Origin of the sequence: Corallococcus sp. AB038B (genome assembly GCF_003668955.1) — a bacterium.
GTDB lineage: Bacteria > Myxococcota > Myxococcia > Myxococcales > Myxococcaceae > Corallococcus > Corallococcus exiguus.
The window spans coordinates 630,201-744,262 of sequence record NZ_RAWO01000002.1; the positions used below are offsets into that span (position 1 = coordinate 630,201).

A 114,062-nucleotide genomic window follows, 5' to 3' on the forward strand; every position below is an offset into this window, starting at 1 on the left:
TGAGGACCTGCACCGCCGGCTCGCGCGCTACCTGGAGGCCCGCGCCAACGACAACCTCGCGGGCTCCGCGGGTCTGCTCGCGTTCCACTTCCTCGCGGGCAACGTGGAGGACAAGGGCCTGGCGTACACGCTGATGGCGGCCCGCAGCGCGCGGGCGCAGTACGCGAACGACGACGCGCTCTACCACTACAACCGGGGCCTGGAGCTGCTCGGCACCGTCGTCCCGGTGGACCCGGAGGTGACGCTCCTCCAGACGCGCCGGGTGATGCAGGAGCTGGCGGAGACGTTGCTCCAGGCGGGCCACTACGCCAACGCCATCCTGATGTTCGAGCAGTGCCTGGTGGACGAGGAGGAGCCCCCGCTCCAGGCGGAGCTGCACCTGGGCCTGGGCCGCGCGCACCAGGAGAAGGGCGAGTCCGCGCTCGCCACGCAGCACCTGGAGAAGTCGCTGGTGTTGAGGGGCCGCAGCCTCCCGGGGAGCCTGGCCGCGCTGGGCCTGCGCACGCTGGCGAACCTGGTGCTCCGGGGGCTCGCGACGCTGCTGCCCTTCATCCTGCGTCCGCTGCCGGCGGCGAGGCTGGGCAACTACCTGCAGCAGCTGTCCACGCTCAACTCGCTCATCCGCATCTACTACTTCGCGGACATCACCAAGCTCACCTGGGCGACGCTGGTGTCCACCAACATGGCGGAGCGTTCGCGCAACGACTACGCCATGAGCATGGCGCGCGGTTACTACGGCACGCTCCTGTTCGGCGCGGGGCTGCTCAAGCGCTCGCGCTACCACTGCGAGAAGGCGCTGGAGTACGCGCGCCGCTCCAAGGATCCGGTGGCGGAGGGGCTCGCGCTCAGCCGCCTGGGCATCCAGGCCTTCTTCGCCAACGAGCTGGAGCGTGCGCGGGAGTTCCAGGAGGAGGCCGTCTCCACGCTGCGCCAGGTGGGCGAGCGCTGGGAGCGTCAGACATCGCTGATGATGCAGGCCACGGGCGAGTTCCTCCACTCGCGCTTCCGCCCGGCGGTGGCGCTCTACGAGCAGATGGGGACCATTGGCGTGGAGCTCAACGCGCTGATGCACCAGGGCTGGGCGCACTCGTGGGCGCCCATGTGCCGCTACCTCATGGGCGAAGGCGACGTGGGCGAGCTGTGCGCGGAGCTGGAGCAGGGCCTGCGCATCAGCGAGGAGGTGGCGGACCTGGCCAACCAGTGCGCCAGCTTGAACCACCTGGCCAACGTCACGGTGCGCGAGCACCAGGTGGAGGAGGCCGCGCTCGTCGCGGTGCGCTGCTTCGAGAGCATCTGGAGCTACCAGGTGCTGGTGCCCTTCCTCCAGGTGGGGTTGGTGGACGCGGCGGAGGCGGCCCTCTTCGCGCTGGAGGAGGGCGCCACGGTGGTGCCGCGCAAGAAGCTGCTGAAGGTCGTGCGGCTGTCCTGCCTCAAGGCGCGCGTCATCGCGCGGCTCTATCCGTACCTGAAGGGCCCGGCGCTGCGCGTGACGGCGCGCTCACTGGCCCTGCGCAAGGGCCCCAAGGCCGCGGAGCCCGTGTTCCTGGAGGCCATCGCCGTCCTGGAGAAGAGCCCCAACCGCTGGGAGACGGGCGTGGCCTACTTCGACGCGGCGGTGGCGCTGCCGAACCGGCGCGAGGAGTTCCTCGCCCGAGCGCGCGCCATCTTCACGGAGGTGGAGGCCCGCGCGGAGCTGCGCCGCATGGACCGCTTCCAGGCCACCCTCCAGGCCCCGCCGGTGGAGGCGCTTGTTGCTCCCCAGGCCTCAAAGCCCCGTGACGCTCGCGTGATGTGACGCGCCTGACGCATTCCTTGTCCCGTCAGGCGGGGCCCCTAGACTGCGTGCTTCTCCTTCGACCTCACGCACCGGGCCATGATCACCGCGCCGCTCCGCTTCCAGCTCAGTCCCGTCATCGTCATCTACATGCTCGTGGTCCACGGGCTGGCCGCGCTGGCGTTCTTCCTGCCCTGGCCGCCGTACGCGCTGCCGGTGGCGCTGGCCGTGTACGTGTCCATTGGCCTGGGCACGACGGTGGGGCTGCACCGGCTTCTATGCCACCGCGCCTTCGCATGCCCCCGCTGGGTGGAGTACGCGCTGGTGTCGGTGGCCATGCTCACCGCGCAGGGCAGTCCGCTCCTGTGGGCCGCGAACCACCGGCTGCACCACGCGAAGGCGGACGCGGACGGGGACGTGCACTCGCCGCTGCGCGGCTTCTGGTACGCGCACATGGGGTGGATCCTCAACGAGTCCTCCACGGAAGAGGACGGCTGGAGCACCTGGTGCCGCGACATGGCGGACGACCGCTACTACCACTGGCTCTTGCGCTACCGCATCGCGCCGCAGGTGTTGGGGGTGCTCTTCGTGGGGCTGACGTTCGGCTGGCGCACGGTGCCCGCGTACTTCTTCCTGCCCGTGGTGTGCTGGATGCAGAGCACCTACGCGGTGAACTCCGTGTGCCACGCGGCGTTCGGCAAGCGCGTCCACGACACGCGCGACCACAGCCGCAACGTGTGGTGGGTGAGCGTGCTCGCGCTGGGCGAGGGCTGGCACAACAACCACCACGCCTTCCCCGCGTCCGCGCGGCACGGTTGGGTGTGGTGGCAGTGGGACCCGGGTTGGCTCTTCATCCGAGCGCTCCAGGTCCTGGGGCTGGCGTGGGACGTGCGCCTGCCGTCCCGGATCAGGTCAGGACCTGCGGCGTGAGGCCCAGCGCGGGCATCCGCTCCGCGTCCCACGCCTCGATGGCATCCAGCCCCGCGATGTAGCGGCGCTCCTTGTTCTTCACCGGGTTGCGGATGCTGACGATCTCCGGCCCGGAGAAGAGGATGGTCTGCTTGTAGCGGGGCAGGTCGCTCATCATCAGCTTGGACGCGTAGTGCCGCGCGATGTTGGGCAGGCTGCCCAGCGTGTGGCACAGCCGCTGGAAGTGCTCCACCACCTCCGACGCGTGCATGTTCTTGGGCCGGTGGCACAGCGTGTAGCCGTCGTAGTCGCGGCTGGTGGTGCCGGGCAAGAGCCGGTCCTCGGCCTTCAGCTCGCGGAAGAAGGGCGTCTCCGGATACGGGCACACGATGCCCAGGAACGTGACGGAGAAGTACTTCAGGTCCGCCAGGTAGTCCGGCAGCCGGTGCAGATACTCGTTGGTGTCTCCGTCCGAACCGACGATGAGCCCGAACGACAGCAGGATGCCGGCGGAGAAGACGCGGCGGATGACGGCGTCCACCTCCGACAGCTTGTTCTGCCCCTTGTTCATCGCCTTGAGCGACTCCGGGTTGAGCGACTCCAGGCCGGTGTAGACGTAGCGGCAGCCCGCCTTCGCCATTAGCTTCACCAGCGAGTCGTCCTTCAGCACGTTGAAGGTGAGCGCGCAGCCCCACGTCTTCTTCAACGGGATGAGCGCCTCACACAGCGCGCGCAGGTACTTGGGCGAGCCGCCCAGGTTGTTGTCGAGGAAGACGAACGCGTCCCCCATCAGCCCCAGGAAGTTCGGGTTCCAGCGCATGCGCGTCTGGATTTCGTCGATGACCTCCGGAATGGGCCGGAAGCGGTAGCGCTCGTGGCCGGTGAGCACGCAGAAGTTGCACGTGAAGGGGCAGCCGCGCGATGCCTCGATGCCCGGCAGGCGCACCTTGTTGTTCGTGAAGTCGATGAGCTCGTAGCGGTACGGCCGGATGGCGGCGGCGCCCTGCGACGGCAGGCTGTAGCGGGGCTTGAGCTCGCCCTTCTCGAAGTCCGCGATGAGCGCGGGCACGTTGGACTCCGGCTCCCCGGTGATGACCGCGTCGAAGTACTTCGCCGCGTCGTCGGGGAAGTGGCCCGCGTGCCGGCCTCCCGCCACCGTCGTCATGCCGCGCTGACGGAAGAGGGTGGAGAGGACCTTGGTGTGCTCGTAGTACGAGTGCAGGTACGAGAAGAAGACGAGGTCCCAGTGCCGGTCCAACGGCAGCTCCGCCTCCTTCTCGTTGAAGATCTCCACCTCCGCGTGCTCCGGGCACAGGCCCGCGATGAGCTCCGGCACGGAGGACTGCATGATGGAGGGTTCCTTGATTCGCAGCCGGGTCGGATGGGTGTACGTGGCGATGATGGCGATGCGCATGCGTGCGGGCCCGGCGGCGGCGCGGACGAAACGAGGCGCGCTCACGTTCGTGTTTTCACCTGCCGGACCGCGTCCCCCTTCGTCGTCGGAGGATCACCCGGAGTCCGGGCGGTGGCAAAGGATCTCCATCGCACGCGCCGCACTCCGCGTGTTTCCGGTGGCAGCGGACGACCCAGGAGGACCTATCTCGTGTGGGGGCCGTGCTGATAGATCTTTGAAACATGGATACTTCTCCTTCGCCAGCCGCCCCGGGTTGGCCGTTTAAGCGTTACTTCTGGATTTCCATCGTGTTCGCGGTGGCGCTGGGCGCGCTCGCGTTGCGCTCGGGGTTCATGCCGGATGACTTCATCTGGCTGGGCGTCTGGGACAACATTCCGCCGCCCGCGCCGCTGGGGAACACGCCCCTGGACGTGTACCGCACGGCCACGGGCATCCCGGAGCACACGCTGCACCTGGCGCAGGTGGGCGTCTTTCCGTGGTGGGTGGAGCCCACCGTGCGCGTCGCGTTCTTCCGGCCCCTGGGCAGCCTGCTCTACGGACTGGACCACGTGCTCTACAACCGCGTGGCCGTGGCCTACCAGTTCCACTCGTTGCTCTGGTACGTGGGCCTGGTGGTGCTGGCGGGCGTGCTGCTCAAGCGCGTGCTGCCCACGGCGGTGGCGGGCGTGGCGATGTTCCTCTTCGCCATCTGGGGCTCGCACGCGGCGGTGCTGGGCTGGCTGTCCTACCGCAGCGTGGTGATGTCGCTGCTCTTCGGCATCCTTGGCATCTTCCTCCACGTGAAGTGGCGGGAGGAGAAGCGCACGAGCACCCTGGTGGGCGCGCTGGTGTCCTTCGCGCTGGCGCTCCTGTGCGGCGAGACGATGGTCATCCTCAGCCCGTACGTGCTGGCCTACGAGGCCTTCTCCGGCCCGGGGCAGGCGAAGGACAAGCTCAAGGGGCTCATCCCCTTCGGCGTGCTGATGGCCCTCTACTTCGCGGCGTACCGGGCCATGGGCTACGGCGCGGGCGGCTCGGACATGTACCTGGACGCTCTGGGCACGCCCGTGGCGTGGTTCCAGGCGATGCTCGGGCGCGTCCCGGCCGCCATCGCGGGCCTGACGCTGAACGCGCCCCCGGACTTCATCTTCGACCAGTCCCTGGTGCCCCTCTTCACCATCCTGGGCGCGGTGGGTTTCACGCTGTTCGCGCTGCTGGTGTGGGGCGTGTGGCCCCGGCTGGAGTCCGCGGAGCGCCGCACGGTGGGCTGGATGCTGACGGGCGCGTTCGTGGCCACGTGGATGTCCAACTCCGCCTTCGCAGGCTCGCGCACGCTCATCGTGCCCAGCCTGGGCATGGCGGTGGGCCTGGCCGTGGTGCTGCGCCACGCGTGGAAGGGGCGGGCGAAGACGTTCCGCGCGGGCGCGGTGCTGGCCGGCGCTGCGGTGATGGCCCTCATCCACGTCGTGGGCTCGCCCTACCTCTGGTGGCAGACCATGGAGCAGTACTCCCAGGCGGACGCGCTCATGGGCCGCGTGCAGGCGCGCTACGAGGAGGCGTTCGATCAGACGAAGCTCTCCAATCAGCGCGTGGTGGTGCTCAACGCCCCCAACGGCATCATCGGCATCTACGGCTCCGTGCGCTGGTGGTCCTCGGGCAATCCGCTTCCGAAGGCCTGGTGGGTGCTGTCCTATTCGCTCTACGAGCAGAAGGTGACGCGCACCGGCCCGAACTCAGTGGAGCTGGAGCTCACCAAGGGCGGCCACTTCCTGGACTCCGTGGAGGAGCGCATCCACCGCGCCGCGCGCCACCCGGTGCACAAGGGCGACGAGTTCGACATGAAGGGCATGATGGTGAAGATTGAGGAGGCGGACGCGGAAGGACCCACGCGCATCTCCTACACCTTCGATGTGCCGCTCGAGGACCCGTCGCTGAAGCTGGTCCAGTGGCAGAACAAGAAGGTGGTGCCCTGGGTGCCGCCGGCCGTGGGTGGACCGTCGTCGTCCCTCAACGTCCGCGTCGTCCAGTAGGGCAGGGCAGCAGCAGGTGGCGCGGGGGACTGCTCCCCCGCGCCCGGGCTTTCTTCAGCCCACCATCCGAACCACGGCCAGCGTGATTCCGTAGACGATGACGGACACCAGCGCGGCCGCGGGGATGGTGAACACCCACGCCCAGATGATGCGGCCGGCGGTGCCCCACTTCACGGCGCGCCAGCCGCGCGTGGAACCCACGCCGACGATGGCGCCGGTGATGGTGTGCGTGGTGGAGACGGGGATGCCCAGCTCCGCCAGCGCGATGATGGTGACGCCGCCGCCCGTCTCCGCGCTGAAGCCGCCAATGGGCGCCAGCTTCGTGAGGCTGTGGCCCATGGTGCGGATGATGCGCCAGCCGCCGAAGAACGTGCCCATCGCGATGGCGGCGTGGCAGGAGATGATCATCCACCAGTCGATGTGGAACGGGCGGTCGCGCCAGATGGTGCCGAAGAGCACCACCGCGATGATGCCCATGACCTTCTGCGCGTCGTTGGTGCCGTGGCTGAAGGAGAAGATGGCGGACGACACCAGCTGCAGCCGGCGGAACCAGGTGTCCACGCGCAGCGGCGTCTGACGGTGCACCGCCCAGGTGCTGGCCAGCATCATCCCGATGCCCAGCGTCATGCCGATGAGTGGCGACAGCACGATGAAGGCCGCGATGCGCGCGATGCCGCTGCCCACCAGGCCCTCGAAGCCCAGCACGGGCAGGGTGGCGCCAATCATCCCGCCCGCCAGCGCGTGCGACGACGAGGAGGGCAACCCCCACCACCAGGTGAGCAGGTTCCAGACGATGGCGCCCATCAGCGACGAGAAGATGACCATCAGCACCGCGGTGGGGCCGGCGGCGCGGAGCATCTCGAAGTTGATGATGCCCTTGCCCATGGTGTTGGCCACGTGCACGCCGCCCGCGAAGGCCGCGATGAAGTTGAAGAACGCGGCCCAGGCGACAGCCAGGTTCGGCGACAGCACGCGCGTGGACACCACGGTGGCGATGGAGTTCGCCGCGTCGTGGAAGCCGTTGATGAAGTCGAAGACGAGCGCGACGATGACGATGGCGACGACCGCTGCGAGCAGCATCTCAGCTGTGCTCCAGCACGACGCCCTCGATGACGTTGGCCACGCCCTGGCACTTGTCCGTGGCCGTCTCGATGAGGTCGTAGATCTCCTTCCACTTGATGATGGTCAGGGTGTCCACGCCGCTCTTGAACAGCCGGCCCATGCCCGCGCGCAGGACCTCATCCGCCTGGGACTCCAGGTGTTTGATCTCCTTGCAGCCCGCGAGGATCTGCTCCGGCTTCTTGATGAGCCGCAGCGCCGCGACGACCTCCTGCACCTTCAGCGTGGAGAGCACCAGCAGCCGCGCCAGCTCCGTGGCATCCGCCCGGGTGGATTCAATCTCGTAGTACAGCAGGCGAGCCGCCGCCGCGTTGGTCAGGTCCAGCACGTCGTCGATGCGAGACAAGAGCGTGTGGATCTGCCCCCGGTCGAACGGGGTGATGAACTGCTGGTGGAGCCGGTTGAAGGCCGTGTGGGTGACCTCGTCGCCCTTGTGCTCCACGTCCTTGAGGGCCTGGACGCGCTTGGGCACGTCCCGGAAGTCGCCCAGGAGTTCGTGTAGGAGCTTTGCTCCCTCGACAGTTCTGGCGCATTGCGCGTCGAAGTCGTCGAAGAACTCGTCCGACTTCGGCATCAGCTTTTCGAGCATGGGGATCTCCCTCGGCGCCTGGAGGGACAGGAGCTGTCAGCCGCGGGAGGGTGGTGGCGCCTCTTTGGGGTGACACTCCCGTGACGCGGGAGTGACTACCCTACCTGGAGAGATTCGCCAGTGTTCCGTGTGAAAACGCACGGATTCCGAGGGGTTGCGCTTGACGCAGGCCGCCGCTCAGACGACGCGGTTGCGCAGCTCCTCGAAGAAACCCACCCACAGCTGCCACATCTCCTCGGCACCGCGGGTGATGGTGGCCAGCTCCTCGTCCGTGTACGCGAGGCCCATGGTGTGGCCGGCCGTCTCCACGTGGTCCGGCTCCTGCTTCACGTGGATGTCCACCCAGGGCAGGGACTTGAGGCCCGTGGTGCGGCGCACCAGCTTGCCCAGCTTGGCCACCATGGTGAGATCCGCCACCTCCGTGCCGTAGAGGAAGCCCAGGCCGGTGAGGTGGCTGTCCGTGGAGCGCTGGTAACCGTCGATGAGCCGGCGCGTCGCGGGCGTCATGTCCGCCTCGGACACGCCCGCCTGGGTGAAGCCCGCGTCCGTCATCGTCTGGATGAAGAAGCGCTCGTGGGCGCGCGCCGGGTCTCCCTCGCCCACCTCCTGGTTGAGGATGTGCGTCACCGCCGTCTTCATCTCCATCTGCGGGCAGACGGCGATCAGCTTGCCCAGGAAGGTGGGGAAATAGTGCAGGGGGTGCCACCACTGACCCAGCACCAGCTCCGCCTGATCGCGGCTGAAGGCCTTCTCATCCACCACTTCGAAGAACCGGTGCTTGATCAGCTGTTCACGGTGGGGATTCTTCGCCAGTGCCGCCTCGATGGTCTGGTTCCGCATTGCCGCCTCCAGGGTGGTCCAAAAGGGCTGGGTCGGCGTTTATCACAAAGCAGGACTGTGATTCTTGGAAATGTGGAAAGACAAGTACAACGTGACTACGTGGTTTACCGCCAGTGTGGAACGTACAGGCGGACAAGGGCGGGCTGTTCGGGGTGGGGAATGCAGCCTACAGTTGGAAAAGCGGCATTTTTTCCCCGGCCCACTTGTCTCGGAAGCCCATGACCCTGTTCCGGCACCCTGAAGATCGCATCCCGGTCCTGATGTTCCTTGGCGTGTTCGCGCTCGACGTGACGGTGTTCCTCACGGCCCAGAGCTGGTGGATCCCGGTGCTGTGGTTCGGGCTGGGCATCATCCCCAAGGGATGGATCTGCTCGTGGAACCACCACCACCAGCACCTGTCCTTCTTCAAGCACGCGCTGCCCAACCGCCTGTTGGAGATCGTCTTCGGCTTCCAGACGGGCGTGACGTCGCAGGCGTGGTTCCTCCACCACGTGCTGGGCCACCACAAGAACTACCTGGACCAGACGCAGGACGAGTCGCGCTGGAAGCGGGATGACGGCTCGACGATGGGCGAGGTGGAGTACTCGCTGAGCACGGCGCTGACCGCGTACTCGCGCGCGTTCCACGTGGGGAAGAAGCATCACCCCAAGGCGCTGCGCGTGTTCGTGTGGATGGCCGCGCTCCAGGTGGTGCTGCTGGCGGGCCTGTTCTGGGTGAACCCCTACAACGCGCTCTTCGTGTTCCTGTTGCCCATGATGGCGTCGCTCTACGTGACGACCTGGGCCACGTACTTCCACCACGTGGGCCTGGAGACGGCCAACCACTCGGAGGCCTCGTACAACATCCTCCACAAGGGCTACAACCTGATGACGGGCAACCTGGGCTACCACACCGCGCATCACACGCGGCACGGTCTGCACTGGTCCAAGCTGCCGGAGCTGCACGCGCAGCTGGCGCAGGAGATCCCCGCGAACCTGTACCGCCAGCCGGGCATCCCGTTCGTCTGGAGCGGCTCTGAAGCGAAGCTCGTGCTGAGCGAGCACGAGGTTGCCGCGCTCTCCGGCCGGCCCGTGGAAGGCAGTGGGGAGAAGCTGGCCGCCTAGCGGTCCCGCTGTCCCCGTTGGAAGCTCCCCGCCGGAAGTGCTCCTTCCGGCGGAGGGTGCCGCGGTCCGCTACTTCGGCTGCTGCTGCGGCTCCGTCGTGCGGTTCGCCGCGATGTTGATGACGTTGAGGAGCAGGTCCTTCACGCGGCGGGGCTTGTTGCCGCCGTTGTCCTCGATGATCTTGTCGATGTCGTCATCCTGCCGGTGGTACTCGGGGATGAGGTCGCCGCCGCCATTGGGGTTGGACAGGCCCTCGAAGAGGAAGAGCACGTCCTCGCCCTTGCGCCCGAAGGACGCGCCGTCCTGCCGGTCGCGGTAGACGTTGATGTCGCGGTTGATGCGGTCGAACGGATCCGCCAGCTGCTGGTTCGCCTGGTCCACCACGTCACGGAAGTAGTTGGGCTGGCCCTTGGTGTTGGTGTCCACCACGGACAGGCGCTGATCATCCCAGCGGCCCACCATGTCCGTGTTGATGACGCCGGCGATGTTCTTCAGCTCCAGGCCGGGGATGGGGTGGTCCACGAAGTACTGCGAGCCCACCAGGCCCTTCTCCTCCGCGCCCGTCCAGATGAAGAGCACGGAGCGGTCCAGCTTGCCGTTCTTCGCGGCCTCCGCCAGCTCCGGCACCGCCGCCATCAGCACCGCGCTGCCGGACGCGTTGTCGTCCGCGCCGTTGTAAGCGTTGCCCTTGCGGTCCACGCCCACGTGGTCCAGGTGGGCCATCACCACGATGACCTCGTCCTTGTGGGGGCCGGTGCCGGGCAGCATGGCCATGGTGTTGACGGCCTGTCCCGTGGCGGCGGCCACCTGCTTGAGCTCCTCCACGCTGCGCTGCTTGCCCGCGCGCGCCGGCACCACCGACTGGCCCGCCGCCTTCATCGTCTGCTCGTACTGCTGGTTGAGCTTCTTCAGCGTGTCCTTGGGCATCTTCTCGTCCAGGTAGAAGCCCTCCTGGAACATCGTGTGGCCGAACTGCTTGTGCTCGGCATGCCCTGCGTGCGCCGCGCCCGCCGTCTCGCCCGCCTTGTCCGCGCCCAGCCACGAGTAGACGTTGAACTTCTGCTGGAAGGGGTTCTCCGGGTTGTTGATGTTGGGCCCCACGAGCCCGTACTTCTCCGCGTGGGCCTGCACGTAGACGGAAGCGGCATCCAGGCCCGCGGAGGGGCTGTCACGTCCCTGCAGCGCGTCCGAGGCCAGGTACTCGATGTGCGTCATCGGATCCGAGTCGACCGAAACGGGCGGCTCGGTGGGCGCCTCCGGAGGCACGGGCGTCGTCGGCGCGGGCGTCGGGGTGGTGGGCGCGGGCAGTCCCAGAATCGGAGGCGGCGCGGGCAGCCGCGGCAGCTGGCCGGGCGCGGGGCGCGTGCTGCCGGAGGACTCGAAGCCGTCCTTGAACGCGAGGGGGCGGTTCCGGGACTTCGCCTCATTCGTCCGGGCGTCCTGCGAGGACAGCCGCGAGACGGAGGTGAGGGGACGCGAGCTGTCGTTGATCTTCGAGGCCATGTTGGGGAGTCCGGGGGAGGAACCGCGCTCCCCAGATTATCCGCCGAACCCCCTGGGGAGTTGTGCGCCACGGCAAAGTTCCGCCCGCGTCCGGTTCATCCCCTGAATCCCCGTTTCAGGACGTCGCCCGCGAGTGGGTGCTCCTGACGCTCCGTGTGAGACCCGGCTTGCTACAAAACCGCATGTTTCATGTGACATTTGGCGCTACTCCGTTTTCTCAATCAATGAATGACACGAGTGAAACAGACGGACTCCAGGTGTTGGCGTGCCGGGTGCAGTGGGGCAGCGGGCAGTACACCCCACACCATGAGGTAACGGATGCATCTGAAGATCACGGGTTCCCTGCTGGCTTCCATGCTGCTGAGCATCACGGGTTGCGCGGGCGGTGCCGATGAAGGCCAGGCCTCCGGTTCCCTGAACGCGCAGGAAGCCGCGGCGTCCCAGTGCGTGAAGAAGTTCGAAGGCATCACCAGCTGCGCGCTGGGCCGCGCGAAGGTGGATGCCGTCGCTGACGGGCTGGCGGTGTCCAACCTCACGACCCAGAAGGACGGCGTCTCCAGCAGCTTCACGCAGGCCGTGAAGTGGGAGCAGCGCGTGGCGACGCGTCTGGGGGCGCAGGGTGGCTACCAGCTGTCCGCGCGCGATGGCGACCAGGTCGTCAGCACGCTGAAGGTGACGCCGGGCCGCGAGGCGAACACGGTCAACATCCTGCCCACGTTCACGGGCTCGCCGGGCGGCTCCGCGTACCGGATGAACATCTACCGGGGCGGCGTGCTCCAGGGCTCCAGCCCCCAGCCGGCCGGGCTGATGATCACCTTCACCAACTGGCGGGACTTCCTCCGCTGGGCGGAGATGAACCACCACTTCCTGAACGACTTCGACATCGACGGGCTGTCCACCGGCTCCGCGGAGACGAACGTGGGCGCGTGCGTGTGGCGCCTGGACTCGGAGAAGAACACCTTCACCGTGGACATCAACGGCAAGTCCGTCACCGGTGACTCGGTGGAGTTCATCGAGACCGTCGCGGATGGCGCGTACCCGTACCGTCACTTCACGGGCATCGACACGAACGCCATCGCTGGCGAGTACACCATCCGCTCCGAGTCCATCACCCAGCCCACGGGCCTGAAGTAGCGCGAACCCGCGGTCCAAGCGCCGGACGGGAACACGGCCCCGTCCGGCGTAGCGCCTAGCGTCTTCCGGAGACGGAGGACGTGGGCGTCGCCATGTTCCGGCCGCTGCCGCCCACGCCCGACGCAGGGCTCATCGTGGGCGTGCGCGCGGCCTCCAGCGGGGCCTTGCGGGCCGGCGCGAAGGAGGCGGGGACTTCGTTGGCGTAGAGCAGCTTGTAGGCGCTGTAGCTGCTGAGCACGCGCTTCACGTAGTCGCGGGTCTCGTCGAAGGCGATGTGCTCCACCCACTCGTCCAGCTCCGCCTGGGGCAGGGCCTTGCGCCAGCGCTCCACCGCATTGGGGCCCGCGTTGTAGGCGGCCACCGCGTAGGCGGGGTTGCCGTCGAAGTGCTTGAGCAGCGAGCCCAGGTACGCCGCCCCCAGCCGGATGTTCGGCGCGGGCTGGAGCAGCGACGACATCTCGAACGATGCCAGCTTGAGCGAGTCCGCCACCGCCTGCGCCGTCGTGGGCATGAGCTGCGCGAGCCCCAGCGCGCCGGTGGACGAGCGCGCGCGCGGGTTGAACCGGCTCTCCTCTCGGATGAGGCCCTGCAGGAGGTCGGGGTCCACGCGAGCGGCCTTCGAATAGCTCTGGATGAGCGACCGGAACGCGAGCGGCCACGTGGCCTCCCACACCGGACGGGACGCGGCGCTGAGCGGCCCGGCGGCCTCCTGGCGCAGCGTCACGCGGGCCACCTGCCGCGTGGCCCGGCCCCGGCCGGTGCGGCGCATGGTCTGGTAGAGCAGCCGCGCGGGCGCTTCCGCCAGGCCGCGCGTGTCCACCGCGAGCAGCTCCTCCACCACGCCCGGCTGTCCCAGGCGCAGAAGCTCCACGCCCGCCGCGAAGCGCGCATCCTTCTGGAGTGGGCCCGGGGGCAGGGGCCAGACCTCGTCGTTGGCCGGCGCGGCGGTGTTCAAGGTCTTCGCCACGGCCGGCTGCGCGGCGGTTTCCGTCAACCGCGCCAGCCGCTCCGGCGCGTGCTGCGCCAGCCGCGTGCGGGACAGCAGGCCGTACCAGGCCGTGGGCCGCTCGGTGGCGATGAGCTCGTAGCGCGCGAGCGCCGGGTCCAGCGCGCCAGCGTTCTCCTGGACTCGAGCCTGCCAGTAGCGTGCGCGCCAGAGGGCGTCGTCGGTGCGCGCGGCTTCCGGCAGCTGCTCCACTGACATCAGCGACGCCAGGCCCTGCTGCGTCTCGCCCTTGCGCTGGTGCAGCCAGAAGGCGCGGAAGAGGGCCTCGGCGGCGAAGTTGCCGGCGGGGTAGCGCTTCGCGAGCGCCTCGTAGTTCTCCAGCGCTTCGTCCGCGCGGCCCAGGCGCTGCTGCGTCCAGGCCTCGAAGAACAGCGCGTCGTCCGCGTAGCCGTGCTCCGGGTAGTCGCGCGCCAGCGTGGCGTACGTGTCCACCGCCGCTTCCGGCTGCACCACGGACTGCGAATAGGCGAGCAGGTAGAGCGCCTGCGGCCGCTGCTCCGGCGACTGGCACTCGCGCGCCACCGGCTCCAGCACCTGGATGGCGCGGCGGTGCTGACGCTCCTTTCGCAGCGCGCGGCCCAGGGTGAGCTGGGCGCGGCAGGCCAGCTCGTCAGGAAGCTCCGTGCGAGGCCCCGAGCGGGCCAGCATGTTCATGGCCGGGACGTTCTGGTGCAGCTCCACCAGCGCCTCCGCGCGGCGCACGCGCCACTTCATGGGCAGGGGCAGGTCGCGCAGCAGCGCCTTCGCGCGGTCCGCCTCCGGCGACAGGGGCGCGGTGGCCCAGACCTCCAGCAGCGCGCGGTGCTCGGCGTTGTACTGCCCCGCCGCGCGTGCCGAGTCGCAGTACGCGAGCAGCGCCTTCATCCGCAGCGCGTCCGGCCCGCGAGCCTGCCGGCTGTCGATGAACTCCTGGAGCGCGGCCAGCGCCTCGGGGATCTTCAGCTGGCGCTTGAGCACGCGCGCCATGGTGAAGCGGGCCTCCGGGTAGAGCGGGGAGCCCGGGCTCACCAGGCCATACTGCTCCGCCGCGCGCAGCGGCTTGCGCAGCCGTTCATGCGACTGCGCGGCCTTCATCAGGCAGTGGTCGCGCAGTGGAACGTAGTCCTCCGCGAGCGCGGTGAACTCCGCGGCGGCGGTCGTGAAGTCGCGCGCGAGGAACGCGCTCTGCGCCTGGAGGAAGCGGCCGGGGAGGGAAGGGGGAGACTCCGTCGCGAGCAGCGCCCGCGCGGACTTGTACCGGCCGCGGTCGAACTCCGCCTTCGCCTTCGCCAGCAGGCCTTCCGCGAAGTAGGTCGAAAGCCGCTCCGGCCCGAAGGCCTCCGCCGTCACCTCGTCCTGCGAGGGCTGCGCCGTCGGCGTGTCGAGCAGGGCCTCCAGCTTCTCCTCCGACATCACGTCGCCGGAGTCGTCCTCGTCGGGCGCCTGTGCCCACGCGGTGCCCGGGGCCCACAGGCCCGCGCACGCAAGCAAGACCGCTGCTGTTCCTCGAAGTCCGTCCATGCCAGCCCTCGTTCGTCCGCCAGGGACCCCGATGGATTGGCACTGCCCGTCAGCTTGGAACCTGCCCGCCTGTCCGCTTGGCAAGCGCGCGTTGGCTTTCGTGCATCCGCCCCCAGGCACACATACGGAGCCCTGCACGAAAGCCAACGGCCCGCGGACCCTGCGTCTGGCGCCTGGGGTGCTACATACCCAGGGCGCGTGACTGCTGTCAGGGCGCGGCGTTCAGCACCGAGAGGTCGCTCGGCATGCGGGGCGCCACCTCGTAGGTCGTCTCATACTGCGCGGCCAGCCCCACCACGGCGATGCGCTGTCCCACGGTGAGGGCCTGGAGCGAGGCCTTGTCGAAGCCGGCGGAGACGTGGACGAACATCTGCACCTCGCCGGTGCCGTCGTCGATGTAGAGCTTGTAGCCGTACGGCGAGTCGTCCTGGAACGCCTGGGTGATGGCGCCGCTCACGCGGATGAGCTGGCCCTCCACGGACTCGTTCACGCCGCCGGTCGTCACTTCCTTGGGCGACACCTGCTCCGTGCCCGATTTCAGGTCCACGTCCTCGGGCACGCTCTTGAGGATGCGCAGCATGTTCTGCTCGTCCAGCGTGCCGGAGACGCGCACGCGGGCCCCCAGCCCGAAGGACAACTTCTCCTCCAGCTTGACGTAGATGCCGCCGGTGTCGTCCTGGATGGCGAAGCCCTCATCGCCCAGGGCGGAGGAGAACGTGCCGGGCGCCACGGTCACCGCGCCCTCCACCACCACCTCCGAACCGTTGGAGCGCGAGCGCGCATCCTCGATGGAGAGCACCGGGTGGCAGCCGGCGAGCGCGAGCACGAACGCGCCTAGCAGCGTCACGGCGCTCCGGCGCGAAAGGGAAGGGGAGGAAGAGAAGGGGGTGGAGTTCATGGCCGCCTTCTATCACCCAGCGACCACGAATGGCCTGTATTTCTGATTGTTCTGGAATTTACCCGAGAAGGGACTTGCGTCTGCCTTTGTGTCACGCAGCCCCCGCCGGAGTGTAGACAGGTGATACATGAGGAAAACCGATGTGAAGCATTGGCTCCTCTTGCGGTCGGCCGGCCTGTAGCTTTACCGTGCGCGTGCTTCCTCCCCCCGGACATCCATGGCCACTCCGAGTCTCCCGTCGTCGAGTGTCGCGCTTGAATCAAGACCCCCTCTGGCCCGCGTCTGGTGGCTCGCGCTGCGGCCCAAGACGCTGACCGCCTCCGTCGCCCCCACGCTGCTGGGCTGGGCGTTCGCGAACGCGGAGGGCCACTGGCGGCTCGCGCCGGCGCTGACGTTCCTGGTGGGCTTCGTGCTCATGCAGATCGTCAGCAACCTGGTGAACGACTACGCGGACTTCGAACGGGGCGCGGACACCGAGGCGCGCCTGGGGCCCGCGCGCGTCACGCAGAAGGGCTGGCTCACGGCGCGCGAGGTGGCGACGGCCGCGGCGCTGGCGTTCACCGGATCCTCGCTCGCGCTGCTGCTGCTGACCCAGGCGGAGGGCTGGCCGGTGTTCGCGGGCGGCGCCTTCTGCCTGGCGGGCGCGGTCTTCTACTCCGCGGGCCCCGTGCCCCTGGGGTACCTGGGCCTGGGGGACGTGCTGGTGCTGATCATCTTCGGGCTGCTGGGGGTGAGCGGCAGCTATGTCGTGCTCACGCACCACGTCACGCCGGCCGTGCTGGTGGCGGGGCTGTCCATGGGGCTCTTCTCCGCGGGCATCCTCGCGGTGAACAACCTGCGCGACCGCAAGACGGACGTGACCGCCGGCAAGCGCACGCTGGTGGTGCGCTTCGGCCAGCGCTTCGGGCAGTGGGAATACACGCTGGCGGTAGGGGGCGCGTTCGTGCTCCCAGTGATTGCCTGGGCGGTGCTGCCGGAGCACCGCTGGGCCTGGCTCCTCACCCTGGTCGCCGTGCCACTCGCGGTGCGGCAGATCCGCGCCATCTGGCGCGAGGACGGCAGCGCGCTCAACCCACACCTGGGGAAGACTGCCGCGCTCGGGCTGGTGTTCGCGCTGCTCCTGTCCGCGGGCCTGAGCCTCTGATCCGGCGCGCGGGCGCGTGCTTCCCTCTGTGCGATCTGAAGTCCACGAATTGCGCGGACTCTCATAATGTGGTCAGTTTGAACCGATGAGGTGTTCTCCTCCCAACCCTTACCGAGCCTCACCGTCTCCGCGTTGCGGAGCGCTGGCGGCGTCGGGAAGGGTGGGTCGCGTGGGCCCGCGCGTGAGGACACCTGCTCCTTTTCCTCCCCCTGACTCCCCCCGGCCTCGTCTTCCATGAATCGCTCAATCCTGTTGAAGAGCGCGTGGTGCGCCCTGCTGGTGCCCCTGCTGTCCTGCAACCTCCTCAAGGTCACTGATGACGAGGGGTCCACCACGGGCCGCGGTGCCAAGCGGTTCGACCCGTACCAGGGCCTCAACTCCGGCGCGATCCGGCTGAGCCTCCAGTACATCAACGGCTGCGCCTTCCTGCCCAACGGGCAGATGGTGGCGAAGAACGGCGTGACCCCGGGGTATCCGGACACGTGCGTCACGCCGCTCGCGCAGAACCCGCTGACGCTGTCGCCTCCCACGGGGACGCTGCAGATCCTGTCGGACACCCAGTACTTCCTGAACCAGTTCTCCGTGTCGGAGACCGTGGTCAACCAGCACAACAACCCCAACGACCAGACGGCCGCGCTGGCGTGGATCAAGAACCAGTCCGTCTTCTCGGGGCTGGACTGGACCAACGTCAACCAGGGCCCGGACGAGTGGAGCTTCTACAGCCTCGCGGGCGCGGTGGAGGACTGCTGGACCCGCGAGGTGCAGTTCGGCAACGCGAACTGGCAGAAGGTGAAGGACGACACCATCACCGTGGAGGTGCTGGACGAGACGGGCACCCCGCGCGCGAGCCAGACGTACCTGCGCTCGGAGCTGCTGGCCTCCTCGCCCTACGCCGGCCACAGCCGCTTCTCCTGGCGGTCGGAGAACCTGAAGCCGCCGCGCTTCCCCGGCGACAAGGACCCGGGCACGGTGACGGGCTTCGCGGGCGGTCTGGACCAGAGCGCCATCACCCGCACCATCGCGCGCGTGGACTGGGTGGGCAGCACCAACCCCTTCAAGGTGCTGCGCGTGCCGCGCCTGTCCGGTCCCGGCGCGCTCAAGGCCACCTGGAGCCAGCTGCCGGACAAGCCGTTCTTCTTCCCCGTCACGTACGTCATCCCGGATGATCGCCCGTCCACCTGCACCGACGACGCCGGCAACCCGGTGCAGTGCAACCCGGGCCTGGACTCGCGGCTGGTGTTCTCGCCCCCGAAGGAGGGCAGCTTCTACAAGCCCGGCGAGGACGTGAGCGTCTACGTGGACCTGCGCGACAGCGCGGGTGCCCACCTGCACTCGCGCGACCTGTTGCCCAGCGCGCGGGAGATCATCAGCGGCCAGTCCAACGGCCTCGTGACGTTCGTCCCCGGCGTCATCGCGGCCGTCACGGAGAACGACTCCATCTCCAACGTGGCCATCGCGGGCCCCCTCCAGGATCTCCAGGTCCTGGGCAACCCCAGCGACAAGCCCCAGTTCTTCGCCAAGCCGTTCCCGTTCGCGACGCTGGATGACGCCACGCTCACGGGGCTGACGCCGGGCCTCATCGACTACAAGTGGCCCACCCGCCAGACGTTCTCGCTGCCCGCGAACGCGAAGCCGGGCACCTACGTGGCGCTGGTGAAGTTCAACCGTGGAGCCATGGGCGAGCGCGTCGCGAAGCTGAACCCCTTCTTCTTCCAGGTGGGCCAGGACGAGTCGACGACGTACCCGGGCAACGTGGGCAACTGCCAGATCTGCCACCGCGGCGTGCTGTCGCTGGACAACCTGCGCCACGGCCTGTCGGTGGACCACATCGAGAGCTGCAAGGTCTGCCACCACTACGACACGGACACGGTGGGCCGCACGCAGGAGATGGTGCACCGCATCCACATGAACTCGCCCAGCTACCCGGCGAACCGCGCGGACTGCACCGTGTGCCACCTGACGCGCAAGAGCACGGAGCGGCCCAGCCTGGCGCTGTGCGGCTCGTGCCACATCTCCCAGCACGGGGACGAGTTCTTCCAGATCGCATTCAACCAGCGCGGCACGCCCAGCAAGTTCGGCAACTGCGCGCAGACCTGCCACGGCGGCGATCAGCTTCCCGCCAGCCACATCCTCCCCGCGAAGTAGGGGAAGCAACCCGCCATGCACAGAGCTCTCTTCGTCGGAACGCTCCTCGGCGCGGCCCTGCTGAACGCCGGCTGCCAGGAATCCACCAACCCCGCGGTGTCCACCTTCACGCCGCGCCCCACGTATGAAAACCGCGAGCCGGAGGGCCTCACCTCCCGGCTGAACGGCTTCACCGTGGATCCGGAGGCCTACTTCATTAACCTGGCCTCCTGCGCGCCGGTGCCCGAGCAGTGCCAGCTGCCGCCGCTGTACGCGGAGTTCAGCCCGCTGCTGCAGCGCGCGCTGGTGCGCAACGCGCCCATCACCCTGCAGGACACGCAGCCGGACCCCGCCACGGGCCAGCCGCCCGCGCCGGATGTGATCACGCCCTCGGTGTCGGAAGCGAACGGCATCTGGACCCGGGACAAGGTGCCCACCCGCCGGGGCGCGCCGTTCCTCGTGCTGTCGCTGGGGGGACAGGCCACGCTGGCCAACAACGCCGTGATGCCGCTGCCGCCGCCGATGTTGACGCTGCAACCCGTGCCGGAGGGCAACTACGTGCCCACGGTGACGGTGCGGCCGGTGGTGCCCGCGCACAGCGCCTGCGTGGGCCTGGAGGCCCTGCAGATGAGCGACAAGGGCATCCTGGAGGCGGTCGCGAAGTACCTGACCGCCGAGGGCACGCCCACCACGGTGCAGGATCTGCTCAACCCGGCCCGCTTCGGCGGCGTGACGGTGTTCTGGCTGTACCGGCCAGGCTTCCCCGTGTTCCGCGTGCCGGCGGCGAACACTTCCGTGGTTGCCACGGTGAAGGATGTCTCGTCCGGGGTGGATGTCCCGTCCGGGCGCGTGCTGAACATCGAGTGGGCGCCCCCGGGTGCGCTGCCGCCGCCGCTGGCGCCGTTCCAGTCCACGCGCGGCTTCTTCATCCCGCCGGGGCCGCCGGCGCCCATCAGCTCGCTGGGCCTCGCCGCCGTCCTGCATCCTCCGTTGATGGGGCCGCCGCCCATGGTCACGTTTACGGCGAAGGACCTCACCACGAGCGACCCGGAAGGGCGCCCCTGGGTGTTCCAGGCGGCGGTAGCGCTTCCCGTGGTCCCGGGCGTGGTGTCGTTCGCCGGCCTCCAGCTGGCCAACAAGACGCCCTCGACGACGCCTTCGATTCCCCCGCCCAGCACCTGCTTGCCGGGCCAGTAGCTGCCTCACCCGTCCCAACACCGGCGCTCTGTCCACTCCTCCCCCGTGGAGCAGGCAGCAGCGCCATGTGTCGTCCCCGTTCATCCGGAGAAGCGTTCCCCATGATGAAGAAGATCCTGATCGCCATTGGTGCGTTGGTCGCCCTGGTCCTGATTGGCGCGGGTTCCGCCATGGGCGTGGCCACCCACAAGATCAACAAGACGTACGACTATGTCGCGCTGCCCAACATCACGCGGGACAGCTCTCCGGAGGGCATTGCCCGCGGTGAGCAGGTGTTCCGCGCGGTGTGTGGCGAGTGTCACGCGGGCGGAGGCAACACCAAGCCCGTGGGCGGCCGGATGTTCGACTTCCCGGCCGAACTGGGCACCTTCTACTCGGCGAACATCACCTCCGACATGGAGAAGGGCGTGGGCGCCTGGACGGACCAGGAGATCGCCCGCCTGGTGATCAACGGCATCGACAAGAACCACCACTTCCGCCCCATGCCCCCGTTCCCCAACATGGGTGACAAGGACATCGCGGCGGTCATCGGCTTCATGCGCTCCGGGCACCCGGACTTCGCGCCGGAGAAGCAGCAGCCGCCGCGCTCCGAGCTGACGCCCCCGGGCCGGATGGCGTTCGCGTTCGCCATGGGCATCAACGACAAGGGCCGCACGGAGCCGGTGCTCGTGCCCGCGAAGGCGGCGGACTCCGTGGAGTACGGCCGCTACCTGGCCTCCAGCGTCTACGACTGCACCTTCTGCCACTCGCCCGGCCTGGAGAGCAGCGCGGTGAAGATGCAGCACCCGGAGACGCTGCTGAGCGGCGGCTTCGAGTTCGACATGGTGCCGCTGGGCGGCGAGGGCAAGCTGCTGTCGCCCAACATCACCCCCAGCGAGACGGCCGGCATCGGCAAGTGGACGCTGGACGAGTTCAATCACGCCATGGTCACGGGCATCACGCCCGGGGGCTACATCCTGCGCGCGCCCATGCCCAAGTACCGCTACGCGGACGCCGTGGAGCTCTCCGCCCTCTACACCTTCCTGCGCTCCATGAAGCCCAACGACAAGGTCGTGCCGCCGCCCGCCGGTGGCCGCCCCAAGGCGGAGCCCTCCAGCGACCCGGAGAAGATGTTCAGCTCCCTGGGCTGCGCGACCTGCCACGCCCCCGGCAAGGCCTACGAGGCCAAGCTCCAGGGCGCCAAGGGCAAGGCCCCGGAGGAAGTGGCGAAGTGGATCCGCAACCCGGAGTCCTTCAAGCCCGGCACGCAGATGCCCACCTACGAGTCCCTCATCGACGAGAACAACGCCCTCGCGCTCGCCCGGTACGTCCTGGGCAAGACGGGCGGCACCGTGAGTGAAGGCACCACGCCCTGAGTTTGACATCGATGTGACAAAGGCCCCCGCGTAAGTGTCAACACGCGGGGGTCTGGTGAAACACCGTATTTCTTCCGAGTGAGTGTCATCACAGGACGGACCGGTTCAGATAAGCTTTCATGTGAAGTCGTTCCCCCACCCCGCGGAGCGTCATTCCATGAATGTTTCACCGGCCTCCCCCTCGGCTCACCGGTCGCAGCGTTCCCCGTCGCTTCACCTCCACGAGACAAAGGCTCCGGACACACAGGGTCCCATCCGGTTGGATGACGTGCTCTGGAATCCGGTCAACGCGGAGGAGGCGCTGGAGGGTCTGGAGAAGATCCTCGGCCGGCTGAACGCGCGGGATGACTCACGCGCCATCTTCCTGGACATCTACGCCATCGTCACTCGGAAGGTCGTCCACCTGCTGAGCCGCGATGACGCGGGCGGCTTCCTCGAACCCGAGTGGCTGTCGCACCTGACGGGCCGCTTCGCGGAGGAGGCGCTCATCGCGGTGCGCGACTCGCTGAAGAACCTGCCGCTGCCCACCGCGGCGTGGCGCTTCGCGACGCACTACCCGGCCCAGGGGCTCACGCAGCCGTACCAGGACGCGCTGCTGGGCGTGAGCGCGCACATCAACCACGACCTGGGAATGGTCGTCTACGACAACATCGCCCACCAGTCGCCGCCGGCGGATGCACGCCGGATGGCGCGCTACCGGCATGACTACTTCCACGTGAACGAGATCCTCCGCTCGTGCATCCCGGACTGCGTGGACCTGCTCGCGGAGCGCTACCGGTGCGCGTCCACGCGGCTGCTCTTGCGCGTGCCCTTCAGCCGCCCCGTGGTGGAGCGGACGGTGATGCGGATGCTCATCGTCTGGCGGCAGCGCGTCTGGGACAACGTCGTCGCGATGCTGGAGGCGCAGACGCCCGAGGAGCACCAGGCCGTCGTGGAGCGCGTCCGCACGACGTCCGGCCGCATCGCGCAGGCGCTGTGCGCGGACAAGGCGCTCTGGTGGACGGTGCGCGGCGAGTCGCCGCCGTTCAGCCTGGACCTGCCGCCGGAGGCGTGGCCCGGCGTGGTGCTGCCTCCGGATCCTGAGCCGGACGCGGACGTGAGCGCTGACCGCGCCGGCTAGCAAGCCGCATCAGGAGGGCGTGACTCCGGCCACGAGGTAGAAGCGCACCTGGCCGGAGTTGACGGCGTAGGCGACGTCCACGCCCAACAGGGGCAGCACGACGTTGTTGAGGTACAGCCGCAGGCCCCCGCCCACGCCCTGGGCCACGGTGACGGGGTTCTGGCCCGTGATCGTCTCCCGCAGGTAGTCGCGGATGACGCGTCCGTTGGCGTCGCGCAGGACTCCATCCTCGGGCACATCCCACCACGCGATGGCGCCCGTGTCGGAGAAGGCCACGCCCCGGAAGGCCAGCGACTTCACCTTGAAGAGGGGGAAGTGGTACTCGGCCGTGAAGGTGAGCCGGCTGTCGCCGCGGAACTGCCGGTACTGGAAGCCGCGCAGCGTGTTGCCGCCCATCACCAGCTCCTGTTGGAAGGGCAGGTGCCTGGCCAGCACCAGCTCCCCGCGGAGCACCAGGTTGTGCTCCGTGAAGAAGCGGACGCCGTGGCGGTAGAGGAGGCCGAACTTGCGGTAGTCGAACTCGCTCCACACGCCCGGGCCGGACACCTCGTAGGAGGCCTCCAGGTTGAGCCCCTCCGTCACCGCGTGCAGCGTCTGGCGCGAGTCCAGGCCCACCATGAGGCGCAGCGACGTGTCTCGCATGGCGGGGCCGGTGGAGAACGGCGGCACCGTCACCGGCATCTTCGGATCCGGAGTCTTCGCGTCGATGCTGGACAGGCGGTACTTCGCCGCCGCGCGCACGCGCTCGAAGAGGATGAAGCCCAGTTCGGAGCTGATGGACGCGGAGTTGAAGCGCGTGCGCCGGAGGATCTCCGGGTCATCCTCACTGGCGTCCATGCTGTACTCGTCCACGCGGTCGCTCTTCAGCTGTCCCTCCAGGCTGAACTTGAGCTGCGGCAGGCCGAAGAGGATCGGATCCAGGAAGCCCACGTACAGGCCGCTCTCGCCGGTGCTCACCTGCGCCGCGACGGCGAACTTCTTCGCGCGGCCACCCAGGTTGTTCTCCGCGTAGAGCAGCCCGCCGCCGGTGTTCGCGGAGGACAGCGCCACCGTGGGGGCCACCACCCACGACGCCTTGTCCTTCACGCGCAGCACCAGCCGCACGCGCCCGTCGGGCATCGGCTCGGTGCCGACACGGACCTCCTGGAAGAGGCCGGTGGCCAACAGGCGCCGCTCCACCTTCTCCAGTTCCGCGCTGTCCACCGTGTCGCCCACGCCCACCTGTCCGAACGAGCGCACCGTCCCGGACGTCGTCTTGTTCGCGCCCTCCACCGTCACCTCTCCGACCTCGGAGCGGTCGATGGGGGACACGGGCGTGTCCTCGTCGGCGTGGGCCATGGAGGCCCCCAGGCCCATCAGGGCCACGGCGAGGACGGACAGGTGGCGTCGGAAGCAGGAGAGAGGCACGCACTGCTCATACTCCACGGGCCGCGGGAGCTGGTTGTTTCGGAGCGTGTCCGCCAGCGCGGGCGCGCGATGTTCAACGTTCGGCATCCGGAGCGACCCGAGGGTGGCCACCCGTGCGACCTGGAGAACAGTGGCACCCGGACGAGCGCCCAGGAGATGGACGGATTATGCTCATAATGTGGGCGGGCATCCGTCCTGGAAGGACGTGGGCATGGCATCGACGGCAGAGGGCGGGCGCCAGGAGTTGTTCCTGGACGACCTGTCCGTGGGGCAGAAGTTCTTCAGTGACACGCACGCGCTGGACGCGGCGCAGATCATCGCCTTCGCGAGGGAGTTCGACCCGCAGGGCTTCCATCTGGACGACGCCGCGGCGAAGGACACGCTGTTCGAAGGGCTGGCGGCGAGCGGCTGGCACACGGCGGCGCTCACGATGAAGCTCAACGTCCAGAGCGGTCTGCCCTTCAAGGGCGGCATCGTGGGGGCGGGCGGCGACATCCGCTGGCCCCGGCCCACGCGCCCGGGGGACATCCTCCAGGTGGAGAGCGAGGTGCTGGAGATCATTCCCTCCCGCACGCGGCCGGACCGGGGCATCGCCACGGTGCGCAGTGAGACGCGCAACCAGAAGGGCGACGTGCTTCAGGTGCTCATCGCGAAGCTGGTGCTGCCCCGTCGCCCGGCGAGCGGGTGAGCGGGATGTGACGCTTTGCGTGAGCGCTGGCGGAGGTTACGGTGCGGCCCGCATCGGCCGTGGTCCCCGTCCCGCTCTCGAGGAGTCCCTTCGCATGTCCCGCGCCACCCCTGACTTCGACCTGGCCTCCGTGGACGTGGAGGGCTTCTACGCGGAGCTGAAGGCGCTGCGTGCCCAACTGGACGCGAACCTGGGTGAAGCGGACAAGGCGCACCTGCGGAAGATGGAGCTGTGGGGGAAGGTGGCTTCGGTGCTGGGCGTGGCCACGGCGTGGATTGCCCCCAATCCACTCTCCGCGGTGGCGCTGGGCCTGGGCCGCTCCACGCGCTGGCTGCTCATGCACCACGTGGGGCACCGGGGCTATGACCGCGTGCCGGGCATGCCCGCGTCGCGCACCAGCAAGGGCTTCGCGAAGGGGAACCGCCGGTTCGTGGACTGGCTGGACTGGATGCTGCCGGAGGCGTGGGTCTTCGAGCACAACGTGCTGCACCACTCGCACACCGGCGAGGACGCGGATCCGGACCTCCTGGAGCGCAACGCGGAGGGCACGCTGCGTGACACCGGCCGGCCGCTGGCCCTGCGCTACGTGCAACTGGCGCTGCTGGCCGTCACCTGGCGCGCGAGCTACTACGCGCCGGAGACGCTGGGCTCACTGCGCCGCAAGGGCCGGCGCGAGGGTGGGGCGCTGACGCGCGCGGAGCTGTGGGAGCTCTTCACGCGCTGCTACCTGCCGTACGCGACCGTCTTCTTCGGGCTGTATCCGGCGGCGTTCCTGCTGGTGTCGCCGTGGGCGGCGTTCAGCGTGTTCTGCAACTCCGTGCTGGCGGACGTCGTCACCAACCTGCACACGTTCTTCGTGGTGGGCCCCAACCACACCGGCGAGGACCTGTACCGCTTCGACTCCGCGCCCGCGAACAAGGGGGAGCGCATGGTGCAGCAGGTGGTGGGCAGCGCGAACTACCGCACGGGCGGCGACCTCAACGACTTCGCCCACCTGTGGCTGAACTACCAGATTGAGCACCACCTCTGGCCGGACCTGCCGATGCTGAAGTACCGCGAGGCGCAGCCGCACGTGCGCGCCCTCTGCGAGAAGTACGGCATCCCCTACGTGCAGGAGAGCGTCTGGACGCGCGCACGGAAGATGGTGGACATCGTCGTGGGCAAGGCGTCCATGAAGCGGCTGGTGAAGGCCGCGGCGCCTGAGATGTCGGCCGCGGACGCTCGCGCGGAGGCCTCCGCGGCCTGAGTTACGCGGGCGGCGCGCGGCGGCGGCGGGGCAGCGGGGCGAGCGCCACGGGTGTGGCCTCCGTGGCCGTGGTCTCCTGGCGCACGGCCTCCACGTTCACCACGCGTACACCGTCGGGTTGGACGGGCAGCCCCAGGGTGTCCACGAAGAGGCGGTAGCTCTCCTCCAGGCGGCGGTGCAGCGAGTTGAACGTCTGGTGCGCGGTGCCGGGCATGTCCTCGGTGTAGGTGAAGTACCAGCGCAGCTCGTCCAGGCGCCCGTAGAAGTGGTCCACCACCGCCTGCTCCTGCTCGGTCAGGTGGATGAGCTGGGCGAAGGCGCCGTCCGCGTAGCGCGAGGCCACGGTCTCCACCAACGGGTCGCGGCTGCGCAGGCGGGAGAAGAGGAGGAACATGTCCTCCCTGCGTGCGGCCAGCCGGCGCATGATTCCTGCTGCGTCGAGGGCGAGCAGGTTGCGCACGCGCGCGGTGGTTTCGTCGGCCTTCTTGCGGCGAGCCATGGTGCGACACAGCCTACCGTCAGTGGTACCCCTCCACGCCAGGGGCCGCCCGCTTCGTGAGGAGCCGGGCGGCCGGGCCCATGCCGGCCCCACGGCGATGCGGCGCGGCGGGAGAGCGGTTGTTACGGTGGGGCCACCATGGTGCTCAAGATCGTCCAGGCGGGGGAACCGGTGCTGCGCCAACGCGCGCGGGAGCTGACCCCGGAAGAAATCGGCAGCGAAGCGACGCGGCAGCTCATCCAACTGATGCGCGACACGATGCGGGATGCGCCCGGCGTGGGGCTCGCGGCACCCCAGGTGGGCGTGGGCCTGCGGCTGGTGGTCATCGAGGACCGCGCCGAGTACCAGGCGGGTGCGGCGCCCGCGGACCTGGCGCTGCGGGAGCGCTCGCCGGTGGCCTTCCACGTGCTGATCAACCCGAAGCTCGTCGTGGAGGACCCCACGCCAGTGGAGTTCCACGAGGGCTGCCTGAGCGTGAACGGCTTCGCGGCGCTGGTGGCCCGGGCGCGCGGCGTGCGGGTGGAGGCGCTGGATGAGAACGGGCAGCCGGTGTCGGTGTCCGCGCGCGGCTGGTACGCGCGCATCATCCAACACGAGCTGGATCACCTGGACGGCACGCTCTACGTGGACCGCATGGAGACGCGCAGCCTCACGACGCAGGAGAACCAGCGCCGGCACTGGCTGGGCAAGAGCACGGCCCAGGTGCGCACGGCGCTGGGGCTGCCAGAGCAGACCTCTTCCATCCCCCGAAAGGACCCGACATGAGCAGCAAGCTGTTCTCCCCCTTGAAGCTGCGGGACATCACCCTGCGCAACCGCGTGGTCGTCTCGCCCATGTGCCAGTACTCGAGCGAGGACGGCTTCGCGAACGAGTGGCACGTGGTGCACCTGGGCAGCCGCGCGGTGGGGGGCGCGGGCCTGGTGGTGACGGAGGCCACGGCGGTGGAGCCGGAGGGCCGCATCTCCCCGCAGGACCTGGGGCTGTGGCAGGACGCGCACGTGGAGCAACTGGCGCGCATCAACCGCTTCATGCACCAGAACGGCGCCGCGTCCGGCGTGCAGTTGGCGCACGCGGGCCGAAAGGCCTCCACGCCCCGTCCGTGGGACGCGGGCAAGCGCGTGGAGCCGGAGCATGGCGGCTGGCAGGTGCTGGGCCCCACGACGGAGGCGTTCGAGGAGGGCTACCCGGTGCCCACCGCGCTGGACGAGGCGGGCATCCAGCGCATCGTGAAGGCGTTCGCGGACGCGGCGGTGCGGGCGAAGGCCGCGGGGTTCCAGGTCATCGAGCTGCACGCGGCGCACGGCTACCTGCTGCACGAGTTCCTGTCGCCGCTGTCGAACAAGCGGACGGACAAGTACGGCGGCACGTTCGAGAACCGGACGCGCTTCGCGCTGGAGGTGACCCGCGCCGTGCGGGCGAAGTGGCCGGAGTCGCTGCCGCTCTTCATGCGCATCTCCTCCACGGACTGGGTGGAGGGCGGCTGGACGCCGGAGGATTCCGTGGCGCTGGCGCGGCTGGTGGCGAAGGAGGGCGTGGACCTGATGGATTGCTCGTCGGGCGGCGTGGTGCCGTACGCCAAGATTCCGGTGGGGCCGGGCTACCAGACGCAGCTTTCGGAGCAGGTGCGCAAGGAGACGGGCCTGCTCACGGGCGCGGTGGGGATGATCCGCTCCGCGTACCAGGCCGAGCACATCCTGGCCACGGGCCAGGCGGACGTCGTCTTCCTGGCGCGCGAGCTGTTGAGGGATCCGTACTGGCCGCTGCGCGCCGCGAAGGAGCTGCGTGCGGACGTGCTGTGGCCGCACCAGTACGAGCGCGCGAAGAACTGATCGGCGTAGGCTTCCGCGCATGCTGACCGAGGTGCAGGCGGGACCCTATACCGTGCGCGGCGTGTCCGTGGGCGGCGTGTACACGTCGCTCCTGGTGCCGGAGTTGGGGGTGCTGCTCGATGCGGGCATCCCCATCCGCTCCTTCGCCACCACGGACCGCATCTTCCTCAGCCACGGGCATGCGGACCATGCGAGCGCGTTGGGCTCGCTGCTGGGCATCCGTGCGCTCGTGGGGAAGGGGCCGCCGTTCGTCTACCTGCCCGCGGAGATTGAAGCGCCCGTGCAGGAGGCGCTCGCGGCCCTGGGGCGCCTGCACCGGATGAAGTCGGAGGTCCGCACCGTTCCCCTGCGCCCCGGCGACACCGTGAAGGTGCAGCAGGACCTGTGGGTTCGTGCCTTTCGCACGCACCACCCCGTGCCGTCGCTGGGCTACCAGTTCCTGCGCCGCGTCGCGAAGCTCAAGCCGGAGTTCCGCGAGCTGCCTCCGGCGGAGATTGGCCGCCGTCGTCAGGCCGGTGAGCCGCTGTTCGATGAAGTCGAGCGGTTGGAACTGGCCTACTGCACGGACACGCTCTCCAACGTGCTGGAGCGCCAGCCGTCGTTGTTCGACAGCCGCGTGCTCATCCTCGAATGCACGTTCATCGACGCGGAGCGCACCGTGCGCGACGCGCAGGAGCGGGCCCACATCCACCTGGAGGAGATCGCCTCCATGGCGGACCGCTTCCAGAATGAGGCCCTGGTCCTGATGCATTTCAGTCAGGCTTACAGCCCCGCGCAGGTCCACGCGACGCTCCAGGCCCGTCTGCCGGCGTCGCTGCTCGAACGCGTGCGAGTCTTTGCTCCTGACGCCGGCCGCTGGTTCGGTTGACCCGTGGCGCCGGCATGACCGGAGGCCGCCATGACGTCCGCATCCACCCGCCACGTCCTCATCGCCGGAGCAGGCATTGGAGGCCTCACGCTGGCCTGTGCGCTCCAGCGCGCGGGCCTTCGCGCCACGGTGTTCGAACGCGCAGACGCGCTGCGCCCGGTGGGCGCGGGCATCATCGTGCAGATGAACGCAGCGGTCGCCCTGCGCCGCATCGGCCTGTGTGACGCGGTGGTCGCGGAGGGCGAACGCGCCGAGCGGACCCTCATCCTCGATTCGACGGGCGCTCGTATCACCGCCATCGACGTGCGCTCGCTCCAGGAGGAACTGGATATCCCGATGGTGGCCGTGCACCGCGCGCGCCTCCAGGCCGTCCTTCGCGCCCACGCGGGCCCGGAGGAGGCCGTGCGGCTGGGTGTCAGCGTGACGGGCTTCCAGGACGACGGCACCCGCGTCACGGTGACGCTGTCCACTGGCGAGACCGTCACCGGCGACGTCCTGGTGGGCGCGGATGGACTGCGCTCCGCCGTGCGGACCGGCCTGCTGGGCGCGCAGCCCACGCGCTACTCCGGCTACACCAGTTGGCGCGGGGTCTGCCCGGGGGCGGACCTCGTGGAGGCGGGGCAGGTCACCGAAACGTGGGGACCCGGGGCCCGCTTCGGCATCGTGCCCATTGGCCATGGCGAGGTGTACTGGTTCGCCACGCTGAACGCGCCCGCGGGGGCGGAGGATGCGCCGGGACAGACGCTCGCCGTCCTTCAGGAGCGCTTCGCCGGATGGCACGCGCCCATCGCGAAGCTGCTCGCGGTGACGCCACCCGAGCGCGTCCTGCGCACGGACATCCACGACCGTCCGCCGGTGTCTCGCTGGAGTCGGGGCCGGGTGACGTTGCTGGGTGACGCCGCGCATCCGATGACACCGAACCTGGGGCAGGGGGGATGTCAGGCCATCGAGGACGGTGTGGTGCTGGGGGAATGTCTCGCGGCGCCGGGAAGCGTGGAAGACGCACTGCGTGCATACGAATCCCGCCGGGTGAAACGTGCCAACGCGCTGGTCGTGCGCTCACATCAGGTGGGACGTGTGGCCCAGTGGGAGAATGGAGCCGCGCGCTTTGTCCGTGATGCACTATTCCGGCGAGTCCCGCAGTCGGCCGCGAGACGCGAGCTATGGACGCTGGTCCAGGGCATGCGCTGAGACGTATCAAGGTCTGTAGAGTCTGTCTTTGCCAGGAGCGCGGCCTGCCCTGGCGGGGGGAACTCATGCAGACGAAGCCCACGCGGCTTGCCGCCCTTGTTCTTGTGTCAGCGGCTTCCTGTCAACGTGCTGAAACACCGGAAGCCGCCGCGCCATCATCCGCTCCCAACGTCGTCACCGGGACGCCGGATGCCGCGACCTCCGACGTCAACGCCCGCATCCAAAGCGTCCTCGGAGAACCCGCGAAGTACGAACAGGCCTTCGCGGCGTTCCAGAAGGCGGTGGCCGCGCATGACGCGAAAGCCGTCGCAGCCCTGGTGGCGTATCCCTTCACCGCGAACGTGGGCGGCAGGAAGGTGAAGCTGCCAGACGCCGCGGCGTTCGTGAGGCACTACGACGTCATCGTCACGCCGGCCATCGCCAACGTCATCACCCGGCAGCGCTACGCGGACCTCTTCGTCAACACTGACGGCGTGATGTTCGGCCAGGGCGAAGCGTGGCTCAACGGCATCTGCAAGGACGCCGGGTGCAAGGACTTCGACGTCCGCGTCATCGCCATCCAGTCCGCGAATTGATCAGGGCGGCTACCAGAACTTCCACCAGGGACGCTTGGGCGCCGCGGGTGTAGCGACGGGGGGGGAGACGGAAGGCTCGGGCGTCAACCATTCCGCCACGCTGCCCTGGAGCACCAGGAACAGCCTCCGGCTGAGAAACCCGGGGGCCGCGGGCCAGGGGGCGGTCTCGAGCAGGTCCGCCAGTTCCTGCCATGGCTCGTTGTCGAGCAGCACCTCCAGCGCCATGCGCTTCTCTTCCCTCTGGGCGTAATAGACGCGCACCCAATGGGTGCCGGAGGCCAGCGGCAGCGACCGGAGCGCGCTCTCGAAGGCATTGAGCCACGGCTCCACAAGCTGCGGGCCGGGGCTGTCGCCTCGGGTGATGATATTGCCCAGGATGACCCTCCGGTCGATGCCACCCACCTGCCATGTCTCGACGGTGACGTGGTCATCGGGAGGACGAACGAAGGCGGCCAGGAGCACGTGCAGGCTCGCCCGGGCGAAGTTCATCAGGGCATCGTTCAAGGCCTCCTCTTCCGTCTTGCCAACGCCTGCCACGGACTCGACGACCCACCGGCCGGTCCACGGCTCCAAACAGACGTCGAGCCGTCGTGTGCAGAGGCCCGGCTCGGTTCGCGTGTCGGTGAACGTTGCCTGGAGGCGCGGGCCCCGGGGGCTCACGCGGAGCCATTCCCCTTCCTCCTGGATGGGGAGGTCGTGAGCGCGGAGGATCTCCTCCAGCTGCTCGTTCGCGGACGTCTGGGTCATTTCAATCTCAACGTCGTGTGACGGAGGCGAGGAACGGCAGCACGTGCGGCAGCACCTTGGGCGCCTTCGCCCAGGCGCCGCCGTGGTCGGCGTGCTCGATGGTCGCGAACGCCGCGCCGGCCCGCTGCGCCACGGCCCTCATGGAGTCGTGGTACGGGTCCGTCACGCCGCAGTACAGCAACCCCGGCTTGCCGGAGCCCACCAATGCCTCATCCAGGCCCGCCGACGTCTCACAGGCCTTCATGCACAGCCGAAGCGCGTCCAGGTCTCCCGCGTCAATGGCCTCCGACAGCTCCGGCGCGCGCCGTGCTCCCATCAGGAGCACCTGGAACCAGTCCACACGGGTACCGGGCTTGAGCTGCTTCTCCATGGCCGCGTAGGCCACGGGCAGGCCCACCACCGGATCCCAGCCGCCCACCACGTACGAGGCCAGCCGCTCCGGCGCGAAGGACGCCAGGCCACACACCGTCCAGCCGCCCATCGAGTAGCCCCACGCGTGGGCCCGGTCGATGGAGAGCGTGTCGAGCACCGACAGCGCGTCCTCCACGCGATGCTTCAGCGCGTAGGCCTCCAGGTCGTGCGGCGTGTCGCTCTGGCCATGCCCCAGCGAGTCGAACGTCACCACCGTGTACGCATCCGTCAGCGCGGGCAGGTACCCCTTGAGCGACCAGTGTGAGCCCAACTGGAGCAGGCCGTGCAGGAGCAGCAGGGGAGGGCCGTGGCCCTGGACCTCGTAGTGGATGCGGCGGCTGGACTTCGTCGCGAAGGGCATGGCGTGGCGATTCCCTACAGGCCCGCGACCTTCGCTGCGCGGGCCACCGTGAAGCCGAAGTCCACCGTCTGCCGGGAGCGCGCTGGCACGTTCAGTTCGAAGCGCACGATGCCCTCTGCGCTCACCTTCGTGGGCGCGGGCTTCGCGGCGTCCTTGATCAGCGCCACCTCCACGGCCTCCACCTCCGACACCGGCATGCGCTCCTCCACCGCGAGCGCCGTGGGCTTCGCGCCCATGTTGGAGATGAACAGCTTCACCTTCTCCGTGCGCGTGCGTCGGCCGGTGATGCGAGCGACCTCCTCGCCCACGTCCACCTGCCGCGACACGCGCAGCGAGTCCTCGCTGCCGAAGCCCAGCTTCACGCGCTCGCCCCGGCCCGCGAACTTCAGCTGCGCGCGGCCCACGTAGCCGCTGTTGCGCACCAGGTCCACCGGCCCCGCGAGCAACACCGCCGGCCCCGTGTTGTCGAACTTCGCCACGCGGTGCACCAGCGGTGACTGCTCCGGGCAGGCCACCAGCTCCGACGTCGCCGGCGACGTGAACGCGAACAGCGCCACGCGGTGCGCCTCGCCGTCCGACGGCACCGTGGCCTTGTGCGGCGCGGACAGCGTCACGGCTTCGCCGCCGTCGTCCATGCCGGGCAGCGCGTCCGCCGCCTTCGTCGCTCCCGCTTCGCCCGTCTCCTGGAGGGACTCCTCGCGGATGGAGACGTCCACCACCTGCTTCTCTCGCGACGTCTTCTCGCGCAGGTAGAGCCAGTCCTCCGTGAGCCGGGGCGGCGTGGCGCCCAGTGTGGGCCGCGCCGTGGAGAAGGCCAGCGTCACGTCCTTCCACGCCTCGCCGGTGTTCTGCCAGACCACGGCTTCGCACTCCAACTTCACCGAGGACGCCGCATCCGCGAGACCCAACACCGCGCGGTAGGCCGGCCGCCACGCGGCGCACGGCACCAGGTAGCTGAGCGTCAACGTCGCTTCACCGCCCGCGGCGTGGCTCACGTCCAGCTCTGCGCGCACGTCCAGCCGGGGCTCCGGCATCTCCGTGCGGGACAGCACGTCGCGGGTCTCCTGGATGTGCTGCCGCTCCAGGCGCCCCAGCTCACGGCGGGCCTGCCGCAGTTGATCGTCGGTCGCGGTCTGCTCCTGGCGGACCGTCGCGAGCTGTTCCTTCCATCGCGCCGGATCCGCTTCACCGGCTCCGGTGCGCTCGGAGATGGAACGGAGGATGTCCCGGCGCGCGGTCTCCAGCAGGCCGTGCTTCGCCTCCAGGCGCCGCACCTCCGCCTGGGCACGTGCCAGCACCTGCTCGCGTTCGAAGGCGCGGCGGGCCAGCTCCGAGTGGTGCTCGCGCAGGGCTTCGGGCAGCACCGCGCGCATGGAACGGCGCAGGCTGGCCTGGGTCACCATGCCGCCAGTGAGCTTCGCCTGGAGCGAGCGGTCCACCGCCACCGCCGGCAGCCCGTCCACCACGAGACGGCAGGGACCCGGCGGCAGCGTCACCGTGCCGCTGCGCTCGACGAGCGCCCGGTCCTCCAGGACCGTCACCTTGATCAGGGGCAACAGAATGGAAGTGCGCATCACGTCCTCCGGTTCCCGCCGTTCAGCATCTTGCTGGCGGGCAGCTTCACGACCCACGACGCCTTCATCGAACGCTTCTCTCCAGCGGGGACGCTCACGCGCCACACCCGCTCGCCCTCCACCGCCTCTTCACCCGGCAGCGGCGTGGCCTTCTGCCAGGGCGGTGCCACCTCCGCCTCCTCCACCTTGATGTCCTTCTGGGATTCGGGGATCGCGCTGATCCGCTCGGAGATGGCGATGTTCGCGGCGCGGGAGAGGTGGTTGGCCACGTCCACGGAGACATGGTGCGTGAGCACCGTGCTGTTGCCGAACATGCCGCCCGTGGCCTCGTCGAAGCGGGTGTTGCGCGCCACCTGGAGCGCTTCCTCCACGCCCAGGCCCAGCCGCTGCGTCTCGCCCGGCCCCAGCGTGGGCATGGGCGACGTCATCAGGAACTCATCACCGAGCGTCACGTCCACCGGCCCCGCGAGCAGCGGATGCGGCGAGGCGTTGTCCATGCGCACCGTGCGGAAGACGCGCGGCTCCACGGAGGGCACGCACACGTATTCGGCCTTGAGCACCAGGGGCACCGTCAGCATGGGCACGGTGTGCCACGCGCCATCGGACGGCACGTCCGCGACGGCGTCCGAGTCGAAGCGCGCATCGAAGTGGCGGGCGGAGTCGTGCGGCGGCACGGCCCAGGTGGGGGGCGCCACGCTGTTCACGGACTCGGCGATGACGAAGGCCTGGGCCTCCAGGCGCACCACCTCCACCTGCACGTTCACCGACGTGATGGACAGCATCGCCTGGGAGACGAGCGCGGAGCGGGGACGCAACCGGCCGCGCTGCGCCTGGGAGGCCGCGGAGGCCAGCGTCAGCGAGTCGTAGTCGAACAGACGGTCCGCGGGCTCCAGGCCCGTCGCGCTCCGGAGCTCGTTGCCGGAGCCGGCGCCGCCCTCTTCTTCGTCCATCGACAGGTCCGCCATCGGGGCGCCATCGAAGTCGTCCTCCTCGACCGCGCGCTTCTTGTTGCGCATGCGGTCCATGCCGCCACCGCCGCGGGCCCCGGGCATGCTCTGTGCCGGGACAGCGCCGGTGTCGCTGCGGCGGGACGCCGAGGGACGAGCCGCTCCCAGAAAAGCCCCCGAGGACTTCGGTGCTGGCGCCATGGGCGCGGGCGGAGGAGGCGCGGACATGCTGGGCGCGGCTCCGGGCGCGCCTCCGTACGAGGCCGACTCCTTGTAGCTCTTCTCCCGCTCGTACGCGCCTTCAGGCATGACCGGCATGGGCGACGGTTGAGGCTTGGGAAGGACCGGCTCCGGGCGGGCGACGTGCAGGGCGTCGTAGCCCGCGAACAGCTCCTCCAGGCCCGGCGCCGGTTCACGCCACCCCGAGCGCGCCGGGGCAGGCTGGCTGCGGCCGATGCGCAGCGACTTCAGCTCGGGCACCTCCGCGCGCCGCTCCAGGCTCGCGGTGGAGACCGCCAGCCGCACGCCGCTCCAGTCCTCGCCGGTCCGCTGGACGACGGCGGCGCGCATGCGCAGCGTGCCTTCCTCCAGCGTGCGCGGCAGGCGCAGGTCATAGGTGGGCACCCAGCGCGCGCCGGCCACCGCGTACTCCAGCACCAGCCGCGCGTCCGCGTTCGCGGCGATGGGGCCGGACAGCGTCAGCAGCGCCGCGCGGAACAGCCGGGTCCGGTCCACGCTCTTCGCGGAGGACAGCTCCTGGACGCGGCGGCGGCGCAGCTCCAGCTCGTTCGTGGCGTCGCGGTGCTGGCGCGCCAGGTCCAGCTCCTGGGCCTGCAGCTCCGCCAGCTCCGAGTCCACGAAGCCGGTGAGGGACAGCATCGAGGACAGCGGTGCCTCGCGCGGGAGATGGCCCTTGCGCGGGGCTGGCCAGGTGGGCGTCAGGCCGCGCAGCGCCGAGATCTCCGCGCGAACCCGCTCCAACCGGCCATGCACGGCCGCCAGGATGGCCTCCGCCGCTTCGAGCGCGTGCTGCTCCGCGGGCAGCTCCGACTCCGGCGGCATCCGCACGTCGAACGTGGGCTTGAGGTCGCGGACGAGGAGGTCCGGCGGCCCCTCCACCACCCGGGCGCGCAGCGAGCCCGTGCGCAGGGACAGTGGCAGGCCGTCGATGCGGACCTGGCCGGGCAGGTGACCGGCCTCGGGCGAGAGCACGAACGCGCGCGTGCACAGCGCGCCCTCGGCGTGAACGGTGACGGATTCCAGGACGGACGACACGACTCTCATGGGCCCCCTCTTCCGTGGAGAGGCCCGCAGGCTACCCCGAGGCCGCCGCGAATGGCGACCGGGGAGAAGAGGGGGCAAGGCTTTCCACGGCGCGGATCACGCACCGCGCCGTGAGGCACCGGGCGAGGTCAGAACGCGCGGTTCACGGCGTACGCGCAGATCATGTGCTCGGCCTTGTACGTGTTCGCGCCGGGGAGGCCGTCGATGGGGCCGGTGTAGCCGAAGGACCGGCCCACCGTCTGCACACGGGTCCAGTAGATGGAGCCGGGGATGCCATCGTCCTCGGAGGAGGTGCGAGGGCCGCCGCGCCGGTTCAGTTCGCGCGCGGTGATGCGCACGCGGATCTTCTCCGTGTTCGGCCCGGTGACGCCGTCGATGGGGCCCGTATAGCCGTAGTCGCGCTTGCCCACCGTCTGGATGCGCTTGTAATAGATTTCACCCGGGATGCCGTCGAACTCGGTGGTGGTCTGCGGCAGGCTGCTCGAACCGCCGCCCGGAGACTGGCCGCCGCCAGCGATCTTCCCGCCCGCGTAGTCCATGGACCAGCCCAGGTAGCGCGCGCCCGTCTTCGACGAGTAGCCGGAGACGCTGTTGACGCCAATCGCATCCCCCCACGACTGGGAGAGGTTGTACGTGGCCATGAACACCGTGCCGCCGCCGCCGTTCAGATCCGCGCCCACGTGGCCCGCGGAACCGATGTCCCACCAGTGGAAGGCTCCCGTCAGCGCCTTGGACGCGTCCGTGGAGACGATGCGCGAAGCGCGGTAGGCCTCGATGGCCGTGGGGCGTACGGCGGAGTCGGGAAGCTGCCCGAAGCGGACCATCAGCGAACCGCACCACTGGTTCCACGAACCCCCGTCGCGCTTGGGATTGGCGGCGGCGTACGCGCGCGCCCGGTCGTAGATGGGCGAGTTCGCTTCACCCTCCACCGTGCCAATGGCAGACACGTCCATCCCAGGAGCTTCCAGCTCCGGGCCTCCGCAAGCGGCCAGCATCAGGCCCGCCGACACCAGCAGGGCAGGGGACCACGTCATCCAGTTCGAGCGAATCATCTGTCTCCAGGGGGGATTCAGCGAGGGTTGGAAAATTACGCTGAAGTCTATCCAGGCCTGATTTGCGACCTTGAGCCCGTTCCGTTGTCGCGGTGGGGCATGCAAAGGTTTCCACCCATGCGAACGTCCTGGCTTCGTTTGTCGTGGGTGCTGTTGCTTTCCGCCTGTGCGACCACGCCGTCACCGCCGCCCGGCGGCACGGTGGACCCGCTGCACCAGGTGAGCCGGGTGCGGGTGGCCCCGGAGGTCGAGCTGGAGGTGCTCGACTACGGCGGCAAGGGTCCGGCGCTGGTGTTCCTGCCGGGCCTGGGCAGCACGGCCCATGTCTTCGACTTGCTGGCGCCGGAGTTCATCGCCACGCACCACGTCTATGCCTTCACCCGGCGCGGCTTCGGTGCGTCGAGCTGGCCGGCCACCGGCTACGACAGCGCGACGTTGGGGCACGACGTGCTGGCCGCGATGGAGGGCCTGGGGCTCGCGAAGGCGACGCTCGTGGGGCATTCGCTGGCGGGGGACGAGCTGAACTGGATGGGGCTGAATCATCCGGAGCGCGTGGAGGCGCTCATCTTCCTGGACGCCACGGACAACAAGGGAGAGATCGCCGAGTTCCTGAAGCCCGGCCCGTTGCCGCCGCTGCCGTTCACCGTGCTCGATGGACAGCCGTCACGTGAAGCGGTGACAGCGCTGCTGGCGCGCGACCTGGGCGGCCCGTTCCCGCCGCACGAGATTGATCAGGCGTATGAGTTCGATGCTGGCACCGGTGCGTACCTGCGCTACCGCCGCCTGGCGGAGGCGACGGAGCAGTGCATCCGGGGCTCGGCCTTGCCGGACTACGCGAAGCTGCGGGGCCCGGTGCTGGCCCTCTCCGACGGCCAGGCCTTCGCGGGTTGGGTGGCGTTTCTGTCCCAGGCGGAGAACGTCCCCGCGGACCTGCGCGAGCGGGCGCGCGCGTTCCTTCCGGAGCTGAGCCAGCACGAGGCCGCCCAGGACGCCCTGCTCAAGAGCCTGCCGAACTGGAAGCTCGTGACGCTCCAGGGCGCGGGGCACTACCTCTGGCTCCCGCGACAGGCGGAGGTCGTCTCAGAGATGCGGGCGTTCCTCGCGCGATAGGGATGCATCCCTCGAAGGTTCTTTGAGCGGCGGCGTTGGTGACGCCGCCCCAACCCGTGGCGGTGCAGAGCTACTGCGATTGGGAACGCTGCCACGGGTTCTCAATTCCATGCTTCCCCAACCATGTCTTGAACGTCTTGGGGTCGAACCCTGTTGCGTCGCAAGCCTCGCTCAAGGACTTGTGACTCTTTGTCAGTGCCTCCCATTCCTCTCGTGCCAGGTCGGATGGTTTTCGCTTGCGTTCCGGCTTGCTGTCTTCGTCTTCGGTTTCCTGTGACGCCTCAGTTGGCGGGCTCAGTTCTTCCTGAATTCGTTTGAGCACGTCTCCCTTGCGCACCAGGGATCGGAGCTCCTGGGCGAGTGGGGGGAAAATAGACTCGAGGAATTTGAGAATGGTGGTGATGAAGTCCGTGACGCTCTTCTGATCCACCTCCTGGAATAGCGGCAGTCTCCGAATCTCGTTCACCAAGCTCATCCAGGGGTTCTTGCTCAGCAGTGCGTTCGCTCGAGCGAGATGCTCCAGGTAGCGGCCCTTGGCTTCTTCCAGCGCGCGATCCGCAGCGGCTACCTTTTCATGCAACACCGATTGCACGATGGCGGGAAGGCCGGACACCCCCGCCTGATGCCTCCAATATTGACTCAGGGTGATGGCCTGGCGGATTTGCTTTTCCCTTTCCGCCAGTTCTTCCATGCTCTGGAGCGTTTCCTGATTCTCCGGTGCGTCCTTCCCCACGGAACCAAGGAAGCCGGTCAATTGTCCCAGGTCAGCACTCTGCTCCACCGTCTCGAGCGGACCCGACAGGGATTGCTCCACCTGCTCAATGCGCCACTGCACATGGGGCGCGGTCAGTTCCTGGCTCTCCAATTCATCGGACAGGAAGCTCGGCGCTCGTTGGTGAAGCGCTTGCGCTAGGAATGGCCGCTGGATGTGCGCGGGGAGATGCTCCAGTCCCACCCGGCCTCGCTCCGACAGTGACAACGCTTCGTCGAGGACGCCCACCACCTCGCGGAGGTTGCCATGCCAGGGATGCAGGGTCAGGGCGGCCAGCGCACTCCGCGTGAGCGGGGGACTGACGGCACTCCCGCGCCGTCGCATGAGCTCCGGCACCACCTCTTGGAAGAATCCCTCGCGCCTCGCGAGGGGGCGCAGATGAAGTGCTGTTCCTGACCGCAATCGGTAGAGCAGATCCTGGCGAAAGGTTCCTTCCTGCACCATCTGCTCGAGATTCCTCCACGTCGCGGCCAGGATGCGGACGTCCACCTCCCTCTCCTCGTTTTCTCCCAGACGCGCGAGCTTGTGCGTCTGGAGGAACCGGAGCAGCCGGAGTTGTGCGTCGGGCGGGAGGTCGCCCACCTCATCAATGAGCAGCGTTCCGCCTTGCGCGGCTTCCAGCCGCCCGAGGCGGCTCGTCCGGGCTCCCGTGAAGGCCCCTTCGGCGTGGCCGAACAACTCGTCGTTGATCAGGTCGGGAGGAAGCCCGGCGACCTGCACGACCTTGAAAGGGGCCTGGGGTCTGCGTGCCTCCTGTTTCCAAAGTGCGTGGATGCTCTCCGCGAGCACTTCCTTTCCGACCCCGGTGTCGCCCTGGATCAATAACGGAAGGTATCGGACGGTGTGTCCCGCTTCTCCGATCCGAGCGGCCGCGAGGTCCCGCGCCTTCGACAACTCAAGGAGCGTCGCGAGGTCCGTGGCCAGCAGCCTGCTGAAGACGGCATCCTGCTCTTTGCGTTTCTCAAGCCAGGTCTTGCATTCCTTGAGATGGGCCTCGTCATGTCCCAGGGCCACAATGGCCTGAGAGGAGCCTCGCCGTCGTGCAGCCACCTCCGCACCCTGCAGGAAGGGTTCAGGCTGCGCGGAAGCCTTCTTCCAGTCATCGTCGCTTCCTTGTGCCCTTGGGAAGCCAAACAGCATGGCAAGGTCTTGGGCCGCTGTCTCTCCTCGACGGCGCACGGCGCGGCGCAGGTGAAGTCGCAGATGCAGGACGACCTCACTCTCCAGTTCACCAGCGGGAAGCATTTCGTCGACGTAGATCATGGTTTAGCCAATCCGATGCGCTTCGATCGTCAAGATGGGGGTCTGGTCCGCGGCCCGAACCGCACGGATACGCCAACCGTTCTCAACACGTTGAAGACCCTGCGTGGCGCCAATACCCCCCGCGAGCCCTGCGCCAATCGCAGCCCCCAGGGTAGGCCGTTCGAACAACAATCCCACCAGCATGCCCCAGAATGCGCCCTGCACTGCGGCGTCGGCTCCATCGATCAACGCCACCATGAGGTAGTCCACCAACTCTGGTGTGCTCCCGGGATCGAAGGTGATTGCGTGCCCGGACTGCTGGACCGCCAAGGCAATGGCTTCGCGCGCGGTCTGGAGGGAGGAATAACCGCGAAGGATGATGCTGCCGGTCTGCTCTACCTGCGTGAACAGCTTCAGTGCCGCCGCGCCACTGGATGGATTCGTCATCATGAGCCTCATCGGGTGAAGGGGAATGAGTTCCCGCGTTCGCCCTATTGCAGCGCCCGGGCCAATATTGAAGTCTTGTGATTCCGGGGGGTTGGCTCAAGTGGCTCGCGGCAGCCAGCCCTGTTGAAGCTTTGGCGGCGTCCTCCTTGGCGGCGATTCCCGATGAATCTTCGGGAAATCATCCCGATTCCCGAAGCGTCTCCCGAAGCCTTCACATCGCGCTGCTGCCGAATTGGTGGAGGAGTGAGGCTAGGCATCCGCCGTCGGGGGCGCCTGCTGCGCAAGCCTCGTGACGAGCCGCCAGAAGCTCCAGACGTGGGACGTGGTCAGCAGGGCGATCGCGCCCACGGACCAGAGGAGCATCGTCGGGTGCCGCAGACCCTCGCAGTGGAAGGAAGCGTTGAGCCAGAGGAGCGCCGTGCCCAGGGCGAGGAGCCTACCTACAATCAGCACGCCCATGGAGATGCGTGCGGAGAGGGGTTTGCGCACCGTCAGACCGATGATGCCGACGATGAGGATCCACAGGTAGACGGGTGGGAGCATCACCATCCCCCCAAGCCCGCACATATCGCTGGCCCACGAGGGCATCGCCGCCACAATTCGCTTCGGATCGCGCATCTCCAGACCATCATCCCGCCCCGGACCGCTCGCGCGCCAGCGAGCATTCCTTTCAGAGAGAGAACACCCGCCATGCGTTGGAGATCCCTGATCTGCCCCGCCGTCCTGGTCCTGAGCGCCTGCTCGGAATCATCCGATCCCGACCCCACTTCCAGGCGTCCGCTGAAGGCGGTCCTGTTCCCATACATCCCCGACTCCGCGGGGGACAGCTTCGCCAGCCTGGAGCAACGGCTGGAGGCCGACTTCGAAGCGGCCCATCCGGACATCGACCTGGACGTTGTCTTCGACGCCAACCTGGATGTCTATGACCTGGATGAAGGCGGGACGCTGAACCAACTGCTCGGCACGGGGACCGGGGCCGCCCAGGTGGTGGAGGTGGACACGCTGATCCTCGGCTCGCTCGCGGAGAAGAGGTGGATCCAGCCGGTCGCGCTGGAAGCGGGCGTCGTGCATTCCGCGGCGGAGGAGGCTGTCCGCATTGGCGGTGAGAACTACGGCGTGCCCACCTACCTTTGCACCAACGTCGTGTATTCGCGGACCACGAACATCCGGTCCGCCACGGACAGCGCCTCGCTCGTGCGAATCCTTCGCGAGGCGGCGCCCGGCAAGCGCCCGTTGGCGACGAACCTCGATGGGAGCTGGACGCTGCCTTCCTCGTACATCGATGCCTGGGCGGACACGCATCCGGGGGATGTGCTCGCGAGCGCCATCTCGCTGCCGCTCGACTCTCCGACCCTGAACGCGTTCGCGGACGTCGTCGACAGCTGCTCGCTCGAAGCGGGCGTCAATCCGTGCCTGGATGGCAGCTACGCGGACAACACGGTGGCGGAAGTGGCCTTCGCCCAGGAGCAGGCCAATGGCTTCATGGGCTACACCGAGCGCCTGTTCTACATCCTCCAGTCACAGCCCTCCATGCCGCTCCCGGAGGTCATCTCGGTCCCGCTGGGCGCGGGCTCGGCTCCGGCGGTCTTCGTGGATGCGCTGGTGCTCAACGCGAACTGCACGGGGACGTGCGCGGAGGATGCCCGGGCCTTCACGTCGTTCATGCAGGACCCCGAAACGCGCAGCCTCATCGCCTTCAGCGAAGACGGCCCCCAGGGCACCCGGCCTCGCTACCTGCTCCAGGCCAACCGCGCCTTCTATCAGCAGGAGCCCGCACGCTCCGACCCCATGTACAAGCAGTATGAAACCCTCCTGAGCGGAGCGCGGCCCTATCCCAACCAGCGCTTCCCGGAGAACCGGAAGGCGCTCCAGGCGGCCCTGCTGGAAGCCCTCCAGTAACGCCGGGCGGGCGGCGTCTGGCACATGGGCGGGCGAGCCCCCATCGTTGAAGAGGGAAGAGTCCGTCCCCTCCACGCGTCCCATGGCCCGCCTGCACGACAGCCCAGCGCATCCGTCTCCGCGTGGCCCGCCACCGGAGTACAGCAGCCTCCTCGACGCCGTGCTCGCCAGCATGGGCGAGGGGCTGCTGGTGGCGGATGAGCACCAGCACCTCGTGTTCATCAACCCGAAGGGGGAACACATCCTGGGCATGGGGCCCACCGACGAGCCGGTCAGCCGCTGGCCGGCGCATTTCGGGCTCTACCTTCCGGACCAGGTCACGCTCTATCCGGCCGAGCGTCTGCCCATGAGCCGGGCGCTCCGGGGGGAGACCGTCAGCCGCGCGGAGGTCTTCCTGCGCAATGCCTCAAGGCCGGCGGGAACCTGGCTGCACGTCAGCTCCAGTCCGGTTCGCGACGGAGCCGGCCAGGTGCGCGGTGGCGCCTCCGTCATCAGCGACGTCACCGACTTCAAGCGGGCCGAGGACGCGGCGCGCGAGGGCGAAGAGAAGTACCGGTCGCTCTACAACACCACGCCCGTGATGATGCAATCCATTGATCCACGCGGGCGGCTCATCAGCGTCAGCGATTACTGGTTGAGCACGCTGGGCTACGAGCGCGCGGAGGTGCTCGGGCGCGAATCGGTGGAGTTCCTCACGCCGGAGTCCCGGCGGTACGCCCGCGAGGTCGTCCTGCCCGAGTATTACAAGACAGGGGTGTGCAAGGACGTGCCGTACCAGCTCGTGAAGAAGGACGGGCAGCTCATCGACGTCCTGCTGTCCGCCATCGTGGAGCGGGACACCTCCGGCAAGATGGTCCGTTCGCTCGCGGTGCTGAACGACGTGACCGAGCGGAAGCGAACGGAGGAGGCGTTGCAGGAGAGCGAGCAGCGGCTGCGCGCCATCCTGGACAACGCGCCGACCGTGTTCTTCCTCCTGGATACGCAGGAGCGCTTCCTCTTCGTGAACCGCGAGTGGGAGCGGCTCTTCCACCGCACCCGGCAACAGGTCGCCGGCAGGACGGTCTTCGATGTCTTTCCCCGGGACATCGCGGAGACGCTGCACCAGGCCAACCGGGACATCTTCCAGAGCCGGGTCCCCGTGCAACGGGAGGAGCGGCTCCCGCACGACGATGGGATCCACGTCCACCTCACGCAGAAGTTCCCGCTCCTCGACGCCAATGGGGTTGCCTACGCGCTCTGTGGAGTCGCCACCGACATCACCGAGCGCAAGCGGATGGAGGTGTCACAGCGGTTCCTGGCCGAGGCGAGCAGTGAGCTGGTGGCCTCGCTCGATCCTGAAACCACGCTCCAGCGCGTCGCCGAGCTGGCCGTGCCCCTGCTGGCGGAGCTGTGTGTCTTCTTCGTGCGGACGGACGGCGTGGGCCTGCGGCCGGTGGCGGTGGCGGACCGTTCGCCGGCCCGCGCCGCGAGCGTGCGGGAGTTCCTGCGACGCCATCCGCCGGGGCCGGAGTCCCTCCACGGTCCGGCTCGGGTGCTGGCCACGGGAGAGTCGGAGGTCTCCGAAGCGTCACAGGGCCTGTGGGATCCCGACGAGCTGCCGGAGGACCTGCGGCCGCTCGACGACCGGCCTTCGCTCGGCGTGCCCCTCCAGGCGCGGGGCCGCACCCTGGGCGTGCTGTATCTCCTCTCTCCTGATCCAGGGCGCACGTATTCACCGGCGGAGCTGGCCTTGACGGAGGAGCTCGGCCGCCGGGCTGCCTTCTCCATCGACAACGCGCAGCTCTATTGCTCGGCGCAGGAGTCCATCCGCGCGAGGGACGAATTCCTGTCCATTGCCTCCCATGAGCTGAAGACCCCGCTGACCTCCATGAGGCTGCGGGTGCAGCAGATGGAGTCCGTGCTCGTGGGAGCGCGCCCCCTGTCCCCGGAAAGGGTGAAGCGGATGCTGGAGGTCTTCGAATCCCAGCTCCAGCGGCTGTCACATCTGGCGGAGCACCTGCTCGACGTCTCTCGCGTCAACGAGAAGCGGATCGACCTGCACCTGGAGGAGATGGACCTGATGGCGGTGGCGCGGCACGTGGCGAGCCACGTCGCGGAGCAGCTGCAGAAAGCAGGCTGCGAGTTCGAGCTGGTGGCCCGGGAGCCGGTGTGGGGGCGCTGGGATCGGCTGCGGCTGGAGCAGGTCATGCTCAACCTGCTGACCAACGCGATGAAGTATGGCGCGGGGCATCCCATCCGGATGGAGGTGGCGAAGCACGCGGGAAGGGCGCGGCTCATCGTCGAGGACCAGGGCATGGGCATTCCATACGAATCCCAGGCACGCATCTTCGAGCGCTTCGAGCGCGCCTCCTCACGCAACTACGGAGGGCTCGGCTTGGGGCTCTTCATCACGCGACGCATCGTCGAGGCGCACGGAGGAAGCATCCGAGTCGAGAGCGAGCCAGGGCACGGCGCGAAGTTCATCGTGGAGCTGCCGCCTCACGCGTCCTAGCTCGCGTCCTGGCGGACCACGGCGGGCGTGGGCTCCACGTCGAGGGAACGGCCCATGCAGTCCTCGCCGTCGTCGGGCGCGGAGGTGCTCTTGGGCCGGTACTCCCAGTGCCACGGCTCCGACGCCACGGTGCGGCGGAAGCCGAAGCGGCACGCGTTGCCCGCGAGCCAGTCATACGTGGGGGAGGCTTCCTCGCTGCCCACGACCAGGTCCACCGCGAGCCCGCGGTTGTGATTGGAGCGGCCCGGCCGCGCGGCCTTGGGCCCCAGTCCCTTGCGGTAGCGGCGCCACAGGAAGCGCTGCTGTTGATACGAACGCCACCCGCTCGTGACGAGAAGGGGCTGCCCCGCCGTGCGCGCCTCCTCCGCCATGCGCTCGAAGGCGGACGCCGCGTCGCGATGGAGCCGGTGGCCGGTGTGGATCCGCACCAGTCGCGGTGCCTTCGCCTTGGCCCTGCGGACCTTGGCTTCCTTCGCGAACCCGGCGGGTGCCAGCAGACAGATCAGGAGCACGAGGCCCCAGCGGAGCAGGGGAGAGGACATTCTTCGGAGGTCCAAGCAGTGAGCGAGGACCTGAGGCTGACGCCTTTATTCCGCTCTGAAAAGCAGGCGAGCCTCCGAGCGCTTTCCGCTCGCATTTGGTCGCCCGGACGCTCCGTGAGCCCTAGAAGAGCTTGAGCTGCGCATCGGGTGCGGGCGCGTCCTTGGGTGGCAGCACGCTGAAGCCGTTGGCGCGTGCCCAGGCCTCGCTCGGGCCCTTCCAGTGGTGCGCGTCCATGCGCGCGTGGCCCGCGTCATCGAAGGCGACGCCCTCGGCCTCCAGCAGCTCGCGCTGGCGGTGGCCGGAGGTGCTGATTCCTCCCGTGCGGTTGATGATGCGCTGCCACGGCACGGTTGACGCTCGCGAACCCAGCGCCGCCATCGCATGGCCCACGGTGCGTGCATCACAGGCCCCGCCAACGATGGTGGCGATGTCTCCGTAGGTGGCCACCTGTCCGGAGGGCACCTGTTCGCAGACGCGGTAGATGCGCTCGTACGGATCCTGCGTGTCGGTGGGGGATGTCATCGGGTCTCCGGGCTGGGGCTGCCAGAATCCTACTCATGGCGTCCACCAATGCACGCGAAACCCGAGGCGTCCCCCGGGGCCATTCACCTCAAGGGTGCTTCTTCGTTTCGGTGAAGACCGGTTCGTTCCGCCGGATGCGTTCGAAGATTTCGCCGTGGTCGATCTCGCCGAGGTCGATGTCGCAGAGGCCGGGCACCAGGAAGGCGGAGGCCCACGATGCGGCCTCCTCACCGGAGCGCCCGTTCTCGAAGCGATGCTCCGTGCGGAGTTCTCCGTAGCACGCGACCTTGTGATCATTCTCATCCAGGAAGCGCGTCTCCAGGTTGCCCGCCACGATGAGACTCTCATCGTTGTAGACGCCCTGGATGACGTCCCGGACCACCAGGTCGCCCAGGACCAGGAAGTTCCCCGACGTCCGCAGCCCCTTGGCGACACAGCGGCCCAGGACCACGATGGTGGAGTCCGGTCCGCAGTCGTCCAGGAATCCATCGACCTCCAGGTCGCCCAGCACGAGGAGGGGACAGGTGACGAGCAGCGAGCCGGGAGCCTTCGCGTTGCCCGTCACGACCGTGGCCTTGGACAGCGACGCATCCAGTACGGCGTCCACGGGCTCGAGGAACTCGCGCATCACCACGGCGGCCAGGCCGACATGCGACACGGGCCCGGGACACAGCGCCTTCGCGAGCGCGGCGGGCTGAAGGAGCGCGTCCTTGGGGAACGCCCTCCCCAGGGTCGTGACCAGGGGCGTGCCCTGATGGGAGAGCGCATCCCGGAGAGCACCGTCCAGCCGGGCGAGCGTGGCCTCCGCGCGCGGAAGGAAATCGCTCTTGGAAAGGAGCGTGGTCATGCCGCCACGGCCTGTCGTTCCTGCGAGGGTGCACCGGCCGGGTTGATCACTGCCCATTCCTGGCGCAGGCGCTCATACAGGGCATTCAACGGCTGGCCCGGCGCTTCGTACTGCCCGGCGTGGTGCTCCACGATGTGGCGCAGGAGCACGTAGCAGATGGTGGCCGCGCCCGCGCTCTCCACCGCGGTGAATTGAGCCTTGTCCGTGAACCAGAGCGTGGTGGGCATCTGACAGGCCTGTGTGCCCATGGCCACCAGGTGCGCACCGGGCTTGAGCCACGGGTGCTTCGCGAACAGGTTGGGCCGGTCCACCGTGAGCGCGGAGATGAGGTTGGAGATGCGCCGGTCCTTGAACCTCGAGTCCCCATACACCTGACCGAACACGAGCCCGCGCACCCGCTTCATGAACACCTTGGTCGTCAGCGCCAGCAGCGACGTCGCGCGGAGCACCAGCATCTGCGTGAACTCCGGCACGGTGAGCTTCTTGAACGACGGCCAGACGTCCAGGTCCATCTGCCGCTTCACCAGCGTGATGACGTCCGTCAGCCGCGCACGCACCCAGACCAGCGCCGTCGCCACCGACGCCGTCAGCACGCCGGGGATGAGGTAGAGGAAGTAATCCTTGGGCTCCCAGTCGCCCGCTTGAGCGGTCTCGAACCCGCGCCACGCGAGGATGGCGGCGGAGAGCAGGGTGAGGAAGAAGAGGCCGTAGGCCAACCAGGAGACGCCGTTCAGCGTCACCCAGCCACGCTTCGTCGGGTTCTCCGGAACGTTGTACATCTCCGGGCTCTGGACGCTGACGTCGGAGATGACGAGCGTGGGCGGCGGATCCGCGCGGTTGAATGCGAGCAGCAGGCTGTCGATGCCCTGGTTGTCGTAGATGCCGCCGTCCATCAGCGGCAGGCCGTTCTGGAAGCCCGGGCCCAGCGCCGCCAGCGCGGTGGCGAGCGGATAGCCCTGGGGCCAGTGGAACTGCTGCGGGAACACCAGCGGTTCAAAGCCGCCCGGGAAGCACGACGACGCGGCGGCGATGTCCGCCAACCGGACGTGGCTGGCCACCGGGCGAGGCATCCGGTAGCCGTTGTTGCCCAGGAGGGTGAGCGGTTTGTTGCTGCGCCGGAAGCGGAAGTCCAGGCCGGTATGGAACTCGGTGGTGTTGAAGATGGCCTCCTGGAACTGGAGTCCGCCTGAGTCCAGGACTTCGCCGAAGCGCCGGTCGCCCAGGAAGTCGGGCCGGGCGTAGACCTCCGCCGCGGACCGGATGAGGCTGGCCCAGGCATGGCTGCCGTGGTCGCGGTTGGTGGTCAGCCCCGTCAGGGCCTCCGCAATCACATTCGTCTGAAGCAGATACGCCGAGAACGTCTCGTGAAACGCCTTGAACGGCTTGCCGTCCAGCTGGCTCACCACCCAGGCCAGGCCCGTGAGCGTGCCGCCGGACACCGTGGACAGGCCCACGACATCGGACAGAAGTCCCACGGTGTCGAGGAACCGCAGCGTCCCCAGGTGGAACGCCGCCGCGCGGTAACCCCCACCGGACAGGGACAGCGCGAGCGGTCCGAGCGGACCGTGTTTCTCTGTGACAGGGAGCGTGGCGTCTTGGCTCATGGGGCTGGGGTGCGGCGGAGAGGACGGCGGGAGCTTAGGCCAGATGAGCACTGGCCGTGCCACCCTGAGCCCCCAGGAGGCAGGCGGCGCCGTTACGCCTCACCGCACGGACTGGCGGGAGCCCTCCGCGGTGTCCAGGTGCTCCTTCAGGAGCGCGTTGACGCGGTCCGGGAAGCGCAGGGGCACGCCGTGCGAGGCATGGGGGAACTCCACGAAGCGGGCGCCAGGAATTCCCGCCGCCAGGGCCTGTCCGGCGGTGGGGGGCGCGATGGGGTCGTGCGTGGCGTTCACGACCAGGGTCGGCAGGCCCGCCAGCCCCTGGAGGAACGGTGTGGCGTCCGCGCTCCGCATGGCCCGGAACTGGCGCATCGCCACGGGAGGCTGGTCCGCGAGGTCATGGTCGAACAGCTCCGCGAGTTGCTCCGCCAGGGCGTCCTTGTCGGCGTGGGCCAGCTCCTCGGGCGCCAGCACCATGCGGAGGAAGGCGTGGCGCCGCATGCGCCGCGTGCCGACCTGGGTCCGCAGGCCCATGAGCAGCAGGCCCGGCGTGAGCCGGGTGGGCACCGCGCCCGTCGCGAACGTGCACAGCAGCGCGAGGCTGCGTACCCGCTCGCGTGCCTGGTGCGCGAGGTACAGCGCCACCAGCCCGCCCAGCGAGTGCCCCATGATGTGCGCGCTCTCCCAGCCCTGCGCGTCCATCAAGGCGAGTACGTCGTCGGCCATCATCTCCACCGTGAGCGCGTCGCCCGGCGGCTGGCTGGATCCGAAGCCCCGGTTGTCCAGGCAGAGACACCGGAAGTGGGATGCCAGGCCTTCCACCTGCGGTCGCCACCCCGTGGCGCCGACACCGACCCCCTGGATCATCACCACCGGAGGACCGTCTCCCTCCACGAACCAGCTCAGCGTGCAGCCCCGGTGCAGGGTGCTGTGTCGGAGGTAGGCGAGGCTCATGAGGGCTCCGGAAGCAGGGAAGCGCGAAGGCTATCCTGTCCCCGGGGTCACTGTTGCTTCGCGTCGGCGTTGGGTCAGGCTCTCCATCCCATGCCAATTTCTTCCTCGCATCATCGCAAGGCCGCCTCGACGGCACTCTTCTGCGCGGGACTCGCGCTGGGCTGGCCCCTGTTCGCGGGCGCGAAGCTCCAGGGTGGGGTGTGTGATCCGCTGAATGATGAAGCCGACGGCATCCGGATTCGGCTCGTGTCGGCCACCGCGGATGGCGTCTCCATCATCCCCGCGCAGGGCACGGGCCCCATTGGCGCCGTCTACAACGTGTGGGCCGTGCGGCCGGAGGCGGGAGCGACCGGCGATTTCGCGAGGGCCATGCTCTTCGAAGCCGAGCCGACGGAAGGCACGGGAGAGCTCTACCGGGACCTCAGCCTCCAGAGGCAGCCATGAGGAAGCTGGGCATCGTGCTCGCGGGCATGCTGACGAGTGCCCTGGCCTCCACGCTGTTGACGGCCTGTTGTCCGGATCGCCCCCCGCGCGTGGTCTTCAAGCTTCCCTTCGGAAACTACGGAGTGACGACCCCCACGGCGGACACGAACTATCGCCTCTTCCTCGCCGAGGACGGCGTCACGGTGGTGGAGACCTTCGAGCGCGGGGGCAAGGCCTACCGGCAGGAGTACCGGGTGACGGACCGGCAGCAGACCGACATCTAAGGCCGAGCCCGTCAGGGGACGGTGTAGAGCCCGACGACGTTCGGGTCCAGTGTGGCACTGGAGATGCGCAGGCCGGTGGCGGTGCTGATGCTCGCGACGTCCGTCACGCCCAGGTCCGCGAGTGAGAACGACACGCCTCCGAGCTTGGACTGCACCGTGCCCACCGGGTTGCCGGTGAGGCTCGCCACTCCGCTGGTGTACGAGACGGTCGCCAGCGCGGTGGACGTGTTGCCCGCCGCCGAACCGGTGAAGTCGCTCGGGAGCAGCGCCAGCGAGTAGCTGCCCACGGTCTGGTTGGACGCGTTGATCAGCGTGACGGTGGCATCGTCGCCGAGCGTCGTGGAGGTGGGCGTGCTGTCCACGATGAAGAAGCGAGTCTTCGTGGTGAACGCCGCGCCGAACTGGAAGTGGCCCGTGTTCAGGTTGTTCGTGCCGTCGTGGATGCTCAGCCCGGTGGAGGCCGCGTTGGCGTTCGCGGGCACCGTGCCTCGCGCGCTGGGCGTGTTGGTGCTCGTGATGCCGTTGGCCGTCGCGCCCACGAGGTTCGTGAACGTGCCCTCCGACGTCGTGAGCGCTGCGAGCTGCGTGTTGCCGGTGATGTTGGCCGGCGTCCCCGCCGTCACCGAGCCCGTGAAGGCCGCGCCGGTGACACGCAGGCGCGTGGGCGCGTTCACGACCGGATCCGGCAGCGAGGTGATTTCGTAGGCGACGCGGTGGAGGTTCGTCGCATCGGCCACGCTGATGCCCAGGTCGGCCGCCGCGCTGCCCGTGCCCGTCGCCAGGCCGCGGGGATCCGCCTGGGTGATCTTCGCGAACAGCACCGCCGCGGACAGGTAGCTGCCGTACTTGCTGGAGTGACGGCTGTCCTGGGCGCTCCACAGGTTGAACATCCCCGGAGAGATGCCATCCGCGGGATTCGGGTCGGCCAGGTTCTGGTCCACCGCGCGCATGTAGCCATCGCCCACGCGCGCGACGCCCGTGAAGCCCAGGTCCCGGTAGGCTTTGAAGTAGGCGTCGCGCAAATCGGTCTGCATCGCTTGGAGCCCCGCGGTCCCGCTCGGGAAGCCCTGGGCGGCCACGGACGTGGGCGATGACCACGTCTCATACAGATACAGGTTCGCGGAAGGGTTCGCGGCGCGCACCAGGGTGCGCAGGTCGCGCACGGCATCCGTGAAGCCCGTGGGTGAACCGCCGCGCGAGGTGGGCAGCGGCGTCGTGCTCTGCTCCTGGAACACGACGGTGTTCCACGTCGCCTGACCGATGGTGGCGGCCCGGTTCGTGTGGTGCCACCGGAGCGTCTGGCCGCTGGCCGTCTCCAGGCTCACGTTGAACGTGAGGCCGGCCTGCACGGTCAGCTTCTTGAAGATGCCCGGGATGCCGCCCTGTCCGGAGCCGTTCGTGTCGGTGACGGAGGCCTTGTTGTACGAATAGGCCGGCTGCTCGTTGCCGTGCGTGAAGCTGTTGCCCACGAAGAGGATGTTGCCGCTGGTGACCTCGGCGGTGGCGCTGCCCAGGTCGTCCTGCTCGGGCTCAGGGCGGGATGCACAGCCCGCCTGGGTCGCGATGACGCCCCAGGCCATCAGGCCCAGCATGCGCGGGTGAACGGCGGCCAACAACGCATTCAGGCGGGACCGGGGCATTTCGCCATCATGACGGAATAACGAGTTTAACGCGAGTCGGTGTCTGTCTTCACCCGCGCCGATCGCGCAGCCGCGTGTATGTGTATGAGACGAGCAGCAGCATGACGCCCAGCAGGATGAACGTGACCACGCGCTGATCCGGCGGCAGCTTCGCCACGTCCACCAGCACCAGCCGCCCCAAGGCGAGCCCCAGCACCGCCAACGCGGCCAGCCGGTACCAGCGCTCGCGCACCGCGAAGCCCACGCCGAAGAGGAGGAAGGCGGCGATGACCCAGCCCAACGTGACGAGCCCGTCGGGCATCCGCGCGCCCACCAGCGCCACCAGCGCCAGTCCTGCTCCCGCAGCGCAAATGGCGGTGAATGCCGTCCGGGCCTCGGTTTCGGGCAGGCCCGCGACTCGCACCGTCCCGCCGCGCTCCACCAGCACGAACGCCACCACCAGCCCGATGAGCAAGGTCAGGCGGCCCGGCGTCTCCCATTCACACGCGCCCAGCGCTACGTAGAGGATGAGCACGCCCACGCCCCGCAGCACCGGGGACTCCACCCCGCGCGCGGCCAGGCCCGCGACGAGCCCCGTCACCGTCCATGCCGCCACCAGCGCGACGTCGTCGTAGCGCGCGGGCATGGCCAGCGCGAGCGTCACCGCCGTCAGCGCAAGGTACGCGTGCGTCAGCGCCGTGGGCGCACGCTGGAGCCTCGACACGACGGCCCCTGCGCCATGCGCCAGCGCGACGACAAGGAGGAAGCCGAAGAGGTGCGAGTCCTGCTCCTGGGAAACTTCGTACGCGCCCAGCGACGTCAGGCCCACCCAGTTGAGCAGCGTGAACGTGAGGCTCGCGCGCACGGGCAGGTCGCGCGGGCGCACCAGCAGCGCCACGGAGAACAGCAGGAAGTAGAGCGCGAGGAAGCCCAGGCTCAACAGGAGCCGGTCATCCTCGGGCGCACCCGGCGCCATGTGGCCTGTGCGCACCGCCCAGACGACGTGCGTGCTGTACACGGCCACCAGGCTGGACAGGGGCACGATGACCCAACGGTTGCGCACCAGGAAGAACAGCGCGCCCGCCGCGAGCATCGTCGTGGACAGCAGTGTGAACGCGGTGATGTCGCTGAGCATCCCCGTGTGCAGTCCCAGGAACAGCGCGATGCCCGCCACCGTCTCCGACTGCATCCGGTGCGCGATGGTCACGATGGCCACCACGAACCCCGCGAGCAGCACCAGCGCCAGCACCTCGCTGTCGATGACCCGCACCGCCGGGATGAAATGCAGCGCGTAGGTGACGAAGTACGCGAGCGCCAGGCCGCCGCCGAAGACGATGCGTCCGAACAGCGGGTTACGCCGCGCCAGCCACAACCCGAACGCGCCCAGCCCCGCGCTGAGCAGGTAGCCCGCGCCCACGCGCGCCAGCACCCCCAGCTCCCCGAAGTGGTACGTGATGAGGTATGCGATGCCGATGATGAGCGCCACGATGCCCAGGCGGCTCAACCAGTAGGTGCCGACATGCGCCTCCAGGTCGCGCTGCTCGGGCACGGCCACCGGGGCCGCGACTGTGCCGACCGCGGGCATGGCCACGGGGTGCGGCGCCTCCCGGGACTCCAGGCTCGCGAGCCGCGTCTCCAGGGCCGCGACCGTCGCCTCCAACCTCTTCACCGTATCCCGCAGGTCCTGCCCGTCACCTTCGTCCGACATGGACTCCCCTCGTACTCCAGCGCGCATCCCGGCCCGGGGAATCTTCAAGTACGGGCCTGGCGTCCCTTCAGTTTGAGACGAATCCGTTTGCCGGCGTTGATACATCCCGGGCATCAGCGCGGCGGAGCTTCAGCAGCTCTGACGCCGCGTGAGCGTGGCACCGGCCCCCGGGGAGTGCGCACGGGGGCCGGAGGCCGTTGCTTCAGGCGAGGTTGTGGAACACGTGCTGCACGTCGTCGTCCTGCTCCAGCATGTCCACCAGCTTGAGCACCTCCGTGGCCTGCTCCTCGGGCAGTTCCTTCAGGGTGCCGGGCAGGGGGATGTACTCGGACTGGGTGGACGCGGTCGCAATGCCCTTGGCTTCAATCACAGACATGAGCTTGCCGAAGTCCGCGAACTTGCAGCGCAGGAGCAGCTGCTTCTCGCCCTTCTCGCCGGTGGTCTCGCCCATCTCCTCCAGGCCGTGGTCGATGAGCTCCAGCTCCAGCTCCTCCGCGTTCAGCCCTTCGGCGTCCAGGCGGATGGCGCCCATGCGCTCGAAGAGGCGGGAGACGCTGCCCGCCGTGCCCATGCTTCCGCCCAGCTTGGTGAAGGGGAAGCGGACGTTGGCCACGGTGCGCGTGACGTTGTCCGTGGCCGCCTCCACCAGGATGCCCACGCCGTGCGGCGCGAAGCCTTCGTACAGGAGGATCTGGTAGTCGGCCTGGTCCTGACCACTGGCGCGCTTGATGGCGGCGTCCACGTTGGTCTTGGGCATGTTCGCCGCGCGGGCGTTTTGCACGGCCCGGCGCAGCGCGGGGTTCGATTCGATGGTCGGCCCGCCCGCCTTCACCGCGATCACGATGTCCTTCGTGATGCGCGTGAAGACCTTCGCCATCTTGTTCCAGCGGGCGAACATCGTCGCCTTGCGTGTCTCGAAAATGCGTCCCATGGTGTCCTCAGTATACCGAGAGCCGCTCCAGTGGAGCGGGTTTCGCAGAAGGGGCCCGTGTCACCCGCGAGGGAAGCGGCTCGCCAGCGCGTCCGCCAGGGGGCCCGCGCCCGTGCGCAGGGGGTCCACGCAGGGCAGGCCATGCGCCCGGCCGGTGGCCTCCAGGAGCGCCCGCGCCTCGTCTTCGCCCAGGTGCTCCGTGTTGATGGCGATGCCCGTGCATTGAATGGCCGGGTTCGTCAGCCGGCCCTCCAGCACCGTGCGGTCGATGACGTCCTGGATGGATGGCAGCGGGTGCTGCACGCCTCGCATGCGCGTGCGCGTGGGCTCGTGGCAGACAATGAACGCGTCCGGCTGTGAGCCGTGCAGCAGTCCCAGCGTGACGCCCGCGAAGGAGGGGTGGAACAGCGACCCCTGGCCCTCCACCACGTCCCAGTGGTCCGCGTCGTTCGCGGGCGTGAGCCACTCCGCCGCGCCGGCGACGAAGTCAGACACCACGGCATCCAGCGCCACGCCTCGCCCGGAGATGAGGATGCCCGTCTGCCCGGTGGCCCGGAAGTCCGCCTTCCACCCTCGCTGACGCAACTCCTTCTCCAGCGCCAGCGCCGTGTACTTCTTGCCCACCGCGCAGTCGGTCCCCACGGTCAGCACGCGCAGGCCGGGCCGCTTCGTGCCCTGTCCCGTGGCGAAGTCCCGGTCCGGGAAGCGCACGTCGTGCAGCTTGCGCCCGTGCTTCGCCGCCGCGGCCGCCACGGCGGGGAATGAGGACAGCCGCTTATGCAGCCCGGTGGCCACGTCCAGTCCGGCCTCCAGCGCCCGTACCAGCGTGTCCACCCACGCGTCCGCGAGCACGCCGCCCGGATTCACCACGCCCACCACCAGCGTGCGCGCGCCCTTCGCCTTCGCCTGGGCGATGTCCATGTCCGGCAGGCCACAGTCCGCCACGCAGCCCGGGAGGCGCAGCTGACCCACGCACCAGTCGGGCCGCCAGTCCACGATGCCGTGGGCCGTCTTGGCCGCGAGCTGATCCTTCACGTCTCCCAGGAACAGCAGGTAGGGCTTGTCGATGTCCACGCGCGGTGCCTTAGCACGGCCGAAAAACAGCGTGGAAATGGCGCGGGGGAATAAGCGCGACACCGGACGTAACAGGGAGGAGCCCGCACGCGGGCCCCTTCTTCCGGAGTCACCCATGCGCTTCATCCCTTCCGCTGCCTTCATGTTCGCTGCCTCGCTCGCCACCGCCTGTGGGGGGCCCCTCGAGGAGGAGACCCCTGGCGCCGAGGTCGTGGATGAGTCCGTCGCCAGCCAGGAGCAGGGCATCGACGAGGCCTGCGTGGGCTCGGGCGTGGTGCTGGCGCAGCCGGACGGCGCTTCGATCAATGCCGTCTTCCCCCACTGCTCGTACGCGGACATGTCGGCGGCCTCCAACGACGGCACCTATGATCAGCCGTCCTGCGTCCACCGCTTCGTGACGGAGATCAACGGCCTGGGGGGCCAATACGCCCAGCCGTTCGTGGAGGTCATCCCGGCGTCGAGCAACGTCACGGAGAGCGCCTGCAAGGGCGTGGCGATCACCGGCGCCGCGTTCGGCTACGCGAACGGCGTCTGGTGGGGGCTGGGCTCGGTGAGCACCACCGGCACCTGGTACCCGGCCACCCCCTTCTGGTCGGCCTTCTGCTCGCTGCGCGTCAACATCGGCACGGGCGGGTCCGGCTACAGCAAGATTCGCGTCACGGGCTTGGGAGCGGCGCTGGGCGTCTTCAAGGCCCGGGTGCGCACGGGCGTTCGCATCGGCAACGGCCCCTGCTAGCCCTCCGGGCCACCGTCCTGGACCTCCCACCTGCCAGGTGGGAAGTGCTGGGGAGGGTGTCGACGGACTTCGCGGGCGGGGCGGCTCCTGCTAGGAACGCCCCCGTGGTCTTCCGCCCGCGATCACCCCGCGCCGTCCCGCCCGGGGAGTCCTCCGCATCCAAGCCGGAGGTGCCTTCGGCCTCCCGTGAGGACGCGGCGGAATTCCAGGCGCTCATCGCGCGGTGCGCTCCGGCGTTGGAGGAGCGGGCCCGCATCCTCTGCCGGGGCCGCAATCCGGCGGACGCGAAGGACTTGTTGCAGGAGACCTACGAGCGGGCCTTCCGCGCGTTTCATACGTATGACCGGTCCGCGCCTCCCATGGCGTGGCTGGCGTCCATCCTCGTTCGACGCTTCCTCGACTGGTGCCGGCACGACCGGCGCCACCCCCAGGAGGAATTCACCGACGCGATGGGGGACACCCTGGCGGAGGCCGAAGCCGCCCCGGAGACATGGGCGCGCTACACGTTGGATGACGTGTGGAAGGCGGTGGAACAGCTTCCCCCGGAGCTGCGCGAGGTGGTCCGCATGAAGGACATGGAGCGACAGAGCTACGCGGAGATCGGCCGACGGCTCGGCATCCCGTCCATGACGGTGGGCACCCGTCTGTTCCGCGCACGCAAGAAGCTCAAGGAGCTGCTCCTCACCCGGGAAGGCACCGCGGGGGGCCCGGCGTGACCGTCTTGTGTGAACAGCTCGCCGCCTTCGTGGACGGGGAGCTTCCGTTAGAAGAGGCCGAGGCCTTCCAGGCCCACCTCGCGACCTGCGCGGAGTGCCAGGCCGGCCTGGAGGACCAGGTGCAGGCGAGCCTCCTCGTGCAGGCCGCCGCCGACGCGCGTGCCGCGTCCGGCGCCGGAGAAGCCGTGAGGCCTCCCGGTGCGGACGCACGGCCCGTGGCGTCCCCCGGTTCGGAAGGTGGCTCCGCGGGTTCAGGACTCCGTGCCGTTCCCGGGACGGGAAGCCGGTCCGAGCCGGCGTCCGATGCCGGGACGCGCTCCCCATCCGCTCGCCCTCGCGCCGGTACGGCGTGGGATCGCCGTCGCATGGCGGGTTTCGCGGCCGCTGCCGCCGCGGTGGTGCTCGCGGTGCTGCTGGTGGGGCCATGGCGTTCCACGGAGACCGTGCGCGCGCTGCCCTTCGCGCTGGCCTCCGCGCGCCCGCTGGAGGGCCGGCTCAGTCACCCGGGCCTCGCGGACTACCGGGCCACGGGCACGATGCGCGGCGGCGCGGACGGACGGCCGGAGCTGGATCTCAAGGCCCTGTCGGAGCTGGAGGCGAAGGGCGACCTGCACGGCGTCGCGACCGCCTGGCTCGCGGCCGGGGACTTCGAGCGCGCGGAGCGCATCCTGGCGCGGCTGCCCGCGTCTCCCGCCGTCACGGGCGACCTGGCGCTGGCGGCCCTGGGCCGTGCCCAGCCGGAGCGCGCGCTGGCGCTTCTGGAGAGGGGCCTGGAGACCGCTCCGGACGACGCAAGGCTGCACTGGAACCGGGGCCTCGCGCTCCAGGCGCTCTCGCTGGAGCTGGCCGCCGCGGCGGAGTTCTCCCGCGTGGCGCAGGCGAAGGAGCCCGGCTGGAGCACCGAAGCCACCGAGCGCGCGGACGGCCTGCGCAAGGGCGCGCTGGCGCGTCGGGACTCGTGGCAGGCCATGAACGCGGCCGGCATGGAGCTGGCGCTGGAAGGCACGCCGTACCCGGGCTCGATGGCGCGCCGCAACCCGGACCTGGCGCGGCTGTACCTCTACCACGCGTTGCGCGCGGCCCCGTCCGTGGAGCGCGTGAAGACGCTGGCCCCGCTGGCCGCGCTGCTGGACGACGTCACCCACACCCAGACCGCGAGCGCCTACGCGGCGCGCGTGGCGGCGGCGGACTTCAGCAAGCGCGGCCCGCTGGCCAACACCTACCGCGAGCTGCTGGCTGGCACGCATTCGTTGCAGGGCGCGGAGGTGGACGCGTTCCTCGCGCGGCTGCGGCGCTCCGGCGAGCGCGACCTGTTGTTGGGCGCCATCCTGCTGCTCCACCAGGAGGATCGCTTCGTCGACGAGTTAGCGACGCTGGTCCGTCAGTCCGGTGAGCCCGCCTGGTACGACGCTCCGCTCGCCCGGGGCCGGGCCCATGCGGCGCAGGCCCGGGGCGACATGGAGACGGCGGAGACGTCCCTCAAGAACGGGTTGGCGGCCTGCCGGAGCGCCGGCTTCCATGACCGCTGCGTGGACCTCCAGCGGCACCTGGCGGCGCTCTACAACCGGATGGATCGTCGCCACGAGGCCGGGTCGCTGGCGCGCTCCGCGCTGGAAGAGGCGTTCCGCACCGACAGCTGGTTCCAGGAGGAGGTGCTCCTGTCCGACCTGGTGACGAGCGCGCGGCTGAGCCACGCCCCGGCGCTCGCCCGTGCCTACCTGGACGAGTTCGTCCAGCACGCGCCGGAGGACTGCGCACGCCGGTCGGAGTACCACCACGCACGGGCGCTCCTCTTCGTGGAGGACCTGGACGCGAAGCGGGCCCGGCGCGAGGTGCAGGACTCGCTCACCTGTCCCACCGCGCCCACGCTCCTGGAAGTCGCCGTCGCGGGAGACCTGCTGCGGTTGGAGGGCAGCACCGTGCCGGGCCGTGAGCTGGACCGCGTGCGCGAGCGCATCCGCGTGCTGCGCGAGGACCCGTCGCTGACCACCGGCGAGCGGTTGCTCGTGGACCACATCGAAGGGCGCATCCTCATCGAGCGCGACCGCGAAGAGGGCCAGAAGCTCCTGCGCGGGGTCATCACCGGCTCGGTGCTCCACCGTTCCACCGACATCGAGGCGCGCAAGGCCTGGGCCCACAGCCACCACGTGCTGGTGATGGACGCGGGCCGGGCGAAGGAGTGGGGCCCCGCGGTGGACCTGCTCGCGCAAGAGGTGGACCGCACCGCGCCCACGTCGTGCCTGCTGGCGCTGGCGGGCCAGGATGAACGGATGCTCTTCGTCGCCCGAGGCCCCACTGGCGCGAGTGACGGCCTGTACCTCCACGCCCTCAAGCAGCCCCTGCGCGAACAGGTGCCCGCGGTGCCCGAGAAACTCCTGCAGGTGCTCGCCGGCTGCGACGTGGTTCGAGTGCTCGCCGAGCCCATCCTCCTGGGGCGTCCGGGGCTGCTGCCCGGGGACCGTGCGTGGAGCTACCTGGCTCCGGGCGGCCACCGCGTGGAGGCTCCGGCCTCGGCGCCCGTGCCGAAGCGGCTGGTGGTGTCGGACGTGGAGCCGCCCGCGACGCTGGGGCTGCCTCGCCTGATGCCGTGGAAGGGCATGACGGGGCAGGGCGACGTCCACCTGCGGGGCCGCGCGGCGACGCCGGAGGCGGTGCTCGCGGAGATGGAGGACGCCACGGAGGTGGAGCTGCACACGCACGGCCTCTCAGGCACCGTGTCCGACGCGGCCTTCCTGGCGCTGTCCCCGGACGCGGCCGGCCGCTACGCGCTCACCGCGGAGGAGCTGGAAGGGCATACGCTCCGGGGCACCCCGGTGGTGATGCTGGCCGCTTGCGACGCGAACGTGGGCGCGTGGCGCTACCATGCGGTGTCCAGCCTGCCGTCCGCGCTGATTCAAGCGGGCGCGCGGGCCGTGGTCGCGCCCTCCACGGAGGTGCCGGACGTGGAGGCCGGGGCCTTCTTCCAGGCGCTGGTGGACTCGCTGCGGCGAGGCACTCCGCCTGCCCAGGCGCTCCGGGACACCCGCGCGCGGTGGCTCCAGCAGGGCAGCGCCCGGTGGGTCCAGGACCTGGTCGCGTTCGAATAGACTCCCGGCGAATATCCGCGCCGCCGCGCGTAAAGGAACCGGGAGGATTCATGATCACGCGTTGGAAGTCCGTAGTGGGAACGATGGCCGTGGGGGTTGTCGCCCTGTCGGCGGCGCAGGCAGGGGCCCAGCCGGCGAGGGCCCAGAACAATCAGGTGAAGCTCGCTCCGGCGAAGCCCATCGCGAGCCCGGCGACGGCGAAGTCCAGCGGCACCGTGGACGTGGCCGTGGACGAAGGCGCCAAGGGCACCCGCATGTACCGGTATGACCGGGGCAGCGGGAAGCTCACGCTGGTGAAGCAGCTCACGCAGAGAGAGGCGGCCAGCACCACCGCCGGCTTCAAGGCGTTGTCGTCGGTGGAGGCCGGTGGCGGCACGTCCCTGGTGGATCCCGATCGTGGCGGCGCCGTCGCCCCCGAAGGCAAGCCTCCCAAGGGCGGACCCCCGGGCGGACATGAAGAGGGCCAGAAGCTCACCCAGTCGGACCTGGCCAACATCAACCGCGAGCTGGGCAGCCTGAAGCTGAACAAGTCCCAGGTGAAGATCGGCACCCAGGCCCAGCGCTAGTCCCAGCCGCGCAGCGGAAGGAACGGACGGCCGTGGCGCCGGGGTGGGGACACGTATCCTCGCCCCGGAGGGCCACGGCCTTCACGTTCCTGGATGAACTCCGGCCCACGCGTTCAACCCCAGACGCCCGGAGTGTCTGCCCTGACCTCGCTCCCGCGTTTCCCGCACCTCTCGCGCCTTGCCACACGTACAACGTGCTCGCACTTTTCGTGCGTGAGGGGGCGCTGCTCGCCCGTTTGTCTTTGACGCCCTCCTTGTCCAAATGTTCGTGGGTCTAGCTGGAGCGCCCGCGGCAGCAGGAGGTTGCACACATGGGGAACGTGGAGAACGGGCGTCGTCGTGGCGCGGGGGGGCTCTCATGGTGGGCGTGGGGACTGACCGTGGCCGTCCTGGGCGCGGGATGTGATCCGGGCGGCCGGGAGCCCGAGCCAGCGGATCCGCTGGCCACGCAGGAGCAGGCGGCCCTCAGTTACAACAGCCTTTCGTACAACGGGTTGTCGTTCAATGGGCTGTCATTCAATGGCCTGTCCTTCAACGGGCTGTCGTTCAATGGCTTGTCATCCACGGCCTTCGCGTCTTGGTACGGCGCGAATCCGGCGCTCGCGGCGGAGGTCATGCGCTACATCGTGCGCTGCGCCATCCCGGAAGGGCAGACGCGCACATTCACAGATGCCCAGACGAACACGGTGCACACGTGGACGGGCCTGCTGGGCCTGGCGCCGGGCTGGGCCGGAGGGGCGCCCGCGACGGAGGCGGAACAGCAGATCGTCTCCGCGTGCCTCGCGGCGCACAGCAATCCCTTCGGCGTGAGCGTGCCCATCTCCGTGTTGGGCCGGGACGGCCTGGGGGTGGTCATCCCCGCGTCCGAGGGGGAGCTGGCCACCTTCGCCCGGCCGGAGTCGTGCTTCTTCGGCAATCTCTTTCAAGGGCAGGGGCTCTACGCGGGCAGCCAGAATCCGCCCCTGGACGCGACCCAGAGCACCACGCGCGCGTGCGCGGTGGTGGATGGCTCCGGGATGCCTCGCATGACGTGCGCGCCGCTCATCTACGTGGGCAGCTGCTCGGACGTGTGCACGCAGGCGGGAACGGCCTTCGCGAGCTGCACGGTGGGCGGCGTGAGCTTCCAGCCGCTCACCACGCGCGTGCGCGACTCGGACCTGTTCGTGTGCGGCGATGGCATCTGCCAGGTGACGGAGTCCTGCGGAGCGTCCAACTCGTACAACGCGTGCGCGGCGGACTGCGGCGCCTGTCCGTGAGGTGAGCGCGGGCGGCCTTCAGCCGGAGTGGGAGCCCAGGCCGGAGGCCGCGCCCACGCGCAGCCGTTCATGCAGCGCGTCCGTGAGCAGGTACCAGAACTGGACGTTGCCGAAGCTGAGGATGTCGCCGCCCCGGAGCGGCACCTCGCGCTGCCCGATGGTGCTGGCATTGACGAAGGTTCCGTTGGTGGAGCCCAGGTCACGCACGGTGCAGCGGCCCGCCGCCCGGCTCCACTTGAGCTCCGCGTGCTGCTTGGACACGGACGCATCGTCCAGCACCAGCTCGCAGTCCAGCCTCCGGCCAATGCGCAGCACCTCCGAATCCCGGAGGGTGGGGAGGGTGGCGACGAGCAGGTCGTCGAACTCGAAGAGCAGGGCGAGCATGCCCTGCTCGACGTCGCCGGGGTCCGCCATGCGGGTGGGCGCGAGCGCGGCGGCGGACAGCTCCGACGGCGGACGCTGCACCAGCGCGAAAGGACCCAGCTGATGTTGAAAGGCACCCACGGGGAGTGCGGAGGCGAGCGCGCGCAATTCCTGGACGGACAGCACGTGGAGCAGCCTAACGGGTCGGCCGTCGGGCGCCCAGCCACTACCGGACGATGGTTGTAAGGCTTTCGTTGACCGGCCAGTCACTCGTTCCCTACATTGACCCTTTCGAGTCGCGGGTCGGGTTCCAGGAGGGAACGCCAGACCCCCGATGCGCAGCCAGGTGATGGAAGGAGCGGTGGTTCGATGAGCGGGAGCGACAACATCCCGATGACCCCCCACGGTCTGCAGAAGCTCAAGGACGAGCTGAAGCACCTCCAGTCCGTGGAGCGGGGCAAGATTTCGCGTGAAATCGAGGTCGCGCGTGCGCACGGCGACCTGCGAGAGAATGCGGAGTACCACGCGGCCAAGGAGAAGCAGTCGCACATCGAGGGGCGCATCTTGACCCTCGGCGACTGGATCGCCCGCTCGGAGGTCATCGACCCGGCGAAGCTGGGCGGCGACAAGGTCATCTTCGGCGCCACCGTGGAGCTGGTGGACACGGAGAACGACAAGACCATCAGCTACCGCCTGGTGGGTGAGACGGAGGCCGACCTGAAGAAGCGGTGGATCGCCGTGACCTCGCCGGTGGCGCGCGCGCTCATCGGCAAGAAGGTGGGCGACATCGCCACGGTGCAGAGCCCCGGCGGCGTGCGCGAGCTGGAGGTCGCGGCCATCAGCTTCGAGGATCCGCAGGAAGAGTCGGCCAGCTAGCGCTGAAGCCCGGCTGGCCGGGTGTCCTTCGGGGGGGCGGGCCTGGGCTCGCTCCCCCGGTTTCGTTTTCCCTGCGGCGTCAGAGCGCTTCGTAGGATGGAGGCTGGAAATCCCGCGTGAACCACCCGCTCGCCAGCCTCATTGGACCTCTCAAGTACGCGTGTCAGCGTGACTTCGCCCAGCTCGGGACCGTGCGGGATCTGCGCACGTTGATGGAGCGCACCCTGGCGTCGGCCGGGGGCGTGGACGCGCGGGCCCTGGGGGAGTTGAGGGCGGCGCTGCCGCACGTGGATCCGCCCGCGCCGCCGGAGCACCGCAAGGCCGCGCTGCGCCAGGTGCTGGGCGCGCTGAAGCTCAGCGGCGTGGTGCTGCCGGAGGAGCTGGAGCGGGTGGTCGTCACGGGAGAGATCAACGCCGTGGCGGCGAGCTTTCCCCGGTCGCCGGAGCGTGCACACGTGCTGGAAGGGGAGCTGAACCCCGCGCCAGCGCGCCGCCGGTTGACGCCGCCGCCGGGGACGGTGGAGGCGCGTGGCAACACCGTGCAGCCGTGGCGTTCGCAGGACCCCGTGCCCCAGGTGGGCGGTGGCGTTCCGGCGGCAACGCCCGCGACCGCATCCCGGCAGCCGCAGGCCCGTGCAGCTTCGCTCTCGCCGGGAGCGGGTCCCCAAGGTGGGAATGCAGGTCCCGCGAAGGGCGAGCTGGTGCCCTACGGCGCGCGCATGGCGGCATCCCGAGGCGCCGCGATGGGGCCCGCGCAAGGTGACGTCCAACCCTACGGTGCGCGCATGGCCGCGGCCCGGAACGCCGCCGTTCCCGCGGGTGCGGCGGCCCGTGCTCCGGGTGCGAAGCCCAACGTGGGTGCGGATCCTCGCAACGGCGCGCCACCGGCGGACCGCGCTCCCGCGGAGAAGGCCCGGAAGAAGAAGGCCAAGGCCGTGGGCGCGGAGGCGTCCCGATCCGAGGCGAAGCTGCTGTCCATCGCGCCGCGCACCGGCCCGCTGTCCGCGCCGCTCAAGACGTTGGGCAAGCGCCTGGGGCCGCGGCTCGTCGCGGTGCTCGACAAGAAGGGCCTGCGCCGCACCGGCGACATCCTGTTCCTGTTGCCACGCTGTTACGAGGACCGCCGCAAGCTGCGCACCATCGCGGAGCTCATCCCCGGCGAGCGCGGCGTGACGGTGGGCACCGTCAAGACGGCCGACTTCGTCCCGGGGCGCGGCGGCAAGCGCATGTTCCGCGCCGTCGTGGGGGATCGCTCCGGCAGCATCGCGGCCACCTATTTCAACGCCGGACCGTGGCTCAAGAGCCGCTTCTCCGTGGGCAAGCAGCTGGTGCTCTCCGGCGAGGTGCGCGCCTCCATGAACGGCCGGGAGATGGCCCACCCGGAGCTGGAGCCCGCCGAGGACCTGGAGAACACGACCTCCGTCCACTTCCACCGCATCGTCCCCGTCTACCCGGGCTTCGAGCGCGGCGAGCAGCGCTCCTTCCGCGAGCTGACCTCGCGCATCAGCGAACAGCACGCGCACCACCTGGAAGAGCCGCTGCCCGCGGACCTGCGCCGCCGCTACCACCTGATGGGCCTGCCGGACGCGCTGCGCTTCATCCACTTCCCGCCCGACGACGCGGACCTGGAGGCGCTGGACGCGCACCAGAGCCCCGCGCACCGCCGGCTCGCGTTCGACGAGCTGTTCTTCCTCCAGTTGGGCATGGCCCTCAAGCGTCAGGGCATCAAGGCGGAGGAGGGCATCGCCTTCGACGTCACCCCGGCGCGGCTGGACAAGGCGCGCGGCGCGCTGCCCTTCCAGCTCACCGGGGCGCAAGCGCGCGTGGTAGGGGACCTCGCCCGGGACATGGCGCGTCCGGAGCCCATGAACCGGCTGGTGCAGGGCGACGTAGGCAGCGGCAAGACGGCCGTGGCGCTGGTGGCCGGCATGGTGGCGCTCCAGGACGGCTACCAGGTGGCGGTGATGGCCCCCACCGAAATCCTGGCCGAACAGCACGAGCGCACCTTCCGCCGCATCCTGGAGCCGCTGGGCTACCGCGTGGGGCTCATCAGCGCGGCGGGCACCGCGAAGCACAAGCGCGAGGTGCGCGAGTCCGTGGCGAAGGGCGACATCCACCTCGCCGTGGGCACGCACGCGCTGCTGGAGGGCGGCGTGTCCTTCCAGAACCTGGGGCTCGTGGTCATCGACGAGCAGCACCGCTTCGGCGTGCTTCAGCGCCACACGCTCATGAGCAAGGGGCTCACGCCGGACGTACTGGTGATGACCGCCACGCCCATCCCGCGCACGCTCGCGATGACGCTCTACGGCGACCTGGACGTGTCCATCATCGACCAGCTGCCGCCGGGCCGCACGCCCATCACCACGCGCGTCTTCAACAACGAGCAGCGCGCGCGCGTCTACGAAGCGGTGGGCTCGGAGCTGGCCAAGGGCCACCAGGCCTACGTCGTCTATCCGCTGGTGGAGGAGTCGGAGAAGCTGGACCTGGAGGACGCCACCCAGGGCGCGACGAAGCTCCAGGTGGTGTTCCCCAACGCCAGCGTGGGCCTGCTGCACGGGCGCATGAAGCCGGAGGAGAAGGACGCCGTGATGGAGGCCTTCCGCGACAAGCGCATCCAGTTGCTCGTCTGCACCACGGTGGTGGAGGTGGGCGTGGACGTGCCCAACGCATCCGTCATGGTGGTGGAGGCCGCGGAGCGCTTCGGCCTGTCGCAGCTGCACCAGCTGCGCGGACGCGTGGGCCGTGGCGCCGCGGCCAGTTACTGCTTCCTCGTCGCGGGCGCCGCGCGCTCCTGGGAGTCCACCGAGCGGCTGGGCGTGATGGAGCGCAGCAGTGACGGCTTCGTCATCGCGGAGAAGGACCTGGAGATCCGCGGCCCCGGCGAGTTCCTGGGCACGCGGCAGAGCGGCCTCCCGGAGCTGGCCGTGGCGAACCTCGTGCGCGACGGCGACCTCTTGTCGCTCGCCCAGGCGGAAGCGCGGCGCATCATGGACGCCGACCCCCAGCTCCAGAAGCCGGACCACCAGGGGCTCGTGAAGGCGCTGGAGGAGCGCTGGGAGGGCCGGCTCGCGCTTGCCCGGGTGGGGTAGGCCCGAGGAGGCCCGCGCCCGCCCCCTGGATTGTCCCGGACTGTCGTCGTGCTTACTTTCCTGACTGGAGGACCACGGGGGGCGTACGCGATGGGAGACTGGGGGCGAGCGGAGTATCTGGCGCGGCAGGGCATCCGGGATCGACGGGTGCTCGCGGCGATTGCCAACCTGAGCCGCGCGGACTTCGTGCCCTTGGACGCGCGGGACTCGGCCCATCAGGACGTGCCGCTGCCCATCGGCCATGGGCAGACCATCAGCCAGCCCTACGTGGTGGCCCTGATGACCGAGGCCCTGCGCCTGCGCGGTTGTGAGCGCGTGCTCGAAATCGGCACCGGCTCCGGCTACCAGACAGCGGTGCTGGCACTGCTGGCCCGCGAGGTCTTCACGGTGGAGATCGTCCGCGAGCTGGCTCGGCCCGCCCGGCGGTTGCTCCACCGGCTGGGCTTCACCAACGTGTTCTACCGGGAGGGTGACGGCTCCCAGGGGTGGGCCCAGGCCGCGCCATTCGACGCCATCATCGCCACCGCCGCGCCAGAGGACATCCCCCGGGAGCTCCTGCGCCAGCTGAGGCCCGGGGGGCGGATGGTCATCCCCGTGGGCTCCGTGAACGAGCCGCAGGAGTTGCTGCGCATCCGCCGGAGACAGCCGGGGATGCTGCCCCGGGTGGAGCGCCTGCTGCCGGTGCGCTTCGTCCCCATGATGGGACTGGGCTCCGCCCTGAGCTGAGCGTCACCTGGCGGGTGCGACAGGCCGCGCGCCTGCATGCCCACTCCCCGCGTCCCGAGGTCGCGTTGCCGAGCGGTGAGGGGACCGGTAACGTCCCGCCCATGATCATCTGCCCGGTCTGCGACCACGTGCAGTCGGAAGGCGAAGAGTGCGAAGGCTGCGGCAAGCGCTTCCCCGGCCTCATGAACATCCCCGCGCCTGTCGTGGCCCCGTTGGCGGAGCTGGAGCTGACGCATCACGCGGGGGGCCGCGTGCCGGTGGACGCGCCCGCGCTGCCGGAGCTGGACCTGACGCGGCTGCGCTCGGGGCCGGACCTGCCGGCGATGGTCGTGCCCGACCTGGAGTTGACCCGTTCAGGCGCCACGGGCGACGTGCCCGTCGCGCAGATGACGGACCTGGACACGGGCCGCGCGCAGGACGACGGCGTGCGCACCGCCGCCCCGGTGGGTGCGGTGACGTGCCGCTACTGCCGCCATGTCCAGGCGGAAGGCCTCTTGTGTGATGGCTGCGGCATGCGGCTGCCCCGGGTCCGGGTGGCGGCTCCCGCGACGGCGAAGCGCGGCGGCGGGGACGAGGACGAGCGCGTGCCCTGTCCCTCCTGCCACGTGCCGTCCAGGCCGGGCCGCCCGTGCGTGGCGTGCGGCACGAAGGTGGAGGTGGAGGCGTGACGGCTCCAGCGCTGAAGGCGGGTTACGCGTGCAGCGAGGGTTGCGGCTTCACCGCCTCGCTGTGGGACGTCGTCTACCGCTGCCCGCGCTGTGAAGGCCTGTTGGAGGTGGCCCACGACGAGGCCGCTCTGCGCGCCGTCCCCGCGGCGGAGTGGAAGCGCCGCTTCGAGTCCCGCTTCGCGACGTCGCGGTTGCCGGACGGCTCCGGCGTCTGGGGCAAGCGCGAGTGGGCGCTGCCCGAGCTGCCGGTGGAGGACATCGTCTCGCTGGGCGAGGGGCGGGTGCCGCTCAAGCCGCTGCCTCGCATGGCGGCGGAGCTGGGGCTGGGCTCGCTGATGTTGAAGGAGTGCGGCGTCTCTCCGACGGGCAGCTTCAAGGACTGGGGGATGACGGTCCTGGTGTCCGCGGTGAAGCACCTGCGCTCGCGCGGCACGCCCATCCGCGCGGTGGCGTGCGCATCCACGGGCGACACGTCCGCGGCGCTGTCCGCGTACGCCGCGGCGGCGGGCATCCCGGCGGTGGTGTTCCTGCCGAAGAACAAGGTGTCGCTCGCGCAGCTGGTGCAGCCCATCGCCAACGGGGCGCGCGTGCTGTCGCTGGACACGGACTTCGACGGCTGCATGAAGCTGGTGCAGGCGGTGACGGCGGACACGGGGTTGTACCTGGCGAACTCGATGAACTCGCTGCGCATCGAGGGCCAGAAGATGATCGCCATCGAGCTGTGCCAGGACCTGGGCTGGGAGCCGCCGGATTGGATCGTCATCCCGGGCGGCAACCTGGGCAACGCGAGCGCCCTGGGCCGGGGTCTGGATCTGCTCTTCAATCTGGGGCTCATCACTCGCCGGCCGCGCATCGCGGTGGCGCAGGCGCAGCGGGCGAACCCCCTTGCGCGCGCCTTCCGGGGAGGCTTCCAGGAGCTGGTGCCCATGCAGGCGGGAGCGACGCTCGCGTCCGCCATCCAGATTGGCAACCCGGTGTCCTTCCGCCGAGCGGTGCGGATGCTGCGCGCGTTCGACGGCGTGGTGGAGGAGGCGTCGGAGTCGGAGCTGTCCAACGCGGCGGCCCGGGCGGACCGCGAGGGCACCTTCGCTTGTCCGCAGACGGGCGTCGCGCTGGCGGCGGTGGAGAAGCTCGCCGCGTCGGGCGTGATGGCCAAGGGCTCCAGCGTCGCGGTGGTGGCCACCGCGCACGGGCTGAAGTTCGCGGACTTCAAGGTCGGCTACCACCGGCAGACGCTGAGCGACGTGAAGGCCGCGCACGCGAACCCGCCGGTGGAACTGCCCGCGGACCTGTCCGCCGTGCGCGAGGCCCTGAAGGACCTGGGCTGAAGCCTCGCGCGCCTCCGGGGTTTCGCTACTCCACGTCGAGCGACAGGCGCGACTCGATGGTGAGACCGAAGCCGGAGAGGCCCCGGTAGGTCATGTCCGTGTTGGACATCACGCGCATGGTGCTCACGCCCAGGTCGGTGAGGATCTGGCAGCCCATGCCCACGTCGCGGGACTCGTTGGCCGCGCGGCTGACGGACGCGTTGCTGCCGTCGCCCGCGCGCTTGTGGTGGATGCCGAAGTCGTTGCCGTGCATGCCGGGCAGGTAGACGATGACGCCCGTGCCCTCTCGCGCGACGTTCTCCATCGCGCGGTCCAGCAGCAGGTTGCACTTGCAATCCGGTGACCCGAACACGTCGCCCAGGGCGCAGGCGCCGTGCAGGCGCACCAGCGGAGCGGGCTGGACCTTCGACGGGTCGCCCTTCACCAGGACGAGGGACTTCGCGCCGTCGGGCGTCCACGTGTAGGTGAGGGCGGTGAACTCACCGTGGCGGGTGCGCACGACGCTCTGGCCGGACTCACGGCGCACCAGGCGGTCCTTGCGGCTGCGGTACTCGATGAGGTCCGCGATGGTGACGAGCTTGAGGTCGTGCTCGCGCGCGAACTGCTTGAGGTCCGGCATGCGCTGCATGGTGCCGTCGTCCTTCACCAGCTCGCAGAGGATGCCGGACGGCTGCAGGCCGGCGAGCCGCGCCAGGTCCACGGCCGCTTCGGTGTGGCCCGCGCGGCGCAACACTCCGCCTTCGCGGTAGCGCAGCGGGAAGATGTGGCCGGGGCGCAGGAAGTCATCCGCGGTGCTGTTCGGGTCTGCGAGCGCGCGGATGGTCTTCGTGCGGTCGCTGGCGGAGACGCCGGTGGTGGTGCCGTGGCGGAAGTCCACGGAGACGGTGAAGGCGGTGCGGTGGGACTCGGTGTTCTCCGCCACCATCTGGGGCAGGCGGAGCGAGTCGAGCCGCTCGGCGAGCATGGGCTGGCAGATGATGCCGCTGGTGTGGCGGACCATGAACGCCAGCATCTCCGGGGTGGCGAGCTCGGCGGCCATGATGAGGTCGCCTTCGTTCTCGCGGTCCTCGTCGTCGGCGACGATGACGCACTTGCCAGCCTGGATGTCGCGGATGGCCTCCTCGATGGTGTTCAACTCGGAGTCACGGCTCATGTCGGGGGAACTCATCCTGCTGACGACGTGGAGAGGCATGGTTCGCGGCATGTAACGCGAGGGGGGTGGGGTGGCAAGCCATGCTCGGGGAGCGAGCGTGCGTCCATTCAATGGCTGGGATGAGCGCAAGCTGGGACTGCGCGTCTGTGTAGGTGGGTGCTGTCGGGTGGCCGACTCGACGGGCTGGGGCACGTGATGTAGGGTGCTCGGCTCCGTGAGCGCAGACATCCAGCAGGACAAGCGGGCCCGGTTCGACCAGTTGCAGGAGAGCCTGTCGACCCGCCAGAGCACCACCCACTTCACCCACGCGGGCGTGTCCGTCATCGCCTTCATGTTGATTTCAGGGGCGGCGGGGAAGCTGTTCTACGACTCGCTGCGCACGCCGCTGCTGGCCTGGGGTGCCGCGCTCCTGGCGCTGGGGCTGCTGGTGTACGGCTTCCTCAGCTACCGCAAGGGTCGCGCGGTGCTGGTGGAGGAGCTGCAGCGGTACGAGGCGCTGCTCGCGCTGCGCCGCGAGCTGCACCTGGACAACCCCGCCGCGCTCCTTCCCCGGTGAGCGCCGCCAGGAAGGTCGCCCTGCCGGGGCGATTCATCGTGCTGGAAGGCCTGGACGGAGCGGGCACCACCACGCAGACGGAGCGGCTGGCGTCCGCGCTGAGGGCGGACGGGCACGCGGTGGTGACGACGCGCGAGCCGTCCGACGGTCCGGTGGGAACGATGCTGCGCCAGGCGCTCACGGGCCGCCTGGGCTTGCCGCAGGGCCGGGGGCCGTTGGCGCAGGAGACGTTGGCGCTGCTGTTCGCGGCGGACCGGACGGACCACCTGCACGCGCGAGTGCTGCCGGCGCTGGAGGAGGGCAAGGTGGTGCTGTGCGACCGCTACGTGCTGTCCTCGCTGGCGTACCAGGGCGCGAGCCTGCCCATGGCGTGGGTGGACACGGTGAACGCGCACGCGGTGTCGCCGGACCTGACGCTGTTCGTGGGCGTGGACCCCAAGGTCGCGGCGAAGCGCCGGGCCGTGCGCGGAGGCCCCGCGGAGCTGTTCGAAGCGGACGAGGCCCAGCGGCGCATCGCGAAGCAGTACCTCAAGGCCATCACGCTGCGAGCAAAGCGCGAGCGCATCGTGCACATCGACGGTGAGCTGTCCGTGGAGGCCGTGACGGAAGCGTGCCTCAAGGAAGTGCGGCGGCTGCTCGCGCGCAAGCGCTGAGCCCCGGCTGTCGAGGGTGGGGTGCACCCGCGACGCGGAAGCCGCGGACGAGCGTCCACAACAGCTCCAGCACGGAGCTGTCGCAGACGATGCGGCTGACGGCGAGCCACGTGCCCACGGGCGCCGCGCCCACACGTGCGTCCATGGCGCTGAAGAAGTCCGCCACGCTCCGGTGCGGCACCCTCACGCCCTTGGGCTTGCCGGAGGAGCCGGACGTGTAGAGGACGTAGGCAGCGTCGTCCAGCGTCGTGCCCGCGCGCGGAGGCCCCAGCACGTCCAGCTCGAACGCGTCCTCCGAGTCCAGCAGGACGGTGCACACGCCGTCCGCCGGCAGGGACTGGACCCGGGGGGACTCCGTGACGAGCACCCGCGCCCGTGAGTCCTCCATCATCGCGGCCAGTTGTTCCCGCGGGCAGTCCGGATCCAGCGGAACGAAAGCGCCGCCTGCCTTGAGGATGCCGAGCATCGCCACCACCATGCGGGCGGGGCGCTCCACGCACAGACCCACGCGCACGTCCCGCGCGACGCCGTGCTCGCGCAGGTGCCACGCCAGCGCGTCGCTGGCCGCGTCCAACTGTGCGTAGGTGAGCGTTTCATCGTCCGCCGCCACCGCCACCGCGTCCGGCGTGCGAGCCACCTGCGCGCGGAACTGCGCCGGGAGGCAGCGCGAGTCATCCGGCAGGGACGGGGGCGTCAGGTCGTTCGACTCGCGAAGCACCATGTACCGTTCGTCCGTGTCGAGAAGCGGCACGTCCATGGACACGGGGGGCAAGGCCTTCTGCGCCCGCGCTGGCGGCTCCCAGTCCTCCGCGAGCGACGTCGGCACCATGTCCGTGGCCACCCAGTGGAGCTCACCCAGCTCCGGCGTCTCCGACGTGAGACGAGGGGACATCTCCAGGATGCTGCTCGTCGTCAGCACGAAGCGCGCGCCGCAATCCCGAGCGATGGCAAGCAGCTGCGGCAGGGCGCTGTCCAGCCGGGAAGGATCCGGCGGGGAGCACGGCACCGCGATGGCGTCCACGTACAGGCAGCCCGTGAACCCCACGATGTATTCGTGGCCCGGGGGATACAGCAGCAGCACCCGTTCGCCGGCCGCGTTCAGCGTCCGCAGCCACGTCCCCAGTGCCCGCGCCCGGGTGTCCAGGTGCGAGAAGCTCCACTCCTCGGATGCGCCCTCTCCCAGTTGCTCCGCATGGGGATAGAGCAGGTCCGCCAGGTGGATGGTCGAATGGAAGAGGTCTTCGCTGTTCTCCGCTGCATCCATGAACAAGCCCTCAAACGAGGAATATCAGATAATCATGGATGATGCCCTACGGGTCTGACATCCCCCTTCGCGAAGAGGGGCGACGGCGTTCGTGTGTGCGACACAGCGGGTTCCATCCCACCGCCGCGCCGGAGGGGACGCTGCGGCCAGGGGCGTTCGCCTCGGTGGGCCAGAGTGTGGACCATGCGCGCTGACGCCCTGGTGCTGGCCCTGGTGCTGGTGGCCACGGGATGCGCCTCCGTGTCGCAAGCGCCTGTGCGTGGCCGAAGCTTGAGCCATGCGCCGCGTGAGGCCTCTTCACCCGTACGGGTGGAAACTCCGAGCGATGAGGCCCCGCGCGCCCGGGACTTCCTCCCACGCGGCTTCTCCGGGTCCGAGCAACGCCTCCTGCGCCGCCAGCATCCGCGTGACGACGTGACAGCCGTGGGAGACGTCAGCAGGGAGGGCGCTGTTGGGGGCGAGGCCCGGAGTGCTGCATTGGCGCGGCAGGCAGTCCTCGAAGCCACGGAAGAAGTGAAGGGCTCACTGTCGCGCGTCGAAGCCGGGTTCTCCAAACTGGCGGACCGCCCTCCGCCCCTCGTGGGATGGAGCCTCAACGGCGTCTTCACGCGCTACCTCGATCAGGGCTCCAAGCAGGTGACGTGGCTTCACGGCGCGCTTGGGAGCGCCACCGCGTTGACGGAAGCGGCCCCGGAAGTCGGCGACACGGGCATGGAGCTGGGCCTGCTGCGCATGACGGGGCCGAAGCTCCAGGCGGCGCAGGCGAGTGGTTCGAGCGGCGCGGCTTCAAGGGCGACATGGACATCGACAACTTTTGCGTCCGGCTGGAGCAGGCCCACCACGAGGCGATTCACGGAGGGGGAAACTGGAAGCTGGGGCGCACATGGCCCGGTGAGTGGAACCGGATGATCATGGAGGCTCTACGCGAAGCAGAGAGCCTGGCGGCCCGGAGGTTGACGAGGAGCCAGGTCCTGAACATCGTTGCGGAGAACATGAAGGAGTACAGAGTCCCGATGAACTTCGTCACCGGGAGAAGTCGATGAGCGGCGGAGAAGCCTGGCGGGGCAACATCACGGCACGTCTGTACGAACGGGTACGCGAGCGTGGGTACGAGTCACTCACCGCCTTCGCGAATGCTCGTCCTGCCGTGTCGTTGGTGGCTCTGGCCGAAGAGCTGGGACCGGATGACGTTGCAGGGGTACAGGTCTTGAGTGCTTTGCTCTACGAGGCGGAGCAGCACAAGCAGGTGACGCGCTTTGTGCGTGATGTTCTCGCTCGCATGCTGACTCAGAGCCTTCCCGACGGATGGCCAAGTGTGCTCGACGACGAGAACCGATTCGCCGTCGCCAAGGCGCTGGGGCGCTGGATCGCCTATACCCCCGAGACGCATAAGGGGCGTGCGAAGCGGGTCGGAGATGCGTTGCTTGCCAATCCCCCCCCGCTGGCTGGCGCCCGCTCGGCCCCGACGACGAGCTTCTTCGGACACTCCTCGCCGACGAGGAATCCTGACCGGAAGCGGCTGCCCTTCGATACTGGGGCTCGAGAACGCACCGTCTACGCGGTCTCCAACACGAGCCGCTGGCTGACCTCCCTGCACACGGCTTGCGCCTGCTGCACGGTGTCCGCGTAGGCGAGCACATAGCCCGCGCGGTCCTCTGACTTCAGGGCCTGACGGATGGTGCCTCCCAGCTCCACCGCGAGCGAGATGTCCACCACGCCCGGCAGCCGCTTCAGCGCCAGCGCGCCGTTGATGCGCTTGAGCTTGCCGGCGGGCGGGGTGAAGTACTGGATGGCCGCGCCGCCCCGGGGCACCGGATCCGCCTCCAGGGGCTTCAGCGTCCCCATGGCCCACTGGAGCGTCATGTCCAGCAGGTCATGCCCCGTGGTCAGCCGGACCAGGTCCCACAGGCGGTCGCCGCCCAGCCGCGTGTGCGTTTCCACGATGCGGGGGCCGCGCGCCGTGTACTTCAGCTCCGTGTGCGAGGGTCCATCCTTCAGCCCGAGCACGTCCAGGAAGCTGCGGATGAAGTCGCGCACCTCGCGGTCCCGCTCCGGACTCATCGGCGCGGGGACCTGGTGCGCGACCTCCAGGAACGCGCTGCCGTTGGGGTCCGTGCTCTTCGTCTCCTCGTTGATGCCCAGGATGACGTGGCGGCCCGCGAAGGAGAAACACTCCACGGAGTACTCGGGGCCGTCCAGGTACTCCTCGGCGATCCACGACGCTCGGCCGTTCAGCACGCCGTCCAGGTCCGCGGCGGAGCGCACGAGCCGCACGTCGATGCTGCCCACGCCGTCCACGGGCTTCAGGATGAACGGATAGCCCTGGCGCCCGCCGAACGCGACGGCTTCCTCGCGCGTCTTCACCGGGGCCCACTGCATGGGCGAGAACCCGCCGGAGTCGAGCACCCGCCGCATGGTCGGCTTGTCGCGCGTCTTCTCCACCAGCTCCAGCGGCGTCCCGGGCAACCCCAGCGCCTGGTTGATGCGCGCGCAGGTGATGAGCGCCTCCTCCGCGACGGTGATGGCGCTCACGAACGGAGTCACCTCGTGCGCGGCCTTCAGCATGGGGATGAGCGCCGGGTCGTCGTAGCTCATGAGGAGGACCCGGTCGGACTGCCGGTTCACGTGATCATCGGACAGCCCGGGCTGCTGGATGATCAACGGCCGCAGACCCAGCTGCCACGCCCGCTCCGTGATGAACTGCCTTGCGCCCAGAAGGATGAGGTTCGCCGCCATGGTTCATGCACTCCTTGCAGTGACGTCCTCCGCGCGGCCTCGCGCGTGACGGATGAAGGCCTGGCGTCCTTCCTCGGAGACGACGAACGCCCACCCCAGCTTGCCTCCACTGGTGATGTTCACCACCTTCGAAGTGCGGCTGCCTCGCACCAGGAAGCCATTGGGCTCTCCGCCGTAGGAGTAGAAGCCCAGCACCAGCCGGTACTCCGCCGGAGCTGAGTCACCCGCCGCACGCAGCCGGACGGTCTCCGCCTCCACGACGCGCTGGCAGATCCACCGCTCGATGCCCGGCTCGCGCAGCTTCTGCTCCAGCACGTCCGCGGGCCAGTCCACCCCCATCAGCACGCCGCTGCCGCCGTAGGAGCTGCTGTCGTCGATCTTGAACACCCACCCGGTCTTGTCTCGCAGCGCGTCCGCCAGGTTCTCCTCCGACAGGGAGAAGGCGTGGGGCAGGTACCTCCTGATGGCGGCCACCTCTTCGTCGCTGAAGAGCGCGTGGTGGCCCGGTTCGCACAGCAGCGCGAGGAACCGTTTGCTCATCCGCAGCTCCGGTTCGAAGCCATTGGTGAGCACCGCGCCGCTGGACCAGAGCTTCTCCAGGAACACGAAGCCGTCGGTCACCTCCTCGTAGGTGAACATGCGGTGGATGAGCGTGCGCTCGCCCTCCTCACGCGTCAGCCAGGCCTCCGGGTAGCGCACTTCATCCAGGATGTGGACCGGTACGTCCGGGTTCAGCTCCTCCAGGTACCGCTTCAGGTAGTCCTGACGCGGATACCCCAGCTGCGCGTGGCCGGTGGAGTCGAGGATCACCACCCGACGCAGGTCCCGCTTGCGGCACTCCTCCGCGTACAGCACGGCGAGGTCCCTCAGCGGGCTGTTCATCAACCCGGCCTTGGGAAAGCCCAGCGCTTCCGTGGCCGCGCGGGAGCCCTCGTAGGCCTCGCCTCCCCCCACGCCGGGGAAGATGTTGAACTCGCAGAAGAAGTAGCCCTGCCGCGTCGGCACGACGTCCATCCGGCCAATCGTCGCGTCGCCGTGGCGCAGGTTGTCCCAGTGGATGAAGTCCACGAGCCGCCGGGGCATCCGCAGCAGGTCCAGCAGGCCTTCCCGCGAGCGCGTGTCGATGAGGTGGCCAATGAGCTTCAGCTGCGCGGAGAGCAGGTGGCGGCACGCACGGCTCAGCTCCTGGAACTCCGCTTCGCTGAAGAGGAGCGGGTGCGCGAACTGGCTCTTCTCGTACATGGGCGAGTCCAGGTCGTGGATGGCGGCGATCGTGCTCGCGTGCGCCCTGGCATCTCGCTCGGGCGACCATCCTTCCTCCAGGGCGGCGAGGAACGCTTCGTTGAATGCACCGATCATGGGTGGGCCTCAGGTGCGTCCGGCGTCGTCGACACCGAACAGTGCGTTCATCTTCTGGAGGGAGAAGGCCTTGTAGACGACGGGCTCGTACTTCGCGGGCGTGTCCTTGCAGAACTTCGGGAAGCACTCGATGAGCGCGTCGTCGTTGGCGAGCTTGAAGAACGCCAGGGACTGACGCTCGCCTCCGGACAGGACGACCCGGTGTGGCGTGGACACGTATTCGTCGTTGGACCAGCGGGCCATCAGGTCCCCGATGTTGACGATGAGGTGATCCCGCCGCTCCAGCGTGGGCGTGATCCATGCGCCTCCGCGCTCCTTCACCTGGATGCCAGGGCCCGTCTGCGCCAGCACCGTCAACAGCGTCCCGTCCGTGTGCTCGCCCATGCCCTGGTCGTTGATCAACTCCGGACTGAGATGGGGGTAGAGCAGGGAGCGCAGCGAGTCGGTGGACGCGGAGGTTTTCTTGGCGAAGAAGTCCCGGGGCAGGTCCAGCGCGATGCTGAACAGCTCCGTGAGCCGGGCCGTCAGCGCCTCGCACTCCCGGAAGTACGCCTTGAGCGCCGCGCGCAGCCTCTGGCCCTCCGCGCCCTCGCTGAACGGCAGGTTCGCGCTGTCGTCCTCGATGAGCCGGCCCACGCTGAACTTCTCCACGTAGTCGCTGGGGAGCCCCTTGCGGCCCATGTACGCGTAGGCGTTCTCCTCCAACATGCCGCTGTAGCCGTAGGGCGTGTAGTCGTCCGCGGCCATGGTGAAGCCGGACTTCAACCGGCACTGGTTCTTTGCCTCGAGCGGCAGGCGGAAGAACGCCCGCGAGAGGCCATAGGCGTCCTCGAAGACCGATGGCGCGATGCCGTGACCGCTCAGGGTGAAGAAGCCCACCTGCTTGCAGGCCTGGTCGATCTCGAACGCCGCACGGCGCTCGGCTTCGGACCCTGGCGTCGCGGACGTCAAATCGATTCGGGGCAACTCCTTCATCATGTGCTCCTCCAGGTTCGATGGCTCAGCTCGCGTTCACGCAGCACGTGCGCGACCGTGAGGACGTCCAGGAAGGCGTGTCCCGTCGAGCTGAAGACGGTGCGGCTCGAGCGCAGGGGACCGCTGTCCCTCCGCACGAGCTGTCCCAGGGTGATGGCGTTGGCGTGCACCGGCCCGGCTTCCGCGAGCGCGGTGGCCAGGTCCTCGACGATCACCGTCGACGTGCGCAGCAGTTCGAGCGGCACCTCCCGGGCCTCCACGGTGTGACCGCCCATGCAGTTGATGTGCACGCTGGGGGAGAGGTCCTCGAAGCTCCCCAGCGGCGTCTTCGACGACGTCGCGGTGCCAATCACGTCCGCACCCCGGAGGGCCTCGTCGAGCGACGCACAGGCGGCGACGTGCACCACTTCACCCAGGGACGCGCGCAGCTCCGCGGCGAACGCGTCGCGCCGGGCCGCGTTCCTCGCCCAGAGCCGCACCTCCTGGATGGGACGGACCGCGCTGACCGCCAACACCTGTTGCCGGGCCTGCGCTCCGGTGCCGGCCACCGCCAGCGTCCGGGCATCCGTGCGGGCACAGAAGTCCGTGACGAGCGCGGACACGGCGGCGCACTTGAGCTCCGTCACCGCCGCGCCATCCAGCAGCGCGAGCAGTTCTCCCGTGCGCGTGGAGAACGCCGCCACCACTCCGTTCATGGTGGGCAGCGGATCCGTGGCGGACCGCTCGAAGAGGGTCGCCACCTTGTTGATGTAGAGGCCCAGGTGCTCCGACACGGCCGGCATCGACACGAACGCGGCGTGCCGGGAAGAGGAGGGGACCGCGACGCGCAGCGGGACCTGCATGCGCTCATGCAGGCCCTCCGTGAGCGCCGCCTCCAGCTCGCGCACGAGCCGGGGCAGGTTCCCGTGCGCGGTGACGACATCGTGGGAAAGGAAGGCAGCCATCGCGTGCTCCCCGCCTACAGCGTCGCGAGGACTTCCTTCAGGTGGCCGATGAAGGACTGGACCTGCTCCGTGGGCAGGTCTCCGCGCAGCATGAGCCGGATGCCCGCCTTCCCCACGGGCACGATGGGGAAGAAGACCGCGGAGCAGTAGAAGCCTCGCTTGTAGAGCTCGCGCGAGAGCTTCACGGCCTTGTCCTGCTCGCCCACCTCCACGACCTTGATGTGCAGGCCGTCGCCGCGCTGCTCGGTCTGGATGTGCTCGTCGAACAGGGCGATGTTCCGGCGGAGCTGCTCCTGCCGCTTCGCCAGCTCCGGGCTTCGGTGCACCTGGATGCTTCCCATGGAGGTGCCGATGGCAGCCGTCCGCAGGCTCTGGGACCAGCCCATGGGACCCGTCCGGTAGAGGAAGTCGTAGTGCTTGCGGGAGCCGAGCATCGCGATGCCGCCCGTGCTGCCGAACGCCTTGGCGATGGAGGCGATGATCAGCGTGCGGTCGTTCATCTCTCGCAGCCGCGAGCGGATGTATCCCTCGCCGTTCTTCCCCTGCGTGGAGAGCGAGTGCGAGTCGTCGAGGTAGAGGAAGAGGCCGTACTTCTCCTGGAGCGTGAGCAGCGCCTGGAGGTCCGTCGCGCCGCCCGTGGAGTAGACGCTGTAGCACACGTACGCCACGCGCGGATACTTCCGGCAGACGTCCTCCAGGTAGTTCATGTCGTTGTGCGGGCAGTTCAGCACCCGCGTCTCGTCCGCGACGATGGGCTTCACGAACGCCATGGAGAAGTGCGCGAACTTGTCGAACACCATCACCAGGGGCTCACTGTCCGTCAGGTGCCCCGACCCGAGCACCGGCAGGATGGCCGCCGTGAGCGCGCTGGAGGTGACGGCGGGCAGCACCGGCCCCCCGAAGAGGTCCGCGAGCTGCTCCTCCAACTGCTCCATCAGGCCCAGCCGGATGCGGAACTCCGCCATCGACAGACCGGTGATGCCCTCGCGCTTCAGCGCGTCGATGCCGCCCTGGATGACGTCCGGGTGGCTGTTGAGCCCCAGGTAGGAGCAGGAGCACAGGTTCGCGAACTCGTGCCCGGTGTCCACCTCGCGCAGGCGGTTCTGGCCGTCCACCGCCTCCACGCGGATGTTGAGCATGTTCGACTCCCGGGCCACGGCCCAGGCGCTCTCGCTCGCGGGGATCATCTTCTGGTTGTTGCGGTGCAGGTGGGGACCCATCACCGCGTCGCCGGGCGTCGTCACTTCCGTGCTCCTGTCTTGTCGCTCACGAACTGGCCGATGCGCTGGAGCGCCTCACGGCCGCTGCTGAGGCGGTGGAAGTGCAGGTGCCAGACATGGACCATGTCGGGCCACTCCTCGAACGTGACGTCCACGCCCTGGGCCTGGGCCTTCTGCGCCATCGCCTGCGAATCGCTGAAGAGCAGCTCTCGCTCGCCCACCTGGATGAGCAGGGACGGGAAGCCAGTGAGGTCCGCGTGGATGGGGGAAATCGTGGGCTGCCGCGCGTCCTGCCCGTTGAGGTAGTGCCGGGCGACCTCCTCCACCACCTTGCGCTGGACGAGCGCGTCCGCCTTCTCGCGCGACGTGTAGCTGTCGCCGTGGATGCCCAGGTTGAACCACGACGAGATGCACACCAGGGCGCCCGCGAGCGGAAGGCCTTGGGCCCGTGCGTTGACCTGCATGGAGACGACCAGGCCACCACCCGCGGAGTCCCCCGCGATGGAGATGTGGCCCGGCTTGAACCCACGCTCCAGCAGCCAGCGGTATGCGCTGGTCGCGTCATCCAGCGCGGCCGGGTAGGGGTGCTCCGGTGCGCGGCGGTAGTCGAGCTGGAGCACCCGGCAGCGCGCCTGTCGCGCCATCTCCGCGGCCATGTGCCCATGGCTCACGAGCGAGCCGAAGACGAAGCCGCCGCCGTGCAGGAAGAGCAGGGCGCGGTCCTGATCGCACTCCGGTGGCGTGAGCCACTGGGCAGGAATGCCGTTCACGCTGACGGGCTCCACCCCGATGTCCGTGGCGACCGGTAGCCCGAGCGAATCGTAGTGGACTCGCGCCGCTTCATAGGCGTCCGGCCAGGGCCGTGCGTCCAGGTACGCGAGCAGGTCCTTCATCTCCGCCGCGTTGCGCTCCGCGTGCTGTCGCGAGGTCATGCCCGCACCTCGATGACGTTCGGGTACGGGTTGAGCTCGCCGCTGACGAAGCGGGTGATGTTGGCGTCGTCCTTGTGGTTCGTCGCCTTCTCCAGCGACAGGCCGTAGTAGTCGTACCAGCGCCGGAGGTCGTCGGTGCCCGCGACCTGGTACTCGACGTGGCGGATGGGGCGCTTCGCGGCCTTGCTCGCGTCGGTGAGCGACGGCTGGGTGGCCGCATGGGCGAGCCCGCCCACCACCTCGTTGTGGAGGACGATCATCACGATGTCGTTCTCCAGATCGAGCTTCAGCGCGAACGAGTAGTCGCGAAGGATCTCCTCGGAGAACTCCGCCTTCACGGCGACGTTGTAGTTGTTGGGGATGTTCTCGATGAGCGAGCGCGGATCCAGGCCCTTGTCCTGGCAGAACCGGCGCGTGTCGCAGATCATCGGCATGCCGCCGCTGATGTTCTGGTTGGGGCCGTAGAGGTTCGCGATGAACGGCGTCGCTGAGTCGAAGTGGACGCACTTCGTGGTGACGAACTCGCGGCTCTCCGTGTGGTCGCTGTTGGGAGTGAAGTTCCGGTTCTTGTTGAAGCCGTCCACGTCCATCTTCGCCACGCGGTCGTAGGAGATGGGCGTGGGGCTGTAGCGGGCCAGATCGAAGCGCGGCGCGATCGCCCGGAAGACGCCCTCCAGGTAGTCGCGGGCCAGCGCGGCGCCGGACTCGGTGTGGATGTCCAGCCCGCGATCCGCGAGCAGCTTGTTCACGCCGAACACCACCGCGAACCCGTTCTTCTTCTCCACGGCTTCCACCACGGCGTCGAGCAGCGCGCCGGCCGGAGCCGCCGAACGGCCTTCTCCCAGGTCCGCCGGGAAGGTGGAGACATTGATGAACGAATCCTTGAGACGGCTCGGATCGAGTCTTTTCATGGTCTGTCCAGGGGATGAGGGATATGGGGCAGCAGCCAATGGTTGAACAATGGGCCGCGATGTCTGTCTTGATATACTGATGCAAAATCCCGGCGTCAATCCACCCTGGAATTTGCCGTTGACAGTGTTTTGGATGGGGCGCGCAGCTTGAGAGGGTATCACCCGCTATCAAGGTCCGGAACGACGCTCACAGGAGGACGGCGGCGTCTCTCTGGGGCAACCCTTTACATGCGTCGGGTAGGATTTTGCTGGGTCGGCAAGGATGTGTGTGATTCGGCTGGTCGTGGACGCATCCGGATCATGGCCTTACATTGAATGGCAATGCGGAGAGGAAAACTGGATGGGATCGCGCCGGTGGCGATCTCTGGTTTTGCGTTTGCGTTGCCTGGCGCTCGCACACTCGATGAGCTGGCGGAGGTGCTTCACGGGGGGAAGACGACGTATGGCCAGTGGCCGGAGGAGCGCATTCCCCGGGCCCTGTATCTGGATCCTTCAACGTCCGTGGGCGTGGCCCGGACCTCCACGCTGCTGGGTGGCGTCGTGGAGCCGTCGAAGGTTCCGCACCGGTGGGTGGTGGAGACGGCGCATCAGGCCCTGGCCTCGGCGGGGCTGGAGCCTGGCTCGCTGGGTGGGCAGCCCGTGCCGGTGTTCCTCGCGCATTCACGTGGTGGCGGCCACGGGCTCTACGACGCCGCGGTGCTGGCCGTGGCGGGCCAGCTCCAGCCGTATCTCGTGCACGGTGCGCATCCGAACGAGTTCTCCCATCAGGAGCTGATGGAGCTCACCCGGAAGGTGCGCCAGTCGCTCCGGGACTCGTTCGGGCCGGACTTCGTGGAGGACCCGAGGGAGCGCGGGACGCATCGGCTCGCGAGCGCCATCGCGGAGGCGCTGGGCACCACTGAGAAGGCGCTGCTCGTGGATGGGAACTGCACCGGTGGTCTGGCCGCGATCGAACTGGCGGCGCGGGAGCTCGCGAAGGGAGCGCCGTGGGCCATCGCGGGCGCGCTGTCCTACGTCGACACCGTGAACCAGGTCCTCTATTCGAACTCACGCCTCCTGTCGTCCGAGGGCTGCTTCCCGTTCGCCCAGAAGGGGAACGGCACGGTCATCTCCGATGGCGTGGTGTTGCTGGTGCTCACGAGCCTGGAGCGGGCCGTCCAGGAGCGGCTGCCCATCCACGGTGTGATCCGCGGCGTCGGTGGGGCGAACGACGGCGCGGCTGAGGCGTACATGCTGGTCCCGAATCCGCGCGGCCACGGACTGGCGGTGGGGCGTGCGCTCGACCAGGCAGGCGTGGAACCTCGGGAGCTGGGGGTGATCCTCGCGCACGGCACGGGGACGCGGGCCGGTGACGCCGTGGAGGCGAAGGTCTTTGATCGCGCGCTGAAGGCGCACGGGGAGGCGGCTCAACCCGCGTCGCCGGTGCCCGTGATGTCGATCAAGGGGAACCTGGGGCATGCGAAGGAGGCTTCAGGGCTGGCGAATCTGGTCGCGCTGCTCGCCCTCTTCGAGTCCGGAGCCGTTCCGGGACCGGTGCATGGGGATAAGCCCCGAAGCCTGCTCGAACCGGGAGGGCTCATCGAGGTCGAGAAGACCGCCCGGTCGTGGCCAGCGGGCGAGCAGCCGCGCATCGGAGGCATCAGCGCCATCGCGAGCGGAGGCCAGAACTACCACGCGGTGGTGGAGGACCGGCCTTCCCCTGCGCGAGCCCAGGCGTTGCTGCGAGGTACGCGGAGGCGCCTCGCGAGGAGCGACGAGCCCATCGCCATCGTCGGGATGGCTGGTGCGTTCGCGGATGCTCCCGACCTCGCCACGCTGTGGACGAACCTGCTCCACGGCCGGCGGGCCTTCCGGAGGCTGCGGTTCGGGCTCGGGGCTCCACTGGACCTGGACGCATCCCGCTTCACGGGTAACGCAGGCCAGTACGACGAACGACCGGCCGACATCCTCCGGCATGATCCGCTCCACTACCTGCTGGTGGACCTGGCACGAAGCGCGGCAGCGAAGGTCTCCATCGAACGGGGAAGCAACGTCCCGGTGGTCGTCTCCGCGGAGCACTGCAGCGAGTACGGACTGCTTCAGGTCGCCGCCGCACGTCTGCCGGAGATTGAGGAGCACCTCCAGCGCGTGTTGCGCGAGACGGGCAAGGACCCCAAGGGCGTGGCCCGGACCGTGCGCGCGGCGATGAAGCGCCTGTCGATCGACCTGCCAGAACTGTGGGCCGGCAGCCTGTTCAACCTGTCGCCCAGCTTCATGGCGGCGAGGATCGCCCGAGCGTTCGACCTGACCGGTGCGACCTGTGCCATCGAAGCCGGGGGCGCGTCGGCGTCCATGGGTGGACTGGAGGTCGCATGTGGCCGGTTGGCGTCGCGTGATGCGGACGCGGTGTTCTGGGCTACCGCGGACATGCGGCTCGGGGTCACGCGCATGGCCGACGAAGGCGCGATGGGGCTTCTGTCCCAACGGGACACACCGACCGTGTTCGACGCGGCCTCCGACGGGTATCTGCCTGGAGAAGGCGCCACGGTGTGCCTGCTGCGGCGCTTGTCGGACGCGCAGGAGCGGGGAGAGCCGGTGCTCGGGATCATCCGGGCGGTGGGGAGCGCGTTCGGAACGCCCGAGGACCACGGGCTCGTCTCCGAGCCAGCTATGAGCCTGGCCATCCGGCGCGCCTGGTCACGGTGTGACGTGTCGGCGGACGCGCTCGCGTTCGTGGAGTGCTTCGGCAGTGGGCATCCCGCCAGCGACCGCGCGGAGCTTGCGGCCCTGGGACGGACGCTCGGTACCGCGCGAGCCAGGCCGCTTCTACTGGGAGCAGTCACGCCGAACATCGGTCACACCGGTGCGGCTGCGGGAGCCGCGAGCTTGATGAAGGCGTTGTTCACCCTGGCCGCGAAGCGGTTGCCGGCGACCCTGGGCGTGACGGCTCCGCTCGTCGGTGCGACCGACAACCTCCGCGTCCTCACGGAGCCGCGAGAGCTGAAGGAGGCGCGCTTCGCGGGCGTCAACGCGGCGGGAGGCGGAGGCACCCACTACCACGTCGTGCTCGAAGCCGGGTCCGACCTCCAGGAGACTGGCGCATGAGCTTCCCCGCATTCGACGAGCGGGACGGTGTCCTCAATCGCCTGGCGACAGACCTTCACGCGCGGATCCCGATGACCAAGTTCCTCGGGATCCACTTCGAGGCGTTCGAGCCTGGACGCATCGTGCTCACAGCTCCGCTGGGGCCTTCGCTCAACCACCGGGGGACGGCCTTCGGTCCAGGGGTGTTCACCTCCGCGGGGCTTGCTCCCTGGTTGTTGCTTGTTCGAGCCGCGTGGGCAGAGCGGCTCGCCGTGCAGATCCTCCTTCGCCGCTGTGAGTTCGCCATCCACCGGCCCATCACGTGCGACTACCGGGCCCGCTGTGACACGTTGCCCGGGCTGGAGGCCGACACGCTTCGTCAGGGCGGCAAGGTGCGGCTCACGGCGACGTCGCAGGTCTTCATCGACGAGGGCGAACCCGCCGCGACCTACACGGCGCACTTCACGCTGCTGGGCCAGCCTGCTTCCTCCGGTGCGGGGGAGAGGGACTTGGCGTTGCCCTTTCCGGAGGTGTGGCGGACGTGATCTACCGCAAGCTGGGCGGCATCGACGTGTCGGTCTTCGCGCTGGGGGCGGCCAACTTCGGTGGCATCGGAAGCTCTCGGAAGCTGCTGGGGCAGGGGGAGCGTGAAGCTGAAGCGCATGCGCTCCTGGATCGCGCGGTGGCGCTGGGGATCAACCTCATCGACACGGCGAGCACCTACGCGGACGGAGCCAGTGAGGCCATCATCGGCGCGTGGCTGTCGTCGCGCGGCGCCTCGCTGCGGGACCGGGTGCTCATCTCGTCCAAGGTGGGCCTTCGCGGCGGGCTCGGGCGGAAGCACGTGTTCGCGGAGGTGGACCGGTCGCTCGCGCGGCTCCGCGTCGACACGCTCGACTTCTATCTGGCGCATGTTCCGGATCCGGCCACGCCGTGGGACGACGTCCTGGAGACCTTCCAGTCCCTCGTGAGGGCGGGCAAGGTCCGACGCTTCGGCTTGTCGAACGTGACCGCCAGCGACCTCTGGCGCTGTGCCGCTCCTCGCTCAGGAGGCCCGGTGGGATTCGGCTGGGTCCAGAACCGCTTCAACCTGCTGGAGCAGGATGACGCACAGAACGGCGTGCTGGAGGCCTGCGCGAACCTGGGGCTCCAGTACACGCCGTATTCGCCACTGGCGGGCGGCCTGCTGAGCGGCAGGTACTCCATCGCGGGTGACATTCCGGAAGGCACGCGCATCGGACAGCGCAGGGACCTCTACTCGAAGGCCTGGACCCCGGAGAACGCAGCCCGCGTCGCACAGCTCAAGACGAAGGCCGCGGCCCACGCTCTGTCACCGTCGGGCCTGGTCACCTGGTGGCTGGTGCACTGTCCCTTCGTGACGTCGATCCTCGTCGGCGCGCGCAGCCCGGAGCAGCTCGAACAGCTGGTGACCGAGGCGTCGGGCCTGCCCGCGAACGATGACCTCTGGCGAAGCCTCGCGGTCCCTTCCACCCAGGAGTGATGACATGCGCGCGATTGTCTGCGGGACGTGGGGCGGGCCCGAGCAGCTCATCCTCGCGGAGGTCCCCGAGCCTGTTCCGAAGCCCGACGAAGTGAAGATCGACGTACACGCCTGCAGCGTGAACTTCGCCGACCTCCTCATGATTGGAGGGACCTATCAGACCCGGCCCGCGCCGCCCTTCGTTCCAGGCCTGGAGGCAGCGGGCACCATCGCCAGTGCTCCTGAAGGCTCGGGCTTCCAACCTGGAGACCGCGTCGTGGCCATCCTGTGGCACGGGGGCTATGCCGAGCAGGCAGTGGCCTCCGTGAGGGAGACCTTCCTGCTGCCGGCGGGCGTCTCCTTCGATGTCGCCGCCGCGCTGACCAGCGCCTACGTGAGCACCGCCCTGGCGCTGATCCGCGTCGCCCACCTGAAGCCGTCGGAGGTGCTCCTCGTGCTGGGCGCCAGTGGGGGCGTGGGGCTCGCGGCCGTGCAGCTGGGCAAGGCTCTGGGGGCCACCGTCATCGCGGTCGCGAGCACTCCGGACAAGCTCGCCATCGCTCGTGAAGCGGGCGCGGACCACGTCATCCGCCACGCTGACGGAGACTGGAAGGAGCAGGTCCTCACCGCCGCGGGGGCCTCCGGTGTGAGCGTCTGCTTCGATCCGGTCGGTGGTCCGCTCTTCGACCCGGCGCTCTCGACGCTGGGGTGGGGTGGCCGCTACGTCCTCGTGGGCTTCGCGGCGGGACAGGCCCCGAGCATCCCCGCGCACCGGTTGCTCGTGAAGCACCGGGCGGTGCTGGGTTCGTCGCTGCGCTACTTCCGCTACCACGACCCGGCGGCGCTCCGTGAAACCATGGAGCAGCTCTTCACCTGGTACTCGCAGGGCCTCATCCTCCCGCGCATCACCCTCCGGTTGCCCCTGGCGCAGACCGCCGACGGGCTGCGCACCCTCGCGGAGCGACGCGCCATCGGCAAGGTCGTGGTCCACGTCCGCGAGGGCCGGGACGCGCCGCCCGGCGCTATGTGAACGAGCGGGGCAGCCCGAGGACGTGCTGGCTGATGTACGACAGGGCCATGTTCCGGCTCACGGGGGCGTTGATGAACAGGCGCACCTCGCGGAACTTGCGCTCCACGTCGTACTCCTCGGCGAAGCCGTAGCCGCCGTAGGTGTCCATGCAGGCGTTGGCGGCCTCCCAGGCGGCTTCGGCGGCCAGGTACTTCGCCATGTTCGCTTCGGCCCCGCAGGGCTGGTGGCCGTCGAAGAGCGTCGCGGCCTGCTCCGTCAGCAGGGACGCGGCCGTGAGCGCCGTGTGCGCCTTCGCGATGGGGAACTGCACGCCCTGATTGGCTCCGATGGGCTTGCCGAAAACGGAGCGCTCCTGCGCATAGGTGACGGCCTTCTCGATGAACCAGCGGCCATCCCCGATGGCCTCCGAGGCTACGAGCACACGCTCCGCGTTCATGCCATCCAGGATGTACGAGAAGCCCTTGCCCTCTTCGCCGATCAATCCCTCGACGGGCACTTCGACGTTCTCGAAGAACAGCGCGTTCGTCGCATGGTTGAGCATGGTCCGGATGGGCCGGACCTCCATCCCCTGCGTCTTCCGCAGGTCGAGCAGGAACACGCTCATCCCGTCCGTCTTCTTGCGCACCTCCGCGCGGGGCGTCGTCCGCGCGAGCAGGAGCATCAGGTCGGACTGGAGCACGCGCGAGATGAAGATCTTCTGCCCGTTCACGACGTAGAGGTCGCCGCGCCGGACCGCCGTTGTCTCGATGGCGGTGGTGTCCGAGCCCGAGTTCGGCTCCGTCACCGCGAACGCCTGGAGCCGCAGACGGCCCGCGGCGAGCTCCGGCAAGTACCGCTGCTTCTGCTCCGCGGAGCCGTGCCGCAAGAGCACGTTCATCACATACATCTGCGCATGACAGGCGGACGCATTCCCGCCGAAGTGGTTGATCTCCCCCAGCACCACGGCCGCTTCGCGCAGGCCCAGCCCCGCGCCGCCGTACTCCGCCGGGATGAGCGCGGCCAGCAGCCCGGCCTCCGTGAGGGCCTTGACGAAGTCGTGAGGGTATTCACGCTCCGCGTCGAGCATGCGCCAGTACTTCGGAGGGAAGCGGTTGCACAGGGCACGCACGGACGCGCGGATCGCGTCCCGGGTCTCGGTGGAGTCCATGCGCGCAGGATGTCCGTCCCCCCTTGCTGACTCCAGGACAGCACGGGTCCGAGACAGCGCACCGCGTGAGTCCACCCCCGGGGTCCGTTGGAGTAGACTCCTCGGTTCCATGGAGCGGACCGGCGCGGCGGCGATCATCATTGGCAACGAGGTCCTCACCGCGAAGGTGAAGGACGAAAATGGCCCCCACCTCATCCAGCGGCTGCGGGAGCTGGGCATCCCGCTCGTCTCGGTGGAGACCATCCTGGACGACGTGGACGCCATCGTGGACGCGGTGTCCCGCGCCCGGCGCAAGGCCCGCTACGTCTTCACCAGCGGCGGCATTGGCCCCACCCACGACGACGTCACCGTGCGCGCGGTGGCGCTCGCGCTGGGCCGTCCCGTGGTGCGCCTGCCGGAGATGGTGTCGGCCATCCAGGCCCGCGCGGGCACGTCGCCCGTGACGCCGGAGTCGCTGCGTCTGGCGGATGCGCCCGAGGGCGCGGTGCTCCTGGCCCAGCCGGGCATGTGGTTCCCCGTGCTGACGGTGGGGGACATGTTCCTGCTACCCGGGGTGCCGCAGCTCTTCCGGCTGCAGCTGGAGACGGTGCTCTCACGGCTGAGCGGTACGCCGGTGCACCTGGTCAACCTGTACTTCAGCCTGGGCGAGAGCGCCCTGGCCGCCGTGCTGGACCGCGTGGCGCTGGACATGCCCCACGTGGCCATCGGCTCCTATCCCGTGTTCGACGCGGCCATGGACTACCGCGTGAAGGTCACGGTGGAGGCCCCGGAGCGGGCCCATGTGGACGACGCCGTGGGCCGGCTGCTCGCGGGGTTCCCGGCGGACTCGCTGGTCCGCCGGGAGTAGCGCGGCGATTACAGCGACAGGCCGATGCGCTGACGCAGGCGGAAGAAGTCGTCCGTCAGCAGCCACGACAGCAGGGCCTTCAGGTCCGCGCGCTCGCGCACCGCCTTGAGGATGTCGTCGGTGGTGCCGTCCTGGCGGTTGGCCACCACGTTCGGATCCTCGCGCAGCACCATGGTGAGGCCCACGGACGGGTCGCCGCAGACGAGCAGGCCCGCGCGGTCCGCGGAGAAGCCGAGCGCGTCCACCACCGTCGCGACGTCGATCTTCGACTGCTCGGACAGCGTCTGCGCGGGGCCTTCCGAGGCCTTCATCGCCTTGCGGTTGAAGGCCTTCTTGAGCTGCTTCGTCATCTCGTCGTTGCGCCGGCCCAGGCCGTTGAACTGCTGCGCGTGGACGCGGATGGCGTTGCCGAACAGGTCCACCGTCTCGCCCTGGGACAGCTTGGAGAGGACGGCCGTCTTGTTGAGCAGGCCCAGCACCGCCTTGCCGATGAGGAACTTCTGCTCACGGGCGTTGAAGCGGCGCACGACGTCCTGGCCCACGCACAGGGACAGGGGCTCCGTCGTCTCCGGCTGCAACATGCCGCGCCGGGCGAGGTAGACCTCGAACTCCTCCACGCCGAAGGTCTGCGCCACCGCGCGCACGGCCTTGAACACGGCCGAGTCCGGCTTGAGCTTGTCCTGCTTCGGGTTGACGCCGAGCATCTCGAACTGCGGCGGGTACACCTTGCCCAGGTGCTCACCCATGGCACGCAGCAGGTCCGTCAGCGGGCCGCGCGCGGCCGGGTGCATGAGGACGGTGTCCACGTCCGCGGCGGGCAGCGCTTCCCGCGGCTCCTGCGGCTGCCGGGCGCGGGCCTCCGAGTAGAAGGCCTGCTCCACCTCGTTGGTGGCGCGCATGAAGGTGAGCACCGCGGCGACGGCGAACGTCTTGTCCTGCTGCTTCTGGGCATCCCACAGCTTGAACAGCGCATGCAGGCTGTCCACGCGAGAAGGGTCCTGCCGCAGGATCTGACGGTGCTCTTCGATGGCGAGCGGGAAGCTGGCCATGTCGCGGCCATACAGGTCCGCAAGCGCGGCGCGCGCCTGGAGGTTCTGCGGATCCTGCTCCACGAGCTGCCGGTAGATGACGGTGGCGCGAGCCGGCTCGGTCAGGGGGCCCGCGTAGAAGCTCGCCACGCGCATGCGCAGGGACGCCGCGCGCTTGACGTCCGTGGACACGGTGGCGGCTGCCTGGGCCTCCAGCATCTGCGCCAGCTCCGGCAGGTTGCGCTGGCGCTCGTAGAGGGCCACCAGCCGGTCCACCAGCGCTGGCTCGCCCGGCGTCAGCTCCAGCGCCTTCTTGTAGAGCGCCGTGGCGGAGGCGACGTCGCCCAGGCCCTCTTCGTGGATGCGCGCCAGCTCCACGGTGAAGCGCGCGCGGGCGTCGTTGGGCAGGTCCTGATCCAACAGCCGCCGCAGGCAGTCCACCGCGCCGCCGAAGTTGCGGCCCTGCGCGTACACCGTGGCCAGCCGCTCCAGCGCCTCCGGGTGACGGGGCAGGGTGGCCAGCGCCGTCTGGAGGTGCGCCGCCGCGCGGCCCGGGTCGTTGAGGTGCTGCTGGTAGAGCGCGCCCAGCGTCAGGTGGTGCTGCGCGAGCACGCGAGGGTCACCGCCCTGCTGCACGCGCTGGCCGAGCATCTGCGCGGCCTCCGCGTACTGCTGCGCCTCCAGGAGGAGCAGTCCGCGAGTCTCCAGTGCGTCGGGGAAGCCGGGCTTGGCCGCCAGGGCCTTCTCCAGCACCTCGAGCGCACGGGCCCGGTCACCCAGGGCCACGTTGTGCAGCCGGGCCGCGGTGACATACGCCGCCGCGGCGGCCTCCACGTCGCGCTGCGCGAGCCGGGCCTCCGCGCGCCGCTCGTGCAGAGCCGCGAGGTCGGAGGAACCGCCGCGCTGCGCGAGCAACTCCTCCAGGCCGGTGGCCGCGCCCGGGTGCAGCGGGTCGCGCTCCAGCGCCAGGCGGTAGAGGGCCGAGGCGCCGTCCGGATCATTGAGCTTCTGGGCCGCGAGCTTCGCGGCGGCGACGAAGCCCTCGATGGCGCTCTTGGTGTCGCGGCTCGCGCGGGCCTCGGTCTCCATCATGGTGCGCGCGGTGGCGAAGTCGCCCCGGCGCAGGGCCACGCGGCGGGCGCCCTGGAGCGCGGGGAGGCACTGCGCCTGGAGCTCCAGCGCCTGCCGGTACAGCGCGGCGGCCTGCTCCTGGTCGGGGTTCTTCTCCGCCAGCTCGGCGGCGCGCAGGAGCAGCTCCAGCGCCTCCGTGGCGTCGGTGGTGACGGCCAGCCGCATGCCGTACATGCGCGACAGGCCGGCGGTGTCACCGCTCTGGCGCAGCACGCGCTCCAGGCCGAAGGCGAGGCGCGCGTCGGAAGGATCCGCGTCGAAGGCGCGCTGGTAGACCTCCAGGGTGCGCTCGGAGGGCGGGCCCTTCTCCTGATCCGCGGCGGCCAGGATGCGCAGGGCGCTGGACAGGCGCGTGTCGGTGACACGCTCGGCGATGCGGGCGCGCAGCTCCGCGCGGCGGACGCGGTCCGACACGCGGATGCGCTCCAGCAGCATGAGGGCGGTGAGGTTGCCGGCCTCCAGGCCCAGCACCGACTCGCAGCACTGCGCGGCGCGAGACGGCTCCTGGAAGCGGTCCAGGTACAGCCGCGCGAGCTTGAGGTACGCCGTCACCTTGGCCGAGGGCGTCTGGCCCACCTGCGTCTCGCGGTCGAGGATGGACACCAGCTCCTTCACGTTGTCCTGCGCGACGTACAGGCGCTCCAGCGCGCGCAGCGTGGCTGCGTGGCCCGGCGTGAGGCGCAGCACTTCCTGGTAGCCCTCGATGGCCAGCTCCGGGCGGCCCAGCTGGTCCTCCCAGATGGCGGCGGCCTGATAGAGCGCGTTGGCGCGCTCCAGCGGATCCGTGCGGTTGGCGGCGTCCGCGCGCAGCACCTCCACCAGGCTCTCCCACGCCTCGTGGGCGCGGTGGATGCGGGCCAGCGCGCGCAGCGCCGGGAAGTAGCTGGGCGCCAGCATCAGCGCCTCCTGGTACGACGCCAGGGCCTCGTTCTCCTGCTTGAGGCGGTGCTCGTACAGCTCGCCAATCTTGTAGATGAGGGCGGCGGCCGCGTCGGTGGAGGGAGAGATCTCCGACTCCGCGCGGTACATGTCGATGAGCTTCTCCCACCGGGTGTCCTGCGCGTACAGCCGGCCCAGGGCCTTGAGCGCGGGCAGGTACGAGGGCGACAGCGCGAGCACGCGCTCATACGCGGTGATGGCGCCCACGCGGTCCTTCAGGTGCTCGTCGAGGATCTCCGCGTTGCGGTGGAGCAGCGACAGCACCTGCTTGGTGTCGCCGGCGAACGACGCCTCCAGGTCGTTGGTCTCCAGCAGCTCACGGAAGCGTCCGGCGCGCTCGTAGAGGCGGGCCAGGTTGCGCAGCGTGGGCAGGTGATCCGACGCCAGGTCGAGGATGCGCTTCATGCACTCGATGGCGTGGTCCAGGTCCCCGAGTCGGTCCTCGTAGATGACCGCCATCTTGTTGAGCGTGGTGATGACCTGGTCGCGGTCGGACGTCTGGAGCAGGTCCTGCTCGAACATCGACACGAGTTCCGCGAAGCGGCCCTGGCGCTCGTAGAGGCGGGTGAGGGCCTTCTGCGCGGGGAGGTAGCCCGGCTGGAGCTGGAGGCACGCGTTGTAGCGCGCGATGGCGTCCTCCTGGCGGCTCAGGCGCTCCTCCAGGATCTCGGCCGCCTTGTACATGCGCGCGGCCTTGCCCTTGGCGTCCTCGGCGGCGGTGACCTCCGCGTCGAAGACGGCGACGAGGCCTTCCCAGTTCTTCATCCGGTACGACAGCTTGCCCAGGCCCGCGAGCGCGGCGGCGTGGCTGGGGATGCGGGCGAGGATGGCCTGGTAGCGGGCGGCGGCCTCCTGGTCGCGCTTGAGGTCGTCCTCGTACAGCGCGGCGAGGCGCAGGTTGATGGCGACGAGCTCGCTCTCGTCGTTGATGGAGCCCACCCACGCGAGCAGCACGTCGGCCAGCTCCTCGAAGCGCCCTTGCGTCTCGTAGATGCCGGCGAGCGCGCTCAACACGAGCGGCTCATGAGGGCTCACGCGGCGAGCGGCGAGCAGCGCGGACAGCGCGTCGTCCTTGCGGCCCAGGCGGTCATGCACCTTGGCGATGTGGAGGTACGCGGGAGCGCCCTGGGAGCCCTGGCCCTCGGCCTCGGAGAGGAGGGCGGAGAGGAGCTCGTCGGTGCGGCCCTCGCGCTCGGCGACGCGCTTCACGGCGGCCTGGAGCAGCGGGTCGGAGCGGTCGAGCGCGAAGGCCTCGCGGAACGCAGCGGCGGCGGCGTCCTTCTGCTTGAGGCGCTCCTCCAGGAGCATGCCCGCGGAGGTGAGGTAGTGGGCGCGCAGGGACGGCGGGACGACGGCGGTGGCGAGCAGCCGGTAGATCTCCACCAGCGCGCCCGCGTCGTTGCGCGAGGCGTAGACGGACTCCAGCTGGGTGAGGAGGGTGACGTCGGTGGGCTTGCGGTCCAGGGCCTGGCGCAGGGCATCGGCGGCGTCGTTGTCGCGGGACAGGCGCTCCTCGAGGATCTGCCCCTTCTCGAAGAGGAGGGCCGCCTGCTGACGAGGGTCCTCGGCGGCGATGAGCTCCGCGTCGATGAGCTGCACGACCATCTGCCAGTTGCCGACGTCGGCGAACAGGCGGCGAGCCGCGCGGATGTTGGCGAGGAACCGGGGCGCCAGCTTGTACGCGTTCTGGAACGCGACAGCGGCGTTGCGAGGGTTCTTGAGCGGCTCTTCCCAGAGCAGGCCGACCTCATGGAAGAGGAGGGCGGCGGTCTGCGGCTCGGTGGTGGCGAGCGCCTTGGCCTCGCGCTCCATGGACGCGATGCGCTCGCGGGCATCGTCCTCGGCGCTGGCCTGGGGGACGGGAGCGGGGAGGGTGCTCACGTTCTGGGCGAGTGTCTGGGCCGCGCCAGCCTCGGGGGCTCCGGGGGGAGGCACCGATGCGGAGGACGAAGGCCGCGTGACGTCATTGCTCTCGCTCATGGAAGCCGGCTCCAGGCACTTTGGAAATGAGAGGGGGAGACTGAACGGGAGTTCGTACCACGCGCTCGCCCGGCCCCTCAACTTCCCGTCTTTCCTGGCGATTTGAGTGCTGGGGAGGCAGGCGGACGGGCGGTGGGAGGGTGCTGGGGACACGTCACGAACCGCGCGTGGAACGCTACGCCCATGTCACCGTTATCCATGGGTTGCCTGGTATTCTTTGCCAGCTTACAAAGCAGGCCTACAACCAGGAGCGACATCCGTGGCCGACCTTCAGCCGTTCCGTGGGGTCCGTCCCGCCGAGGCGCTGGGACAGACGCTGTGCACGCCCCCCTACGACGTGGTGAGCACCGCGGAAGCGCGCGCCTACGCCGACGGCAACCCGCGCAGCTTCTTCCATGTCTCGCGGCCGGAGATTGGTCTGCCGCCGGGCACGGACGAGCACTCCGAGCCCGTGTATGCGCAGGGTCGGCGCAACCTGGAGCGCTTCTTCGCCGAGGGCTGGCTGCGACAGGACGACGAGGCGTGCTTCTACCTGTACCGGCAGCGCATGGGCGCGCACGTGCAGACGGGCGTCGTCGCCCTGGCCAGGGTCGACGAGTACGACCAGGGCCTCATCCGGAAGCATGAGCTCACGCGCCCGGACAAGGAGGACGATCGCACCCGGCACATCGACACGCTCGGGGGCAATGACGAACCGGTCTTCCTCACGTATCGGGCGGTGCCGTCCATTGGCGCGCTGATGGAGGAGGGGATGCGCTCCAGTCCCCAGTATGACTTCACCACCGAGGATGGCATTGGCCACACCTTCTGGAGGGTGAACGGGAGTCTCAACACGCGGCTCACGGCGGCGTTCCACGAAGTGCCCATGCTCTACATCGCGGACGGACACCACCGTTCGGCGGCGGCCTCGCGGGTCCATTCGTTGCGCAGCCAGCGCGGTGAGAGCGGCGGACACAGCCGCTTCCTCGCGGTGGTCTTCCCTCACGACCAGATGCGCATCCTCGCCTACAACCGCGTGGTGAAGGATTTGAACGGGCTGACGCCGGAGGCCTTCCTGGCGCAGTTGGGCGAGCGGTTCGAGGTGACGCGCGGGCAATCGAAGAGTCAGGACCGGGCGCACCAGTTCGGCATGTATCTGGAGGGCGCCTGGTATCAGCTCACCGCCAGGCCGGGCACGTTCGGCGCCACGCCGACGGAGGAGCTGGACGTGAGCATCCTCCAGAACAACGTGCTGGGCGCGCTCCTGGGCATCCGTGATCCGCGCAAGGACGAGCGCATCCAGTTCGTGGGCGGCATCCGGGGTACGGAGGAATTGGAGCGCCTGGTGGACTCGGGCGCGTGGCGCGTGGCCTTTTCGCTCCCTCCGACGAGCCTGGATCAGCTCATGACGATCGCGGACGCGGGCGAGATCATGCCGCCCAAGTCCACCTGGTTCGAGCCGAAGCTGCGCAGCGGCCTCGTGCTGCACCTGTTCTGAACCCATGGGGCTCGAACATCTGGTCCGCGCGACCTGCGTGCGCTGCGGCAGCCACTACGGCACGCAAGGGGTCTACACGTGCCCTGGCTGCGGCATCGAGGGCATCCTGGACCTCGAGTATGACTATGACGCCGTGGCGCGGACGCTGACCCGCGAGGCGCTGCGATCCCGCGTAGGGAACCTGTGGCGCTACCTGGAGTTGCTCCCGGTGGACAGCACCCGGGAGCTGCCGCATCCCCACGTTGGCATGACGCCCATCTACGACGTGCCTCGGCTGGCGGCCGCGGTGGGCGTGAGGGCGTTGAAGGTGAAGGACGATGGCCGCAACCCCACGGCTTCTTTCAAGGACCGCGCGAGCGCTGTCGGTGTCCTCAAGGCCCGGGAGCAGGGGAGCGACGTCATCGCCTGTGCCTCGGCCGGCAACGCGGCTGCTTCGCTCGCGGGGTTCTCCGCGGCCATGGGCTTGAAGAGCGTCATCTTCGTCCCGGAGCGCACGCCCGAGCCCAAGGTGGCGCAGGTCCTCATCTTCGGAGGCACCGTCCTGCGCGTGAAGGGCTCGTATGACGACGCCTACGCGGTCTGCCAGGACGCCTGCGCGCGCTTCGGTTGGTACAACCGCAACTGCGCGGTCAATCCCTATCTCATCGAAGGCAAGAAGACCGTGGGCCTGGAGATGGCGGAGCAGCTCGGAGAGGAATTGCCAGACTGGGTGGTCTTCTCCGTGGGTGACGGCTGCACCCTGGCCGGAGCCTGGAAGGGGCTGTGGGAGATGCACCGATTGGGCTTCCTCTCCCGGCTGCCGCGCATGCTCGGCGTTCAGGCGCAGGGGAGCGCGCCCCTGGTGGACGAGTACGTCCGGCGAGAGGGCTCCATCCGCCCGGTGGAAGCCCGGACGCTCGCGGACTCCATCGCGGTGGGACAGCCGCGCAACTGGCGCAAGGCCTTGCGTGCCATTTCCGAATCACGGGGCGCCATGCTCGCGGTGGACGACGCGAGCATCCTGGAGGCGATGCGGCGGACGGCCCGGCTCGCGGCGGTCTTCGCCGAGCCCGCGGGCGCTTGCGCCGTCGCCGGGCTGACCCACGCGGTGGAGCAGGGAATCGTGGGTCGCGACGAGTCCGCGCTGGTGGTCATCACGGGCAACGGACTCAAGGACGTCCGGAGCGCGACCGAGGCCTCCGCGCAGCCCATCGACCTGCCCTCGGAGATGGCGGGCCTGGAGCAGGTGCTCCGGGCGCGCCAGTTGATTTGATGTTGCCTGGGGCCTTCAGGCGCGCTTGCCGGACGGGGGATTGCGCACGAGGTCGAACTCCTCGCCGAAGTACTCCTCCCACTTCCGTGAGTTCTGCTCGCTCCGGGTGATGTAGGGCGACAGGCTGATGAGCTTCACCACCGTGCGGTTGAGCCCGGACAGCACCGGCGGCAGCGGCCTCAGGAAGTCCACGAAGAGCACCACGCGGTCCCCGTCGTTCTCCTTGCGCACTTCGTGTTCGTGGGTGTCGTCGAAGATGAGGCTTTGCCCCTCGCGCCAGGAGGCCGTCTTGTCGCCCACGCGGATGTGACACGCGTCCGCGGGCTCGGGGACCAGCAGGCCCAGGTGGTAGCGCAGCACGCCCTTGTAGTGCCCGGAGTGCGGGGGGATGTGCTTGCGGCCCCGGAGGATGGAGAACATGGCGCTCGTCATGCCCGGGATGCTCTCCAGCAGACGCGTCGTTTCCGGACACCGGCGGCAGTTGTCCTCGAACTTCACCCCGTAGCCGTAGAAGACGAACGTCTTCCACCTGTCATCCGTGGTCAGCTCGCGCTGCTCGGGCATCAGGTCCTGGAAGTTGGGGATGATCTCCACCCCTCGCATCACCGCGTCCAATTCCTGTCGGATGACCTTCCAGTTCCGCTCCATGCGGCTGGTGAAGGGAAACGCCGCGGGGTCGAAGAAGGTGTTGTTTGCGTCCGGCCGCTGGTGGATGGCCTGGGTGACCTGCTTGGCCGTGAAGAGGGCCCCTTGTGTGAGGGCCGTGCCGGCCAGCTCCAGCGCCTGTTGTTTCAGCGCCTGACGCAGACCCGGGGGGCGCGGGGGGGGATTGTTCCCGGTGCTGGAGGGGCTTTGGGTGTCTTCCATGTCTGGCTTTCTGGAGAGGGATTGAAGGGTTGGAAGGGACCGGGTGGAGAAGGGCTCACGCCCGGACCATGTGCTGCTCGAGGGACTCGGCCAGCGCCTGGTCCTGTTCGGCGGCCTGGAAGCAGTCCTGCATCCGCTCCAGGGCGTCGCGGTACGAGGGCCCGCCGATGATCTCCTCCAGCTGCTGAACGAGGAGCTCTGACGTCAGCGTGTCGATGCGGGTGCGCACGCCCAACCCGTGGTGCGCGACCCGCGCCGCCATGCCGGGTTGATCCCACTGGACCGGCAACACCACCATGGGCACGCCGAAGTAGATGCATTCCTTGATGCTGTTGAAGCCGCCGTGGGTCACCATCGCGGTCGCGCGCCGCAGCATCCGCAGCTGGGGCACGTGCTTCACGGACACGAGGTTGTCCGGCGTTCCTCCCGGGACCTCCTCCGTCCACTGGTTGGTGGCGACCACGAACTGCCAGCCCGGGCGCTGGCGGGCCGCCTGGGCAACGGACTGGTGGAAGCGGCGGGCCTGATCCGCCTGGTTGACCATCGTCCCCAGCGAACACACCACCAGCGGACGCTCCTCATCGAGCCGCTCCCAGGGGAAGTCCGGCTCCTGCCGCTCCAGGTCGATGCAGGGCCCCGTGTAGTGGAGGCCGGCGGAGGGCTTCGCGCCGCGGAACTCCACGAACTCTCGCGGGCAGGGAACGAGCAGGGGCTCGTGCGCGCCGGTGACGCGGCCGCCGAAGTCCAGGCTCGACACCGGGTAGCCATGCTTGCGCGCCAGCGCGCGCCGGAACTTCATCGAGTCCGGCTCAATGCCCACCCAACTGCCCAGCGAGCCCAGCTTCGTGTCGATCAGGATGCGTCCCCAATCCACGGTGTTCCGCACGAGTGTGGGGAGGCTCTGGTCGGGGATGAGCCCCGAGCTGGTCGGTGGCGTCCGGGGCTCCCAGCGCAGGGGGATGCTCGTGCTCAGCGCCACGGCCGGCACCCGGTGGCCGTGGAGGACGAGCGACGGCTCCGGCAACAGGATGTCGATGACCCCCAGGTCCGGGCGCGTCCGCTCGACGATCGCGTCGAACTCGCCCTGGAGCAGCGCCTCCAGCATCTGCGTCTGCCTGCGGGCCATGTCGCGCAGGAACACCAGCTTGGACAGGCCGCTCAGCGTGCCGAGCTGGGCCTTGCTCCTGGCCTGGAAGCCCTTCGGGTAGAGCGACTCGAAGAGGCACTCGAAGCCGAAGCCTTCGGCGCGGATGAAGTCCTCCGTGTCAGGGAGGCTGCAGTAGATGATCCGGTGGCCGCGCTTCTGGAGCGCTCGGGCCATCTTGAACGTGGGGTTGATGTGCCCGCGTTCGGGCAAGGGAACGAAGAGGATGGTGGACATGCATGCACCTGGAAGAAGGGGCGGCTAACGCGGGCCGGGGTCGCGCAGGAGGGAGGACTCCAGGAAGGCGGAGTCCGGCGGGTACCAGGCCCACGCGCCCGGCGTGGACCCTGGCGGGCGGGCGGACTCTGGCGTCGCGAGCGACAGCACGCCCTTGTCGAAGAGCGCCTCCAGCGGTGCGAGCGGGGGCGCCCCGCGCAGGACGTCGCCCGCGGATTTGCCGAGCACTCGCGGCAGCAGCGCCTGTTCTTCCTCGCCCAACTGATCATCGCGGTAGTCGGACCGGAAGCGTCCACTGGCCGCGTCGAGTCGGCGCACGGTGGGGCTCAGCCGCACGACCAGGTCCTCGAACGCCCAGTCCGGTCGCGCGGCGTCCGACTCCAGCCGGGAGAGGCAGGCGCGGAAGCTGGATGAGAAGGCGGCGCGGGTGAACGTGCGGCGGATGAGCGCAGAGCCACGCTGGCAGGCCTCACGCAGCGGCGCTGGCGCGAGCACGTCCTGGAAGATGCGAGCCGCGAGGGAGGCGTAGGCGTCCGGGGCGCCAGCGGCCATCGCCTCGGTCTCGTGGACTTGGATGCCGTGGCCCGGCGGGAGCGCGTGGCGGTTGTTGCCCGCTCCGTTGCTGTAGACGGGACAGCCGTTGAGCACGGACTCCAGCACGTACATCCCGAAGGGCTCCGGGGTGACGTTGTAGGAGAGCCCGAAGCGGGCCTCGCGGACGAGGCGGAAGAGGGCGGGCTGGCTCAGGTGCGGGACGGGCAGCAGCAGGTCCTCCAGCGTCGCGTCCGCGGCCTGAAGTGCCTGGGCGAGCGCGTGCGCCTGGAAGGGGAAGCCGAAGCGGAGCACGTGTTGCAGCATCGCGAAGTCCTGGGCGGCCACCACCAGCCGCACGGGGGGATGGCCGTGCTCGCGGGCTTGCGCGCGCAGGCCCAGGAGAATGGAGCAGACGGCCTGCCAGTCCGCCTTGCCGGGCTGGATGGCGTGGCCCAGCACCTCGCCGCGATCCAGCGCCTCCTGCACGGTCCGGGGCAGCTCGACGCCCGGAAGGCGTCCCTCGCCGTCGGGGGCCTCCAGGCACGGCAGCGTCGGCACCATGGTGCTCACGTTCGCGGCCCCGCGCGGATCCAGACACCGCCGCCCGGACCAGTCCGGGGTCAGCAGCAGCGACGCGATGGTGTCGTGCATGTAGGGCGACAGCGCGCCGTACAGGTCGATGAGCGGGTTGCCCAGCCACGTCGCGGGGTGGCCGTGGAGGCCGTGGAAGAACACGAATGTCCGCCGCGCCAGCTCGCGGTTGGGCGCGCGGATGCCCAGGCCCATGTCGCAGTAGATGGCCAGGTCCGCGGCGGGCCGGGAGTGCAGCGCCAGCACGCGCCGCGCGTTGGCCACCGGGATGCCGGAGTCCCCCGCGTTGGGGTAGTGGCGATTGAAGCGCTCGACGTCGTGGCCGAGCGCTCGCAGCTCCTCCTCCATCCAGGCGTTGATGGCGCCCGCGGCGTTCTGGAACGGCTCCGCCTCCAGGTACAGCCGGGTCCTCGTCCTCATGCGACCTCCCGTGGCTTCGAGTCCGAAGGGGGCGGGGACAGCGACGCCAGCGGCCGGTCCGGTTCCTCCACCACCTCCATCAACAGCGCCTGGAGCGCGTCCGCCATCCGCGCGACGGTCGCCGCGTCGAAGAGCTCCGTGCGGTACTCCAGGTGGCCCGTGAGTCCTTCCGGGCCGTCCGTCAGCAGCAACTGCAAGTCGTTGAGCAGCAGCCCCAGGTCCGCGTCCAGCGGTTGGATCTCCAGCCCGGCCAGCGTGACCGTGGGCGCGGCGGAGGCGTGGAAGACGTAGCCGAGCGGGCTCAGCGGACGGCGGTCCACGACACCTGGACGCAGCAGCGACACCAGCTCCGCGTGGGGCAGGTCCTGGTGCTCGGAGGACTCCAGGTAGCTGGCGCGCACGCGCCGCAGGACCTCTCGGAAGGAGGGGTTGCCGGACAGGTCCGTGCGCAGCAGCAGGTAGCTGGCGAACATGCCCACCAGCGGCTCCAGCTCCGGGCGCGGGCGGTTGGCGTGCACGATGCCCACCACCGTGTCGCCGCACTGGAGCGTCTGTGCGAGGAACGTCTTGAAGGCCGCCAGCCCCAGCAGGAAGGGGGTGATGCTCTCGCGGCGGGCCAGCGTGTGGAACCGGGCGGACAGCGCGGGTGGGAGCGTGAAGCCGTGGCGGCCCTTGTGGAAGGTGCCGGCCTCCGGGCGCGGGCGATCCAGGGGCAGCGACGCCGGAAGAGGCTTCTCCAGGCGGTGGCTCCACCAGTTGCGGTGGTGCTCCAGCACCTCGCCGCGCATCCACTCGCGCTGCCAGCGGGTGTAGTCGCGGTAGCTCACGGTGAGCTCCGGCAGCGGCGAGGGCTGCTCGTCGCGGAAGGCGGGATAGAGCGCAGTCAGCTCCCTCAGCATCACCCCGCCGGACACCTGATCCGTGAGAGCGTGGTGGACGGCGAGCATGAGGACGTGGCGGCTGTCCGTGACGCGGAAGAGGCGTGTGCGCATCAGCGGCCCGTGCTCCATGTCGAAAGGGCGCCAGCCTTCTTCTTCCAGCCGAGACATCAGCGCCTGCTCGCGTGTGTCCTCGGGCAGGGGGCGGAGGTCCTCCACGGGGAGTTCCCACTCCGCGGACGGGGCCACGCGCTGCACGGGCTGACCGTCCACGCTGGGGAAGGTGGTGCGCAGTGGTTCGTGGCGGCGCACCAGTTCTTCAATCGACCGCCTCAGGGCCTCCACGTCCAGGGGGCCGTCGAGGCGCAGCGGGGTGAGCACCTGATTGTAGACGCTTGCCGCGCCCATGCGTTCCGGGGACCAGTAGGCGGCCTGTGCGTGCGAGAGGGGGACTTCGCCGTCCTCGGTGGAGGGCGTGATGGGGGGCGGCCTCGCGAGTGAACCGCTGCGCGGGGCCCGGAGCCGATCCGCGAGGCGGGCCACGGTGGTGCGGTCGAACAGCTCCTGAAGCGACACGTCCACGTCGAACACAGCGCGCAGGCGCGCCACCAGCTGCGTGGCCAGCAGCGAGTGGCCGCCCAGGTCGAAGAAGTCGTCGTGGATGCCCACGCGCTCCACGCCCAGCAGCTCCGCCCACAGCGTCGCGAGCAGTTCCTCCACCGTGTCGCGAGGAGCGACCTGGAGCGCCGCCCGTGCGGGAGGAGTGCCCGGGACGGGCAGCGCGCGTGTGTCCACCTTGCCGCTGGCGGTGAGAGGCAGCGCGTCCAGGAACACGAACGCCGCCGGCACCATGTACTCCGGTACTCGCGCCTTGAGCATCGCGCGCAGCGGGGCTTCGTCTGGGGACTCGTCTCGCGAGACGACGTAGGAGACGAGGCGGAGGAGGGAGGGAGAGTCTTCGCGAAGGAGGGTGAAGGCGTCGAGGACGGAGGAGGAGTCGCGAAGGAGGGAGGAGACTTCGGAGGGCTCGATGCGGAAGCCGCGCAGCTTCACCTGAGAGTCGAGGCGTCCGAGGAACTCGAGACGGCCGGAGGGCAGCCAGCGGACGCGGTCACCGGTGCGGTAGAGGCGCTCACCCGGCTCGCGCGAGAACGGATGGGGAATGAACCGCTCCGCGGTGAGCGAAGGCTGTCCGAGGTAGCCGCGAGCAACGCCGGGGCCGGAGACAAAGAGTTCACCGGGGAGGCCGACGGGGACGGGGCGAAGGAGGGAGTCGAGGACGAAGAGGCGGACGTTGGGGAAGGGAGCGCCGATGGTGGGCTGGGAGGGATTGAGTTGCGACTCGATGGAGGCGCAGACAGTCACTTCAGTGGGGCCGTAGGCGTTGAGCAGGAGGCGCTGGGGGTGTGCCCAGCGGGAAGCGACGGCAGCCGGGAGCGCCTCGCCCGCGGAGATGACGGTGCGCAGGGAGTCGAGGCCCGTGGGGTCGAGCTGCGCGAGGACGGAAGGCGTGAGGGTGACGGCGGAGATGGAGCGGGCGCGGAGCAGGGAGTGAAGGGGAGTCCCTGGGAGGAGCTGCTCGCGAGGGGCGAGGTGGAGGCAGGCGCCTGCGAGGAGAGAAGAGAAGACCTCGCAAACGCAGGCATCGAAGCCGATGGAGGCGAACTGGAGGACGTGGGAGGACGAGTCGAAGCGGTGCTCGCGGACGGCGGCGAGGGCGGTGTTGGCGAGGCCGCGATGGGTGAGGAGGGTGCCCTTGGGCTTGCCGGTGGAGCCTGAGGTGTAGATGACGTAGGCGAGCGAGTCGGGCAGGGAACGTGGAGGAGGCGGCTGCGTGGAGCGTGAGGCCACCTGACTCCAATCCGCGTCCACGCACACCAGCACCCCGCCGTGCGCCGGCAGCTCATCCGCCAGATGATCTTGGGTGACGACCACGGGAGCGCCGGAGTCGGCGAGCATGAAGGCGAGACGGTCCGAGGGAAGCGTCGGATCCAGGGGCACCCAGGCGCCGCCGGCCTTGAGGACGGCGAGCATGGAGACGACGAGATCGAAGGAGCGCTCGAGGCAGAGCGCGACGCGGGTCTCGGGACCGACGCCGTAAGCGCGCAGATGCCAGGCGAGCTGGTTGGCGCGTTCGTCGAGTTGCTCGAACGAAAGGGTGTCGTCGCCAGCAGCGAGAGCGGCAGCGTCGGGAGTGCGGGCCACCTGGGCTTCGAAGAGCTGGTGGGCGAGCAGGTCCTGGGGGAAGGCCACGTCGCTGGCGTTCCACTCCACCAGCACCTGGCGCCGTGCCTCTTCCGTGAAGAGCGACAGCGCGCCCAGCGGCTGGTCGGGTGCAGCGAGCACCGCCTCCAGCGCGGTGCTCCAGTGCGCCAGCAACTGGTCGATGGCCTCCGCGCTGAAGCGCGCCGGGTCATACCCCAGGCGCAGGAGCAGCTGGCGGTCGGGGATGACCATCGCCGCGAGCGGGTAGTTGATGCGCTCCAGGAAGCTGATGTCGCGGATCGCCAGGGCGCTGCCCCGCTCGATGACGGACGTGTCCACCGGGTAGTTTTCGAAGACGAGGAAGCTGTCGAAGAGGGACGAGCCGCGCGGCAGCTCGCTCCAGCCCTGCACCTTCACCAGTGGGCTGTGCTCGTGCTGGCGCATCTCCGCCTGCCATGACTGAAGCTCCTTCAACCACCGCAGCACCGGCACGTCCGGATCCATCCGCACGCGCACCGGCAGGGCGTTGATGAAGAGGCCCACCATGGACTCCACGTCCGTCAGCTCCGGCGGACGGCCGGAGACGGTGGTGCCGAAGACGGCGTCGGTCGTGCCCGCGCATCGGCCGAGCACCAGGCCCCACGTCGCCTGCACCAGCGTGTTGAGCGTGAGCTGGTGGTCGCGGGCGAACGCCTGGAGCGCCAGGGTGCGCTCCGCGCTCAGATGGATTTCCCGCTCGCCGGGAGCCAGGGACACCGCGTCCGCGCTCACGGGCCGGGCGAGGGGCAGGGGCGTGGGCTCCGTGAAGCCGCGCAGCGACTTGCGCCAGAAGGCCTCCGAGCCGGCGTCGTCCCGGCGCTGGAGCCAGGCCACGTAGTCGCGGAAGGGCGGGCTGGACCGATCCGGAAGCGGCTCGTCGCGCAGGAGCGCCTGGTAGGTGGTGAAGAGCTCCTGGAACAGCAGGCCCAGGCTCCACCCGTCCAGCAGCACGTGGTGGTACGTCCACACCATGCGCGTGACGTTCTCCTCCAGTCGGATGAGCGCCAGCCGCATCAGCGGAGGCCGGGACAGGTCGAAGCCCTGGGCGCGATCGCGGGCCAGGAAGTCCTCCAGCCGGAGCTGCTGCTCCGTCGGGGACGCGTCGCGCCAGTCCAACTCCAGCCACGGGAGCGGGGCGCGGGCGCTCACCACCTGGAGCGGCTCGGTCAGTCCCTCCCAGAAGAGCGCGGTGCGCAGCAGCGGCTGTCGCTCCACCAGCCGGTCCATGGCGCGGTGGAAGGCGTCGCGATCCAGCGGCGCGTGGAACGTCCAGGTGAGCTGCTCCAGGTACATGCCCACCTGGGGCTCGAACAGCGCGTGGAAGAGCATGCCCTGCTGCATGGGCGAAAGCGGGTAGATGTCCCTCGCGAGCGGCGCCGTCTGGAGGATGCGCTCCAGGGCGCTCGGGATAAGGCGGGCCAGCGGGAAGTCCGCGGGAGTGCGCCGTTCCGCATCCGTGCCCAAGCGACCGGCGATGATCCTCCGCAGGGCGTCGCCCCAGGCGGTGGCGAGCGCCTGGATGGTGGCGTGGGAGTGGAGCGCCTCGCTGTAGCTGACGAAGAGATCCATCCGGCCGGAGAGCACGTATCCGCCCGCCTCCAGCACGTGCGGCCGGCGCTCCGAATCGCCGATGGTGGGGCCCGCGGACTCACGCACCAGGGTGAAGGGGCCCTCGGCGCGCGAGTCCGTGTCGAACTGGCCCAGGTAGTTGAAGCTGAGCTCTGCCGCAGGCAGAGCACGCAGCCGCCGCGCCGCTTCGTCCTCGCGCAGGTAGCGCAGCAGGCCGTGGCCCAGTCCGCGCGACGGTACCTTCGCCAGCGCCTCGCGCACGGCGCGCACCGCGTCTCCCGGACTGGCCTCCGCGGGGACCTCCAGCAGCGCCGGGTACAGCGCAGTGAACCAGCCCACCGTACGCGACAGGTCCACGTCGTCGAAGAGGTCCTCGCGGCCGTGGCCCTCCAGGTCCACCAGTTGGCGCTGGTGGCCCGTCCATGCCGCCAACGCCTGCATCAGCGCCGCGAGCAGCACGTCGTCGATGCGCGCCCGGTACGCGGCCGGCACGTCCTGCAACAGCAGGCGCGTCTCCTCCGCGCTCAGTGACACCGTCACTCCTCGCGCCGACGCGAAGGTGGCGTCACCGCCAGCTCCATCGCAGGGCAGCGGGCGCACGCGTGAACGGGATGCGTCCAACCAGAAGGGCAGCTCCGCCGTCACCGTCGGCGAATGGGCGTGCGCCACCAGCCGCTCCGCCCACGCCTTGAAGGACGTGCTCTTGGGGGGCAGCGACACCGCGCGCCCCTCCTGAAGCTGCCGGTACACCGTGGCCAGGTCCTCCAGCAGCGTGCGCCAGGAGACGCCGTCCACTGCCAGGTGGTGGATGACGAGCAGCAGGCGTCCGGTCTTCTCCTCCGACGGGTCCACCAGCGCCGCCGCCACCAGCGGGCCGTCCTCCAGCGACAGGCCGCGCTGCAACTCCCCGGCGACCTGCTCCAGGCGCGTCGCGTCCACCCGACACACCACCACTCCGCTGGGGCCGGGCTCGGCGCAGGTCTGCCGCCAGCCCTCCGCCGTCCGGGTGAGGCGCAGTCGGAGCGCGTCGTGGTGCGAGAGCAGATGGCCCAGCGCCGCTTCCAGCAGCGGCACCTCCATCGGCTGGCGCAGCTCCAGCACCATGGCCTGATTGTTGTGGTGCGGTGCCTTCAGATCGCGCTCCACGAACCAGCGTTGGATGGGCGTGAGCGGCACCGGACCCACCACCGGCCCCTGCTCCCCGGTGGGCGCGTCCGCCGGCACCACCAGCGGCGCAAGCTCCGCGATTGTCGGGTGCTGGAAGAGCTGCCGGGGCGTGAGGCGCAGGCCCACGCGGTGCGCGCGGGCGATGATCTGCAGGCTGACGATGGAGTCGCCGCCCAGCGCGAAGAAGTTGTCGTGCAGGCCCACCTTCTCCCGGCGCAGCACCTTCGCCCAGATGTCCGCCAGCCGCTGCTCCACCTCCGTCTGGGGCGCCACGAACGGCGTCCCTGCCGAGCGCTCCAGCTCCGGCGCGGGCAGCGCCCGGCGGTCCACCTTGCCGTTGGACGTGAGCGGCAGTGACTCCAGCGCGACGAGTGCTGCGGGCACCATGTAGTCCGGCAGCCGCTGCTGAAGGTGCTGGCGCAGCGTTTCGATGTCCGGCGTCTGGCCCACGGCGGGCGTCACGTAGCCCACCAGCCGCTTGCCGCCCGGCGCGTCCTCGCGCGCAACCACCACCGCTTCGCGCACGGAGGGGTGCAAGGCCAGCGCGGTTTCAATCTCGCCCAGCTCAATGCGGAAGCCGCGAATCTTCACCTGCAGATCCGAACGGCCCAGGTACTCCAACTGCCCGTCGGCACGCACGCGCGCCAGGTCTCCTGTTTTGTAGAGGCGCTCGCCGAGGCGCGTGGCGAAGGGGTGCGGCACGAAGCGCTCTGCAGTGAGCTCCGGACGGTGGAGGTAGCCGCGCGCCAGGCCCGGGCCTCCCACGTACAGCTCGCCCGGGATTCCCACGGGCTGGGGCTGGAGGCGCGAGTCCAGGACGAAGGTCTGGAGGTCCGGGATGGGCACACCCACGATGCTGCCCGAGCCCCCTTCCGCGTCGGCCGCGTGCACCACCCGGTAGGTGACGTGCACCGTCGTCTCGGTGATGCCGTACATGTTGATCAGCTGGGGCCGCGCGTCCCCGTGCCGGGCGAACCAGGGCCGCAGGCTGGCGAACTCCAGGGCCTCGCCGCCGAAGATGACGTAGCGCAGGGATAGCGCGCCGGGCTCGTCGGAGGTCGCGTCCGCGTGGAGCAACTGGCGGAAGGCGGAGGGCGTCTGGTTGAGGACCGTCACCCGCTCGCGGCGCAGCAGCGACAGGAAGCTCTCCGGCGAGCGGCTCACCCAGTAGGGCACCACCACCACGCGCCCGCCGTACAGCAGCGCGCCCCATAGCTCCCAGACGGAGAAGTCGAACGCATACGAATGGAAGAACGTCCACACATCCTGCGCGCCGAAGCCGTACCAGGGCTCCGTGGCGGTCATCAGGCGCACCACCTGCTCGTGCGCAAGCTGCACGCCCTTGGGCCGGCCCGTGGATCCGGAGGTGTAGATGACGTACGCCAGGTTTTCCGGAGTGACTCCCGCGTCGGGTGCGTGGACGGGCTCCGTTTCGAGGCCGCGGTCGTCCAGCAGCACCACGTGGGCGCCGTGCGCAGGCAACGCTCCCTGGAGAGACGTCTGGGTGACGAGCACCGGGACCCGGGTGTCCTCCAACATGAATGCCAGGCGATCCACGGGGTACGACGGATCCATGGGGACGTAGGCGCCGCCCGCCTTGAGGATGGCGAGCAGGCCCACCACCATGTCCAGCGAACGCTCCACGCACAGCCCGACGAGCGTCTCCGGTCCCACTCCGAAGGAGCGTAGACGCCACGCGACCTGGTTAGCGCGCGCGTCCAGCTGCCGGTAGGTGAGGTGCTGCTCGCCGCAGGTGGCGGCGAGGGCGTCCGGCGTGAGGGCCACCTGCGCCTCGAAGCGCTGGTGCAGGGTGGGGCCTCGCGCGAAGCCCTCGCGCGGGGTGTTCCACTCCACCAGGTGCTGGTGGCGCTCGGCTTCGGTGAGCAGCGGCAGCTCCGCCACGCGCCGCTCCGGGTGGACGGTGACGTCGCGCAGCAGCACCTCCAGGTGCCCCAGCAGCCGCGCCGCGGTGGCCGGATCGAAGAGGTCGGCGTTGTACTCCAGCCCCAGCTGCTGGCCCTGCTCGCTGTCGGTGACGTAGAGGGTGAGGTCGAACTTGGCGGTGCGCCCCTCCACGGGCAGCGGGCGCATCGTCAGCCCTGGCAGGGCCCGCTCCAGCTCCAGGCCGTGCTGGTGGACCAGCATCACCTGGAACAGCGGCGTGCGGCTCAAGTCGCGGTCCGGCTGGAGCGCCTCCACCAGCCGCTCGAAGGGCACGTCCTGGTGGGAGAAGGCGCCCAGCACCGCCTCGCGCGCCTGGGCGAGCAGCTCGCGGAACGAACGTTCGCCGTCGATGCGGGCACGCAACACCAGCGTGTTGATGAAGAGGCCGATGAGCCCCTCCAGCTCCGGGCGCCCTCGGCCGGACACGGGTGTGCCCACGCCCAGGTCGTCCTGGCCGGAGTAGCGGTACAGCAGCGTCTGGAGCGCGGCCAGGTATGTGGTGAAGGGCGTGACGCCCTCGCGGCGGTGGAAGGCTCGCAGCGCGTCCGATAGGTCGCGCGGCAGCCGGCGGGTGGCCACCGCTCCCCTCGATGTGACGAGCGCAGGACGCGGCCGGTCCGTGGGCAGCTCCAGCGCTCGGGGCATCCCGTCCAACTGCTGGCGCCACCAGCCGAGCTGTGCGTCGAGCACATCACCCTGGAGCCAGGAGCGCTGCCACACGGCGTAGTCCGCGTACTGCACCGGCAGCGGCGGCAGCGGTGAAGGTTCGTCGCGAAGGAAGGCGTCGTGGAGCACGGCCAGTTCGCGAAGGAGCACCTCCAGCGACCAGCCATCGGAGACGATGTGGTGCAGCGTCAGGAGCAGCACGTGGCGCCGGGGCTCCAGGCGCAGCAACGTGACGCGCATCAAGGGGCCACGGGCGAGGTCGAAGGGCCGGTGCGCCTCTTCGACGGCGAGCCTGCGCGCCTGCTGCTCGCGCTCCGTCGCGGGCAGCGCCTCCAGGTCCACCACGGTGAGGGGCGCGGTGGCCTCCGCGTGCACGCGCTGCTCTCCGCCGTGCTCTCCTTGGATGAACGTCGTGCGCAGCGGCTCGTGGCGCCGGATGAGCTCCTGGAAGCAACGCTCCAGCAGTCCCACGTCCAACTCTCCCTCCAGCTCCAGCGCGGCGGGGATGTTGTAGAGGGGGCTGCCGGGCTGCCACTGATCCAGGAACCACAGGCGCTGCTGGGAGAAGGACAGGGGCAGCGCGCCGTCGCGCGGCACGGGGCGAGGGGCCGGAGTCGAGCCTTCCTCGGGAGTCCGTGCGTCCACCAGGACGGCGAGCTTCGCGACCGTGGGCGCGTCGAAGAAGGCGCGCAGGGGCAGCTCCACGCCGAAGGTCTCCTGCACGCGCGCCACCAAGCGCGTGGCGAGCAGGGAGTGGCCACCGAGCGCGAAGAAGTCGTCGTGCGGGCCCACGCGCTCCAGCCGCAGCACGCGAGCGAAGAGGCCGCACAGCAACTGCTCCGTGCGGGTCCGTGGCGGGGCGGCGGCGCGCGTCGCCTCCAGCGCGGTGGTGGGCGCGGGCAGGGCCCGGCGCTCCAGCTTGCCGTTGGCGGAGAGTGGCAGCGCTGCCATCACCACGAAGGCCGCGGGCACCATGTACTCGGGCAGCCGCTGCTGGAGGTGCTGGCGCAGCGTGGCCGTGTCGGCCTCTTGGCTCGGGCCAGGCACCACGTAGGCCACCAGGCGAGGATCGCCCGGCACGTCCTCGCGCGCCATGACCACTGCCTCGCGCACGGCGGGGTGCAGGCCGAGGCAGGCTTCGATTTCGCCCAGCTCGATGCGGAAGCCGCGCAGCTTCACCTGGAAGTCGGTGCGGCCCAGGTACTCGATGGCTCCGTCAGGCCGGTAGCGCGCCAGGTCTCCCGTCCGGTAGAGGCGCGCACCGGGCTGTGTGCCGACGGGGTCCGGCACAAAGCGCTCGGCGGTGAGGTCCGGCCGGTGGTGGTAGCCGCGCGCCAGTCCCAGGCCTCCAATGTAGAGCTCGCCCGGGATGCCCACGGGCACGGGACGAAGCCTCGCGTCGAGGACGTGCAGACGCAGGTTCGTGATGGGACGGCCGATGGGGACCGTGCGCGACAGGTCGCCGCGCTCGCACGTCCAATGCGTGACGTCGACGGCCGCCTCCGTGGGGCCGTAGAGGTTGAACAGCCGCGCCGGCAGTCGCTCCAGGCAGCGCCGCGCCAGGTCCGCGGGCAGGGCTTCGCCGCTGGAGAAGATGCGCTGGAGGGAAGCGCACGACTCCAGCCCTGGCTGCTCCAGGAATACCTGAAGCATGGACGGCACGAAGTGCAGCGTGGTGATGCGCTCCTCGGCGATGGTGCGCGCCAGGTAGGCAGCGTCCTGGTGGCCTCCGGGGCGAGCCATGACCAGCCGCGCGCCGGTCATCAGCGGCCAGAAGAACTCCCACACGGAGACGTCGAAGCCGAAGGGCGTCTTCTGCAGGACGGCGTCAGCGGGCGTGAGCGAATAGGCGGACTGCATCCACGCCAGCCTGTTGTGGATCGCGGCGTGGGTGTTGAGCGCGCCCTTGGGTCGGCCGGTGGAGCCCGACGTGTAGATGATGTACGCGGCGCCCTCGGGCGCGACGGTCACGTGGGGGCGGTGCGTGGACGCGCGCGCGACGGTGTCCCAGTCCGAGTCGAGGCACACCACGCTGCCGGACGTCGCGGGCAGTGAGGGCTTCAGACTCTTCTGGGTGAGGAGCACCGGGGCGGCGGCGTCTTCCAGCATGAAGGCCAGGCGCTCGGCCGGATACGACGGATCCATCGGCACCCAGGCTCCACCCGCCTTGAGGATGGCGAGCAGGCCCACCACCATCTCCAGCGAGCGCTCCAGGCACACGGCCACCGGCACTTCCGGGCCCACACCCAGCGAGCGCAGGTGGTGCGCAAGTTGGTTGGCGCGGTTGTCCAGCTCCCGGTACGTGAGCCGCTGGCCTTCGAACACGACCGCCGGTGCGTCCGGCGTGCGGTCCATCTGTGCCTCCACGAGCTCGTGCAGCCTCGCTCCGGCCGGTGCCTGCGTGCCGGTGTCGTTCCACGCCACGAGCAGTGTCTGGCGCTCTGCGGGCGTGAGCAGCGGCAGCTCGGAGAGGGGGGCTTCCGGCCGCGCCACGATGCCGGTGAGCAGCTCTTGCAGGTGGCCGGCCATGCGGGCCACCGTGGCCGCGTCGTAGAGGTCGGTGTTGTATTCGAAGGAGAGGCCCAGCCCTTCGGGATGGTCCGTGAAGGCCAGCGACAGGTCGAAGCGCGCTGTGCGGCTCTCGACCTCCAGTGGGAGCAGGGTGAGGCCCGGCATCGCGCCGGTGAGCTCCAGCCCCTGCTGGTAGATGATCATCACCTGGAAGAGCGGCGAGCGGCTGGGGTCGCGCTTCGGCTGGAGTGCCTCCACCAGCTTCTCGAAGGGCACGTCCTGGTGCGCGAGCGCGCCGAGCGTGGACTCGCGCGCCTGGGCGAGCAGCTCCCGGAAGGAGAGCCCCGGCCGTGGCCGTGCGCGCAGGACCACGGTGCTGATGAAGAACCCGATGAGCCCTTCCAGCCCCTGCTGCTCACGGCCCTCCACGGGCGTGCCGAGCGCGAAGTCCTCCTGACCGGAGTAGCGGTGCAGCAGCACCTGCGTGGCCGCCAGCAGCGTCACGAAGGGCGTGACGCCCTCGCGGCGGTGGAAGGCGCGCAGGGAATCGGAGAGGGCGCGCGGCAGCCGGGTCTCGCTCACGGCGCCGCGGTGGCCCTGGTTCGCGGGTCTGGGGCGATCCGTGGGCAGCTCCAGCGCCTGGGGCATCCCGTCCAACTGCTGGCGCCACCAGCCGAGCCGCGCGTCGAGCACGTCACCCTGGAGCCAGGAGCGCTGCCACACGGCGTAGTCCGCGTACTGCACCGGCAGCGGCGGAAGCGGTGACGGCTGTCCCCGCTGGAAGGCGTCGTAGAGCGCGGCCACCTCGCGGAGCAGCACCTGGATGGAGCGATCATCCGAGACGATGTGGTGCATCACCCCGAGGAGCACGTGCTCCTGTTCCTCCAGCCGCAACAGCGTGAGCCGCAGGACCGGTCCCGCCGACAGGTCGAAGGGACGCTGAGCCTCCGCGTCGGCGAGCCTGCGCGCCTCGGGCATCCGCTCGGCGGTGGGCAGGCTGCTCAGGTCGATGATTTGAATCGGGATGGACCGCGCCGGGTGGATGAGCTGATGCGGCTCCTCCTCCGTGGAGTCGAAGGTGGTTCGCAAGGATTCGTGACGGCGGATCAGCTCGTCGAAGGCGGACTGGAGCGCGGGGAGGTGGAGGGCGCCGAGGAGCCGGAGCGCGGAGGGGACGTTGTAGAAGGCGCTCTGGGGCTGCCAGCGATCGAGGAACCAGAGGCGCTGCTGGGCGAAGGAGAGAGGAGGGGGCGCGCCATCGCGGGGGGCTGGGCGAAGCGGAGGCGCGGAAGAAGCGAAGGAGGAGTCGCGAAGCGCGTCGAGGCGCTGGGCGAGGAGCGCGGGAGAAGAGGCCTCGAAGAGGGCACGAAGGGGCAGCTCCAGCTCGAGGGCTTCGCGCACGTGGGCGACGAGGCGGGTGGCGAGGAGTGAGTGGCCACCGAGAGCGAAGAAGTCGTCGTCGATGCCGACGCGCTCCAAGCGCAGCAGGCGAGCGAAGAGGCCGCAGAGAAGGGCCTCGGTGCGCGTGCGGGGTGGGACGAAGGATGCGGCGCGAGAGGCGTCTGCGTCGGGGAGAGGAAGGGCCTTGCGGTCGACCTTGCCGTTGGAGCTGAGGGGCAGTGCGTCGAGGAGGACGAAGGCCGAAGGCACCATGTACTCGGGCAGGTGCGAGGCGAGAGACGCGCGGACTTCGGAGACGTCGAGAGGCAGGCCCGGGCGCGGGCAGAGGTACGCGACGAGACGCGCGTCGCCGGGGGAGTCCTGGCGAACGAGGACGACGACGTCACGCACGGCGGGCAGCTGGCGCAGAGAGGCTTCGATTTCCCCCAACTCGATGCGGAAGCCGCGCAGCTTCACCTGGAAGTCGATGCGGCCCAGGAAGTCGAGGGAGCCGTCAGGCAGCCAGCGGACGCGGTCCC

At 69.5% G+C, this 114,062-nt stretch carries 85 protein-coding genes and 1 pseudogene (1 of these 86 only partly in view); 44 read left to right on the forward strand and 42 right to left on the reverse strand.

The window, feature by feature from the left end; translation table 11 throughout:
• Positions 1-1,795: the 3' end of an AAA family ATPase gene (locus tag D7Y04_RS13715; protein WP_121759614.1), read on the forward strand. Its footprint begins 2,507 nt before the window's first position; 1,795 of the gene's 4,302 nt are visible here — the last part of the coding sequence; the start codon falls outside the window, past its left edge; it ends in the stop codon at positions 1,793-1,795.
• 78 nt (positions 1,796-1,873) lie between these two features.
• Positions 1,874-2,704, forward strand: a complete 831-nt coding sequence (locus D7Y04_RS13720) for an acyl-CoA desaturase (RefSeq protein WP_121759615.1) — start codon at positions 1,874-1,876, stop codon at positions 2,702-2,704.
• Here the strand turns inward: D7Y04_RS13720 and D7Y04_RS13725 are convergent.
• Complete coding sequence (locus D7Y04_RS13725) at positions 2,682-4,142, reverse strand: radical SAM protein (RefSeq protein ID WP_304988630.1); 1,461 nt, start codon at positions 4,140-4,142, stop codon at positions 2,682-2,684. The genes D7Y04_RS13720 and D7Y04_RS13725 overlap by 23 nt on opposite strands.
• Positions 4,143-4,384: 242 nt before the next feature.
• On the opposite strand from D7Y04_RS13725, the gene D7Y04_RS13730 reads away from it, so the two are divergent.
• Positions 4,385-6,106, forward strand: coding sequence for a hypothetical protein (locus D7Y04_RS13730; protein ID WP_121759616.1), 1,722 nt, complete (start codon positions 4,385-4,387; stop codon positions 6,104-6,106).
• A 54-nt stretch (positions 6,107-6,160) separates the two neighbouring features.
• Here the strand turns inward: D7Y04_RS13730 and D7Y04_RS13735 are convergent, their stop codons facing one another.
• The 3 genes from D7Y04_RS13735 to D7Y04_RS13745 form a co-directional block, all read right to left on the reverse strand.
• Positions 6,161-7,186, reverse strand: coding sequence for an inorganic phosphate transporter (locus D7Y04_RS13735; RefSeq protein WP_120593511.1), 1,026 nt, complete (start codon positions 7,184-7,186; stop codon positions 6,161-6,163).
• A 1-nt stretch (position 7,187) separates the two neighbouring features.
• Positions 7,188-7,814, reverse strand: coding sequence for a DUF47 domain-containing protein (locus D7Y04_RS13740; protein WP_120593512.1), 627 nt, complete (start codon positions 7,812-7,814; stop codon positions 7,188-7,190).
• Positions 7,815-7,991: 177 nt separating this feature from the next.
• Positions 7,992-8,654, reverse strand: coding sequence for a TenA family transcriptional regulator (locus D7Y04_RS13745; RefSeq protein ID WP_120580636.1), 663 nt, complete (start codon positions 8,652-8,654; stop codon positions 7,992-7,994).
• 218 nt (positions 8,655-8,872) lie between these two features.
• On the opposite strand from D7Y04_RS13745, the gene D7Y04_RS13750 reads away from it, so the two are divergent.
• Positions 8,873-9,757 carry a fatty acid desaturase gene (locus tag D7Y04_RS13750; protein WP_121759617.1) on the forward strand — a complete coding sequence of 295 codons (885 nt, stop codon included), beginning with the start codon at positions 8,873-8,875 and terminating at the stop codon, positions 9,755-9,757.
• A gap of 69 nt (positions 9,758-9,826) precedes the next feature.
• Here the strand turns inward: D7Y04_RS13750 and D7Y04_RS13755 are convergent, their stop codons facing one another.
• The gene (locus tag D7Y04_RS13755; RefSeq protein ID WP_120593514.1) at positions 9,827-11,260 is read right to left on the reverse strand and encodes a M28 family metallopeptidase; all 1,434 of its coding nucleotides are present in this window, start codon (positions 11,258-11,260) and stop codon (positions 9,827-9,829) included.
• 318 nt (positions 11,261-11,578) lie between these two features.
• Here D7Y04_RS13755 and D7Y04_RS13760 point away from each other — a divergent pair, with 318 nt between their 5' ends.
• A complete protein-coding gene (locus D7Y04_RS13760; protein ID WP_121759618.1) occupies positions 11,579-12,394 on the forward strand; it encodes a hypothetical protein in 816 nt (271 codons plus the stop codon).
• A gap of 55 nt (positions 12,395-12,449) precedes the next feature.
• Here D7Y04_RS13760 and D7Y04_RS13765 read toward each other — a convergent pair whose 3' ends face one another.
• On the reverse strand, positions 12,450-14,900 hold the full coding sequence (locus D7Y04_RS13765; RefSeq protein ID WP_121759619.1) for a transglycosylase SLT domain-containing protein: 2,451 nt from the start codon (positions 14,898-14,900) through the stop codon (positions 12,450-12,452).
• 208 nt (positions 14,901-15,108) lie between these two features.
• Positions 15,109-15,798, reverse strand: coding sequence for a DNA-binding protein (locus D7Y04_RS13770; RefSeq protein ID WP_121759620.1), 690 nt, complete (start codon positions 15,796-15,798; stop codon positions 15,109-15,111).
• 217 nt (positions 15,799-16,015) lie between these two features.
• On the opposite strand from D7Y04_RS13770, the gene menA reads away from it, so the two are divergent.
• The 5 genes from menA (at position 16,016) to D7Y04_RS13795 (ending at position 22,738) form a co-directional block, all read left to right on the forward strand.
• Positions 16,016-16,942, forward strand: a complete 927-nt coding sequence (gene menA / locus D7Y04_RS13775; protein WP_120593518.1) for a 1,4-dihydroxy-2-naphthoate octaprenyltransferase — start codon at positions 16,016-16,018, stop codon at positions 16,940-16,942.
• Between the two features lie 234 nt (positions 16,943-17,176).
• Positions 17,177-19,087 (forward strand): hypothetical protein, encoded by a 1,911-nt coding sequence (locus tag D7Y04_RS13780; RefSeq protein ID WP_120593519.1) that lies wholly within the window; start codon positions 17,177-17,179, stop codon positions 19,085-19,087.
• Positions 19,088-19,102: 15 nt separating this feature from the next.
• Complete coding sequence (locus tag D7Y04_RS13785; protein ID WP_120593520.1) at positions 19,103-20,263, forward strand: hypothetical protein; 1,161 nt, start codon at positions 19,103-19,105, stop codon at positions 20,261-20,263.
• Positions 20,264-20,364: 101 nt separating this feature from the next.
• Positions 20,365-21,618 carry a cytochrome c gene (locus D7Y04_RS13790; protein WP_158627516.1) on the forward strand — a complete coding sequence of 418 codons (1,254 nt, stop codon included), beginning with the start codon at positions 20,365-20,367 and terminating at the stop codon, positions 21,616-21,618.
• Between the two features lie 268 nt (positions 21,619-21,886).
• On the forward strand, positions 21,887-22,738 hold the full coding sequence (locus D7Y04_RS13795) for a DUF5995 family protein (RefSeq protein ID WP_147454410.1): 852 nt from the start codon (positions 21,887-21,889) through the stop codon (positions 22,736-22,738).
• A 9-nt stretch (positions 22,739-22,747) separates the two neighbouring features.
• On the opposite strand, the gene D7Y04_RS13800 is transcribed toward D7Y04_RS13795, so the two are convergent.
• Entirely contained in the window at positions 22,748-24,232 is a 1,485-nt protein-coding gene (locus D7Y04_RS13800; RefSeq protein WP_370457103.1) for a BamA/TamA family outer membrane protein, read from the reverse strand.
• A gap of 124 nt (positions 24,233-24,356) precedes the next feature.
• Here D7Y04_RS13800 and D7Y04_RS13805 point away from each other — a divergent pair, with 124 nt between their 5' ends.
• Together D7Y04_RS13805 and D7Y04_RS13810 are read left to right on the forward strand one after the other, a co-directional pair.
• On the forward strand, positions 24,357-24,833 hold the full coding sequence (locus tag D7Y04_RS13805; protein WP_120593574.1) for a MaoC family dehydratase: 477 nt from the start codon (positions 24,357-24,359) through the stop codon (positions 24,831-24,833).
• 94 nt (positions 24,834-24,927) lie between these two features.
• Positions 24,928-26,079: a fatty acid desaturase gene (locus tag D7Y04_RS13810; RefSeq protein ID WP_121759622.1), complete on the forward strand. Its 1,152-nt coding sequence runs from the start codon at positions 24,928-24,930 to the stop codon at positions 26,077-26,079.
• A gap of 1 nt (position 26,080) precedes the next feature.
• On the opposite strand, the gene D7Y04_RS13815 is transcribed toward D7Y04_RS13810, so the two are convergent.
• Positions 26,081-26,578 carry a hypothetical protein gene (locus D7Y04_RS13815; protein ID WP_120593524.1) on the reverse strand — a complete coding sequence of 166 codons (498 nt, stop codon included), beginning with the start codon at positions 26,576-26,578 and terminating at the stop codon, positions 26,081-26,083.
• A 138-nt stretch (positions 26,579-26,716) separates the two neighbouring features.
• Here D7Y04_RS13815 and def point away from each other — a divergent pair, with 138 nt between their 5' ends.
• From def to D7Y04_RS13840, 5 genes are all read left to right on the forward strand, one after another.
• Complete coding sequence (gene def / locus D7Y04_RS13820; RefSeq protein ID WP_120593525.1) at positions 26,717-27,343, forward strand: peptide deformylase; 627 nt, start codon at positions 26,717-26,719, stop codon at positions 27,341-27,343.
• Positions 27,340-28,407, forward strand: a complete 1,068-nt coding sequence (locus D7Y04_RS13825) for an NADH:flavin oxidoreductase/NADH oxidase (protein ID WP_121759623.1) — start codon at positions 27,340-27,342, stop codon at positions 28,405-28,407. Before def ends, D7Y04_RS13825 begins: the two co-directional genes overlap by 4 nt.
• Before the next feature lie 19 nt (positions 28,408-28,426).
• Positions 28,427-29,275, forward strand: a complete 849-nt coding sequence (locus tag D7Y04_RS13830; protein ID WP_121759624.1) for an MBL fold metallo-hydrolase — start codon at positions 28,427-28,429, stop codon at positions 29,273-29,275.
• Positions 29,276-29,305: 30 nt separating this feature from the next.
• The gene (locus D7Y04_RS13835; protein ID WP_121759625.1) at positions 29,306-30,466 is read left to right on the forward strand and encodes an FAD-dependent monooxygenase; all 1,161 of its coding nucleotides are present in this window, start codon (positions 29,306-29,308) and stop codon (positions 30,464-30,466) included.
• 65 nt (positions 30,467-30,531) lie between these two features.
• Complete coding sequence (locus D7Y04_RS13840) at positions 30,532-31,041, forward strand: hypothetical protein (RefSeq protein WP_147477106.1); 510 nt, start codon at positions 30,532-30,534, stop codon at positions 31,039-31,041.
• Between the two features lie 9 nt (positions 31,042-31,050).
• Here the strand turns inward: D7Y04_RS13840 and D7Y04_RS13845 are convergent, their stop codons facing one another.
• From D7Y04_RS13845 to D7Y04_RS13865, 5 genes are all read right to left on the reverse strand, one after another.
• The gene (locus D7Y04_RS13845) at positions 31,051-31,788 is read right to left on the reverse strand and encodes a DUF6348 family protein (RefSeq protein WP_121759626.1); all 738 of its coding nucleotides are present in this window, start codon (positions 31,786-31,788) and stop codon (positions 31,051-31,053) included.
• A gap of 7 nt (positions 31,789-31,795) precedes the next feature.
• Entirely contained in the window at positions 31,796-32,560 is a 765-nt protein-coding gene (locus tag D7Y04_RS13850; RefSeq protein WP_121759627.1) for an alpha/beta fold hydrolase, read from the reverse strand.
• Between the two features lie 14 nt (positions 32,561-32,574).
• Positions 32,575-34,134, reverse strand: coding sequence for a mucoidy inhibitor MuiA family protein (locus D7Y04_RS13855; protein WP_121759628.1), 1,560 nt, complete (start codon positions 34,132-34,134; stop codon positions 32,575-32,577).
• On the reverse strand, positions 34,134-36,365 hold the full coding sequence (locus tag D7Y04_RS13860; RefSeq protein ID WP_121759629.1) for a DUF4139 domain-containing protein: 2,232 nt from the start codon (positions 36,363-36,365) through the stop codon (positions 34,134-34,136). The genes D7Y04_RS13855 and D7Y04_RS13860 overlap by 1 nt, the downstream gene beginning before the upstream one ends.
• Before the next feature lie 128 nt (positions 36,366-36,493).
• Positions 36,494-37,417, reverse strand: coding sequence for a hypothetical protein (locus D7Y04_RS13865; RefSeq protein WP_233601405.1), 924 nt, complete (start codon positions 37,415-37,417; stop codon positions 36,494-36,496).
• 117 nt (positions 37,418-37,534) lie between these two features.
• Here D7Y04_RS13865 and D7Y04_RS13870 point away from each other — a divergent pair, with 117 nt between their 5' ends.
• On the forward strand, positions 37,535-38,527 hold the full coding sequence (locus tag D7Y04_RS13870; RefSeq protein WP_121759630.1) for an alpha/beta fold hydrolase: 993 nt from the start codon (positions 37,535-37,537) through the stop codon (positions 38,525-38,527).
• Positions 38,528-38,597: 70 nt separating this feature from the next.
• On the opposite strand, the gene D7Y04_RS13875 is transcribed toward D7Y04_RS13870, so the two are convergent.
• The 3 genes from D7Y04_RS13875 to D7Y04_RS13885 form a co-directional block, all read right to left on the reverse strand.
• A complete protein-coding gene (locus D7Y04_RS13875; protein ID WP_121759631.1) occupies positions 38,598-40,562 on the reverse strand; it encodes a sigma-54-dependent Fis family transcriptional regulator in 1,965 nt (654 codons plus the stop codon).
• Positions 40,563-40,565: 3 nt separating this feature from the next.
• On the reverse strand, positions 40,566-40,991 hold the full coding sequence (locus tag D7Y04_RS45110; RefSeq protein WP_199749661.1) for a DUF1269 domain-containing protein: 426 nt from the start codon (positions 40,989-40,991) through the stop codon (positions 40,566-40,568).
• A gap of 246 nt (positions 40,992-41,237) precedes the next feature.
• Positions 41,238-41,531, reverse strand: a complete 294-nt coding sequence (locus tag D7Y04_RS13885; RefSeq protein ID WP_147477107.1) for a hypothetical protein — start codon at positions 41,529-41,531, stop codon at positions 41,238-41,240.
• Between the two features lie 147 nt (positions 41,532-41,678).
• Between D7Y04_RS13885 and D7Y04_RS13890 the strand changes: the two genes are divergently transcribed.
• Positions 41,679-42,887, forward strand: a complete 1,209-nt coding sequence (locus D7Y04_RS13890) for an extracellular solute-binding protein (protein ID WP_121759633.1) — start codon at positions 41,679-41,681, stop codon at positions 42,885-42,887.
• A gap of 82 nt (positions 42,888-42,969) precedes the next feature.
• The gene (locus tag D7Y04_RS13895) at positions 42,970-45,378 is read left to right on the forward strand and encodes a PAS domain S-box protein (protein WP_121759634.1); all 2,409 of its coding nucleotides are present in this window, start codon (positions 42,970-42,972) and stop codon (positions 45,376-45,378) included.
• On the opposite strand, the gene D7Y04_RS13900 is transcribed toward D7Y04_RS13895, so the two are convergent.
• The 5 genes from D7Y04_RS13900 to D7Y04_RS13920 all read right to left on the reverse strand — a co-directional run bounded on the left by D7Y04_RS13900 (position 45,375) and on the right by D7Y04_RS13920 (position 49,845).
• Positions 45,375-45,920, reverse strand: a complete 546-nt coding sequence (locus tag D7Y04_RS13900; RefSeq protein WP_121759635.1) for a D-alanyl-D-alanine carboxypeptidase family protein — start codon at positions 45,918-45,920, stop codon at positions 45,375-45,377. The two genes, D7Y04_RS13895 and D7Y04_RS13900, sit on opposite strands and share 4 nt — an antisense overlap.
• Before the next feature lie 121 nt (positions 45,921-46,041).
• The gene (locus D7Y04_RS13905; RefSeq protein ID WP_120574251.1) at positions 46,042-46,443 is read right to left on the reverse strand and encodes an MGMT family protein; all 402 of its coding nucleotides are present in this window, start codon (positions 46,441-46,443) and stop codon (positions 46,042-46,044) included.
• 88 nt (positions 46,444-46,531) lie between these two features.
• Positions 46,532-47,290: a hypothetical protein gene (locus D7Y04_RS13910; RefSeq protein ID WP_121759636.1), complete on the reverse strand. Its 759-nt coding sequence runs from the start codon at positions 47,288-47,290 to the stop codon at positions 46,532-46,534.
• Positions 47,287-48,894 (reverse strand): patatin-like phospholipase family protein, encoded by a 1,608-nt coding sequence (locus D7Y04_RS13915; protein ID WP_233601406.1) that lies wholly within the window; start codon positions 48,892-48,894, stop codon positions 47,287-47,289. The genes D7Y04_RS13910 and D7Y04_RS13915 overlap by 4 nt, the downstream gene beginning before the upstream one ends.
• Before the next feature lie 99 nt (positions 48,895-48,993).
• Positions 48,994-49,845: an alpha/beta fold hydrolase gene (locus D7Y04_RS13920; protein ID WP_121759637.1), complete on the reverse strand. Its 852-nt coding sequence runs from the start codon at positions 49,843-49,845 to the stop codon at positions 48,994-48,996.
• 90 nt (positions 49,846-49,935) lie between these two features.
• Between D7Y04_RS13920 and D7Y04_RS13925 the strand changes: the two genes are divergently transcribed.
• Both D7Y04_RS13925 and D7Y04_RS13930 read left to right on the forward strand, forming a co-directional pair.
• Positions 49,936-50,289 carry a hypothetical protein gene (locus D7Y04_RS13925; protein ID WP_121759638.1) on the forward strand — a complete coding sequence of 118 codons (354 nt, stop codon included), beginning with the start codon at positions 49,936-49,938 and terminating at the stop codon, positions 50,287-50,289.
• Positions 50,286-50,552, forward strand: coding sequence for a hypothetical protein (locus D7Y04_RS13930; RefSeq protein WP_121759639.1), 267 nt, complete (start codon positions 50,286-50,288; stop codon positions 50,550-50,552). Before D7Y04_RS13925 ends, D7Y04_RS13930 begins: the two co-directional genes overlap by 4 nt.
• Positions 50,553-50,563: 11 nt before the next feature.
• On the opposite strand, the gene D7Y04_RS13935 is transcribed toward D7Y04_RS13930, so the two are convergent.
• The 4 genes from D7Y04_RS13935 to dgcN form a co-directional block, all read right to left on the reverse strand.
• Entirely contained in the window at positions 50,564-52,192 is a 1,629-nt protein-coding gene (locus D7Y04_RS13935) for a cell division protein FtsK (RefSeq protein ID WP_121759640.1), read from the reverse strand.
• A gap of 49 nt (positions 52,193-52,241) precedes the next feature.
• A complete protein-coding gene (locus tag D7Y04_RS13940) occupies positions 52,242-53,879 on the reverse strand; it encodes a DUF2339 domain-containing protein (protein ID WP_121759641.1) in 1,638 nt (545 codons plus the stop codon).
• Between the two features lie 202 nt (positions 53,880-54,081).
• Positions 54,082-54,810 carry a YebC/PmpR family DNA-binding transcriptional regulator gene (locus tag D7Y04_RS13945; protein ID WP_120593546.1) on the reverse strand — a complete coding sequence of 243 codons (729 nt, stop codon included), beginning with the start codon at positions 54,808-54,810 and terminating at the stop codon, positions 54,082-54,084.
• A gap of 60 nt (positions 54,811-54,870) precedes the next feature.
• Positions 54,871-55,884, reverse strand: coding sequence for an N-acetyltransferase DgcN (gene dgcN / locus D7Y04_RS13950; RefSeq protein ID WP_121759642.1), 1,014 nt, complete (start codon positions 55,882-55,884; stop codon positions 54,871-54,873).
• Between the two features lie 115 nt (positions 55,885-55,999).
• On the opposite strand from dgcN, the gene D7Y04_RS13955 reads away from it, so the two are divergent.
• From D7Y04_RS13955 to D7Y04_RS13975, 5 genes are all read left to right on the forward strand, one after another.
• Positions 56,000-56,620 carry a hypothetical protein gene (locus D7Y04_RS13955; RefSeq protein WP_120593548.1) on the forward strand — a complete coding sequence of 207 codons (621 nt, stop codon included), beginning with the start codon at positions 56,000-56,002 and terminating at the stop codon, positions 56,618-56,620.
• 104 nt (positions 56,621-56,724) lie between these two features.
• Positions 56,725-57,336, forward strand: coding sequence for an RNA polymerase sigma factor (locus D7Y04_RS13960; RefSeq protein WP_120593549.1), 612 nt, complete (start codon positions 56,725-56,727; stop codon positions 57,334-57,336).
• Positions 57,333-60,422, forward strand: a complete 3,090-nt coding sequence (locus tag D7Y04_RS13965) for a CHAT domain-containing protein (protein ID WP_121759643.1) — start codon at positions 57,333-57,335, stop codon at positions 60,420-60,422. The genes D7Y04_RS13960 and D7Y04_RS13965 overlap by 4 nt, the downstream gene beginning before the upstream one ends.
• Before the next feature lie 50 nt (positions 60,423-60,472).
• Positions 60,473-60,988: a hypothetical protein gene (locus tag D7Y04_RS13970; RefSeq protein WP_147454413.1), complete on the forward strand. Its 516-nt coding sequence runs from the start codon at positions 60,473-60,475 to the stop codon at positions 60,986-60,988.
• A 311-nt stretch (positions 60,989-61,299) separates the two neighbouring features.
• The gene (locus tag D7Y04_RS13975; RefSeq protein ID WP_121759644.1) at positions 61,300-62,244 is read left to right on the forward strand and encodes a hypothetical protein; all 945 of its coding nucleotides are present in this window, start codon (positions 61,300-61,302) and stop codon (positions 62,242-62,244) included.
• Between the two features lie 18 nt (positions 62,245-62,262).
• Here the strand turns inward: D7Y04_RS13975 and D7Y04_RS13980 are convergent, their stop codons facing one another.
• Entirely contained in the window at positions 62,263-62,793 is a 531-nt protein-coding gene (locus tag D7Y04_RS13980; RefSeq protein ID WP_120574237.1) for an FHA domain-containing protein, read from the reverse strand.
• Between the two features lie 183 nt (positions 62,794-62,976).
• Between D7Y04_RS13980 and greA the strand changes: the two genes are divergently transcribed.
• From greA to thrC, 5 genes are all read left to right on the forward strand, one after another.
• Positions 62,977-63,483 carry a transcription elongation factor GreA gene (greA, locus tag D7Y04_RS13985; protein WP_120593553.1) on the forward strand — a complete coding sequence of 169 codons (507 nt, stop codon included), beginning with the start codon at positions 62,977-62,979 and terminating at the stop codon, positions 63,481-63,483.
• A 116-nt stretch (positions 63,484-63,599) separates the two neighbouring features.
• Positions 63,600-66,572 (forward strand): ATP-dependent DNA helicase RecG, encoded by a 2,973-nt coding sequence (gene recG / locus D7Y04_RS13990; protein WP_121759645.1) that lies wholly within the window; start codon positions 63,600-63,602, stop codon positions 66,570-66,572.
• A 90-nt stretch (positions 66,573-66,662) separates the two neighbouring features.
• Positions 66,663-67,298 (forward strand): protein-L-isoaspartate(D-aspartate) O-methyltransferase, encoded by a 636-nt coding sequence (locus D7Y04_RS13995; RefSeq protein WP_120593555.1) that lies wholly within the window; start codon positions 66,663-66,665, stop codon positions 67,296-67,298.
• Between the two features lie 101 nt (positions 67,299-67,399).
• Positions 67,400-67,966, forward strand: coding sequence for a hypothetical protein (locus D7Y04_RS14000; protein ID WP_120593556.1), 567 nt, complete (start codon positions 67,400-67,402; stop codon positions 67,964-67,966).
• Positions 67,963-69,294: a threonine synthase gene (gene thrC / locus D7Y04_RS14005; protein ID WP_121759646.1), complete on the forward strand. Its 1,332-nt coding sequence runs from the start codon at positions 67,963-67,965 to the stop codon at positions 69,292-69,294. The genes D7Y04_RS14000 and thrC overlap by 4 nt, the downstream gene beginning before the upstream one ends.
• Before the next feature lie 25 nt (positions 69,295-69,319).
• On the opposite strand, the gene ribB is transcribed toward thrC, so the two are convergent.
• Positions 69,320-70,447, reverse strand: a complete 1,128-nt coding sequence (gene ribB / locus D7Y04_RS14010) for a 3,4-dihydroxy-2-butanone-4-phosphate synthase (RefSeq protein ID WP_120593558.1) — start codon at positions 70,445-70,447, stop codon at positions 69,320-69,322.
• Positions 70,448-70,661: 214 nt separating this feature from the next.
• Between ribB and D7Y04_RS14015 the strand changes: the two genes are divergently transcribed.
• Together D7Y04_RS14015 and tmk are read left to right on the forward strand one after the other, a co-directional pair.
• The gene (locus tag D7Y04_RS14015; protein ID WP_233601407.1) at positions 70,662-71,003 is read left to right on the forward strand and encodes a hypothetical protein; all 342 of its coding nucleotides are present in this window, start codon (positions 70,662-70,664) and stop codon (positions 71,001-71,003) included.
• Positions 71,000-71,656 carry a dTMP kinase gene (tmk, locus tag D7Y04_RS14020; RefSeq protein ID WP_120593560.1) on the forward strand — a complete coding sequence of 219 codons (657 nt, stop codon included), beginning with the start codon at positions 71,000-71,002 and terminating at the stop codon, positions 71,654-71,656. The genes D7Y04_RS14015 and tmk overlap by 4 nt, the downstream gene beginning before the upstream one ends.
• Here tmk and D7Y04_RS14025 read toward each other — a convergent pair.
• Entirely contained in the window at positions 71,619-72,920 is a 1,302-nt protein-coding gene (locus D7Y04_RS14025) for an AMP-binding protein (RefSeq protein WP_233601408.1), read from the reverse strand. The two genes, tmk and D7Y04_RS14025, sit on opposite strands and share 38 nt — an antisense overlap.
• 183 nt (positions 72,921-73,103) lie before the next feature.
• Between D7Y04_RS14025 and D7Y04_RS14030 the strand changes: the two genes are divergently transcribed.
• From D7Y04_RS14030 to D7Y04_RS14035, 3 genes and pseudogenes are all read left to right on the forward strand, one after another.
• Positions 73,104-73,829, forward strand: coding sequence for a hypothetical protein (locus D7Y04_RS14030; protein ID WP_233601409.1), 726 nt, complete (start codon positions 73,104-73,106; stop codon positions 73,827-73,829).
• Positions 73,718-73,963, forward strand: coding sequence for a DUF2380 domain-containing protein (locus D7Y04_RS46930; protein ID WP_253902769.1), 246 nt, complete (start codon positions 73,718-73,720; stop codon positions 73,961-73,963). The genes D7Y04_RS14030 and D7Y04_RS46930 overlap by 112 nt, the downstream gene beginning before the upstream one ends.
• Positions 73,960-74,429: pseudogene (locus D7Y04_RS14035) on the forward strand (NUDIX hydrolase). Before D7Y04_RS46930 ends, D7Y04_RS14035 begins: the two are co-directional and overlap by 4 nt.
• A gap of 45 nt (positions 74,430-74,474) precedes the next feature.
• Here D7Y04_RS14035 and D7Y04_RS14040 read toward each other — a convergent pair.
• The 7 genes from D7Y04_RS14040 to D7Y04_RS14070 are packed head-to-tail and all read right to left on the reverse strand — an operon-like array spanning position 74,475 to position 81,997.
• Complete coding sequence (locus D7Y04_RS14040) at positions 74,475-75,656, reverse strand: ATP-grasp domain-containing protein (RefSeq protein ID WP_121759647.1); 1,182 nt, start codon at positions 75,654-75,656, stop codon at positions 74,475-74,477.
• 3 nt (positions 75,657-75,659) lie between these two features.
• Positions 75,660-77,015, reverse strand: a complete 1,356-nt coding sequence (locus D7Y04_RS14045) for a hypothetical protein (protein WP_121759648.1) — start codon at positions 77,013-77,015, stop codon at positions 75,660-75,662.
• A gap of 9 nt (positions 77,016-77,024) precedes the next feature.
• Positions 77,025-77,993: an isopenicillin N synthase family oxygenase gene (locus tag D7Y04_RS14050; RefSeq protein ID WP_121759649.1), complete on the reverse strand. Its 969-nt coding sequence runs from the start codon at positions 77,991-77,993 to the stop codon at positions 77,025-77,027.
• Positions 77,990-78,934, reverse strand: a complete 945-nt coding sequence (locus D7Y04_RS14055) for an ornithine cyclodeaminase family protein (protein ID WP_121759650.1) — start codon at positions 78,932-78,934, stop codon at positions 77,990-77,992. Before D7Y04_RS14055 ends, D7Y04_RS14050 begins: the two co-directional genes overlap by 4 nt.
• 14 nt (positions 78,935-78,948) lie before the next feature.
• Entirely contained in the window at positions 78,949-80,178 is a 1,230-nt protein-coding gene (locus D7Y04_RS14060) for an aminotransferase class I/II-fold pyridoxal phosphate-dependent enzyme (protein WP_199749662.1), read from the reverse strand.
• Positions 80,175-81,086, reverse strand: a complete 912-nt coding sequence (locus D7Y04_RS14065; protein WP_121759651.1) for an alpha/beta hydrolase — start codon at positions 81,084-81,086, stop codon at positions 80,175-80,177. The genes D7Y04_RS14060 and D7Y04_RS14065 overlap by 4 nt, the downstream gene beginning before the upstream one ends.
• Complete coding sequence (locus D7Y04_RS14070) at positions 81,083-81,997, reverse strand: hypothetical protein (RefSeq protein ID WP_121759652.1); 915 nt, start codon at positions 81,995-81,997, stop codon at positions 81,083-81,085. Before D7Y04_RS14070 ends, D7Y04_RS14065 begins: the two co-directional genes overlap by 4 nt.
• Positions 81,998-82,318: 321 nt before the next feature.
• On the opposite strand from D7Y04_RS14070, the gene D7Y04_RS14075 reads away from it, so the two are divergent.
• The 4 genes from D7Y04_RS14075 to D7Y04_RS14090 are packed head-to-tail and all read left to right on the forward strand — an operon-like array spanning position 82,319 to position 87,570.
• Positions 82,319-85,081, forward strand: coding sequence for a polyketide synthase (locus tag D7Y04_RS14075; RefSeq protein ID WP_255428413.1), 2,763 nt, complete (start codon positions 82,319-82,321; stop codon positions 85,079-85,081).
• The gene (locus D7Y04_RS14080) at positions 85,078-85,605 is read left to right on the forward strand and encodes a YiiD C-terminal domain-containing protein (protein WP_121759654.1); all 528 of its coding nucleotides are present in this window, start codon (positions 85,078-85,080) and stop codon (positions 85,603-85,605) included. The genes D7Y04_RS14075 and D7Y04_RS14080 overlap by 4 nt, the downstream gene beginning before the upstream one ends.
• Positions 85,602-86,561 carry an aldo/keto reductase gene (locus tag D7Y04_RS14085; protein WP_158627518.1) on the forward strand — a complete coding sequence of 320 codons (960 nt, stop codon included), beginning with the start codon at positions 85,602-85,604 and terminating at the stop codon, positions 86,559-86,561. The genes D7Y04_RS14080 and D7Y04_RS14085 overlap by 4 nt, the downstream gene beginning before the upstream one ends.
• A 4-nt stretch (positions 86,562-86,565) precedes the next feature.
• Complete coding sequence (locus D7Y04_RS14090; protein ID WP_158627519.1) at positions 86,566-87,570, forward strand: NADPH:quinone oxidoreductase family protein; 1,005 nt, start codon at positions 86,566-86,568, stop codon at positions 87,568-87,570.
• Here the strand turns inward: D7Y04_RS14090 and D7Y04_RS14095 are convergent.
• Positions 87,563-88,717: an acyl-CoA dehydrogenase family protein gene (locus D7Y04_RS14095; protein ID WP_121759657.1), complete on the reverse strand. Its 1,155-nt coding sequence runs from the start codon at positions 88,715-88,717 to the stop codon at positions 87,563-87,565. The two genes, D7Y04_RS14090 and D7Y04_RS14095, sit on opposite strands and share 8 nt — an antisense overlap.
• A 109-nt stretch (positions 88,718-88,826) precedes the next feature.
• On the opposite strand from D7Y04_RS14095, the gene D7Y04_RS14100 reads away from it, so the two are divergent.
• The gene (locus D7Y04_RS14100) at positions 88,827-89,564 is read left to right on the forward strand and encodes a molybdopterin-binding protein (protein ID WP_121759658.1); all 738 of its coding nucleotides are present in this window, start codon (positions 88,827-88,829) and stop codon (positions 89,562-89,564) included.
• 8 nt (positions 89,565-89,572) lie between these two features.
• Here the strand turns inward: D7Y04_RS14100 and D7Y04_RS14105 are convergent, their stop codons facing one another.
• Positions 89,573-94,642 (reverse strand): tetratricopeptide repeat protein, encoded by a 5,070-nt coding sequence (locus D7Y04_RS14105; RefSeq protein ID WP_121759659.1) that lies wholly within the window; start codon positions 94,640-94,642, stop codon positions 89,573-89,575.
• Positions 94,643-94,901: 259 nt separating this feature from the next.
• Here D7Y04_RS14105 and D7Y04_RS14110 point away from each other — a divergent pair, with 259 nt between their 5' ends.
• Together D7Y04_RS14110 and D7Y04_RS14115 are read left to right on the forward strand one after the other, a co-directional pair.
• Positions 94,902-96,119: a DUF1015 domain-containing protein gene (locus tag D7Y04_RS14110; protein WP_120595169.1), complete on the forward strand. Its 1,218-nt coding sequence runs from the start codon at positions 94,902-94,904 to the stop codon at positions 96,117-96,119.
• 4 nt (positions 96,120-96,123) lie between these two features.
• Complete coding sequence (locus D7Y04_RS14115; RefSeq protein ID WP_120595168.1) at positions 96,124-97,371, forward strand: threonine synthase; 1,248 nt, start codon at positions 96,124-96,126, stop codon at positions 97,369-97,371.
• A 15-nt stretch (positions 97,372-97,386) separates the two neighbouring features.
• On the opposite strand, the gene D7Y04_RS14120 is transcribed toward D7Y04_RS14115, so the two are convergent.
• From D7Y04_RS14120 to D7Y04_RS14135, 4 genes are read right to left on the reverse strand one after another with little or no spacing between them, the layout of a single operon-like run.
• Entirely contained in the window at positions 97,387-98,238 is an 852-nt protein-coding gene (locus D7Y04_RS14120) for an aspartyl/asparaginyl beta-hydroxylase domain-containing protein (protein WP_120595167.1), read from the reverse strand.
• A 55-nt stretch (positions 98,239-98,293) separates the two neighbouring features.
• On the reverse strand, positions 98,294-99,619 hold the full coding sequence (locus tag D7Y04_RS14125) for a glycosyltransferase (protein ID WP_120595166.1): 1,326 nt from the start codon (positions 99,617-99,619) through the stop codon (positions 98,294-98,296).
• 24 nt (positions 99,620-99,643) lie between these two features.
• Positions 99,644-101,164: a hypothetical protein gene (locus D7Y04_RS14130; protein WP_120595165.1), complete on the reverse strand. Its 1,521-nt coding sequence runs from the start codon at positions 101,162-101,164 to the stop codon at positions 99,644-99,646.
• Entirely contained in the window at positions 101,161-114,045 is a 12,885-nt protein-coding gene (locus D7Y04_RS14135; protein WP_370457109.1) for a non-ribosomal peptide synthase/polyketide synthase, read from the reverse strand. The genes D7Y04_RS14130 and D7Y04_RS14135 overlap by 4 nt, the downstream gene beginning before the upstream one ends.
• Between the last annotated feature and the right edge of the window lie 17 nt (positions 114,046-114,062).

Excerpts from the sequence above, each read along its gene's own strand:
- D7Y04_RS13720 (WP_121759615.1), top strand. The coding sequence starts at position 1,874 with ATGATCACCGCGCCGCTCCGCTTCCAGCTCAGTCCCGTCATCGTCATC.
- D7Y04_RS13735 (WP_120593511.1), bottom strand. The coding sequence starts at position 7,186 with ATGCTGCTCGCAGCGGTCGTCGCCATCGTCATCGTCGCGCTCGTCTTC.
- D7Y04_RS13740 (WP_120593512.1), bottom strand. The coding sequence starts at position 7,814 with ATGCTCGAAAAGCTGATGCCGAAGTCGGACGAGTTCTTCGACGACTTC.
- D7Y04_RS13745 (WP_120580636.1), bottom strand. The coding sequence starts at position 8,654 with ATGCGGAACCAGACCATCGAGGCGGCACTGGCGAAGAATCCCCACCGT.
- D7Y04_RS13750 (WP_121759617.1), top strand. The coding sequence starts at position 8,873 with ATGACCCTGTTCCGGCACCCTGAAGATCGCATCCCGGTCCTGATGTTC.
- D7Y04_RS13755 (WP_120593514.1), bottom strand. The coding sequence starts at position 11,260 with ATGGCCTCGAAGATCAACGACAGCTCGCGTCCCCTCACCTCCGTCTCG.
- D7Y04_RS13760 (WP_121759618.1), top strand. The coding sequence starts at position 11,579 with ATGCATCTGAAGATCACGGGTTCCCTGCTGGCTTCCATGCTGCTGAGC.
- D7Y04_RS13765 (WP_121759619.1), bottom strand. The coding sequence starts at position 14,900 with ATGGACGGACTTCGAGGAACAGCAGCGGTCTTGCTTGCGTGCGCGGGC.
- D7Y04_RS13770 (WP_121759620.1), bottom strand. The coding sequence starts at position 15,798 with ATGAACTCCACCCCCTTCTCTTCCTCCCCTTCCCTTTCGCGCCGGAGC.
- menA (WP_120593518.1), top strand. The coding sequence starts at position 16,016 with ATGGCCACTCCGAGTCTCCCGTCGTCGAGTGTCGCGCTTGAATCAAGA.
- D7Y04_RS13780 (WP_120593519.1), top strand. The coding sequence starts at position 17,177 with ATGAATCGCTCAATCCTGTTGAAGAGCGCGTGGTGCGCCCTGCTGGTG.
- D7Y04_RS13785 (WP_120593520.1), top strand. The coding sequence starts at position 19,103 with ATGCACAGAGCTCTCTTCGTCGGAACGCTCCTCGGCGCGGCCCTGCTG.
- D7Y04_RS13790 (WP_158627516.1), top strand. The coding sequence starts at position 20,365 with ATGATGAAGAAGATCCTGATCGCCATTGGTGCGTTGGTCGCCCTGGTC.
- D7Y04_RS13800 (WP_370457103.1), bottom strand. The coding sequence starts at position 24,232 with ATGCCGAACGTTGAACATCGCGCGCCCGCGCTGGCGGACACGCTCCGA.
- D7Y04_RS13805 (WP_120593574.1), top strand. The coding sequence starts at position 24,357 with ATGGCATCGACGGCAGAGGGCGGGCGCCAGGAGTTGTTCCTGGACGAC.
- D7Y04_RS13810 (WP_121759622.1), top strand. The coding sequence starts at position 24,928 with ATGTCCCGCGCCACCCCTGACTTCGACCTGGCCTCCGTGGACGTGGAG.
- D7Y04_RS13815 (WP_120593524.1), bottom strand. The coding sequence starts at position 26,578 with ATGGCTCGCCGCAAGAAGGCCGACGAAACCACCGCGCGCGTGCGCAAC.
- def (WP_120593525.1), top strand. The coding sequence starts at position 26,717 with ATGGTGCTCAAGATCGTCCAGGCGGGGGAACCGGTGCTGCGCCAACGC.
- D7Y04_RS13825 (WP_121759623.1), top strand. The coding sequence starts at position 27,340 with ATGAGCAGCAAGCTGTTCTCCCCCTTGAAGCTGCGGGACATCACCCTG.
- D7Y04_RS13830 (WP_121759624.1), top strand. The coding sequence starts at position 28,427 with ATGCTGACCGAGGTGCAGGCGGGACCCTATACCGTGCGCGGCGTGTCC.
- D7Y04_RS13835 (WP_121759625.1), top strand. The coding sequence starts at position 29,306 with ATGACGTCCGCATCCACCCGCCACGTCCTCATCGCCGGAGCAGGCATT.
- D7Y04_RS13840 (WP_147477106.1), top strand. The coding sequence starts at position 30,532 with ATGCAGACGAAGCCCACGCGGCTTGCCGCCCTTGTTCTTGTGTCAGCG.
- D7Y04_RS13845 (WP_121759626.1), bottom strand. The coding sequence starts at position 31,788 with ATGACCCAGACGTCCGCGAACGAGCAGCTGGAGGAGATCCTCCGCGCT.
- D7Y04_RS13850 (WP_121759627.1), bottom strand. The coding sequence starts at position 32,560 with ATGCCCTTCGCGACGAAGTCCAGCCGCCGCATCCACTACGAGGTCCAG.
- D7Y04_RS13855 (WP_121759628.1), bottom strand. The coding sequence starts at position 34,134 with ATGCGCACTTCCATTCTGTTGCCCCTGATCAAGGTGACGGTCCTGGAG.
- D7Y04_RS13860 (WP_121759629.1), bottom strand. The coding sequence starts at position 36,365 with ATGAGAGTCGTGTCGTCCGTCCTGGAATCCGTCACCGTTCACGCCGAG.
- D7Y04_RS13865 (WP_233601405.1), bottom strand. The coding sequence starts at position 37,417 with ATGATTCGCTCGAACTGGATGACGTGGTCCCCTGCCCTGCTGGTGTCG.
- D7Y04_RS13870 (WP_121759630.1), top strand. The coding sequence starts at position 37,535 with ATGCGAACGTCCTGGCTTCGTTTGTCGTGGGTGCTGTTGCTTTCCGCC.
- D7Y04_RS13875 (WP_121759631.1), bottom strand. The coding sequence starts at position 40,562 with ATGATCTACGTCGACGAAATGCTTCCCGCTGGTGAACTGGAGAGTGAG.
- D7Y04_RS45110 (WP_199749661.1), bottom strand. The coding sequence starts at position 40,991 with ATGATGACGAATCCATCCAGTGGCGCGGCGGCACTGAAGCTGTTCACG.
- D7Y04_RS13885 (WP_147477107.1), bottom strand. The coding sequence starts at position 41,531 with ATGCTCCCACCCGTCTACCTGTGGATCCTCATCGTCGGCATCATCGGT.
- D7Y04_RS13890 (WP_121759633.1), top strand. The coding sequence starts at position 41,679 with ATGCGTTGGAGATCCCTGATCTGCCCCGCCGTCCTGGTCCTGAGCGCC.
- D7Y04_RS13895 (WP_121759634.1), top strand. The coding sequence starts at position 42,970 with ATGGCCCGCCTGCACGACAGCCCAGCGCATCCGTCTCCGCGTGGCCCG.
- D7Y04_RS13900 (WP_121759635.1), bottom strand. The coding sequence starts at position 45,920 with ATGTCCTCTCCCCTGCTCCGCTGGGGCCTCGTGCTCCTGATCTGTCTG.
- D7Y04_RS13905 (WP_120574251.1), bottom strand. The coding sequence starts at position 46,443 with ATGACATCCCCCACCGACACGCAGGATCCGTACGAGCGCATCTACCGC.
- D7Y04_RS13910 (WP_121759636.1), bottom strand. The coding sequence starts at position 47,290 with ATGACCACGCTCCTTTCCAAGAGCGATTTCCTTCCGCGCGCGGAGGCC.
- D7Y04_RS13915 (WP_233601406.1), bottom strand. The coding sequence starts at position 48,894 with ATGAGCCAAGACGCCACGCTCCCTGTCACAGAGAAACACGGTCCGCTC.
- D7Y04_RS13920 (WP_121759637.1), bottom strand. The coding sequence starts at position 49,845 with ATGAGCCTCGCCTACCTCCGACACAGCACCCTGCACCGGGGCTGCACG.
- D7Y04_RS13925 (WP_121759638.1), top strand. The coding sequence starts at position 49,936 with ATGCCAATTTCTTCCTCGCATCATCGCAAGGCCGCCTCGACGGCACTC.
- D7Y04_RS13930 (WP_121759639.1), top strand. The coding sequence starts at position 50,286 with ATGAGGAAGCTGGGCATCGTGCTCGCGGGCATGCTGACGAGTGCCCTG.
- D7Y04_RS13935 (WP_121759640.1), bottom strand. The coding sequence starts at position 52,192 with ATGCCCCGGTCCCGCCTGAATGCGTTGTTGGCCGCCGTTCACCCGCGC.
- D7Y04_RS13940 (WP_121759641.1), bottom strand. The coding sequence starts at position 53,879 with ATGTCGGACGAAGGTGACGGGCAGGACCTGCGGGATACGGTGAAGAGG.
- D7Y04_RS13945 (WP_120593546.1), bottom strand. The coding sequence starts at position 54,810 with ATGGGACGCATTTTCGAGACACGCAAGGCGACGATGTTCGCCCGCTGG.
- D7Y04_RS13955 (WP_120593548.1), top strand. The coding sequence starts at position 56,000 with ATGCGCTTCATCCCTTCCGCTGCCTTCATGTTCGCTGCCTCGCTCGCC.
- D7Y04_RS13970 (WP_147454413.1), top strand. The coding sequence starts at position 60,473 with ATGATCACGCGTTGGAAGTCCGTAGTGGGAACGATGGCCGTGGGGGTT.
- D7Y04_RS13975 (WP_121759644.1), top strand. The coding sequence starts at position 61,300 with ATGGGGAACGTGGAGAACGGGCGTCGTCGTGGCGCGGGGGGGCTCTCA.
- greA (WP_120593553.1), top strand. The coding sequence starts at position 62,977 with ATGAGCGGGAGCGACAACATCCCGATGACCCCCCACGGTCTGCAGAAG.
- D7Y04_RS13995 (WP_120593555.1), top strand. The coding sequence starts at position 66,663 with ATGGGAGACTGGGGGCGAGCGGAGTATCTGGCGCGGCAGGGCATCCGG.
- D7Y04_RS14000 (WP_120593556.1), top strand. The coding sequence starts at position 67,400 with ATGATCATCTGCCCGGTCTGCGACCACGTGCAGTCGGAAGGCGAAGAG.
- ribB (WP_120593558.1), bottom strand. The coding sequence starts at position 70,447 with ATGAGCCGTGACTCCGAGTTGAACACCATCGAGGAGGCCATCCGCGAC.
- D7Y04_RS14025 (WP_233601408.1), bottom strand. The coding sequence starts at position 72,920 with ATGGATGCAGCGGAGAACAGCGAAGACCTCTTCCATTCGACCATCCAC.
- D7Y04_RS14030 (WP_233601409.1), top strand. The coding sequence starts at position 73,104 with ATGCGCGCTGACGCCCTGGTGCTGGCCCTGGTGCTGGTGGCCACGGGA.
- D7Y04_RS46930 (WP_253902769.1), top strand. The coding sequence starts at position 73,718 with ATGGACATCGACAACTTTTGCGTCCGGCTGGAGCAGGCCCACCACGAG.
- D7Y04_RS14040 (WP_121759647.1), bottom strand. The coding sequence starts at position 75,656 with ATGGCGGCGAACCTCATCCTTCTGGGCGCAAGGCAGTTCATCACGGAG.
- D7Y04_RS14045 (WP_121759648.1), bottom strand. The coding sequence starts at position 77,015 with ATGATCGGTGCATTCAACGAAGCGTTCCTCGCCGCCCTGGAGGAAGGA.
- D7Y04_RS14050 (WP_121759649.1), bottom strand. The coding sequence starts at position 77,993 with ATGATGAAGGAGTTGCCCCGAATCGATTTGACGTCCGCGACGCCAGGG.
- D7Y04_RS14055 (WP_121759650.1), bottom strand. The coding sequence starts at position 78,934 with ATGGCTGCCTTCCTTTCCCACGATGTCGTCACCGCGCACGGGAACCTG.
- D7Y04_RS14065 (WP_121759651.1), bottom strand. The coding sequence starts at position 81,086 with ATGACCTCGCGACAGCACGCGGAGCGCAACGCGGCGGAGATGAAGGAC.
- D7Y04_RS14070 (WP_121759652.1), bottom strand. The coding sequence starts at position 81,997 with ATGAAAAGACTCGATCCGAGCCGTCTCAAGGATTCGTTCATCAATGTC.
- D7Y04_RS14075 (WP_255428413.1), top strand. The coding sequence starts at position 82,319 with ATGCGGAGAGGAAAACTGGATGGGATCGCGCCGGTGGCGATCTCTGGT.
- D7Y04_RS14080 (WP_121759654.1), top strand. The coding sequence starts at position 85,078 with ATGAGCTTCCCCGCATTCGACGAGCGGGACGGTGTCCTCAATCGCCTG.
- D7Y04_RS14090 (WP_158627519.1), top strand. The coding sequence starts at position 86,566 with ATGCGCGCGATTGTCTGCGGGACGTGGGGCGGGCCCGAGCAGCTCATC.
- D7Y04_RS14095 (WP_121759657.1), bottom strand. The coding sequence starts at position 88,717 with ATGGACTCCACCGAGACCCGGGACGCGATCCGCGCGTCCGTGCGTGCC.
- D7Y04_RS14100 (WP_121759658.1), top strand. The coding sequence starts at position 88,827 with ATGGAGCGGACCGGCGCGGCGGCGATCATCATTGGCAACGAGGTCCTC.
- D7Y04_RS14105 (WP_121759659.1), bottom strand. The coding sequence starts at position 94,642 with ATGAGCGAGAGCAATGACGTCACGCGGCCTTCGTCCTCCGCATCGGTG.
- D7Y04_RS14115 (WP_120595168.1), top strand. The coding sequence starts at position 96,124 with ATGGGGCTCGAACATCTGGTCCGCGCGACCTGCGTGCGCTGCGGCAGC.
- D7Y04_RS14120 (WP_120595167.1), bottom strand. The coding sequence starts at position 98,238 with ATGGAAGACACCCAAAGCCCCTCCAGCACCGGGAACAATCCCCCCCCG.
- D7Y04_RS14125 (WP_120595166.1), bottom strand. The coding sequence starts at position 99,619 with ATGTCCACCATCCTCTTCGTTCCCTTGCCCGAACGCGGGCACATCAAC.
- D7Y04_RS14130 (WP_120595165.1), bottom strand. The coding sequence starts at position 101,164 with ATGAGGACGAGGACCCGGCTGTACCTGGAGGCGGAGCCGTTCCAGAAC.